Source organism: Exiguobacterium sp. s11 (assembly GCF_018619015.1).
Classification (GTDB): Bacteria; Bacillota; Bacilli; order Exiguobacteriales; family Exiguobacteriaceae; genus Exiguobacterium_A; species Exiguobacterium_A indicum.
Genome location: NZ_JACSNF010000005.1, coordinates 1 through 113,637, shown reverse-complemented (window position 1 = coordinate 113,637; position 113,637 = coordinate 1). Strand labels below are relative to the sequence as shown.

The 113,637-nt window shown below is 40.5% G+C and carries 128 protein-coding genes, 4 pseudogenes and 1 riboswitch; of the genes and pseudogenes, 74 read left to right on the top strand and 58 right to left on the bottom strand.

From position 1 onward, the window contains the following. The first annotated feature begins 32 nt into the window (after positions 1–32). The gene (locus tag KNQ12_RS14490) at positions 33–968 is read left to right on the top strand and encodes a DUF2382 domain-containing protein (RefSeq protein ID WP_214749230.1); all 936 of its coding nucleotides are present in this window, start codon (positions 33–35) and stop codon (positions 966–968) included. A gap of 275 nt (positions 969–1,243) precedes the next feature. Here KNQ12_RS14490 and KNQ12_RS14485 read toward each other — a convergent pair whose 3' ends face one another. Continuing rightward, positions 1,244–2,026 carry an O-antigen polymerase gene (locus KNQ12_RS14485; RefSeq protein WP_214749233.1) on the bottom strand — a complete coding sequence of 261 codons (783 nt, stop codon included), beginning with the start codon at positions 2,024–2,026 and terminating at the stop codon, positions 1,244–1,246. Between the two features lie 402 nt (positions 2,027–2,428). Then, a complete protein-coding gene (locus tag KNQ12_RS14480) occupies positions 2,429–2,770 on the bottom strand; it encodes a DUF3139 domain-containing protein (protein WP_214749235.1) in 342 nt (113 codons plus the stop codon). A 1,037-nt stretch (positions 2,771–3,807) separates the two neighbouring features. Between KNQ12_RS14480 and KNQ12_RS14475 the strand changes: the two genes are divergently transcribed. The 7 genes from KNQ12_RS14475 (at position 3,808) to KNQ12_RS14445 (ending at position 9,880) form a co-directional block, all read left to right on the top strand. Next, complete coding sequence (locus KNQ12_RS14475; protein WP_214749238.1) at positions 3,808–4,194, top strand: GntR family transcriptional regulator; 387 nt, start codon at positions 3,808–3,810, stop codon at positions 4,192–4,194. Continuing rightward, entirely contained in the window at positions 4,187–4,867 is a 681-nt protein-coding gene (locus KNQ12_RS14470) for an ATP-binding cassette domain-containing protein (protein ID WP_214749241.1), read from the top strand. The genes KNQ12_RS14475 and KNQ12_RS14470 overlap by 8 nt, the downstream gene beginning before the upstream one ends. After that, positions 4,864–5,682, top strand: a complete 819-nt coding sequence (locus KNQ12_RS14465) for a hypothetical protein (RefSeq protein WP_214749244.1) — start codon at positions 4,864–4,866, stop codon at positions 5,680–5,682. Before KNQ12_RS14470 ends, KNQ12_RS14465 begins: the two co-directional genes overlap by 4 nt. 37 nt (positions 5,683–5,719) lie before the next feature. Continuing rightward, positions 5,720–6,784 (top strand): hypothetical protein, encoded by a 1,065-nt coding sequence (locus tag KNQ12_RS14460; protein WP_214749247.1) that lies wholly within the window; start codon positions 5,720–5,722, stop codon positions 6,782–6,784. Between the two features lie 117 nt (positions 6,785–6,901). Further along, positions 6,902–7,002: riboswitch (TPP riboswitch) on the top strand. 135 nt (positions 7,003–7,137) lie between these two features. Then, complete coding sequence (locus tag KNQ12_RS14455; protein ID WP_214749250.1) at positions 7,138–7,890, top strand: 3-oxoacyl-ACP reductase; 753 nt, start codon at positions 7,138–7,140, stop codon at positions 7,888–7,890. Between the two features lie 55 nt (positions 7,891–7,945). After that, positions 7,946–9,250 (top strand): LLM class flavin-dependent oxidoreductase, encoded by a 1,305-nt coding sequence (locus tag KNQ12_RS14450; RefSeq protein ID WP_214749253.1) that lies wholly within the window; start codon positions 7,946–7,948, stop codon positions 9,248–9,250. Positions 9,251–9,580: 330 nt separating this feature from the next. Next, complete coding sequence (locus KNQ12_RS14445) at positions 9,581–9,880, top strand: hypothetical protein (protein ID WP_214749257.1); 300 nt, start codon at positions 9,581–9,583, stop codon at positions 9,878–9,880. 30 nt (positions 9,881–9,910) lie between these two features. On the opposite strand, the pseudogene KNQ12_RS14440 reads toward KNQ12_RS14445, so the two are convergent. Beyond that, a pseudogene (locus KNQ12_RS14440) lies at positions 9,911–11,103 on the bottom strand (IS3 family transposase). Between the two features lie 117 nt (positions 11,104–11,220). Continuing rightward, positions 11,221–11,625 carry a hypothetical protein gene (locus KNQ12_RS14435; protein WP_214775483.1) on the bottom strand — a complete coding sequence of 135 codons (405 nt, stop codon included), beginning with the start codon at positions 11,623–11,625 and terminating at the stop codon, positions 11,221–11,223. A gap of 397 nt (positions 11,626–12,022) precedes the next feature. On the opposite strand from KNQ12_RS14435, the gene KNQ12_RS14430 reads away from it, so the two are divergent. Both KNQ12_RS14430 and KNQ12_RS14425 read left to right on the top strand, forming a co-directional pair. Beyond that, the gene (locus tag KNQ12_RS14430; protein WP_353047629.1) at positions 12,023–12,967 is read left to right on the top strand and encodes a sensor domain-containing diguanylate cyclase; all 945 of its coding nucleotides are present in this window, start codon (positions 12,023–12,025) and stop codon (positions 12,965–12,967) included. 265 nt (positions 12,968–13,232) lie between these two features. Further along, entirely contained in the window at positions 13,233–13,631 is a 399-nt protein-coding gene (locus KNQ12_RS14425) for an RrF2 family transcriptional regulator (protein ID WP_214749263.1), read from the top strand. A 257-nt stretch (positions 13,632–13,888) separates the two neighbouring features. Here the strand turns inward: KNQ12_RS14425 and KNQ12_RS14420 are convergent, their stop codons facing one another. Then, positions 13,889–14,908, bottom strand: coding sequence for a tyrosine-type recombinase/integrase (locus tag KNQ12_RS14420; RefSeq protein ID WP_214749266.1), 1,020 nt, complete (start codon positions 14,906–14,908; stop codon positions 13,889–13,891). A gap of 1,263 nt (positions 14,909–16,171) precedes the next feature. Between KNQ12_RS14420 and KNQ12_RS14415 the strand changes: the two genes are divergently transcribed. Further along, positions 16,172–16,726, top strand: coding sequence for a hypothetical protein (locus tag KNQ12_RS14415; RefSeq protein WP_214749269.1), 555 nt, complete (start codon positions 16,172–16,174; stop codon positions 16,724–16,726). A gap of 114 nt (positions 16,727–16,840) precedes the next feature. On the opposite strand, the gene KNQ12_RS14410 is transcribed toward KNQ12_RS14415, so the two are convergent. The 5 genes from KNQ12_RS14410 to KNQ12_RS14390 form a co-directional block, all read right to left on the bottom strand. After that, positions 16,841–17,131 carry a type II toxin-antitoxin system RelE family toxin gene (locus KNQ12_RS14410; protein WP_047392518.1) on the bottom strand — a complete coding sequence of 97 codons (291 nt, stop codon included), beginning with the start codon at positions 17,129–17,131 and terminating at the stop codon, positions 16,841–16,843. 3 nt (positions 17,132–17,134) lie between these two features. Further along, a complete protein-coding gene (locus KNQ12_RS14405; protein ID WP_047392515.1) occupies positions 17,135–17,455 on the bottom strand; it encodes a hypothetical protein in 321 nt (106 codons plus the stop codon). A gap of 542 nt (positions 17,456–17,997) precedes the next feature. Further along, entirely contained in the window at positions 17,998–18,942 is a 945-nt protein-coding gene (locus KNQ12_RS14400; RefSeq protein WP_214749273.1) for a sensor domain-containing diguanylate cyclase, read from the bottom strand. A 267-nt stretch (positions 18,943–19,209) separates the two neighbouring features. Further along, positions 19,210–19,539 carry a tRNA-binding protein gene (locus tag KNQ12_RS14395; RefSeq protein WP_214749276.1) on the bottom strand — a complete coding sequence of 110 codons (330 nt, stop codon included), beginning with the start codon at positions 19,537–19,539 and terminating at the stop codon, positions 19,210–19,212. Between the two features lie 463 nt (positions 19,540–20,002). Further along, positions 20,003–21,112 (bottom strand): GGDEF domain-containing protein, encoded by a 1,110-nt coding sequence (locus KNQ12_RS14390; RefSeq protein ID WP_214749279.1) that lies wholly within the window; start codon positions 21,110–21,112, stop codon positions 20,003–20,005. A 307-nt stretch (positions 21,113–21,419) separates the two neighbouring features. Here KNQ12_RS14390 and KNQ12_RS14385 point away from each other — a divergent pair, with 307 nt between their 5' ends. The 4 genes from KNQ12_RS14385 (at position 21,420) to KNQ12_RS14370 (ending at position 24,818) form a co-directional block, all read left to right on the top strand. Next, complete coding sequence (locus KNQ12_RS14385; protein WP_214749282.1) at positions 21,420–22,394, top strand: helix-turn-helix transcriptional regulator; 975 nt, start codon at positions 21,420–21,422, stop codon at positions 22,392–22,394. A 71-nt stretch (positions 22,395–22,465) separates the two neighbouring features. After that, a complete protein-coding gene (locus KNQ12_RS14380) occupies positions 22,466–23,113 on the top strand; it encodes a DJ-1/PfpI family protein (RefSeq protein ID WP_214749285.1) in 648 nt (215 codons plus the stop codon). A gap of 118 nt (positions 23,114–23,231) precedes the next feature. After that, complete coding sequence (locus KNQ12_RS14375; protein ID WP_214749288.1) at positions 23,232–23,753, top strand: MepB family protein; 522 nt, start codon at positions 23,232–23,234, stop codon at positions 23,751–23,753. 699 nt (positions 23,754–24,452) lie between these two features. Next, the gene (locus KNQ12_RS14370; protein WP_214749291.1) at positions 24,453–24,818 is read left to right on the top strand and encodes a hypothetical protein; all 366 of its coding nucleotides are present in this window, start codon (positions 24,453–24,455) and stop codon (positions 24,816–24,818) included. A gap of 853 nt (positions 24,819–25,671) precedes the next feature. Here the strand turns inward: KNQ12_RS14370 and KNQ12_RS14365 are convergent. After that, positions 25,672–26,121, bottom strand: coding sequence for a GNAT family N-acetyltransferase (locus tag KNQ12_RS14365; RefSeq protein WP_214749293.1), 450 nt, complete (start codon positions 26,119–26,121; stop codon positions 25,672–25,674). A 595-nt stretch (positions 26,122–26,716) separates the two neighbouring features. Here KNQ12_RS14365 and KNQ12_RS14360 point away from each other — a divergent pair. The 18 genes and pseudogenes from KNQ12_RS14360 to KNQ12_RS14275 all read left to right on the top strand — a co-directional run bounded on the left by KNQ12_RS14360 (position 26,717) and on the right by KNQ12_RS14275 (position 43,591). Further along, entirely contained in the window at positions 26,717–27,097 is a 381-nt protein-coding gene (locus KNQ12_RS14360; RefSeq protein WP_200934657.1) for a GntR family transcriptional regulator, read from the top strand. Further along, positions 27,090–27,770: an ATP-binding cassette domain-containing protein gene (locus tag KNQ12_RS14355; RefSeq protein ID WP_214749296.1), complete on the top strand. Its 681-nt coding sequence runs from the start codon at positions 27,090–27,092 to the stop codon at positions 27,768–27,770. Before KNQ12_RS14360 ends, KNQ12_RS14355 begins: the two co-directional genes overlap by 8 nt. 11 nt (positions 27,771–27,781) lie before the next feature. Continuing rightward, a complete protein-coding gene (locus KNQ12_RS14350) occupies positions 27,782–28,585 on the top strand; it encodes a hypothetical protein (RefSeq protein ID WP_214749299.1) in 804 nt (267 codons plus the stop codon). Between the two features lie 17 nt (positions 28,586–28,602). Further along, positions 28,603–29,700 carry a hypothetical protein gene (locus KNQ12_RS14345; RefSeq protein ID WP_214749302.1) on the top strand — a complete coding sequence of 366 codons (1,098 nt, stop codon included), beginning with the start codon at positions 28,603–28,605 and terminating at the stop codon, positions 29,698–29,700. Between the two features lie 947 nt (positions 29,701–30,647). Then, complete coding sequence (locus tag KNQ12_RS14340) at positions 30,648–31,136, top strand: helix-turn-helix domain-containing protein (RefSeq protein WP_214749305.1); 489 nt, start codon at positions 30,648–30,650, stop codon at positions 31,134–31,136. Positions 31,137–31,485: 349 nt separating this feature from the next. After that, positions 31,486–31,674, top strand: coding sequence for a hypothetical protein (locus KNQ12_RS14335; RefSeq protein ID WP_214749308.1), 189 nt, complete (start codon positions 31,486–31,488; stop codon positions 31,672–31,674). A gap of 14 nt (positions 31,675–31,688) precedes the next feature. After that, the gene (locus KNQ12_RS14330) at positions 31,689–31,913 is read left to right on the top strand and encodes a hypothetical protein (protein ID WP_050678812.1); all 225 of its coding nucleotides are present in this window, start codon (positions 31,689–31,691) and stop codon (positions 31,911–31,913) included. 93 nt (positions 31,914–32,006) lie between these two features. Beyond that, positions 32,007–33,098, top strand: a complete 1,092-nt coding sequence (locus KNQ12_RS14325; protein ID WP_214749311.1) for a hypothetical protein — start codon at positions 32,007–32,009, stop codon at positions 33,096–33,098. A 22-nt stretch (positions 33,099–33,120) separates the two neighbouring features. Next, positions 33,121–35,163, top strand: a pseudogene (locus tag KNQ12_RS14320) (VirD4-like conjugal transfer protein, CD1115 family); the annotation flags it as partial. A 342-nt stretch (positions 35,164–35,505) separates the two neighbouring features. After that, the gene (locus KNQ12_RS14315; RefSeq protein WP_214749317.1) at positions 35,506–35,760 is read left to right on the top strand and encodes a hypothetical protein; all 255 of its coding nucleotides are present in this window, start codon (positions 35,506–35,508) and stop codon (positions 35,758–35,760) included. Positions 35,761–35,776: 16 nt separating this feature from the next. Then, positions 35,777–36,205: a hypothetical protein gene (locus KNQ12_RS14310; RefSeq protein ID WP_214749320.1), complete on the top strand. Its 429-nt coding sequence runs from the start codon at positions 35,777–35,779 to the stop codon at positions 36,203–36,205. 24 nt (positions 36,206–36,229) lie between these two features. Then, on the top strand, positions 36,230–38,167 hold the full coding sequence (locus tag KNQ12_RS14305) for a pLS20_p028 family conjugation system transmembrane protein (RefSeq protein ID WP_353047630.1): 1,938 nt from the start codon (positions 36,230–36,232) through the stop codon (positions 38,165–38,167). Between the two features lie 4 nt (positions 38,168–38,171). Next, on the top strand, positions 38,172–38,483 hold the full coding sequence (locus KNQ12_RS14300) for a DUF5592 family protein (protein WP_214749326.1): 312 nt from the start codon (positions 38,172–38,174) through the stop codon (positions 38,481–38,483). Continuing rightward, positions 38,464–39,123 carry a hypothetical protein gene (locus KNQ12_RS14295; RefSeq protein ID WP_214775479.1) on the top strand — a complete coding sequence of 220 codons (660 nt, stop codon included), beginning with the start codon at positions 38,464–38,466 and terminating at the stop codon, positions 39,121–39,123. Before KNQ12_RS14300 ends, KNQ12_RS14295 begins: the two co-directional genes overlap by 20 nt. Positions 39,124–39,130: 7 nt before the next feature. After that, positions 39,131–41,074 carry a VirB4 family type IV secretion system protein gene (locus tag KNQ12_RS14290; RefSeq protein WP_214749332.1) on the top strand — a complete coding sequence of 648 codons (1,944 nt, stop codon included), beginning with the start codon at positions 39,131–39,133 and terminating at the stop codon, positions 41,072–41,074. Then, entirely contained in the window at positions 41,074–42,180 is a 1,107-nt protein-coding gene (locus KNQ12_RS14285) for a lysozyme family protein (RefSeq protein ID WP_251055860.1), read from the top strand. Before KNQ12_RS14290 ends, KNQ12_RS14285 begins: the two co-directional genes overlap by 1 nt. Positions 42,181–42,193: 13 nt before the next feature. Next, a complete protein-coding gene (locus tag KNQ12_RS14280; protein WP_214749335.1) occupies positions 42,194–42,751 on the top strand; it encodes a hypothetical protein in 558 nt (185 codons plus the stop codon). Beyond that, entirely contained in the window at positions 42,752–43,591 is an 840-nt protein-coding gene (locus KNQ12_RS14275; protein WP_214749338.1) for a hypothetical protein, read from the top strand. A gap of 422 nt (positions 43,592–44,013) precedes the next feature. On the opposite strand, the gene KNQ12_RS14270 is transcribed toward KNQ12_RS14275, so the two are convergent. Continuing rightward, the gene (locus KNQ12_RS14270; RefSeq protein WP_214749340.1) at positions 44,014–44,181 is read right to left on the bottom strand and encodes a hypothetical protein; all 168 of its coding nucleotides are present in this window, start codon (positions 44,179–44,181) and stop codon (positions 44,014–44,016) included. Between the two features lie 137 nt (positions 44,182–44,318). On the opposite strand from KNQ12_RS14270, the gene KNQ12_RS14265 reads away from it, so the two are divergent. Both KNQ12_RS14265 and mobP2 read left to right on the top strand, forming a co-directional pair. Beyond that, complete coding sequence (locus KNQ12_RS14265; protein WP_214749343.1) at positions 44,319–44,570, top strand: hypothetical protein; 252 nt, start codon at positions 44,319–44,321, stop codon at positions 44,568–44,570. Then, positions 44,563–45,732, top strand: coding sequence for a MobP2 family relaxase (gene mobP2 / locus KNQ12_RS14260; RefSeq protein ID WP_214749346.1), 1,170 nt, complete (start codon positions 44,563–44,565; stop codon positions 45,730–45,732). The genes KNQ12_RS14265 and mobP2 overlap by 8 nt, the downstream gene beginning before the upstream one ends. Positions 45,733–45,778: 46 nt before the next feature. On the opposite strand, the gene KNQ12_RS14255 is transcribed toward mobP2, so the two are convergent. Next, complete coding sequence (locus tag KNQ12_RS14255) at positions 45,779–46,243, bottom strand: SRPBCC family protein (protein ID WP_214749349.1); 465 nt, start codon at positions 46,241–46,243, stop codon at positions 45,779–45,781. Positions 46,244–46,352: 109 nt separating this feature from the next. Between KNQ12_RS14255 and KNQ12_RS14250 the strand changes: the two genes are divergently transcribed. From KNQ12_RS14250 to KNQ12_RS14235, 4 genes are all read left to right on the top strand, one after another. Further along, positions 46,353–46,808, top strand: coding sequence for a hypothetical protein (locus KNQ12_RS14250; protein WP_214749352.1), 456 nt, complete (start codon positions 46,353–46,355; stop codon positions 46,806–46,808). Further along, a complete protein-coding gene (locus tag KNQ12_RS14245) occupies positions 46,805–47,083 on the top strand; it encodes a hypothetical protein (RefSeq protein WP_214749355.1) in 279 nt (92 codons plus the stop codon). The genes KNQ12_RS14250 and KNQ12_RS14245 overlap by 4 nt, the downstream gene beginning before the upstream one ends. A gap of 5 nt (positions 47,084–47,088) precedes the next feature. After that, entirely contained in the window at positions 47,089–48,552 is a 1,464-nt protein-coding gene (locus tag KNQ12_RS14240) for an ArdC-like ssDNA-binding domain-containing protein (protein WP_214749358.1), read from the top strand. Positions 48,553–48,636: 84 nt separating this feature from the next. After that, on the top strand, positions 48,637–48,798 hold the full coding sequence (locus KNQ12_RS14235; protein ID WP_214749361.1) for a hypothetical protein: 162 nt from the start codon (positions 48,637–48,639) through the stop codon (positions 48,796–48,798). A 58-nt stretch (positions 48,799–48,856) separates the two neighbouring features. On the opposite strand, the gene KNQ12_RS14230 is transcribed toward KNQ12_RS14235, so the two are convergent. The 5 genes from KNQ12_RS14230 to KNQ12_RS14210 all read right to left on the bottom strand — a co-directional run bounded on the left by KNQ12_RS14230 (position 48,857) and on the right by KNQ12_RS14210 (position 52,180). Next, positions 48,857–50,284, bottom strand: coding sequence for an SIR2 family protein (locus KNQ12_RS14230; RefSeq protein ID WP_214749364.1), 1,428 nt, complete (start codon positions 50,282–50,284; stop codon positions 48,857–48,859). A gap of 81 nt (positions 50,285–50,365) precedes the next feature. Next, a complete protein-coding gene (locus KNQ12_RS14225; protein ID WP_029343425.1) occupies positions 50,366–50,590 on the bottom strand; it encodes a DUF3006 domain-containing protein in 225 nt (74 codons plus the stop codon). Next, positions 50,587–51,417, bottom strand: a complete 831-nt coding sequence (locus KNQ12_RS14220; protein WP_214749550.1) for a ComEC/Rec2 family competence protein — start codon at positions 51,415–51,417, stop codon at positions 50,587–50,589. The genes KNQ12_RS14225 and KNQ12_RS14220 overlap by 4 nt, the downstream gene beginning before the upstream one ends. Positions 51,418–51,569: 152 nt before the next feature. Beyond that, positions 51,570–51,764, bottom strand: a complete 195-nt coding sequence (locus KNQ12_RS14215; RefSeq protein ID WP_214749367.1) for a hypothetical protein — start codon at positions 51,762–51,764, stop codon at positions 51,570–51,572. 212 nt (positions 51,765–51,976) lie between these two features. After that, on the bottom strand, positions 51,977–52,180 hold the full coding sequence (locus KNQ12_RS14210) for a hypothetical protein (protein ID WP_214749370.1): 204 nt from the start codon (positions 52,178–52,180) through the stop codon (positions 51,977–51,979). A 515-nt stretch (positions 52,181–52,695) separates the two neighbouring features. On the opposite strand from KNQ12_RS14210, the gene KNQ12_RS14205 reads away from it, so the two are divergent. Both KNQ12_RS14205 and KNQ12_RS14200 read left to right on the top strand, forming a co-directional pair. Beyond that, the gene (locus KNQ12_RS14205) at positions 52,696–52,902 is read left to right on the top strand and encodes a hypothetical protein (RefSeq protein WP_053451903.1); all 207 of its coding nucleotides are present in this window, start codon (positions 52,696–52,698) and stop codon (positions 52,900–52,902) included. A gap of 76 nt (positions 52,903–52,978) precedes the next feature. After that, positions 52,979–53,416, top strand: coding sequence for a hypothetical protein (locus KNQ12_RS14200; protein WP_053451902.1), 438 nt, complete (start codon positions 52,979–52,981; stop codon positions 53,414–53,416). Between the two features lie 616 nt (positions 53,417–54,032). Here the strand turns inward: KNQ12_RS14200 and KNQ12_RS14195 are convergent. Next, positions 54,033–54,485 carry a JAB domain-containing protein gene (locus KNQ12_RS14195; RefSeq protein ID WP_353047631.1) on the bottom strand — a complete coding sequence of 151 codons (453 nt, stop codon included), beginning with the start codon at positions 54,483–54,485 and terminating at the stop codon, positions 54,033–54,035. A 650-nt stretch (positions 54,486–55,135) separates the two neighbouring features. Between KNQ12_RS14195 and KNQ12_RS14190 the strand changes: the two genes are divergently transcribed. The 7 genes from KNQ12_RS14190 (at position 55,136) to KNQ12_RS14160 (ending at position 59,855) form a co-directional block, all read left to right on the top strand. Then, complete coding sequence (locus KNQ12_RS14190) at positions 55,136–56,038, top strand: S8 family peptidase (RefSeq protein ID WP_251055861.1); 903 nt, start codon at positions 55,136–55,138, stop codon at positions 56,036–56,038. A gap of 3 nt (positions 56,039–56,041) precedes the next feature. After that, on the top strand, positions 56,042–56,773 hold the full coding sequence (locus KNQ12_RS14185; protein ID WP_214749373.1) for an SAR2788 family putative toxin: 732 nt from the start codon (positions 56,042–56,044) through the stop codon (positions 56,771–56,773). 6 nt (positions 56,774–56,779) lie between these two features. Continuing rightward, on the top strand, positions 56,780–57,292 hold the full coding sequence (locus KNQ12_RS14180) for a hypothetical protein (RefSeq protein ID WP_214749376.1): 513 nt from the start codon (positions 56,780–56,782) through the stop codon (positions 57,290–57,292). 346 nt (positions 57,293–57,638) lie between these two features. Beyond that, a complete protein-coding gene (locus KNQ12_RS14175; RefSeq protein WP_214749379.1) occupies positions 57,639–58,631 on the top strand; it encodes a DNA/RNA non-specific endonuclease in 993 nt (330 codons plus the stop codon). 177 nt (positions 58,632–58,808) lie between these two features. Then, positions 58,809–59,144, top strand: a complete 336-nt coding sequence (locus tag KNQ12_RS14170; protein ID WP_214749382.1) for a YolD-like family protein — start codon at positions 58,809–58,811, stop codon at positions 59,142–59,144. 220 nt (positions 59,145–59,364) lie between these two features. Then, a complete protein-coding gene (relB, locus tag KNQ12_RS14165; protein WP_214749385.1) occupies positions 59,365–59,589 on the top strand; it encodes a type II toxin-antitoxin system RelB family antitoxin in 225 nt (74 codons plus the stop codon). Continuing rightward, on the top strand, positions 59,586–59,855 hold the full coding sequence (locus KNQ12_RS14160) for a type II toxin-antitoxin system RelE family toxin (RefSeq protein WP_058266059.1): 270 nt from the start codon (positions 59,586–59,588) through the stop codon (positions 59,853–59,855). The genes relB (KNQ12_RS14165) and KNQ12_RS14160 overlap by 4 nt, the downstream gene beginning before the upstream one ends. Positions 59,856–60,089: 234 nt before the next feature. On the opposite strand, the gene KNQ12_RS14155 is transcribed toward KNQ12_RS14160, so the two are convergent. After that, positions 60,090–62,096 carry a heavy metal translocating P-type ATPase gene (locus tag KNQ12_RS14155; protein WP_214749389.1) on the bottom strand — a complete coding sequence of 669 codons (2,007 nt, stop codon included), beginning with the start codon at positions 62,094–62,096 and terminating at the stop codon, positions 60,090–60,092. A 432-nt stretch (positions 62,097–62,528) separates the two neighbouring features. Between KNQ12_RS14155 and KNQ12_RS14150 the strand changes: the two genes are divergently transcribed. Continuing rightward, complete coding sequence (locus tag KNQ12_RS14150) at positions 62,529–63,032, top strand: PCYCGC motif-containing (lipo)protein (protein ID WP_214749392.1); 504 nt, start codon at positions 62,529–62,531, stop codon at positions 63,030–63,032. Positions 63,033–63,069: 37 nt separating this feature from the next. Here KNQ12_RS14150 and KNQ12_RS14145 read toward each other — a convergent pair whose 3' ends face one another. The 3 genes from KNQ12_RS14145 to KNQ12_RS14135 form a co-directional block, all read right to left on the bottom strand. Continuing rightward, entirely contained in the window at positions 63,070–63,750 is a 681-nt protein-coding gene (locus KNQ12_RS14145; protein WP_047394277.1) for a response regulator transcription factor, read from the bottom strand. A gap of 322 nt (positions 63,751–64,072) precedes the next feature. Next, a complete protein-coding gene (locus KNQ12_RS14140; protein WP_071908772.1) occupies positions 64,073–64,399 on the bottom strand; it encodes a four-helix bundle copper-binding protein in 327 nt (108 codons plus the stop codon). Between the two features lie 91 nt (positions 64,400–64,490). Continuing rightward, positions 64,491–66,005, bottom strand: coding sequence for a multicopper oxidase family protein (locus KNQ12_RS14135; protein ID WP_214775476.1), 1,515 nt, complete (start codon positions 66,003–66,005; stop codon positions 64,491–64,493). 187 nt (positions 66,006–66,192) lie between these two features. On the opposite strand from KNQ12_RS14135, the gene KNQ12_RS14130 reads away from it, so the two are divergent. After that, a complete protein-coding gene (locus KNQ12_RS14130) occupies positions 66,193–66,765 on the top strand; it encodes a YdhK family protein (protein WP_214749398.1) in 573 nt (190 codons plus the stop codon). A gap of 60 nt (positions 66,766–66,825) precedes the next feature. Here KNQ12_RS14130 and KNQ12_RS14125 read toward each other — a convergent pair whose 3' ends face one another. Genes KNQ12_RS14125 through KNQ12_RS14110 form a run of 4 tightly spaced genes read right to left on the bottom strand, consistent with a single transcriptional unit; the run spans position 66,826 to position 70,405 of the window. Then, positions 66,826–67,497 carry a response regulator transcription factor gene (locus tag KNQ12_RS14125; protein ID WP_029343435.1) on the bottom strand — a complete coding sequence of 224 codons (672 nt, stop codon included), beginning with the start codon at positions 67,495–67,497 and terminating at the stop codon, positions 66,826–66,828. Further along, positions 67,494–68,810: a sensor histidine kinase gene (locus tag KNQ12_RS14120; protein ID WP_050678843.1), complete on the bottom strand. Its 1,317-nt coding sequence runs from the start codon at positions 68,808–68,810 to the stop codon at positions 67,494–67,496. The genes KNQ12_RS14125 and KNQ12_RS14120 overlap by 4 nt, the downstream gene beginning before the upstream one ends. Positions 68,811–68,862: 52 nt before the next feature. Further along, a complete protein-coding gene (locus tag KNQ12_RS14115; RefSeq protein WP_214749401.1) occupies positions 68,863–69,669 on the bottom strand; it encodes a hypothetical protein in 807 nt (268 codons plus the stop codon). Between the two features lie 37 nt (positions 69,670–69,706). Continuing rightward, positions 69,707–70,405 (bottom strand): cytochrome c biogenesis CcdA family protein, encoded by a 699-nt coding sequence (locus tag KNQ12_RS14110; RefSeq protein ID WP_034786404.1) that lies wholly within the window; start codon positions 70,403–70,405, stop codon positions 69,707–69,709. Between the two features lie 230 nt (positions 70,406–70,635). Between KNQ12_RS14110 and KNQ12_RS14105 the strand changes: the two genes are divergently transcribed. The 4 genes from KNQ12_RS14105 to KNQ12_RS14090 all read left to right on the top strand — a co-directional run bounded on the left by KNQ12_RS14105 (position 70,636) and on the right by KNQ12_RS14090 (position 74,805). Next, positions 70,636–71,355, top strand: a complete 720-nt coding sequence (locus KNQ12_RS14105; RefSeq protein WP_214749405.1) for a peptidoglycan DD-metalloendopeptidase family protein — start codon at positions 70,636–70,638, stop codon at positions 71,353–71,355. Positions 71,356–71,538: 183 nt separating this feature from the next. Then, complete coding sequence (locus tag KNQ12_RS14100; protein WP_214749408.1) at positions 71,539–72,114, top strand: recombinase family protein; 576 nt, start codon at positions 71,539–71,541, stop codon at positions 72,112–72,114. 200 nt (positions 72,115–72,314) lie between these two features. Next, positions 72,315–72,683, top strand: coding sequence for an ArsR/SmtB family transcription factor (locus KNQ12_RS14095; protein WP_214749411.1), 369 nt, complete (start codon positions 72,315–72,317; stop codon positions 72,681–72,683). Further along, positions 72,676–74,805, top strand: a complete 2,130-nt coding sequence (locus tag KNQ12_RS14090; RefSeq protein ID WP_214749414.1) for a heavy metal translocating P-type ATPase — start codon at positions 72,676–72,678, stop codon at positions 74,803–74,805. Before KNQ12_RS14095 ends, KNQ12_RS14090 begins: the two co-directional genes overlap by 8 nt. A gap of 200 nt (positions 74,806–75,005) precedes the next feature. On the opposite strand, the gene KNQ12_RS14085 is transcribed toward KNQ12_RS14090, so the two are convergent. Beyond that, complete coding sequence (locus tag KNQ12_RS14085; RefSeq protein WP_251055862.1) at positions 75,006–75,800, bottom strand: P-type ATPase actuator domain-containing protein; 795 nt, start codon at positions 75,798–75,800, stop codon at positions 75,006–75,008. A 58-nt stretch (positions 75,801–75,858) separates the two neighbouring features. Continuing rightward, positions 75,859–75,957: pseudogene (locus KNQ12_RS17245) on the bottom strand (cation transporter); the annotation flags it as partial. Between the two features lie 14 nt (positions 75,958–75,971). Between KNQ12_RS17245 and KNQ12_RS14080 the strand changes: the two are divergent. From KNQ12_RS14080 to KNQ12_RS14070, 3 genes are all read left to right on the top strand, one after another. Further along, on the top strand, positions 75,972–77,114 hold the full coding sequence (locus tag KNQ12_RS14080; protein WP_214749423.1) for a copper resistance D family protein: 1,143 nt from the start codon (positions 75,972–75,974) through the stop codon (positions 77,112–77,114). A gap of 197 nt (positions 77,115–77,311) precedes the next feature. Continuing rightward, positions 77,312–77,536 (top strand): type II toxin-antitoxin system RelB family antitoxin, encoded by a 225-nt coding sequence (relB, locus tag KNQ12_RS14075; RefSeq protein WP_026829710.1) that lies wholly within the window; start codon positions 77,312–77,314, stop codon positions 77,534–77,536. Then, the gene (locus KNQ12_RS14070; RefSeq protein ID WP_047395636.1) at positions 77,533–77,802 is read left to right on the top strand and encodes a type II toxin-antitoxin system RelE family toxin; all 270 of its coding nucleotides are present in this window, start codon (positions 77,533–77,535) and stop codon (positions 77,800–77,802) included. Before relB (KNQ12_RS14075) ends, KNQ12_RS14070 begins: the two co-directional genes overlap by 4 nt. Positions 77,803–78,082: 280 nt before the next feature. On the opposite strand, the gene KNQ12_RS14065 is transcribed toward KNQ12_RS14070, so the two are convergent. The 6 genes from KNQ12_RS14065 to KNQ12_RS14040 all read right to left on the bottom strand — a co-directional run bounded on the left by KNQ12_RS14065 (position 78,083) and on the right by KNQ12_RS14040 (position 81,860). Continuing rightward, positions 78,083–78,376 carry a type II toxin-antitoxin system RelE family toxin gene (locus KNQ12_RS14065; protein WP_214725547.1) on the bottom strand — a complete coding sequence of 98 codons (294 nt, stop codon included), beginning with the start codon at positions 78,374–78,376 and terminating at the stop codon, positions 78,083–78,085. Between the two features lie 3 nt (positions 78,377–78,379). Then, positions 78,380–78,700, bottom strand: coding sequence for a hypothetical protein (locus KNQ12_RS14060; RefSeq protein WP_214749426.1), 321 nt, complete (start codon positions 78,698–78,700; stop codon positions 78,380–78,382). Between the two features lie 251 nt (positions 78,701–78,951). After that, positions 78,952–79,368, bottom strand: coding sequence for a JAB domain-containing protein (locus KNQ12_RS14055; RefSeq protein WP_214749429.1), 417 nt, complete (start codon positions 79,366–79,368; stop codon positions 78,952–78,954). A 256-nt stretch (positions 79,369–79,624) separates the two neighbouring features. After that, a complete protein-coding gene (locus KNQ12_RS14050) occupies positions 79,625–80,440 on the bottom strand; it encodes an SMI1/KNR4 family protein (RefSeq protein WP_214749432.1) in 816 nt (271 codons plus the stop codon). A gap of 125 nt (positions 80,441–80,565) precedes the next feature. Continuing rightward, complete coding sequence (locus tag KNQ12_RS14045) at positions 80,566–80,769, bottom strand: hypothetical protein (protein WP_214749436.1); 204 nt, start codon at positions 80,767–80,769, stop codon at positions 80,566–80,568. Positions 80,770–81,407: 638 nt separating this feature from the next. Further along, positions 81,408–81,860: a JAB domain-containing protein gene (locus tag KNQ12_RS14040; RefSeq protein WP_353047632.1), complete on the bottom strand. Its 453-nt coding sequence runs from the start codon at positions 81,858–81,860 to the stop codon at positions 81,408–81,410. Positions 81,861–82,285: 425 nt separating this feature from the next. Between KNQ12_RS14040 and KNQ12_RS14035 the strand changes: the two genes are divergently transcribed. Further along, positions 82,286–83,275, top strand: coding sequence for a DNA/RNA non-specific endonuclease (locus KNQ12_RS14035; protein WP_214749439.1), 990 nt, complete (start codon positions 82,286–82,288; stop codon positions 83,273–83,275). A 241-nt stretch (positions 83,276–83,516) separates the two neighbouring features. Continuing rightward, positions 83,517–83,681 carry a hypothetical protein gene (locus KNQ12_RS14030; RefSeq protein ID WP_214749442.1) on the top strand — a complete coding sequence of 55 codons (165 nt, stop codon included), beginning with the start codon at positions 83,517–83,519 and terminating at the stop codon, positions 83,679–83,681. A gap of 473 nt (positions 83,682–84,154) precedes the next feature. Here KNQ12_RS14030 and KNQ12_RS14025 read toward each other — a convergent pair whose 3' ends face one another. Next, positions 84,155–84,295 carry a hypothetical protein gene (locus tag KNQ12_RS14025; protein WP_214749445.1) on the bottom strand — a complete coding sequence of 47 codons (141 nt, stop codon included), beginning with the start codon at positions 84,293–84,295 and terminating at the stop codon, positions 84,155–84,157. A 78-nt stretch (positions 84,296–84,373) separates the two neighbouring features. Between KNQ12_RS14025 and KNQ12_RS14020 the strand changes: the two genes are divergently transcribed. The 3 genes from KNQ12_RS14020 to KNQ12_RS14015 all read left to right on the top strand — a co-directional run bounded on the left by KNQ12_RS14020 (position 84,374) and on the right by KNQ12_RS14015 (position 85,351). Further along, positions 84,374–84,646, top strand: coding sequence for a YolD-like family protein (locus KNQ12_RS14020; protein ID WP_214749448.1), 273 nt, complete (start codon positions 84,374–84,376; stop codon positions 84,644–84,646). A gap of 220 nt (positions 84,647–84,866) precedes the next feature. Continuing rightward, positions 84,867–84,992 (top strand): hypothetical protein, encoded by a 126-nt coding sequence (locus KNQ12_RS17170; protein ID WP_285222537.1) that lies wholly within the window; start codon positions 84,867–84,869, stop codon positions 84,990–84,992. An 86-nt stretch (positions 84,993–85,078) separates the two neighbouring features. Further along, positions 85,079–85,351 carry a hypothetical protein gene (locus KNQ12_RS14015; RefSeq protein ID WP_214749455.1) on the top strand — a complete coding sequence of 91 codons (273 nt, stop codon included), beginning with the start codon at positions 85,079–85,081 and terminating at the stop codon, positions 85,349–85,351. Between the two features lie 58 nt (positions 85,352–85,409). On the opposite strand, the gene KNQ12_RS14010 is transcribed toward KNQ12_RS14015, so the two are convergent. Genes KNQ12_RS14010 through KNQ12_RS13995 form a run of 4 tightly spaced genes read right to left on the bottom strand, consistent with a single transcriptional unit; the run spans position 85,410 to position 89,108 of the window. Beyond that, entirely contained in the window at positions 85,410–86,225 is an 816-nt protein-coding gene (locus KNQ12_RS14010; RefSeq protein WP_214749457.1) for an HNH endonuclease, read from the bottom strand. Positions 86,226–86,274: 49 nt separating this feature from the next. Continuing rightward, positions 86,275–86,961 (bottom strand): hypothetical protein, encoded by a 687-nt coding sequence (locus tag KNQ12_RS14005; RefSeq protein ID WP_214749460.1) that lies wholly within the window; start codon positions 86,959–86,961, stop codon positions 86,275–86,277. Positions 86,962–86,989: 28 nt separating this feature from the next. Next, positions 86,990–88,588, bottom strand: a complete 1,599-nt coding sequence (locus tag KNQ12_RS14000; RefSeq protein WP_214749463.1) for an AlwI family type II restriction endonuclease — start codon at positions 88,586–88,588, stop codon at positions 86,990–86,992. After that, positions 88,581–89,108: an SH2 domain-containing protein gene (locus KNQ12_RS13995; RefSeq protein ID WP_214749466.1), complete on the bottom strand. Its 528-nt coding sequence runs from the start codon at positions 89,106–89,108 to the stop codon at positions 88,581–88,583. Before KNQ12_RS13995 ends, KNQ12_RS14000 begins: the two co-directional genes overlap by 8 nt. A gap of 199 nt (positions 89,109–89,307) precedes the next feature. Between KNQ12_RS13995 and KNQ12_RS13990 the strand changes: the two genes are divergently transcribed. The 3 genes from KNQ12_RS13990 to KNQ12_RS13980 all read left to right on the top strand — a co-directional run bounded on the left by KNQ12_RS13990 (position 89,308) and on the right by KNQ12_RS13980 (position 92,354). After that, positions 89,308–90,444, top strand: coding sequence for a DNA cytosine methyltransferase (locus KNQ12_RS13990; protein WP_214749469.1), 1,137 nt, complete (start codon positions 89,308–89,310; stop codon positions 90,442–90,444). A gap of 25 nt (positions 90,445–90,469) precedes the next feature. After that, a complete protein-coding gene (locus KNQ12_RS13985) occupies positions 90,470–91,378 on the top strand; it encodes an STM4504/CBY_0614 family protein (protein WP_214749472.1) in 909 nt (302 codons plus the stop codon). A 160-nt stretch (positions 91,379–91,538) separates the two neighbouring features. Further along, on the top strand, positions 91,539–92,354 hold the full coding sequence (locus KNQ12_RS13980; RefSeq protein ID WP_214775472.1) for a hypothetical protein: 816 nt from the start codon (positions 91,539–91,541) through the stop codon (positions 92,352–92,354). A 311-nt stretch (positions 92,355–92,665) separates the two neighbouring features. Here KNQ12_RS13980 and KNQ12_RS13975 read toward each other — a convergent pair whose 3' ends face one another. Both KNQ12_RS13975 and KNQ12_RS13970 read right to left on the bottom strand, forming a co-directional pair. Continuing rightward, the gene (locus KNQ12_RS13975) at positions 92,666–92,956 is read right to left on the bottom strand and encodes a type II toxin-antitoxin system RelE family toxin (protein WP_058266069.1); all 291 of its coding nucleotides are present in this window, start codon (positions 92,954–92,956) and stop codon (positions 92,666–92,668) included. Positions 92,957–92,959: 3 nt separating this feature from the next. Further along, positions 92,960–93,220 (bottom strand): hypothetical protein, encoded by a 261-nt coding sequence (locus KNQ12_RS13970; protein WP_251137752.1) that lies wholly within the window; start codon positions 93,218–93,220, stop codon positions 92,960–92,962. Positions 93,221–93,673: 453 nt separating this feature from the next. On the opposite strand from KNQ12_RS13970, the pseudogene KNQ12_RS13965 reads away from it, so the two are divergent. Together KNQ12_RS13965 and KNQ12_RS13960 are read left to right on the top strand one after the other, a co-directional pair. Next, positions 93,674–94,154 (top strand): annotated as a pseudogene (locus KNQ12_RS13965) (DNA/RNA non-specific endonuclease); the annotation flags it as partial. A 276-nt stretch (positions 94,155–94,430) separates the two neighbouring features. After that, positions 94,431–95,102: an IS3 family transposase gene (locus KNQ12_RS13960; RefSeq protein ID WP_214749478.1), complete on the top strand. Its 672-nt coding sequence runs from the start codon at positions 94,431–94,433 to the stop codon at positions 95,100–95,102. A 98-nt stretch (positions 95,103–95,200) separates the two neighbouring features. Here the strand turns inward: KNQ12_RS13960 and KNQ12_RS13955 are convergent, their stop codons facing one another. Continuing rightward, the gene (locus KNQ12_RS13955; RefSeq protein WP_214749481.1) at positions 95,201–96,385 is read right to left on the bottom strand and encodes a hypothetical protein; all 1,185 of its coding nucleotides are present in this window, start codon (positions 96,383–96,385) and stop codon (positions 95,201–95,203) included. A 78-nt stretch (positions 96,386–96,463) separates the two neighbouring features. Beyond that, the gene (locus KNQ12_RS13950; RefSeq protein ID WP_241492372.1) at positions 96,464–96,964 is read right to left on the bottom strand and encodes a C39 family peptidase; all 501 of its coding nucleotides are present in this window, start codon (positions 96,962–96,964) and stop codon (positions 96,464–96,466) included. A 795-nt stretch (positions 96,965–97,759) separates the two neighbouring features. Between KNQ12_RS13950 and KNQ12_RS13940 the strand changes: the two genes are divergently transcribed. After that, a complete protein-coding gene (locus KNQ12_RS13940) occupies positions 97,760–98,200 on the top strand; it encodes a DDE-type integrase/transposase/recombinase (protein ID WP_353047634.1) in 441 nt (146 codons plus the stop codon). A 19-nt stretch (positions 98,201–98,219) separates the two neighbouring features. Then, positions 98,220–98,420: an IS3 family transposase gene (locus KNQ12_RS17240; protein ID WP_353047633.1), complete on the top strand. Its 201-nt coding sequence runs from the start codon at positions 98,220–98,222 to the stop codon at positions 98,418–98,420. A gap of 300 nt (positions 98,421–98,720) precedes the next feature. On the opposite strand, the gene KNQ12_RS13930 is transcribed toward KNQ12_RS17240, so the two are convergent. Further along, entirely contained in the window at positions 98,721–100,190 is a 1,470-nt protein-coding gene (locus KNQ12_RS13930) for a caspase family protein (RefSeq protein ID WP_214749486.1), read from the bottom strand. Positions 100,191–100,832: 642 nt separating this feature from the next. Then, positions 100,833–102,071: a beta-ketoacyl-ACP synthase II gene (gene fabF, locus KNQ12_RS13925; protein WP_214749489.1), complete on the bottom strand. Its 1,239-nt coding sequence runs from the start codon at positions 102,069–102,071 to the stop codon at positions 100,833–100,835. A 119-nt stretch (positions 102,072–102,190) separates the two neighbouring features. On the opposite strand from fabF, the gene KNQ12_RS13920 reads away from it, so the two are divergent. The 3 genes from KNQ12_RS13920 to KNQ12_RS13910 all read left to right on the top strand — a co-directional run bounded on the left by KNQ12_RS13920 (position 102,191) and on the right by KNQ12_RS13910 (position 105,148). Next, positions 102,191–103,030 (top strand): helix-turn-helix transcriptional regulator, encoded by an 840-nt coding sequence (locus KNQ12_RS13920; RefSeq protein ID WP_214749492.1) that lies wholly within the window; start codon positions 102,191–102,193, stop codon positions 103,028–103,030. Positions 103,031–103,309: 279 nt separating this feature from the next. Then, entirely contained in the window at positions 103,310–104,353 is a 1,044-nt protein-coding gene (locus KNQ12_RS13915; protein WP_251055864.1) for a Fic family protein, read from the top strand. A gap of 288 nt (positions 104,354–104,641) precedes the next feature. Beyond that, positions 104,642–105,148: a helix-turn-helix domain-containing protein gene (locus KNQ12_RS13910; RefSeq protein WP_214749495.1), complete on the top strand. Its 507-nt coding sequence runs from the start codon at positions 104,642–104,644 to the stop codon at positions 105,146–105,148. On the opposite strand, the gene KNQ12_RS13905 is transcribed toward KNQ12_RS13910, so the two are convergent. The 6 genes from KNQ12_RS13905 to KNQ12_RS13880 form a co-directional block, all read right to left on the bottom strand. After that, positions 105,130–105,414, bottom strand: coding sequence for a hypothetical protein (locus KNQ12_RS13905; RefSeq protein WP_214749498.1), 285 nt, complete (start codon positions 105,412–105,414; stop codon positions 105,130–105,132). The two genes, KNQ12_RS13910 and KNQ12_RS13905, sit on opposite strands and share 19 nt — an antisense overlap. 139 nt (positions 105,415–105,553) lie before the next feature. After that, positions 105,554–105,820, bottom strand: a complete 267-nt coding sequence (locus tag KNQ12_RS13900; RefSeq protein WP_214749501.1) for a suppressor of fused domain protein — start codon at positions 105,818–105,820, stop codon at positions 105,554–105,556. Between the two features lie 105 nt (positions 105,821–105,925). Beyond that, complete coding sequence (locus KNQ12_RS13895; protein WP_214749504.1) at positions 105,926–106,105, bottom strand: hypothetical protein; 180 nt, start codon at positions 106,103–106,105, stop codon at positions 105,926–105,928. A 52-nt stretch (positions 106,106–106,157) separates the two neighbouring features. Next, positions 106,158–106,889 (bottom strand): hypothetical protein, encoded by a 732-nt coding sequence (locus KNQ12_RS13890; protein ID WP_214775470.1) that lies wholly within the window; start codon positions 106,887–106,889, stop codon positions 106,158–106,160. Next, positions 106,837–107,496 carry an Imm26 family immunity protein gene (locus tag KNQ12_RS13885; RefSeq protein WP_214749510.1) on the bottom strand — a complete coding sequence of 220 codons (660 nt, stop codon included), beginning with the start codon at positions 107,494–107,496 and terminating at the stop codon, positions 106,837–106,839. The genes KNQ12_RS13890 and KNQ12_RS13885 overlap by 53 nt, the downstream gene beginning before the upstream one ends. A 135-nt stretch (positions 107,497–107,631) precedes the next feature. Beyond that, on the bottom strand, positions 107,632–108,339 hold the full coding sequence (locus KNQ12_RS13880) for a hypothetical protein (RefSeq protein ID WP_251055865.1): 708 nt from the start codon (positions 108,337–108,339) through the stop codon (positions 107,632–107,634). 222 nt (positions 108,340–108,561) lie between these two features. On the opposite strand from KNQ12_RS13880, the gene KNQ12_RS13875 reads away from it, so the two are divergent. Then, on the top strand, positions 108,562–108,849 hold the full coding sequence (locus tag KNQ12_RS13875; protein ID WP_251055866.1) for a hypothetical protein: 288 nt from the start codon (positions 108,562–108,564) through the stop codon (positions 108,847–108,849). A 90-nt stretch (positions 108,850–108,939) separates the two neighbouring features. Here the strand turns inward: KNQ12_RS13875 and KNQ12_RS13870 are convergent, their stop codons facing one another. From KNQ12_RS13870 to KNQ12_RS13845, 6 genes are all read right to left on the bottom strand, one after another. Continuing rightward, positions 108,940–109,320: a DUF5412 family protein gene (locus KNQ12_RS13870; protein ID WP_214749513.1), complete on the bottom strand. Its 381-nt coding sequence runs from the start codon at positions 109,318–109,320 to the stop codon at positions 108,940–108,942. Between the two features lie 44 nt (positions 109,321–109,364). Continuing rightward, positions 109,365–109,760 carry a hypothetical protein gene (locus KNQ12_RS13865; protein WP_214749516.1) on the bottom strand — a complete coding sequence of 132 codons (396 nt, stop codon included), beginning with the start codon at positions 109,758–109,760 and terminating at the stop codon, positions 109,365–109,367. A gap of 32 nt (positions 109,761–109,792) precedes the next feature. Next, positions 109,793–110,410, bottom strand: coding sequence for a hypothetical protein (locus tag KNQ12_RS13860; protein WP_214749519.1), 618 nt, complete (start codon positions 110,408–110,410; stop codon positions 109,793–109,795). Positions 110,411–110,477: 67 nt separating this feature from the next. Further along, positions 110,478–111,062, bottom strand: coding sequence for a hypothetical protein (locus KNQ12_RS13855; protein ID WP_214775468.1), 585 nt, complete (start codon positions 111,060–111,062; stop codon positions 110,478–110,480). 571 nt (positions 111,063–111,633) lie between these two features. Further along, the gene (locus KNQ12_RS13850) at positions 111,634–112,206 is read right to left on the bottom strand and encodes a hypothetical protein (RefSeq protein ID WP_214749525.1); all 573 of its coding nucleotides are present in this window, start codon (positions 112,204–112,206) and stop codon (positions 111,634–111,636) included. Positions 112,207–112,233: 27 nt separating this feature from the next. Then, entirely contained in the window at positions 112,234–112,851 is a 618-nt protein-coding gene (locus KNQ12_RS13845) for a hypothetical protein (protein WP_214749528.1), read from the bottom strand. A 134-nt stretch (positions 112,852–112,985) separates the two neighbouring features. Between KNQ12_RS13845 and KNQ12_RS13840 the strand changes: the two genes are divergently transcribed. Beyond that, on the top strand, positions 112,986–113,489 hold the full coding sequence (locus KNQ12_RS13840) for a DUF2199 domain-containing protein (RefSeq protein WP_214749531.1): 504 nt from the start codon (positions 112,986–112,988) through the stop codon (positions 113,487–113,489). Positions 113,490–113,637 lie beyond the last annotated feature (148 nt).

Genomic DNA, 113,637 nt, shown 5'->3' with positions numbered 1-113,637 from the left:
TCAGAAAATTTATTATAAGGAGGAAATAGAAAATGAGTAGAAAAGAAAACACATTCATTGAAGTATTTAATACCCAAGCGGAAGTTTTGAGTAAAGTAAATGAATTAAAAGCACAAGGGTATGATGAAAGAGACATGTATGTTGTAGCTCAAGATAAACATTCCTTCTCTATGGTAGAGAATCAAACAAACGTTAATGTAGAAACTGCAGGTGAACAGCAGAACCAAGGGTTTATGGGGAAATTCATGGCTGCTTTTTCAGATGATTCTTCAACTGAAGCATTTCGAGGAATGGGCTTAACACATGATGAAACAGAAGAATATCGTCGGCAAGTAGAGAATGGTAAATTGGTTCTATATGTAGACAACGATTACAATGACACTTATGAGAAACACAATCAAAGTTACAATCAGTTTACTGGTGAAAGCGAAAATCAATACGACCGAACTGGGGTAGATGCAAATCAAGATCATAATGATCATCTTGCAGATGTAAATCGGACTCAAGGATACGATCACACATCAGGTGCCGATCGGGCGGGTGTCACTGGAATGAATAGTGACACAGAGGAAGAACGTCTCCGCTTGCATGAGGAACGACTAAATGTTGATAAAGAAAAAGTACAAACTGGAGAAGTAAATGTCAGTAAGCATGTAGTGGAAGATGAACAATCAATTGAAGTACCAGTCGAGCGTGAAGAAGTTTATGTAGAGCGACGTAAAGTGGATCAAAATACGTCGGGAACAGACGCATTCGTGGATGAGAATGACTCCATCCACGTCCCACTCACAGAGGAACGAGTCGTCGTCTCAAAAGAAGATGTGGTTTCCGAAGAAATCGTCGTCGGAAAACGCAAGGTGCGTGACACAGAAACAGTTTCTGAGACAGTACGACGTGAGGAAGCAGATATTGATGAAGGTAACGCTACTAAATCCGATTTAAATCGAGAAGATAACAATAGACTATAATAAATGTAAAACAAAGAGGAGGTAGCTAAACAGCTACCTCCTCTTTGTGAGGAAAATGAAAGTACACAAGACATGTTCATAGTGAGGATTACTCTCAAATTGGATGTAATAGACGATAAATCTCTACTATATTCAATACTTTGACTGCTTACTTATAGTAGGATCCTAAACTTGTCTGATAATTGTTTCAAGAGAAATGAAATATTTAATTGTATTCAAAGTCAAAAGAGAAATAGGCTCATTCATGATATATCAGAAAAAATAAAGTAAAAAAATTAATTCCAGTCGCATGCGTTTCCATCGTTATCGCGATCTAAGTCGTGTGGATCATCCATAGGACCTCCGGCAGCAAGATAAAAATCTTGAGCAGCCTGCGGAGTTGAAAAATCTCCACAATCTCGGTCTGCGCCATACGGATCATACTCAAAATCGGTTGCCACTTCTTCTTCCTCTACATATTCTTCTTCGGGAATATCCTCGTATGCTTCTGCATCAGCCAGATTATCTGATCCTTCTGATGTCTCGATACTTGCTAATGATGATTCAAGTTCTTCTATTTTCTCTTCGGCTGCAATCCGTTTCGTCGCTTCTTCCTTTAATTCACTTTCAAGAGCAGAACGTTTGTCTGCTTCTTCCTGATAGCTTTCAACCGCTTGCAGACGTGACGCTTCCTCGCGTGTTAACTTCTCTTTCAGCTTCTTCGTTTCTTGCTGTTGTTCTTTCAGCTTAAGTTCTGCGTCTTGCAAAGATGCCTTCAATTCTTTCGCTTCTTTTTTTAGTGCAACCAACGTCTTCGTATCTTGTGAAGAGGAGTCCGCTTCTATCTTTTGCGTCTCTCTCCCATCCACCATGTAAATAGAAATTGCCAAAGCGATGAAAACACCCAACCAAACGACAACAACAGGATGTTTGATAGGATTCCGCAGTCTCGGTTTGAAATAGAAGTATAGACCTAAGATAGAGATAAGCAAACCGATGACATTCCAGAAGCTGATCGTAAACAGCAAAAGGTATACAATCGCAATCACGACAAGTAGAATACCTCTACGAATCTGCATAGATTCACCTCCTTCTTAATAAGATGTATACGTTACATTTATTTTACAGCTTAGTCAGAAAAAATCACTATATATAATGAAATTTATTTCCGTTTTATATGTTTTCGAAATGAAGATATTCTTGAAAAGAAGCGAAAAAATGTTTTCAATCGATAATGAATAAAGTTTTTTGAATTCTTCATCATGAAATATTAAGACTAAACTAGAATGAAATATAATATTTTTTTAGGAAATGATTAAAGTGATGTAAATAAAAAAAGAACAATTCTTTTCTTAACGAGAAGAATCGCTCCACTACTTACAAGTGTGTCAAATCGTACTTTAAATAGTAAGCATTGATTTAGTGAAACTATCATTTTGAGACGGCCTATATAATTGAATTTATTTTATCTTCGAGAAAGTTCAATCGGTTGTGATGTATTTTCCTACTTTCTTATCAGTTATTTGTACTCCATCTTTATAACCAACAATCTCAAAATGATTTGATCCAGTTTGATGAATTTCATACTCATTATTAGACTCATCTTTAAACGTTACTTTAGCAAAATATTCACCTGTTTTAGAGTCTCGTTGAATTTCTTTTTTCTGAACTTGTCGTTCGTAGTCATGTTCTTTGAGATAAAAATTAATGTTCCTTGTAGTCTCTTGTTTTTCATCGTAGTAAAAGCTCTTATAGGCTGATGCCCCTATGATAACAATCCCTAGAATCATAAGAATAGAGACAAATATATATGCCTTTTTCATAATGATGCCCCCCAAACCAATATAATATCTTCAGTATTAATATTAACATTAATATCCAGTTTGATGCATCAGTTACATTATAGAGGTATTTGATAGTACGTTTCAATGGAGGCAGAACCAGATTTAAGTATCATTAAAAATTGTAAGAAGTCAGAGAAAGTATTTTATAAAGCGAAATCTATCGTTCAATTGTAAGATAGTAATATCCTTTTTAAATTCGGGGAAATTTCAATAGAAAAGTGTTACATTAATTATTGTTATATACATATTGATTGGGGGGTACTTCTTTGCGAAAAATCGGCTTCTTTTTTCTATTATCCAGCTTTTCAAAGTTTTGGTTATCTATATACCTAACTGATTTTTATATGCTTAAGAAGTTAGATGTATATGGTAGTATTGGGGAAAATGGATTTTCAGCAGTTCCAAATCTTGTTTTGTGGATCATTGGGTTAGAGTTCGTGATTGGGATATTGTTGATTATCTCAGGTGAAAAATTATTTACTATAGAGAGAAAAAAGACGACGGATATTTAATAAAAAGTCATCAATTCCTTATGGATTTGATGACTTTTTCTGCAATTACCCGCAAAATGACGATTTTTCTAAAAAAAATTTTATACATTTCAACTTGAGATAAAGTAGATAGAAGGATAGTTGTATAAACCATGGATTTCTTTTATAGAATGTCAATTTTGTATCTTTTTATCTTAGCGTTATTTCTTAATCCTATTTATTTTTCTATTACTGATACATAACTTAACAAAAAATTGTTTGCAGTAAAATGATTCGAATATTCCACGGTAGCTCTATTTTTATCAGATCCTTGAATGACTCCATTCAAGGATCTGTTTATTTTTGATGCTGATACTCCTTTCATGAAGAATGTAAATCACTATGAATAACAGAAAGTGAACCATAGCCAATCATCCAATGATAAAAAAAGAGTAATAAAAAAACATTGACTTATGACTGTACTGACCATATCATACAGTTATTAAGTGTATTAGTGTTTTAATACAACGTTCATTAAGAGAGGTGATGTTATTGCATTTTGATCAACGTACCTCGATTTATCTACAGGTACTTTATTGGTTTAAAAAACGTATTGTCATGGGCGAATTCAAAAGAGGAGAAAGTATCCCTTCGCGTCGCGCACTGGCAAGTGAGCTTAAAATTCATCCGAATACCGCGCAAAAAGTGTATAAGGAACTGGAAGAGCAACTGTTGATTACAACTGACCGTAACGTTCCGAGTAAGGTGACGCTGGATCAATCCATCATCGATCGAGCGCGAACAGAACTTCTCGAAAATGCAGTGAAGCAATTTGTGGATTCGATATATGCAATTCAGATTCCATTAGAAGAGGTCATTATAAATTTTGAGAAAGAATACAACATTCGAAAAAGGAGTGAGCTAGATGCTTGAAGTCCGTGGATTACGAAAGTCATATGGTCGAAAAAAGAATGTCCTGAACGATGTATCGTTCACTGTCCCGTTAAATCAACTGACCTGTCTCATCGGATTGAATGGGGAAGGCAAGTCTACCATTTTGAAAGCCATCATGGGCTTAGTCCCAGTAGATGCTGGAACAACCAAAGTGGATGGGAAAACGACCCACGATAGCATCGCTTTCGTACCTGATCTTTCTACGATGCCTGGTTATATGAGCGTCGGAGAAGCCGTCGCCTATATGCGCGACTACTATCCGGATTGGGATCAACAAGTAGCAGAGGAACTGATGGGGTTCTTTAAATTGATGGCGACAGACCGCATCGCCAATTTATCGAAAGGGAATAAAGCAAAGGTTAATCTGTTAATTGGATTTGCGATGAATCGACCTTTCTTATTGCTCGATGAACCGTTGGCTGGGATTGATTTATTTACGAAAGAACAAATTGCGTGGATCTTCTCTAGTCACTATATGGAAGGGAAGGGCATCTTGATGACGACTCATGAGATTGCAGAAGTGGAACATCTCATCGACCGCGTTATTTTTCTTCAGGACGGGACCATCATACAGGAAGATGACTCGGAAGAGATGCGTGAGCTTTACGGGAAATCAGTACAGGATCGAATGAGGGAGGTTTATCAGACATGAAGAAATTCTTTATGCTATCAAACGAGGAAATCAAGCGAAGCTTCAAACTATACCTTTCGATATTGACGATGTTAGTGATTGTTGAACTCACATCGGTCGTATATCAGGTTCTTCATTATCAATCTAAGCTGGAGGATTTGATGAAAAAAGAGCGACTTACGGAAATGGAAGCCGTTGATCAATTGAATGGACCGTTGACGTTTGGCGATGCGACCAACTACTTCAAGTACATGATTGCCATCGGTATCATGTTCACGATTCTATATGCCTTTCAAATTTGGTACCGCGATTGGTATGGCGAGTCCAAGTACATCTACCGTTTATTGATGTTGCCGGGTAAACGCATCACAATCCTCTTATCCAAACTGACAACAGTATTGGTATTTGTGTGTGGTTTCATGGGCATCCAGTGGATCACGATTCTTCTAAGTCGTCGACTCTACGAATGGTTACTCCCGGAACATTTACAAGCAGCATCCAAAATCATCGGGGAGTCAGCTGCGTTGAACATGCTCTATACCTTTAATGTGATCGATACATTCGTTATTTTAGCGGTCGCACTCTTCGTCATCACGATGGTCTTCTTGTTCGTCTTAACAGAGCGGTCCTACCAAAAAGGGAAAGCCTTGGTGACGATCGCAAAGGATGTAGCGCTCTTGATCGTACCATTCATTGCATTACGTTACTTATTTGATTTGACTAGCATTCTCGTCCCGAATCAACAAGTATTCGTCTATCTTTCCTTTATCCTCATCTATTTTGCATATATAAGTTGGAAATGTGTTCGACTATTGAACCATAAAGTATCTATTTAATCATTAGAAGGAGGAAGTCATGAGACGATATAAAGAAATGATTATCGTAGGAGGTATTGCTGGCGTCACCTTACTCAGTTATTTTGGTTACGCCGTAAGCATTAAAGGATCGGATTATGAAGTCGAGAGTATACGAAAAGAAAATGCAGAAGCTCTTAAAAAAGTAAACATCGAAATTGAAAATGGAGACATCAAGCCTACTCAATACAATATCCAATTGGACGGTCAAATCCATAGTGAGTCGCAGAACTATATCACAGGGTTGTTCAATAGCTACGCTGCAGACTTCCCTGCTGATTTCTATCGCTTTCTTTCTAAGGAAGACGTATTTACTAGTGAAATGGGCTCGCGGACATACGGAATTGAAGTAAAGGCATCTCAGTTGAACTATCATTCTTATGACAAAAGTACACAGAAACAATTTAAAAAGACGCTTTCTCATCGTTTAACGGTACCGGATCGTGAAATGGCTGACATCCGTGTCTTCCATCAAGACGGCATGAACGTATACGTCCAACGGGATGATCATGGAGCAAAGGAAAAATCGACGGTGTTATTACTCAACCTTGCAAAAGGAAAAGTGGAGACGCTTCAATCCAAGCAACTCAAGACTAATCAAGAGCGTCATTATGTGGCAGTGAACGACTATGGAATTGTCTATCGTGAAATCGCATATGATGCGGAAGGGGTAGAAAAAGATAGCGCTTATTATCTAGATAACGGCAAAGGCATCAAACGAATCAAAGCACTTGATGCGTATGCAGCGGAAGGGAACTTTAATGCTGATGAAAATAGCCAATCACTGATCGCTTACGGTACGTTTGATTCAGAAAAAAGTAAAAGCATCAAATGGAGTACCTATGACTTTAAGACGAATCAAGTCAAGCAACATCAAGTGGAAGGGCAGCGTGCTTACCGCTTCAATGGCTCCTATACGATGATTGCGCAGGGAAAGCTATACCATATCGCTAATATCAATGATTCGGATTTCCAAGTCACGGTAATCGATACGAAAAATGAATCGATTTCGTATCAAGGAATCATCAAAGATAAAAATGCTAAAAAGAATCGTTTGGTACAGGATGTCACTGTATCGGAGTAATCGTGATGGACTCATGATTCACCTCGTTTACTCGCTTTTTAGAATACTAGAAATGAATTTATCTGTCAGAATCATTGACAGGGGTTTTCAAGACCACTACAGTGAAGATAACTTAAATAGAATCACTAGGGGTGTTATTAAACTGAGATGAGTAGCTACTCAAACCCTTTGAACCTGAACTAGGTCGTACTAGCGTAGGGAAGTGTAAACTCTGATGAACAAGCGGAGACGATGATATCGTTCTTTGCTATGTGATTATTTAGATGTGCGCAACTTTCCTTTTGGAGAGTTGCGTTTTTTTGTTTACTACTTCGCTATTTAAGTTGCAAAAATGGATGAGGGAGTGGACAAGAATGAGCAGAACAGTATTAGTGACAGGAAGTAGCCGAGGACTTGGGGCGACGATTGCAAGGGTGTTAGTGAACAATGGATTTAAAGTGGTGATTAATTACTATAAAAGCAAGGAGGCAGCAGAAAAGCTTGTGAGCGAACTGGGAGCAGAGAATGCACTTGCCTTGTATGCAGATGTTACGAAGCGGGAAGATGTTGAGAGCATGATGCAATACGCAACAGCACATTATGGTCAAATCGATGTTGTCGTCAATAATGCACTAGTAGATTTTAAATTTGATCCGGTTGCTCAAAAATCGTTCATCGATTTAGAGTGGGAAGATTATCAAAAGCAACTTGATGGAACGCTAAAAGCAGCTTTTTTCACCATCCAAAGTGTCCTGCCGCAATTTATGGAACGACATAGCGGTAGTATCATCAGCATTGGAACAAACCTTTATCAAAACCCAGTTGTTCCTTATCATGAATACACAACAGCAAAAGCAGGTCTGATTGGCTTTACTCGAAACCTAGCCGCGGAGTTAGGTCAATATGGCATAAACGTGAATGTCGTCTCCGGTGGGTTATTGAAAGTCACAGATGCGAGTGCTGTGACAACCGCTGAAGTATTCGATTTCATTGCCCAATCGACCCCATTGAAAAGAGTGACGAGTCCAGAAGAAGTAACGCAAATGGTCGCCTTCCTGGCATCAGAAGCAGCATCTGGGATTACGGGTCAAAACGTAACGGTCGATGGTGGGTTAACGATGAATTGAAGCGGGCGTTTTAAAAGATTCTCAGCTTGTCAGAGAAGGGATTCGTGAACAGCAGATGACGAATAAAAATCAGTTAAATATCGGCGTTTTGTTTTATGGATGTGGTCATCATCAAGCCGCATGGTTAATGCCTGATTCCGCGATTAAAGAGATCGGAGAGAGCCGCTATTATCAGCGTCTGGCTCAAATAGCGGAAGCTGGATGTTTGGATGCAGTATTTTTTGCGGATAATCAATCTTTTCCGGCTAATAATGCAACTGATTTACCTGCCTTTTGGTTGGATCCTTTAATTAATCTAACGGCTATTTCTCAAGTGACGGATCATATCGGATTAGTTTCTACGATATCGAGCACGTTCTCCAATCCGTATACAGCAGCAAGGCAACTTCTAAGCCTAGATCACGTGACGAAGGGGAGGGTAGGCTGGAACTTAGTGACCTCGATGACGGATTGGGAAGCGTTAAACCACGGGATGGATGCACTTCCACCGAGGGAGGAACGGTATAACAAGGCGAACGAATTCGCAGCATTGATGGAGAAGCTATTTTTATCTTGGGATCAAGCGGCTTTTCTCGCGAATCGATCAGATAACCAATTGATTGATCCTGAACGTATACAAGTTATCGATCATTCTGAAGCCTATTTCAGCGTAAAAGGTCCTTTGTCTACGCCGCGTAGTCTCCAAGGAAAGCCAGTAGCGATGCAAGCGGGTGCTTCTGAAGAAGGGATTGCCCTTGCAGCCAAACATGCGGATGCCGTATATTCTGTGTCATGGAATTTTAGACAAGCCCATGCTTTTCGTGAAAAACTCCATAAGAAAATTAAACAAACTGAATCACCAGATCGAAAGATTAAGATATACCCAGGCTTAGTAACGTATGTTGGTAAAACAAGAGAAGAGGCACTAGCCAAAAAAGCCGAACTAGATGAAAAATTACCGGTTGAAAATGCGTTGAAACAATTGAGTTTTTTTTTGCAGCAAGATTGCTCCACATGGGATCTCGAAGCAAAGATTCCGACCTTACCATCGATCGAGGAATTTTCCGGACCCATCGGACGCTACCGAACGATTCTAGAGATTATCGATGATACAGATCCGACGCTCAAAGAACTATTAGGCTATTTAGCAGCAGGAGGAGGACACCTGACATTGATTGGTACTCCGGAAGAAATTGTGGATCAGTTGGAATTTTGGTTTAACGAGGGAGTAGCAGATGGCTTCAACTTGATGCCGCCGTCACTACCGTCAAGTTTAGAAGATTTTGTAGACATGATCATTCCTGAGTTACAAAAAAGAGGATTGTTTAAAGTGTCCTATCAAAGTACTACATTTAGAGAGCATCTAGGTTTAATCGATTAAATTAGATGAAAAGTTTAGTTAAATTCCGAAAAGATTTCGAAGAAAGCCTTGAAGATCAAATATGAATCGGCGTGACTTAAGATTTACGAACTTTAAAATTTAGATGAAAGAAACGATACAAATCTCAGTGTTGCAAAATCTCGAATGGGAAGCTCAGCATCCAGAGGAATTTGAATTATATCGTGAAATCTCAGAGACGCGATTATCGCGCTATAAAAATATAATCACACTGATTTAAATGTTAAAAAGCGACATTTGTAATATGATAATCACAATTTTTAAAATTAAAATGCTATATTTTTCTTATACTAATTAAAGGGGTGTTTTTGTTTGGCTGGTACTTTTGATTCTTTAAATTCAATTTTTTATTTGTTAGGTTTTTTAGTTTTATTAAATGTAATCTTTTTGGTTGTTCCATCTAAAATTTCATCTTTTGTATACATATCATTTAATACAGTAGTCCTCGCCGTCATTTCAATCATGTTGTTTTTCAAAGCGGGTTCTTTAACTGACGATCTAAATAAAGATGGATCAAGCGTGCCATTTTATTTAACTATTATCATTGGAATTCTTGTTATTATTGCAATTCCATTAGGTCTTAAAAACAAAAAAGTGAAGAACTTGAACTGAACCAAAAAAAGTTAGGCAATAAATAATTTGTCAGGCGACCTTGAGGACCTGAGTCCGGTATTCCACAGGGCTCAGGTTTTTTAGTCGTCTCTTGATACGACGATGGTTATAGTACTCGATGTAACGCTCAAGCTCATATTTGAAGTGATCCATGTCATCGAACTCCTTGAGATATAGGAGCTCTGACTTGAGCACGGCGAAGAAGCTCTCGATGGCTGCGTTGTCGAGACAGTTGCCCTTACGGGACATACTTTGCGTGATGCCATGTTCGTGGAGCGTACCGACGAACGCTCGATATTGATAATGCCACCCTTGGTCGGAATGCAGAATCGGTCGGGCTTTCCCGTCAAGCTTCCCGATTGCTTGATCCAACATTTCACCAACGAATTGATAGGTAGGGCGGTCCGATAGGGTATAGGCAATGATCTCACGATTTCCCAAGTCCATCATCGGCGAGAGGTAGAGCTTCTCCCCGAACAGGTGAAACTCAGTGACGTCAGTCACCCATTTCTGGTTCAGGCCGGTGGCCTTGAAGTCACGTTGGAGAAGATTCGGTGCGACCTTTCCGACCCGTCCTTTATAGGAGCGGTATCGCTTCATGCGGACGAGACTTTTGAGACCGAGCTCATTCATGAGACGGCGCACGGTCTTCGGATCGTGCCGGTAGCCCTGGCGTTCGAGAAGTGCGTGGATGCGACGATAGCCACATCGTCCCATACCGAGCACGCGGAGGAGTCCCGAAACGGGATAGATTGACCGCAATTCATCGATTACTTGTGCCTTGATCCGGTTCGTCGCGCATTCTCTTCTTGAACCCTTGAGCTTCTCGACTTCTGTCATCTCTTCAAAATCCTTCTTTTTACGTCTCGCCATCGGGGCACGTCCTTTCGGTCTGGCGACCAGACCTGCGGTCCCTTCCCGTTCATACGTCGATCGCCATCTCGAGATCATCCCTGGGGAGGAATTCGGTATTTTACGGCCGCCTCTATACTGGACAGCCTGTTGGTCGCCATGTCGTTTAATACCACCATTTTAAATGCCGGCGAGTGTGTTGTATAGGAAGGATCGAAGATCGTCTCTCCCCAACGTTCATAGAGACGCGACCACACATGGATACGTTGATATGCGATCCCGATTTCATTCGCCAAGCTCTTGTATCCGTCTCGTCCCGTCAGATAACGTTCAACGACCTTGATTTTAAATGCCTTCGTATATTTGGTCATAAAAAACACTCCATAAAAGTTGGATTTTTATGTCCAACTTTTATGGGGCAGTTCAATTAACCTTCTCTCTTTTTTATTAGGCTTTCTATTCAGTAAAACAGAAAAATTATTTTTTTCTTAGTTGAATAACTTTTGATAAAATTTCTTTGGCGGAATCACAACTATTTCTTTTGTAATAGGTAATTTAATCAAGTCTTCCATTCTTACTAAATATATTGGATGACTAGAATCATTTAAATCAACATGAGCATCCTTAGAACAAATACAGGTAGCGGGATCAAACATTTTGATAATATATACTTCTCCTAAATTTTCTATAGATACTTTAAGCATAATTTTATTCTTAATTAAAAGATTAGTTATTATTTCTCTATATAACATTAAAAGAATCCAAGTGATAAAAAAGACACCTATGAATATAAGTATAGTGTTGGTCATATTTAGGGATTCAGATACGAATATTACCCATAGAGTATAAATAAAAGTTAATATGTAAGTTAAATAAAAAGCTAATTCTCCCATACTTAAATAACGTTTCTTTAAAAGTTGATCGTCAGTTAAAAACCTCCTTTCAAAATTGGTATTTGATAATAAAGACATTCCAGAAACAAACAGAGGAAGTAATGAAAAAATGAATACAATTATCGCCGATACTTCATATGAATTTCTTCCTTTCACCTTTTATGAACTAATCTACGAAGTTTAAAGTATTAAGTTTCTTTAGAAATGAAAACTAAATGCTTTCTCTATAAAACGGTGATTTGTGGACATGTGCTAGAAAAAAATAAAGTGTACTATTTATACTTATTGAAATAATACCAATTCGTATATCCTCTAGAATTTTGCATATGATAAAGTTGACATACATGTAATACGAGGAAGTATTCGATTATCCTATTCATTTACGAGGAGGGATGTTGTGGAGACTCCATTGATGGAATTACAAAGATATAAAAACTTTGATGAGTTAGCTAATGATCTTCTCGATCTTGCTAAACAAGTCTTACCGGAACAACTGTTCTATCTGTCGGTTTTCAGCAATACCCAACAATTCATATTAAAACTTTCAAATGAAAGAGCGAACATTCATATTACTGAAGGAATGGTGGTAGATTTAAATCAATCGGTATGCAAAAGGATCGATTTTGAAAATAATCAACCTTTGGTCTATGAGGATATCAATGAAGATTGCTCAATTGATGAAGTGAAGACACTACTCAGAGAAGTTAATATTCAATCTTATTTAGGGATTCCAATATCTTTTACCGATGGTAAGAAGTTTGGAACTTTGTGTGCGGTAAATGATGAGGTGAGCATTTTAGATGAAAAAAGTATCAATGTACTGCAACGGATTGTAAGATTGTTCTCTTATTACTTAGAGTTGGAGCGATTCGCATGGAAGGACATGTTGACGGACCTCTATAATAGACGCTATTTAAGTAAGTATTTTGAAGACCATCCGATTCAAGACGGTGCTCTCTTTTTTCTTGATTTAGATGGATTTAAGAAAGTGAATGATGGATATGGACATGATACAGGGGATACCGTCTTAAGAGAAGTAGCTTCTCGGCTAAGCGCTATTGTGGACGAACAGAAAGATTCGTTTACCGTACGTTTAGGAGGAGATGAGTTCATCCTCCACTTTTCTCAACTTTCTACTAAGGAGGAGTGGAGTGAAATAGCGAATCGAGTCATAAGCGCTCTGAACACGTGGGATACACCGTATAAAGTATCGGCAAGCATAGGGATCGTAATGTATGAAAAGGACAAAGTTGAAAGTTTAGACATCCTTCTTCGACATGCAGATGCTGCATTATACGATGCCAAATCTGCTGGTAAGGATACTTTCAAATTTTATTCTTGAAATAATAATGGAAAGGGAGAGGGCGTCAAGTGACGTTCGCTCCCTTTCTTATCTTAACTCCAGGACAAAGATCCCACTTTCTTGTATATATACAGAACATTTAGTCGCCGAGTTTTTTTATTACACAGGTGAAAGAGAATTCTTTGAATCCTTTCGTATAATAAGATGCAATTTCCGTGTATGTTTGAAGTGATGAAAAAAGTAGACTCTCTAATCCTTGTAAGCATGTTGCATCATAAAAAAGCGAAAGAGGAGGGATCTAACTATGATGCAAATTAAAGCATCGACCAATTATGCGATTCGAGTTCTTTTATTTGCTGCTTCTCACTCGAATCGTTTAGTCCAGCGAAAAGAGATCGCAGTTGCTTATGGAATCTCAGAAAATCATTTAATGAAGATTGTTTCTTCTTTAAAAAAGAATGGTTTCTTGGAAACGGTACAAGGCAGAAATGGTGGTCTTCGATCAAGTAAATCACCTGAAGACATTCATATAGGAGAAGTCATCATGCTTTTTGAAGATATGGTCTATTTGAAAAGTATAGAACCCATTTCCTCAGATGAGAATCTTCCGATTCAACGAAATTTAGATCAAGTGTATCTCCTCTTTTTTAAGTATTTAAATTTCATTACCTTGAATGACATGGTGAAAATAGAAAATAGATAAACCATTTGTTCTAGCCGTTTAGCAATCGAAACTTTACGCGCATGAAAAGATGCTTGTTTAGTGTTATTGAAAAAATTAATTAGGTCTTTGAATCTAAAGCATATAGGCTTTTATTTATTGTATATAAAACGGTCGTTTTATATAAAAATCTAATATACAAATAAACTTAGTAGAATGACCGATAAATGTTATATTTTCTCGTATATTAATCAATGTCTAATTATTAAGGAGATTTGACGTTTTATATAAAAAGTCCCTTAATCATAAGGTAGCACATTTAAATTAGATTTTTTTAATTGTTGAAGATACGTATTCGTAGTCGTTATTGACTCATGCCCCGAAAGATTCATGACTTCATATAAAGGAATACCATTCGCTAATAGCTTTGTAATAAAAGAGCGGCGAAACCAATGGGGTGAATTTTTTTGTAATGTTAATTGTGCGGAAGCAGCTTGAGCGATAAGTCTCAATGCTTCATAAGAAATAGAATTATTATTAGTCCTAATATTGAAACAAATATAAGGATTCGTTAACCCTTCAATTTGCATTAATTGCTTTAATCGATCGATAAGATGGATTGATTTTTGGGATAACGGAATGCGTCGCCACTTTTCACGCTTCCCTTTAAATTCAATATAGTTACTAGAAGAATGCTCTTGAACCTGGCTGAACTGCAGTGCTAGTAATTCACTAGCCCGCATTCCTGTCGTCAACAACAAATAGCCCATCGTCTCATTCCGCAGCTGCAACAGCTCGCGATTCTTTTTTTGCTTTACCGTGTGGCGAAAGGCAAGTGCAATCGCCTCCATCTCGTCGAAGTCGATCTCGCGGCGGAGCGGCTCCGGCTTCATCTGGTCCTTCACCTGTACTGACAGATCACGCGAGTGATAATCATTAACGTGTAGAAAGCGCAGGAAACGCCGCAACATGGCGTTGCGTCGTTTGACGGTCCGCGGTGCATATTGGTCATGGACGTCTTTTAAGTACTCGTGCAGGTTGAGGATCGTCAGCTGCTTGACGCCCTGTGTCTTCGTCACAAAGAAGCGGAGAATATAATCGAGATCTTGTTTGTAGGCCCGCTTCGTATGCGGGCTTTTTTGACTATAAATCGGAAACAACTCCGTCGCCCAGAACAGTTCGAAGATCTCAAGATCGCTCAGTGCTTTCATATTTAAATGATCGTTCTCAAGCACTGCGAGTAGCTTTTCCCGGCTATCGGCAAATGCCAGTACTGCTTCTTCTTTAATCACGATTTCGTTCATTTCTTCTTCGTTCATCAACTATCCTCCGATCTCTCTGCTCAACGCTTCCTCTTTTGACACCTTTTTTGTTCATTTGCTAAGTAAAACATCGATTATTTACGTATTACATTCAATTATTATTGATATACATGGGTATTTAAAATGTAATCGAGTAATTAATAATTGTATTACATCATTTATCCATATTCAGTATAACAAATAACTACTTGTGATAACAGCTAATTATCACAAGTAAATTAAAGATGAATGAAAAGGTGACATAACACAATTATTGAAAGAATTAAAGAATAGTCACATTTCCAAACAGTATTAAGGGCTTCAATTACTTCAGCTAATTATTTCATCTCATTAAAAAGAGAATACTATTTATTTTGAGACAAGCGAAATCGAAAACTTAAAATCCGGTTTGATTGCTTAAGACATGGGGATGAGAGAAGAAACATTAGGATCGGTAGGAGAACATTTATCCGTTAACTGAAGTTAGTGGGAAGCTACATATAAAAAACAACATTACTGACAATGGATACTAATAGACCAAATAAGCTTCCCTATATAGTTGTTTCATACAACTATATAGGGAAGCTTGGAATTTCCGCTAATGAGTTGAAACGATTTATTAATCGACCAACGTTTTATAAAATTGGAACGTGTTCTTCTCAAATGCTTTTGTTGCATATAAGGCAGCGTCTACTTGTTATAAAAGTGTTTCAATAGGTTGTTCATTCCCTTCGCTATACTTTAGATTACGATACTCATCGATACACGATAGACGGATTCCCAGGTAGAGATACTCATCAGGATGCGTTTAGCTAACTCTTTCTACTTTTCTCGTTCGTGTGCATGAGCGTTAGAATATTCCGCCGTAAACTGTTGGATGCGACTGGCTACTTCTTGTAGCAAACGATCGACTAATACATATTTGTAATCCCTCTTAATTTTTTCAATCACTTCTTTGAGTAATGAAAATCGTTTTTGAGTAGGAAATGGTCTTACATCTGTTCGCCATCAAGACACCTCCTGTTTTTCTGTTTGCTCAAGCAAACAATGATCTCGTAGCGAGGTTTTTTTATATAAAACGTTAAATTACCTTAATAAATAGACGTTGATTAATATACGAGAAAATATAAGGCTTTTCTGCTCATTTTACTAAATTTATCGGCGTGTTGGTTTTTTATATTAAACGACCGTTTTATATAATCTTTAATTTCTCGATCTTAAAGAAACTTAGTCTTATTATCTGCGTAAATTTATGTATAAAATTTGAAGGGAAGAACTTGTATGAAATTACCGGCAATAATTGCGTTACTTATTTCATTACCAGCAGTAATCATTTCTGGAATATCTCTTTTATCAAAAACCAATTTCGAAAGTATCTTTTTAACTCATGATCAGCTAATAAAGAAACGTTACTTAAGCATGGGCGAACTAGCTTTTTATATAACCTACTTAGTAACTTTCGTTTATATATTGTGGATGGTATTTGTAAACAAATTAAATTATGAATCTATAGATAAGACGAAGACTATTGTTATGGCCATGAGTGTCTTCTTTAGTGCTTGGATTCTTCTGATTTTGTACAGCAAATTTTTAACCAATCTTTTAGTTAAGAATAAAACTATGTATAAAGTATCTATAGAAGGCCTAGGAGATGTATACATTCTCAAGATGTTGAATCCTGAAACGAGTATTTGTTCTAAAGATGCCCATGCAAACTTAAATAATCTAAAACATCAAATACATTTAGTCAGGATCGAAGATTTAATTAAATTACCTATTACAAAAGAAATAGTTTCACTTCCTTCAAGAGGCTTCTATACTAAGCTATTTAATTGATCCTTAACTTTAATGCCTTTCATCCAAGTACTCCGTTTAAATTTGTTAGCACAATAAAAAGGATCAACGTGTTGATACTGTAAAAGTAACGATGCGTTGATCCTCTTCAAAAATTTAATCTAAACGTTTTTCAGCGATTTTGTAAATCTCATCTTTGTCCCTTTTTCCAATCGCAACAATCTGAATGATTTGGAGCTTACCTTCTGCTTCTCTAAAGACAACACGTAACCCCATTTTTCTGTTTTTCAACTTATTGCAATGAGACAAGTTTCCACTGAGTGGCTGTCCTGCTGCCATTCCTACAGAAATGATTCGGTTCAATGCTTTGTCTACGAATATCTTTTGGCTACCGTCGAGGTTATCGTAGTCTTCTTTGGAATACTGCGTCCACTCAAGCTGATACAATGATCACTCCCACCCATCCATTTCATCAATAGTCGTTGGATGAGTTCCTTGTTCTCCACGGACTTCTGAATCAGTATAGGTGCGGACATTTTTATTGGATAGTCGCATCTCGACTGTCAAATCGTCCAGTCGACTGTACAATTCTTCAATTTCTTTGTTGAGTGACTCGTATTGTTTCTGAGTGAGCATTACACCTGCAACTTTCTCACGATTAAAGACATAAACGCCGGCTGCTTCACGATCTGCTCTTTGGAATGCTTCCATCGGTGAGCGTTTCACATCGGATATTGAGGTGGTTGGAATATCGAGTGTTCTCATCCCCATTTCGTTCCCTCCTTCTATTTACTCCATCATACACCTTTTAAAAGACTTTTAAAAGTCTTTTAAAAGCACTAAATTAAACTTGGTAATCTGTAGATATACAAATCTATGCAACTTTACAAGTACAGAAGTACAGATTTGTAGTCTAGCAATAATATGTAGAAGAGCAAAATAGCCCTTTTATTGTCAATGAACAAGGTTTATAGCATAGTATACTGTCCCTAAAAAATGATGAAGAAATGCCACTAAGGCTACTAGTCCAGTAAGTAATACCGAGAACACCTTCATCATCCGTTTGAAAACACTCATCTTTTTCATCAAAAGAATCACTCTCCTTTCAGTAGTTTAGTTATATCCTACAGATACCATATGAAGACTATTCCAACTAAAACTTCTCATACTGCTCTATATAGGATTTATTTTATGTAGTATGAAAACCCACTATTCTATATAGAACAGTAATAGGTGATATTCAAAAAGTAGATTATCATGAAAAGCCGTAGCAGATTAATCTGCTACGGCTAGTTAAAGTCTATTCACATTATTTACTCATAAAATTTGAACGTATCCTTACCAGCAGATTTGGCATCGTATAGTGCAGCATCTGCATGTCGAAGAAGGATGTCTAAACTTTCAACTTTGTCCTTTTCATACGTGACGATTCCTATACTTGCCGATACTTTATACGGTGTATCCCAGGTGTTCAGAGCGCTTATGACTCGATTCGCCATTTCACCCCACATCTTCTTAGTAGAAGTTTGAGAAAAGTGGAGGATGAACTCATCTCCTCCTAAACGTACGGCAAACGCATCTTTCTGTTCGTCCACAATAGCGCTTAGCCGAGAGGCTACTTCTCTTAAGACGATATCCCCTGTGTCATGTCCATATCCATCATTCACTTTCTTAAATCCATCTAAATCAAGGAAAAAAAGAGCACCGTTTTGAATCGGATGGTCTTCAAAATACTTACTTAAATAGCGTCTATTATAGAGACCCGTCAACATATCCTTCCATGCGAATCGCTCCAACTCTAAGTAATAAGAGAACAATCTTACAATCCGTTGCAGTACATTGATACTTTTTTCATCTAAAATGCTCGCCTCATCATTTACCGCACACAAGGTTCCAAACTTCTTACCATCGGTAAAAGATATTGGAATCCCTAAATAAGACTGAATATTGACTTCTCTAAGTAGTGTCTTCACTTCATCAATCGAGCAATCTTCATTGATATCCTCATAGACCAAAGCATGATTATTTTCGAAATCGATCCTTTTGCATACCGATTGATTTAAATCTACCACCATTCCTTCAGTAATATGAATGTTCGCTCTTTCATTTGAAAGCTTTAATATGAATTGTTGGGTATTGCTGAAAACCGACAGATAGAACAGTTGTTCAGGTAAGACTTGTTTAGCAAGATCGAGAAGATCATTAGCTAACTCATCAAAGTTTTTATATCTCTGTAATTCCATCAATGGAGTCTCCATAACATCCCTCCTCGTAATTGAATAGGATTTTTAATGCATAATCGAATACTTCCTTTTACTACATGTATATCAACTTTATCATATGAAAATTTCAAGAGGATATACGAATTAGCATTATTCCAGCGAGTTATAAATAGTACACTTTATTATTTTCTCTAGCACATGTCCACAAATCACCGTTTTATATAAAGCTATAGTTAAAAAAATGATAGTCTGGGAACTGATATCCCCATACTACCATCTGAGTGATTATCTAATTTTCACCATTCAACCTAATCGGTCCCCATTCTTTACTTTTTGTTGTGGCTCGATTAAAACAACCCCTTGTTCAGAGTATGCTCCCATTATTAAAACCTCCGACTTGAACCCGGCTACCCTCATAGGTGGAAAAGTTAGTACCCCTACTACCTGTCTCCCGATCAATTCATCTAGTGTGTAACAATCCGTTATTTGAGCGCTACTTTTCTTGGATCCGATCTCATCACCAAAATCCACCAATAGCTTGTACGCTGGCTTCCTTGCTTCAGGGAGTGGCTCAGCATGCGTTATCGTCCCTACTCGCATATCAATTTTTTGAAAATCATCGAACGTAATCATATCTATTCCTCCTTGTATTTTTCTCAAGCGTTTTTTCGAGAAGCTGAAAGTAAATTTTGGTCTTCTTCTTTCGGCTTCTCAGTGATGACAATAAAGACATCTATCAGAATTAAGACTGCTTCGCCCCAAAACATGACACTTAGCGTTTCTCTGAAGAGCAACCATCCCAATAAGCTTTGACTAATGATTGAAAAAAGAGAAAGACTCCTCCACTCGACACATTCAATAGTTGTAGTTCTCGGTTCCATAATAAAATGACCAATGATGTGGATATGACTCTAAGGTAGAGAAGCCCACCTATGATTTGATTGTTTTATTGAACACTCTTCTAAAACTATGTGTTGTAATCTTGGTAAGACAACGGGAGACAAAACGACGCCAACGATTAAGATGGCTTAAGCCGTGACCACAATCTGCAATATGTCATTTCTTTTAGAAGTATGAAAGGTGTAGATAGGAATGATCATTGAGCGGAAAAATGAGTTTGTGTGGCTTTAAAGACCTGATTTCGTCCGCGACGTTTTGCCTCGTAAAGAGCAGCATCAGCACTTTTCGTCACTTCCATGAAGCTAATGGATGTCCGTGATTCGCACGAAGAGATACCGATTGATAGCGTCACATGGATATAGTCTTCATGATGGATAAGAAAGCGAGTCGTCGCACAAGAGAAGCGGATGTCTTCTGCCAATTGTTCAACGTAGGATACATTTGTTTCCGGAATAAGGAGCATGAATTCCTCTCCTCCATATCGTCCAACGACACCATTGTGTGGGGTGTGTTCTCCAAGCAAGTTACTAATCTGCGATAGAATCGCATCTCCTTGATCGTGTCCATACTTATCGTTGACGAACTTAAAGTGATCAACGTCAATCATCATAACCGTAAATGAAGGATGAGCAATCATGAAGTAGTCTCCTTGATCCTCAAGGGCGCGACGATTATGAAGCCCAGTTAAGGAATCTGTCAGTGCGAGTTCTTGATGAAGTCTGACTTGCTCGTAATGTTGTTTGACGTAATAAAGGAACGAATGAATAAGGACCGCTACTAAAGCAATATAAAAACTGAATAAAATCGCATTTTCCATGAAAGACTTCATGTCATTTTCACTAATATAGACAAGTGGCAGATGGATGAGTAAACAGCAGGTGATAATAAGGGGAAGTGTCTTGAACTCGTCTCGTAATAAGTGCTTTAACAGTAAGACAATACTCAAGATGACGGTGTAAGTGATTAAGATCCAAGGGAATAGAAAAAACTCATCGTTCGTTAAGGTCACAACTTGCCACATCAACAGAATGAACCATGTGATGATCCCGTAACTTGTCCCCCCATAATAGAGGGCGATGATTAGCAGAACAATCGAGAAATCGAATGTGAAACCACGAAAAGATATATCGTTAATGGTTACCCAATAACAGGCAATCAAAGCTAAGATCGTTACGAATAAGTATTTCTTTACGATACTGGTAGAAGGAGACTCAATCGTAAGACGTTTATAGCTAAAAAGAGAGATAAGTACAAACAATGTAATAAGGGCTAAATTAACCACTAAATCGTTTAGCAGATGGATCATAATAAAATCTCCCCTCTCACTAAAACCTCCCTATTCCTGTCATCGATTTTCGAAAATGATTTATATTAAGTAATAAATACCCATCTATTTCTTTTTTACGCCTAGTTCTAAAGTACTTCTAAACTAAATCATGAAAACCTTCTCTAGTTCAAAAATAGTCGAGGTAAATCGATTAAAGTAGGATCTAATAAACAGGAACGTAATTCAAAATTACATGTTTACGGGATCGATAAAAAATATAACCTATCCTACGTAATAAAATACAATTGTACGCAAAAAATAACACAACGAAAAAGAGGCGAGGATTGTGGCGAAAAGTGATAATTTACTAGCGATCTTGTGGTTACTACGAGAAGGGAAAAAAATTACGGCGAAGCAAATCGCTGAACAGCTAGAAATGAATGTGCGGACCGTCTATCGGTACATGGATACGCTCTCCATGAGTGGAGTTCCTATTGTTGCTGAAACGGGTGTGAATGGCGGATATACTCTTTTGAATCATTTTGTAGATGCTCCTCTCTACTTTGATCAGGAGGAACAGAATGCTCTTTACCATGCAGCGATCTTTGCTGAAAAAGCAGGCTATTACGGAAGTACAAGCTTACAGAATGCCATTTTAAAAATTAATCGACATTCGAAAGTAGAGGAGACGGATGCACTGCAGCTTCCGATTGATGCACTTGAAGTGGCGCATGAACATGTCCCATTAACTGCTTCAGCAGCACGTAATCTCTCCCTCATCGAGAGTGCGATTTTAAAGCGATTCAGTATCGAGATTACATATAGACGCCCTAACGCTGAAAAAACTGAGAAGCGTAGAGTAGATCCCTACAAGATTGTCTATTGGAAAAGTGCCTGGTACGTGACAGGACATTGTCATTTGAGAAACGCGATACGTAATTTCCGAGTAAACCGGATTGAACAATTGACTGTGACTGATCATCTCTTTCTCCTACCCGAATCATTCAGAGAATCAGATCTCTTTTTGACCGAACTCTTACCTAGCAGTGAAACGAATGAATCGAAGAAAATTGATCTTGTCATCAGAGGAACCGAGACAGCCATTGAAGAGCTTAGTCGTCACTGGTACTTGAAGAACTGTATCAAACAACAAGAACAGCGAGAAATTGTCTTTTTCATTGAGACTTCTGTTCTAGAAACATACATACCAGGCTTACTCATTACATATGGAACGGCAGTACAAATCGTCTCCCCTACGGATGCGAAACAATTGATTATCGCGCGTCTCTTAGAACTAGCAGAATTTCATTCTCAAACTTGACCTTTACTGACAGTAGTTGTCAGGGAGACCACTCTAAAATTAGCCTATAACAGGATAGGGAGAGTGGCAAAATGACAAGGTACGTATATCTTTATGTATTTGATTCGATATCGGATTGGGAATATGGTTACTTAATGGCTGAATTAAAAACTGGTCGGTATTTCAAAACGAACGAGGCGCCGTTACATATTACTACTGTCGGTGCTAGTCGAGCAATGATAACGACAATGGGTGGACTTCATGTTAAGCCTGATATCACAGTCGAAGAAATGCAAGTGAATGAATATGACTTAATAGTGCTACCAGGTGGAGAAAGTTGGGGGCAACCAATACACGACCCTATGCTAAAACAAGTGGATGATGCCTTCAAACAGGGAGCATTCATCGCAGCAATTTGTGGCGCTGTCCATGGACTGGCAAACAGCGGCTACTTAGAGCACCTCCGTCATACAAGTAATGACCAGTCCTATCTTGAAATGATCTGTCCAGCATATCGAGGAAACACATTACACCAAGACGGTCCTGTCGTTAGAGACGGTCAATTGATTACGGCTTCCGGTGTGGCTCCGCTTGAGTTTGCAAGAGAGACAATTGGCGCGATGAATGTCTTTCAACCGGATACGTTAGAAGCGTGGTATCGGTTGAATAAAACAAACGATGCTATGTACTTTTATCAACTCATGTCGTCACTTCAAACAAAGGAAAGTTCTTCAATTTAAGTAGGAGTGCTACTTGCTCTATTGAGATTTTAGCAATGAGTGTATTGTCTACAACTTTCGATATATGTATGACACTAAGTCATCAATGCTTAAGTAGGATAAAGGATGGTAGAAAATAATGGACGATTTTTGGACAGCCTTAGCATTTATCAATGAACAACTATATAGACCCTGTGGATTGACGCCGCATGCTATTTGCGAAGAAGTGCAGAATGTTACATATGGAGCGGGACGATTCTATATCGGGGAAACCTCCGTTCGCTTTCGAGTTGCTAAAGTGACACCCACTAAACTCGGTCAGTTTGTAGTGATTTGGGAAAAAGATTCATTGAATAAAAATCAACCATTTTCAGAGGAAACGGCGATGGATCTGTTAGTTGTGAATACGTTTACTGACTCGAATCGATTTGGTCAATTTGTTTTTCCGAAGGAAGTGTTAAAGGAACATAAAATTCTTAAGACAGGTACAACGAAAGGGAAAATGGCAATTCGTGTCTATCCGAGTTGGGATCAACCAACAAGTAAACAAGCCATCGCAACACAAAAGTGGCAATTAGACTATTTTATAGAATATGAAGGTCCTAATTCTCTATCGAAAGATGAGATAATTAGACGTTATTCAAATGCTTCTAGAACGTAAATTATTCAAAAATTAGTTGTTTAATGCTGATCGTGAAAATCTGATTTACACGTTTGCTTATTGAGAGTAAGAAGAGAGTGCACTCGTTGTGAAGTGCACTCTCTTCTTTTTCGTATAAATAGCTATCGACTTACTTTAACTTAAGAAATAGTAGAGAAATCCTAACAAAATGAGAATGATCGGCAAAAAAATGAAGTACATCCACGACATGTTCTTAGCTGAGGTTTTGTAGTCGTATTGTTCTTCTGAAGGTTTTTGACCAATTCTTAAAGTAAAGATAAGACCGATAAGGCAAATAACTAAAGCGATCCAAAATAACATCATCATATGTAATCGTACTCCTTTCATTCTAATCATAACAAAGATGACAAGCAGGAGAACGTCACATCACTATTTTACAATTTAACCTTTTTTATCAAAGAATAAATTAATCTTTTTAAGTGTAAGGATAACGTTCTTTCCATTTCTTTTTAAAGTGTTGGGGTATAAAGGGTTCACTTACTTGTTTTCTTTTTTTTTGTGTATAAATAGTTTCCCTTTCACAGATTTTAATACGCGCATTCTGCTTATCAAACACGTATCCGAAAGATGAAAATACTTCCATCCACGTCTTTTGGAGAAAACTGTCTAGATAATGTCTCGATGGAATCGTTATTTAGGCATTTGAAAGATTAGCATCTGATTTTGATGAGGCCTGGCATGATTGATGATTACAATAGCGAAACGATCTCACAGCAACTTAAAACGTTAAGGATGCTTTTATTAAATTATCTAAACTCTAAAGTTTATTTACTTAAAACCAATTTATATTTGGGTGTTTTATTTGGTAAAATAAAGACATCAAAGAGAAAGGGAGTGAAAAAATTGAGCGTCAAAATTAAAATTACTACTGGTGAAGAATTCAATATTTCCGATAAATCCCTTGATGAGGTACTTTTTGAAATCATGTCTATAAAAACTAGCGAAAGTAAAAACTTTTTTTTATACAAAAGCAATGGTTCTCAATATGGACTTGATGTAGAGTCTATAATTTATATCAAAGAAACTCTTGAACCGGATATTTGAGTAAGGTCATTATTAATTGATCGACTCCCCTTCTTCCTCAATTACAAAGGGATCTCTCTCCTTTTAGCAGGTTCTCACATATTGAATATTAGTCCAGCAAAGCGGTTAAATTTTATCCTCGTGATAGCTCTCTTTTAGAGCATTCAAGGAGCGATTCTGAGGGAGTCTACTCATTATTCTGTAACGTATTAAAACACACATTTCCGCTTAAAATTGACTATAAGGATCTCTGACGCTTCATTTCAGTACTTCTCTCATTGCACTTGATTATTTTGATCTTGGCTTGCTTTCTCTTTTCTGCGGCTTCCGTCAGCATAATCAATCTCCGCCCTACTTGATGTTTAGCAAATCAAATGAGTTCGTTTGCTCGCTCTTTGCCTAAGATCAAGACACCTTTTTCAGTCAACGCGCGGTCCTGTTTTCTTTCGCGAGTATTAATAAACATCGATTTTGGCGTTGTAGACGCCTGTTTTTGATTCGTAACTGATTATCTCGCCAAGTTCTTGCCTTTTTGCTTGTTATCCTTCTCAGCCTTGTTCTTTTTAATAAAATTTAGTATCGAACATTTGGTTCTTTTTGTAAGTTCTAAGCGAATTCCAACGACCTGTTGGTTTTCTGCTTATCAAATCAAAGACCGAGAGAAGCGAAAGATGAATTTTTCGGCAATGATTTTGTAAGAGCATCGACTTCTACACTCTTATAAAATCATTGACGGTTTCTACAAGAGGAAAAGAACATGATACCGTTACACCTTCATTTCCAATACACGAAAAAGAGGATGCACACGCATCCTCTTTTAACTTCTCATATATCCATTAATTTAAAACGTAAAGTAGAATCTACCTTATCATTTTTATATCGATGCTTCCCAATTGATCATTTTTTCAGTCAAACTACTTCTTCTCATTCCTAGTTTTTCAAGTACTCGAATTGACCCAAAATTATCATGAACTGTCTCAGCTATCACTTTATCAACTTTCGAAGTTGCAAAAGCCCATTGAATAAGTACTTTTAATGCTTCTGTTGCATACCCATTATTACAATAGCTTTCAAGAATACCATATCCTATTTCCACGACTTTTTCTTCGTTAGGTATTCCCTTAAAGCCAATATCACCGATAATCATACCATCTATTTTTCGAATAACGAACCAACTACCCCAATATAATAAGAACGGTTTTTCTTTTAACTCTGCTAAAAAGAATGAAACCTCAGGTCCGTTATCATATGACTGTTCTATAGCGATTTCCATTGTTTTTTCTGTACATGGCATAACAAGTAATCTCTGAGTTTCTAATTTCATTATGAGTTCTCCCTTTAATTAAAAGTTATTCTTCCAATAAAAAAGAGATGCACAAAGCATATAACCTCTCCCCTTTCCAGTTACCCATAATCAATCATATCATTTATGATTACATTTTTTACCTGAATTCCCCTTATTATTTAAGATGTTTTTTAAGGCAAATACCGGGATAAACCTAAGAAAAAATTGTGGGCGTTTATTGAGTATGAATAAAAACTCTTACCCTTTTAGGACGGTTTTTATGAGGTAAAGAAAACATCATCTAACACCTTAAGAGCAGTATCATTTTGTTTTTGGCATGAAAAAAGACGGTGATTCAGCATGGTTATTAGAATCTAATTACCAGTCTTGTTCTCTGTCATATAAGATCTTTAAAAATATAAATCATCGTCATAAAATCTTGAAGAAAGGGATTTTTAAGATTCAAGAAGCTTAGTAACTCATGCATGTCGAAAAGATTAAAAAGACGATTGGGCTTTTAAGAAAATTAATGGGAATTTAGTAAAGAAGATTGACTCTGTGATGTACTGTCGGTATGATACAGTAATCGGGTGTACTATTGTTTTAATACATTGATTATAAAGAGGTGAATTACTTGGAATTCGATCAAAGAAGTCCCGTCTACCTACAGGTCATTCGTTGGTTTAAGGAACGGATTGCGACTGGAGAGTTTGTTGGTGGACAGGAAATTCCGTCTCGACGTGCCCTTGCTGCAGAGTTAGGGATCAACCCGAATACGGCACAAAAAGTATATAAGGAAATGGAGGAACAACAATTGATCACGACAGAACGAAATGTACCAAGTAGAATCACGACTGATCCACAAGTCGTCGAACGTGTACGCTCCGAATTATTAAGTGAGGCAGTCGCACAGTTTGTCACAGCAGTACAAGCGATTCAAGTGCCACTTGATGAAGTTATGTCGACGGTTCAGAACGTGTATCAAACCAATGAGCGAGGTGAGCTTGATGCTTGAGGTGCACGGCTTACATAAAAAATACGGACGAAAGCGTCCTGTACTTCAAGGCGTATCCTTCACGGTACCACCGAACCAACTCACTTGTCTGATTGGTTTGAACGGTGAAGGGAAGTCAACGATTTTAAAAAGTATTCTGGGGCTCACCCCACTGGACGCAGGGACGATTGTAGTGGATGGGGAAATGTCGCGTGAGCGGATTGCATTTGTGCCGGACCTTTCGACGATGCCTGGTTATATGACTGTTGGGGATGCGATTCTTTATATGGAAGACTTCTATCCAGATTGGAATCGCAAGACGGCAGAAGAATTGATGGCATTTTTCAAACTCCTGTCAACGGATAAGATTAGTGACTTATCAAAGGGAAACAAAGCGAAGGTTAATTTATTACTCGGTTTCTCGCTCGATCGTCCCTACTTGTTGCTAGACGAACCATTAGCAGGTATCGATCTCTTTACGAAGGAACAGATTGCTTGGATTTTCTCAAGTCACTACATGGAAGGACGCGGCATCTTAATGACGACGCATGAAATAGCAGAGGTCGAGCACTTGATTGATCGAGTCGTTTTCTTACAAGACGGTAAAATCATCCATGAAGATGATGCTGAGGAGATGCGTGAGTTATATGGAAAATCGGTTCAGGACCGGATGCGTGAGGTATTCCAGCGATGAGAAAATTCATAATGTTATTGAATGAAGAATTAAAACGCGGAGCTAAGTTTTATCTGATTGCTCTTGTTGGACTAGTAGTACTAGAATTTATTTCTGTTGTCTATGAAATAAAGAGTTATCAGTCTAACATCGAAGAGTATATGCGTGTGGATCGTATCTCACAAATGGAAGCAGTTCGTTTAGCAGGTGGTCCTTTTAATTTTGGTGATGCGACCTCTTACTTCCAGTACATTATTGCCATTGCCATGATGTTAATACTCTTACTCGCTTTCCAGATTTGGTATCGTGATTGGTTTGGTGAGTCGAAGTATATCTATCGACTACTGATGTTACCTGGGAAACGTACTGCAATCTTGATGTCGAAATTAACTGCGGTAATTCTAACGATTGCGAGCTTCATCGGCATTCAATGGATGGTTCTCTTATTGAGTGGGTCACTGTTCAAATGGTTAATGCCTGAAGATTTAATGGAATCCAAGCGAGTGTTTGGAGAGAATAGAGTTATAAGCATGTTCTACACGTTCAATATTGCGGATACGTTTATTATCCTTTTGGTAGCAACTCTTGTTGTTTCTTTTGTTTTCCTCATTATTTTGATTGAACGTTCTTATCGTAAACCTATAGCAATCCTGCATGTCGTGATGGATGTTGTATTGCTCATCGTTCCTCTTGTAGGACTTGTTTATTTCTTTGAGAACACGCATTTTCTATACCCTGATCAAATCACGACGTTTGTTATCGGATACTTCCTTCTTTACTTTGTCTATGTCTATTGGAAGAGCATCCGGCTATTGAATCATAAAATCTCTATTTAAGGAGTGAAACGAAACGCATGCGACGTTATAAACATGTATTAGCAATCGGTGGATTGAGTCTGATTACGATCGGGAGCTATTTCGGTTATGCTGCAATGATCGATGAACCAGAATACGTCGTCGAATCTGTACAAGGAAAGGCAACAGATGATGCTGTAAAGGATCTTCACATCGAACTTGCAAGCGCTCGAGTCAAACCTAATTTATATGATATAAAGTTAGATGGCACAATCAAGGTTTCTGAACAAAATTATTTAACCAGCTTATATGATCCGATTGATATTAACTACCCAAAAGATTTTTATCGTTTCATTCGGGGAACAAATGTATCCTCTAGCGAATATGGCACCTATACATACGGAATTGAACTGAAGTCCGATCATATCAATTATCAATCCTATGATGAAAAAACTAAGAAATATACAAAAATACGATTCCCTTATGCTACAACCAACAGTCATCAATACCAAGATAATGAGAATGTGTTTCAAATACTTGGTCACACCAAAGAACAACTCTATATTGCACAGAATGCCTATGGTCCAAGTAAAGATATGAAAATTCTACGTCTTGATATCAAAAAACGCCATATAGAAGAAGTACCATTTATATCGCCGCCTCCAAAACAAAATCAATCTCGTACACTTGTTTCTTCAAATGAATTTGGAACACTATACATTTTAGAAACAACTGATGAAAATGATGTGATCAATAAGTTTGATTATTATCTCGATAATGGGAAATCAGTTAAGAAAATTAAAGCATTAAATAAGTTTGCATATAATGGTTCAATGGATTTAATCTCCGACAACCGTCAATTATTACTGTATGATTCACCTGAAGACCAAAGTAAAGACATCGTATGGAGAATTTACGATTTTAAGACAGATAAATTGAGTAAACATCGAGTAACTGCTAAGTATCCAAATCAGTTTAATCGAACACAAATCTTTAATACTGACGAACGATTATATCAAGTATCCCCTGTCGAAAAGTCAAACTTCCAAGTGACCGTCATTAATCTACTAAATGATTCGATTGAGTATCAAGGAATCATTCGAGACAAAAACGGACTAAAGAATTTTAATATATATGATGTACGAATTGAAAACTAAAAAAACTAGGTCAAATTCAATCTAAATTTTTTGAATAACTTTAATTGAAAGAGCGGAGTCCTATTAGGACTCCGCTCTTTCAGTTAATAAGCATACAAACTCATTATCTATTAACCAATTCTTATTGGTTTATAAATGCTTGATAGTCCTACATATACGTGCGCATTGAGAAAAAGGTATTTGTATAATATCAGCTTTTAATTATAAAAGTAGAAATCGTCGTGTAAATTTTCTTAAGCATGCTTCACTAAAACTTAATCCTCATCGGCATAGATAGCATCGATGAGTTTCTACTTAGACGCCATCCGTTTCCCGAGGTGTAACGTGAACCTCGAGAGAAATCAGACTTTCCGCTTCTTCAATCTTAAGGGCGGAGACGGGGCTAAGTTGTAATCAATCATTGCTTCTAACATTTCTTTGAGGACCTTTTAAGCATGTTTGACATCTTCTAAGAGTGTCTCGCCATCAGAGTATAAACATTCTCTTGATCTAGAAATCGAACGAGATAGCAATAATCCTCCAGATCAGGTGTGACGACAGCGTAGTATTTAAATGTTTGCATGGATGTACCTCCCTAATAATTTCTTTTGTAAATCGTTGAGTGACATGGAATAGGGCACGTCCGAACTGATAATAGCTATATTTCTATACAAAAACTAACATATAGTCGTGAGAATAATCACAAAAACCAATTTTAGGGTTAGATTTTTAATCAAATACACTACTCTATCGGGATAGCCTATTTTACAGTTTGAATACATATTCACCTTACTTTTTAGAAATGCATCAAAAAGATGTTGATAGCACTGTCTTTATCAAAATGCGAAGTTCGTAATAGCTTTGACACATCAAAATAACGATTGAATTGACAGAATAATCTGCTATATTCTAACTATCACCAGGAAAACATTGTCATACTATGGTTCTCGAAGGAAAGGAGCATGTATATGTACCGATTCGGAGAGTGGTTACGACGAGAGCGTCTAGAACATGGTTGGAGTCAGGTAGAGTTGGCCGAAAAGACGTATGGAGAAATCTCACAGGCAGCAATTAGCGCCTATGAGCGGAATCGTTCGATTCCTTCTATCCTCGATGTTCAAATTCTTGCGACAGCCTGTGAGCAGACGCTAGGATCCATTCCTTGGGATGAATTCGACTTAAGGACGGAGAAGAAACGGAATTGGTCGAACCTGAAGCAAGAACGCTTCGATTTGGCTGAACTTCCGCTTGCGGATTCCGTTCGCACGTTTGACGGTAAGATCTATCAACTACATGGTCGTATTGCGATTGAACAAGAAAGCAAGAAGACACAGGAAATCTCGCAACTCTACTATCGCATCCGTACTGTCGTCGGTGAGAATCAAGTCATTGCAAAACGGAAGCACCCGAATGATGAGCTGATTCATGTCTCACGCCGCAAACTGGTTCATCAATGAATTATCTATGAATACGTATCTGCTTATGGAGTAACACGAAACAATGACCGGAAGAAATGATGACTGTAGCAGCATATCGCTAAGGACAGTCCTTCAATCACATACTGGCGTGTCCCTCACGAGTGACCGGATGAGCGGGATATACGCAAAAATGGTTTGGCGAGAGTCGCCTAAAACTCGCCCACAGGTCACGTATCCGTTGAGGGTCAACGAAAAACCCTAGACAGATGTCTGGTACCGGACATTAGAGTTTGTGGGGAAACGTGCTCTAACCCCACCGCCCTGCTCGACTCCGACTGTCCTTAAGGATGTGCTGCTGCGCATCAATCTCAAGGAAGGAGTGTATGTTATGCCGACACGTGAACAGAAGCAGAACAAAACCTTTGCTGAGAAGTTGCTCCGGATTCAAGGGAAAGACTATGAGGAGTGGCTCGACGCCCAGCATCAACTCGTCATCCAGGAGAACCAGGAACTAATCTTAGAAGCGCTCGACTCGAAACTGAACTTCACATCACCTGCATCCGCGTCACGAGATTGAGAGGAGGAAAACAGATGGGATTGAATGAGACAGGACTCAGCTTACTCCAGTTCTTTCAAGGACTCGCTGTCATCGCGGCAGCCATCGCCTTCGCAGTTGGTGGCTTCTACTTCATCTTCGGGGGAGATCGTGGACGCTCGAAAGCGGTCGGTTGGCTCGTCGGTGGTGCCGTCGGTCTGATCATCGTCATGGGTGCCTTCACGCTGGCGGAGATGGTCAACGACAACATCAAATTCTAATTGAACAAGTGATTTCACAGACCGTCATTCCAAAATTGGATGGCTTTTTTTATTGCTTTCGTTGCGATGTCTCGCATCAAAGGAGGAGAATGTATGCTCTTCGTCCGATTCACAGATGTACCGAAAGATGGCTTTCCGAACTATGAGCGTCTCCCATATGAGGAGGCGCTTTTATTATCGACACAAGTTTATCAGGAAGCCCAGCAAGAAAACGAACGCTTCTCGAGTGAGTTCCGGATTTTTAATGATGCTGACCAACTTGTCTACAAAGGGACGTTCCAGTTCGGTGATCCGACCTACCCCAATCTTTACTTGCAGCTGAAAGACCGGATCCCACGCATCCGGATCCGGAAGGAGGATGCAACAAAGAAAATTTTATTGCTCGAGAACTTGGAACGTTTGACACCGGAATCCTACAAGACGATGACGGCGTCAGCGATTCAACAACAGCCGAATGCGACACACGTCTCCCGCTTACGTCGCGGGCAACGTCGTCTCGTCTACGGCGTCAGCGGTGTCAGCCTCTTGCTCCTCGGTGCGTTGTCCGTTGTCCAACTCGTTCAGCCTGATCCACCGAGCGGCGTCCAAGCGGAAACATCCGATTGGCGACCTCTTTATGAAGCAGCGTTGACGGGAGAGACGGGTCCACTCGTCGAACGTCTGGAAAAACGAAAGTCGTTGAACGATGAACAACAGCACTTCCTGATCACACAATACGTCGAAGAACAGGACTACGACCAAGCGGTCTCCGTGACGAAGGATCCAATCGATGTCGAGACGATCATCATGCAGTCGAAACGATTCGCGACCAATCGCCAGGATACGCTACAAGCCTTCCAAGCCGTTTATCCGACGAACGAAGGAACGTTCGACCTTGCTATCTTGCAGAAAGACTATAAACGTGCCGTCTCGCTTACGGGCGTCGAGATGACGACTGCCCGTCAGGAAGCCAAAACACGTGCCTACATCGCATTGAAAGATGTGATGAAGGCTCAAGAAAGCGTCAAGATGATCAACGACGAGCAATTAAAGAAGCAAGTCGCAACACTTGTTCAACTGGACGAAGAGATTCAAGAACTCGAGGATCAAAAGCGCCAGTTATCGGAGAAGAAAGATAAAAAAGAGTTAAAGAAGCTAAACGAGTTGCTCGAAGCGAAGCAAAGACAAAGTAATAGAATTATTTAGTGAAAGTATGGTGATTGAAATAATGAATAAACCACAGTCATTACAATCTATTCTTTCATCTACCTGGTTTTGGCACTGTTTTGTCTTCTTGATTGCGTTACCGACGGTTTTGTTCTTCGTACTCAATGTAACATTTCATTTCTTACAACAAACGATCAAAAATCTCTTCCAAGACAGGAAATTGACGACCGACTCTCCACTACAGTACGAATCGAGTTGGTGGACAACGCTCGCTTGGTCATCTTCCGTCGCTTTTTTAATTTTTGGTGTCTGCTTCTTGCTTAGTAGTGTTCTCTTATTGAAGTATTGGCTCAACTTCCGCGATCTCAAAGCAGCTCAAAAAGGAAGTGCCCGCTTCACGACGTTCCAAGAGCTGAAACAGCAGTATCGCGATGTTCCGGATCGTAAGGAAACCTACAGCGGATTTGGTGGTGTCCCGGTCGGCCGTTACCGCGATCGTCTCTACATCGATGATAGTGCCGTCAATAATCTTGTCATCGGGACGACCCGTTCCGGGAAGGGTGAAACGTTCGTCTTCTCGACGATCGACCTCTACAGTCGTGCTGAACGCCAAGCGAGCCTGATCATCAATGATCCGAAAGGTGAACTATTCGCCGCCTCCAAAGAGACGCTTGAAGCACGCGGCTATCAGGTCGAGGTCCTGAACCTGATGAATCCATCGCAATCAATGTCCTATAACCTGTTGCAACTGACAATCGACGCGTATTTGGACGACAACTATTCGCTCGCTCAGCAATATGCTCGTTCGGTCGCCTACATGCTCTATCATGACCCAAATGCAAAGGATCCGTTCTGGAGTAACTCCTCAACGGACCTTTGCACCGCCCTGATTCTCGGGTTATGTGAGCAAGCCAAACACGAACCGGAGAAGATCACGATGTATAACGTCGCTTTGATGTTGTCCGATCTCGGCTCACGCACGGTCACTGATGGAATGGGAAAGGAACAATCGGCACTCGACGCCTTCTTCGCTGCCTTTCCCGAAAATCATCCGGCACGCATGCAGTATGCGACGCTTCATTTCTCCGGGGGGCAGACGCGCGCAAGTATCCTCGCCAATACGAATGCTAAGCTCGGGATTTTCACGCTCGATGCAACAGCACGTTTAACGGCACAAAATTCCCTTGATATGAAACTGATTGGTTTCAACCGTTGGATTCGTGGACGTTCCCTTCCCTTGTCACGGTTGACGTTTTACTTCCCAAGCGGGAAACAACTCGCCTTGACGACGGATGACGACGGGAGTTTCGTACTCCATCACGAAGAAAACCTCGAAGTGGATAACGATATCATCTTAGAAAGTGAAGGACAGCAGTACACCGTGTCACTCTCGGGTCGAAAAGACGAAACGGACGGTCTCTTCGACTGGACGACGGATGCCCCGATCGACATCCGGGAAATTCGACAGCATCCGCGCCCGGTCGCCGTATTCCTGATCGTCCCGGACTATGATCCGACGTTAAATGTCATCGCCTCACTGTATGTCAAACAAGTCTATACCTCACTGGCACGTGTCGCCTCAAAAGCGGCGAGCGGACGTTGTGAACGCCAGGTCATCTTCCTGCTCGACGAATTCGGGAACATGCCAGCGATTGAAGGGATGGCGAACATCATCACCGTCTGTCTCGGTCGAAACATCCGCTTCAACCTCGTCATCCAGTCCTATGCGCAACTCGAGAATCTCTACGGAGAGGATTGGAAGACCATCGACGGGAACTGCGGAAACACGCACTACCTACTGACAGCAGATGAGTCGACGGCAGAACTGATTTCGAAGAAGCTTGGGGAGCAGACGATTGTCACAAAGTCTCGTTCTGGACAGACCTTCTCGCTCTCAAAGTCGAAGACGGAGAGTGTCGATGGTCGCCGCTTGTTGACGGCAACCGAGGTGATGGGACTGAAGGAAGGTGAGATGTTAATCATCCGTGTGATCAAGCGGCAAGACAAACAACAGAAACGGATCCAGTCCTATCCCCTTTTCCTGACCGGACGGACGGCGATGAAATATCGTTATGAATACCTGGCGGATGACTTTAACACGGACCGTTCCGTCAACGATCTCGTCATTCCCTGTGCACATGCCCATCTCGACCTGAATACGCTTCGTGTCCCGTTCCATCTCGGCGCCTCAGTTGCATCGAAAACAATTGAGACGGATAAGGAGACGCCTGACGCAACAGAATGGCGCGTTTTCGATGTCCTGCAGCCGAAAATTCTCCGCTCGATCTTTGAGACGACCGAATACGATACGTTATCGATTGATCTGTTCGAGCAAGGCATTCTAGATAAAACAATACCTGTGACGGACAATCAGCGTCACTTTTTGAAAACAATCATCAGTAAACGACTCGAGAAACTTCGGCATGGCATCTAAGGAGGGCATCATATGACAGAACTGACACGCACGGAACGCGTTCAGCGTGAACTCCGCGTCATCGCGACCATCATCAAGGAGAATAAGAAGCGCCTCCGTCGCGGAGAAGTCTTAAACATCCAGACCCGGGACGGATTCCTGGTTATATTTGAGGAAGAAGACCCAGACTCAGGCGACCGAAAAACTGTTACGCTTATAGACACATTCGATTTCCGGGTTCACGTCAGTAATGGCGATCTAACGGATCCGAAACAGGTGTCATCATAGGAAAAGGGGTGGAGGCATGCAAGCGAAACGAGTACTCTCCGGACTATTGATTTCCTCTGCGTTACTTTTGGTCGGTTGTAGTGAAACTGAAGACTCTAGTCATGCGAATCAAGTAAAGTTATCCAAGGTAGAAAATCTAATGGATGGAAAACAAGAAGGATTCCTACTGATTTTAAAAGAGGAAGACGGAGATATTGGCTCATATCAAAATAAACTCGATTCCATAGCGAAAAAAAACAAAGTACCTATCAACATCTATAATACTTTTCAACCTGATGCTAAAAAGATAGTGGATAGAGCAAACTTTGAATACACATCTACGCTACAAGGTGAACGTTTGTATTACGTGTCGAAAGGAAAGATCAAAGATAAACTAAATATTAATCGCCTGACTGATGAGACTTTTACTAATACAGTCAATGAGTTTGTAACTAATAATAAATAGAATGAAACGGAGGTCTGGATAGATATGTCTGATGCTCAGGTTATCCAGAAACTTACCGAATTCGAACGTCTTTTCAATTTAAGTAATCTAGTTAACGACGCTTTACGAACTGTGGGTTGGATTTTTGTCAGAGGGCTTTCTTTGTTGATTGATTCTCTCGAAAGTCTTACAGATGATATTTTGATGATCAAAACATTCTTTAATAATCCTCAAGTGGTTGAATTCGTTCAGACGATTCAACCTTTTTTGTATGTACTATTAGCCGCCAGCTTTGTTTTTACAGGCTATCTCATCATTTTTCAAAAGAAATTCGATCGAGAAGGTCTTCTTATCAATATTTTCATCTCATTGATGATTTTAGGACTTCTCTCACCTACAATGAAACAACTAAATGACTTCACAGATCAGGCAGTCAATCAAGTTAAAAGTGGCAGTCTATTTGGTTCTGAAAAGGAAACTATATCTGAATCAATACTCAAAGAAAATTTAAATGATTTAGTAGCATATGATAAAAATGGTTTTAAAAACTATACAGAAAACGACGCAAAAAATAATGTTCCAACCAAATTAATCAAAGGATTACAGATTAATGAGGTGTTCGATAGCAATAAACTAGACATCTCCACTACTGGATCAAAACTTTCAAAATCATTTATTCTTTGGGACGGTAGTGAGGAAGTACTAGGCGAACTCGATCAAAGCGGACTTGATTGGAATAACCAGTACTACTATCGCTATCATCCGAACTGGTTGACGATTCTTGTCACCCTTGGCGTGATGGGCTTCACCCTCTTCTCGATTGCCTACAAGCTGGCTCGCCTTTCGTTCGAGTTGGCTTTTAATTATGTTCTAGCGATTTTAGTCGCCCCCGCCGACCTGCACAGCGGACAAAAGACGAAGAAAGTCATTCAAAGCATCCTGAATACATTCCTCGTCATTATCTTGATTTTCGTCTCGATTAAGCTCTACACGATTGGGACGGCTTATCTTGCTGATACACTCGATGGTCTCGCCTATTTGATCGCCTTGATCGCTTTCTCCGCTGCCTTGATTGATGGACCAAACATGGTCGAACGCCTCTTCGGGATTGATGCGGGTCTGAAACGTGGTTGGGGTGTCGCACTTGGTGCGTATGCTGTCGGGAAAGGTACAGCTAAAGTCGGGGCTCGTGTCGCTGGACAGACGATGAAGAGGACATCACGACCAACTACTCCATCCGCTTCAGAAGCTGCCAGTACAAAGTTACCACCGAACCCACCACCTAATGGTGGCACACCAACGGGTCGTCCGGATCGTTCGTCTGACAGTGTGCCATTTCGTTCGCAAGCACAAGAGCGCACTTCACGACCAACTGGACAAGAGAACCAGCGCATTGAATCCACTGATTTATCGACGCACGATATGAATTCGGAGAGTCCGACTGCAACCATATCAAAAGAGTCCATGCCACGCCGTTCGGACTCCGTCTCATCACAATCACCTGCGACTACTCCGTCATCATCGCAAACACCTGTTTCACAACCGAAGATGCCCGATGGATCGCTGAAGGAACAACCGACTACTTCACCTGATGCGTTCAATCCCTCTGAAACAACTGTCGCATCGCAACCTACTTCACCGTCGGAACAACCCATTGGATCTCGTGTACCTAATCCATCTTCTGTTCACTCAGGGTCAACATCTGATATGAAATCTAACGTATTTGAACATTCTTTTAATACACCTGAAGACGCAGCACCTACAATTTCCTCTTCAGGAACGAGCAATCCTTCACCTTCTATCACTGAATCACAGGAAACATCATCCGGAACACAGCGGCAACGAAAGTCGATCTATCAAACACTGGAGACGACGACACAAAAAGAACTCAAGCACATCGAACGAACGCAGACACGTGTGACGTCAGAGTCGTCCCGGATGTACTCGACCGATGTCCCGCGGCTAGATCCGAAAAAGGAGTGAGACCATGCACCAGCGCCAGTACCGAATTCCGAACGAAGTCACGACCGAGCTGAAGATCAATAAGATGCTTTACCTCTATGATTTACTCTTTCTCGTCGCTTTGATCATCGTCCGGTTGATTGCCCTTCCATTCATCCCGGACGTCTTGCATCTGCCGTTTACGCTCTTCCTGGTCGCGTTCGGACTATTCATCGTCATCCGGCCGACGACGAATCCAGAGAAACGGATGGTTCACGTTCTCTATTACGCGCTGGTGAAGAAGAAGGACACGTATATCGCATTGACCGACGGCAAGGATGAATCGAGAGGGGCGTGATGGAATGAGTTTATCGGAAGAGAAACGATCTAAAACAATTCCGACGACAGACATTACTTGGCTCGATGAGATGCAACTGACGACACCTCCAATACGGAATGAAAAACGCGTCCGGATCCCGCCATCTGTCGCCTCTCTGCTACCGATCGTTGATGACACAGTGCTCGATGGGTTCGAGATGCAGGACGGGACATTCTGCGATATCATCCAGCTAACTTCGAAGGATATCTACGGTTTGTCCGAGACGGAGAAGGATCATGACATCTTCTCCCTTGCCTATCTGTTACAGGCGTATATGCATCCGTTGAAGGTGATTCCGCTCAATACACCGCTCAATTTGGAGAAACAGAAACAACGGATCGAACGACAGCTGCGGCAAAATCAAAACGCTGCCTATCGTCCGTTTCTGCAGAAGAAGAAACAGGAACTGATTTACCTCGAGGAGCATCGCACCAATCGTGATTATCTCCTCTTTTTTTATGCGCCGGATGAGGCAATGCTCCGGGAACGAAAGCATCAATTGACGAAACTGCTTCGACGCAGCAACCCGATGGTCGAACTGACACTCGAACAGAAAACGCATGTATTGTTCCAACTGCACAACCCGAATACGAAACCGATTCAGGACGGAAAGGAGTGATGGTGCCATGTGGCGCACACGTTTTCTACGGAAGCAGGACCCGGAGACGATCAAACGACAGGATGGCTACAACCCGACTTTCGTTCAAACCATCCAGCCGCAAGGCGGACTCCGCTTCGAACCGAACTATGTCCGGACCGGTGACGGGTACCTCGCCTGCCTCCATGTCTATAAGTATCAATCGACCGTCTACGACTTTTGGCTCGAACCGATCCTCAACCTCCCCGGTGTCTTGACGACGCTCGACATCGGGACGGCGGATAAACGAGAGATGATTCGGACCATCAACAAGTCGATGGCGGAGCAGAATACGCGCTTCGAGAATGCAAAGGACAATGTCGACCGGATTGATGCGCGCGAGACATATAAGGAATTGAATGAACTCTACGAACAGATCACGCAGGGTGAGACCATGAAATATCTGCATCTCCGGCTCTACGTCAAAGCAAAGACGCTTGAGACACTCGAACGCCAAGTCCAGGATGTGATGGAGGAACTCGAAGCGCGGAACTTCCGCGCAACCGTCTTCCTGAACGAACAGGAATGGGAATGGCAGAGCCTGTTCCTCAGCTACGAGCAACAACAAAAACTACCGAACCGACGTCGCGGTAAGGAGATCCCTTCACTGTCAATTGCGGGAGGTTACCCATTCCATTTCACGTCGCTACAGGATCCGACGGGGACTTACTACGGGACGACGGATACGAACGGGAGTGTCATCTTCGACTTGTTCCATAAGGACAAACAACGGAAGTTCTACAACGCCTTGATGATCGGCAAGATGGGCTCCGGTAAGTCGACGTTGCTCAAGAAGACGGTCCTTGATCAAGCCATCAAAGGCAATCATGTTCGCATCTTGGACGTGACGGGCGAGTTCTCCGACCTCGTACGACAGCTTGGTGGGAAGGAAATCGCGCTCGACGGTTCCGCGGGGCGGATCAATCCGCTCCATGTCTATAAGACGGTGACGCACGCCGACGGATCGGCAGATGAGGCGCTCTCGTTCATGCAACACCTGTCGAAGATTGCGGTCTTCTATCACTACATCAATCCGGCAGCTACGCAGGAAGAAGCGAACGAGTTCGAGATTCTCTTACGGCAACTCTACCTTGAGAAAGGGCTCTGGAACGAGGACGGCGACGCGCCGATCACGACGCACCCCGCAAACACCTATCCGGTCTTCTCCGACTTCTTAGCGCTCGTCCGCTCTGAATTGTATGTGGACGCCGCTCGGACGACAATCCGCGAGACGATCAGTCCGAACCGTGTCCGCCGGCTTGAGAACATCGAACTCGCGATCACGAATCTTGTCCACAACTACGGCAACATCTTCGACGGACATTCTTCGATCGAGCGATTCGATGAGGAAGCGATTGTCTCATTCCCACTACGCAACCTGACCAATCTGAAAGACGAAATCTTTCAGGCACAGGTCTTCAATCTGATGAACATGCTGTGGGACGGGATGATCCTCAACGGTGCCGGACAACTCCGTAGCTACAACCAGGGCGAGTTATTAATCGAAGATGCCTTCAAGTATCTGATTGTCATCGATGAGGCACATCACCTAATCAATACGCGTGATATCGCGCAACCGGCGATTTTATACCTGCAACAGTTCATGCGCGAAGCGCGGAAATACTTCGGGGGTATCTTCTTCGCTTCGCACTTGATCACGGACTTTGTTCCGACCGGTTCGAAGTCGGAGAACGCAGAGAACGTCAAGACGTTGTTCCAACTGACGCAGTATAAGTTCATCGGCGAACAAGACGCCGAGAGCATCCCGACGATCCAGACCGTCTTCGACGGACAGTTGACGGAGAGTGAGACGCGGTTGATTCCGTCGCTCGAGACGGGACGGATCGTCCTCAGTATCTCCGGTGTGAAGACGCTGATCTTTGATGTTGATGTCTCGCCCGAGGAGCTGACCTTGTTCGGAGGTGGTGCCTGATGTGGAGTACGGTCCGGCAGTCGGCACGCGTCGCCGTCCGGATGAAATGGCGACTCCTGACCTTAAAATATCGTCTAATTGCTCTCGGAATCGCGCTTCTGCTTCTCCTACTGATCATCCTCGTCGCAGGTATTCTCGATACATTGACCGGGATCGAGAATGAACAGGCGACGGAGACACCAATCGCTTACTCGGATGCGAGTCTGCAAGTCAGTGATGATGTCCTGCAATATCGCGAAGCAATTGCGCGTGAATTGAAGAAGGAACAGCTCGAGGGACAGACGAACGTCGTCCTTGCGTTGATGATGCAGGAAAGTGGCGGACGCGGGAACGATCCGATGCAAGCGAGTGAATCGAAGTGCGGACGGATTGGTTGCATCACTTCGCCTAATGAAAGCATTCGTTACGGCGTGAAACACTTCGCGTCGGTCTTCCGGCAAGCGAATGAGGACGTTAAGTTGACGCTCCAAAGTTACAACTTCGGGGGTGGTTTCATTGATTACGTTCAAGAAAACGGAGGACGCTATACGAAACAACTCGCGATTTCTTTTTCCCAGATGATGTACCAACGCGTCAAGAAGAGCGGCATCTATCAATGCCATCGTCCGAGCGCAATCGAGCATCAAGCCTGTTACGGTGACATCGAATATGTCGATGCCGTCCTCCGATATCTGACACCGACCGTACTAGCAGAAGGCAAGACAGGACCCATCAAAGGAAAGATACATGCTCCGCTCGACATTCCGCTGCAGATGACGTCGGGATTCGGATCACGGATCGTTTTCGGAAAGACGGACGTCCATACAGGCATCGATTTCAGTTGCCACGATACGGATACCGTCCACGCCGTCCGCTCCGGTACCGTCACCTATAGCGGCTTACGCGGACCATATGGGCAGCTGATTCAGATCAAACAAGGCAACTGGATCACCGCTTACGCCCACCTTTCTGCACGCCAAGTCAAGACGGGGCAGAAGGTCGAGGCTGGTCAAGCCATCGGAATGTGTGGATCGACCGGACGTTCGACCGGGAATCATCTGCACATCGAATTTAAGACGAGTGATTGGTCCGGTCACATTGATCCGGCACCACTGTTTTCGCTATAAGGAGGGATGCACCATGGCATTGACGAGTCGTCATCTCCTGTGGCTCGTGTTGTTCTGTCTGCTGCTGTCGATCAGTGCCAATGTCTATCAATATCGTTCCACGGCAGCAGATGAATCGCATCGAATCGTCGAGAAAGACGAGAAGAAAGTGTTACCAAAAACAACGGTGTCAGATCCGCCCATCTCAATTAATGAACAAGAGCAAGAACAGAAATCGATCATCTCTAAGAGTGCGGAACGCTTCATCACGTTCGCCTTTACATGGGAGGACGGGACCTATCCGACACGCAAACGACAAGCTGATCAGTATATGTCGGAGTCCATTAAACGGACATTGTTTGCTAGCAACGGCAGTGATAGCAAGTTCACCGCCTCCGTCGCTGACATCGAAGTCTTTCTGAACCGTGACGATCCGAAGCATTGCCTTGTCCGCTTCAAACGGACGTTGACGATCGATTCAAACGACTATGAAGAGACATCTGATGAATTAATTGAACTGACCTTTAAGCATCAAGATGGACGATACATCGTCGATCAGATGAAGAGTCTTCAAACGTCAGGAGGTGTCTAAATGCATCCAGGAAAACGAAAGACGTTGACGCGTGACTGGTCGCGCTTGTATCTCGGAACAGGTCTATTCTTCTTGATTGGTTTTCTGTTTTTCGGTTTCTCCTCCCTCTTCTTTGCTGAGGAACAACCAATCAACGCGACACTTATCGGCGAAGAAAAACGGTTGGCAAATGGACAGACCGTCACGCTTCTCGACTGGTCACATGATACGAGACGGAAGCAAATGCGCGTCCGTCTCCAGTTCGATCAACCTCAAAACTACGCGTCGAAACTTGTGGCACGAATCGCGTATAAGGAACGACCAATAGATGAGCAGCGCGTACGCGTCGTCTATCATCAGGACGAGCACTACGTCTTCGAAATCGAAGATGTACCGCGCGACTTTGATCAGCTAGCCCTCCGTTTGTATGTCATGAAGCCTGAACAGTCACTCGAGAAGCTAAGTGCTACGAAGCGAGAAGACGCGCTCGTCGAATCACTCTATATGGATCAGCGACGTGTTCTAAAGACATCACTTTCTAAGCAACAAGCGGATGACTACACGCAACTTTTTCTTGCTGACGAGCACCTACAAAGTCAAAAACGGATCAAGAGAATGAAGCGTGAACAGATGGAACAAGCTTCCCTCATCCAACAGATTGAACAAGACATTGAGATAAAACAAGCCACCTTACCCGACCTGACACTCGATGAACAAGTCGAACGTGAGGATGAAATCTTCAATCTGAAGCAAGACAAAGAAGATGCACTGTTAAGACAAACGGAATTGAAAAAACAACTCACGCAAGAAGAAAAAAGACAGGATCAATTGCGCATTAAAGCGCGTGAATTGAAATGGTAAGGTGGCAAACACCGTGCCAAAATACCGTTTTTAATGACACGCGGTGTGACCTTTTGGCGATTTTGATGATATCAGGGAAACACTAGGCTCCGCCTAGGCTAGCACGCTGCGTGATAGCAGTTTCCCCTTATGCTCTTTTTCACAATTTTAGATCCACTTTGCTTTTTACTGCTTCTGATTTTTGACTGGAGAACTTGATCGTTCTTCTATCTAATCCAATAAAAAAACGAGCATCGCGGCTCGTTGAATGTGTTCTAGGATTATCTTTTTAACGACTCAAATACTTTCAACATGACATAAAACGAACCAAAACTAAAAGCTAATCCGAACAACGCGAGCACCCAAACCGACATCTTCCATCTCCTCCTCTCATCCTTATACAGCATTCGGAAGGGTGAGGTTTCAACAAATGGAAAAATTTATTAATTCATACCGATTGATTCTTTCTTCGCACTAGAAGCGTCACTCATATCAACTGAGACAGATTCACGTCTGCGTATCTTCGCATACAGGACTTTTAAAAGTTCCACGATCAAGGAGACGCTCACGGCTACTCCAAGTGTGTAACCGTGTTCGATGATGGATTGCATATGTTTCCTCCGTTCTTTGTCTATGTAGGATTACCTTTCTCACTTCTAATGACAGGAGGAACGGAGCAATTGTTCGAAAGTCATTTAACTTTTTTAGAACATTGAGACTCACTTTCGTAATGGAAGGAGGAAGACGAATGGATCTCTTGATTCGTGACATCGATCCCATCTTCGTCAAACAAATCGACGAACAGGCGGAGAAACAGATGTGTTCCCGACAAGAATTATTGAAAGGATTGTTGACGACCTGGTGCTCGGATGGTATCCAGTCGACACAGATCGCACGCCTCGAACGACAGCTCGAAGCGAATACCTTGCATCTCAAGCGGAGTGCAACCGAACTCGAACTCTTGACTACACTCTTCCGTGAGGTGATGCAGGATGAGTAACATTCCCGGCGTCATCATCAAGTCGAAGTTCAAGTTGCCGCAAGCAACCCGACCAACCCGACGTGCGCGTCGTTATACGACCTACCTCAGTTACATCGATCGTCCGGAGACGAAAGCGCGGTCGCATCAATTCGAAAACTATCACGACTATATGGAAGATGAACTGAAATCAAGCGGTCTCTTCACGGCGACGCAAGACCGGTTGAACGCGACTGAACGAGAGCAGTTACGCGATATCTTCCGTCGGGCACAAGAGAACGGCAGCATCCTCTGGCAGGATGTCATCTCGTTCGATGAAGCGTGGTTACAGGAAGTCGGTGTCAAAGAAAATCGTTACATCGATGAACAACGGTTGATGCAGGCAACACGGAACGCAACCGCGCTGATGATTGAAAAAGAACAGATGCTACATGCGACATGGACCGCTGCGATCCATTACAACACGGATAACATCCATATCCATGTCGCGACAGTTGAGACGATGCATCCACGTGAACGCGGCAAACGCAAACCGAAAACGATCGAGAAGATGAAGGCACAAGTCGTCCAGACACTTGCCGATCGGACACGGGAACAGGAGAAGTTGAATGCCTTCATCCGTGATGAAGTTCTGGCGCACAAACGAAAGCATGCAACACTATCCGTTTCAAATCGCGTGCTACATCCGGAACTCGTACGCCAGTATAAAGCGATTCAGAAACAACTACCGGACGATAGACGGCAGTGGTACTACAACATGAACGGCATGCAAAATCTGCGTCCTTCACTCAATCAATTCACTGACACATACCTTACGACACACTTCGAGAAAGAACACACTGCGTTCAAGCAACGACTCAATACGGAGGTCGCATTCTACGAGCGAAGTTACGGATCGGCATCGCAAGCATCGACTTATCGGAAGACGAAAGAACAGGATCTCTACACGCGGATGGGAAACGCCATCCTGTCCGAGATGCGTGAATCAGATAAGTCGTCTCCGAAGCTTGAGAAGTCGAAGACACCCTCACCTAAGCAAAAAATCCGATTAGCATTTCGACGTGAACGAATCATGCAAGAGACACTCTATCGGATTGGACGACACATGAATGATGAGTGGGAACACATACAAAATCAAAAAGCGTTTGAACTTCTGCAGCAAGAAATCGATCACGATCGTTAAAAGAAAAAGTCACCCCTACGATAAAAGGATGACAACCAGCATTTTTTTATCGACGATTCATTTGGATCGCATAGTCACTCAAACGCTGGAATTCTTCATTGTACATTCGATTCAATCTTGATCTGGAGAGTTTGTAAAGAATAGCATAAGCCCATTTCGGTGTATCCACTATTAAATCGATTTGTAGCTCTGTTTGATTCTGTTTTGATTGCAACTGGTATTGACCAATCATCGTTCCGATCTCATTCGCAGTTCTGAGATCAATGAAGGAAGGTGCTTCGATTTTCTCGATCCAAGCATCAGCGGAATACCTTTTTCCACGATGCTCTTGGATGACTTGTAGCTTCTGACCCGCGTATGAATATTGCAATGGTTCTCCGTTTGCATAGATATGATCCTTAGTCATGTTACTCCAACTCAGAATGTGTTCATTCTTCGTCAGGTAATCGTATACCTCTTCAATAGGGGCATCAATCAATAGAATAGAATCGTAAAAATGAACTTTTGACATGTCTGTACCTCGCTTCAACTAATTTATCTGTTCATCATACCATTCGAACGGAATCCTGTTTCTTTGGTAGCCGTTTTTATAGTTCATGATTATAGGAAGGAGCATACAAATGGAGGAAACAAAACAAGTCCGGATCAAGATGAGTGCCGTGACCGCTGAATTTTTAGAGGAATACCGGGAGAGAGAACGGTTGTCTGGGATTGGGCCGGCAATCGATCACATCATCCGCGACTATCAAGAGATGATCAAGAAGCAATGGGACTTGAACTATGTCAGTCGTTCCGTCTCGAAACAAATAGAGCAAGAGTTGACGTCGTTCTGGGAAGAACAAATTTCAAAAAGTCTTTCTCCGTTACGAAAGAGCGTCCAACAAACAGACCTTCAAACACAGGTATTGATCGAACTCGTACAAGCCTTGATGCAGACGGAGAGCATCGAGGACATCATCCCGACGACCGAATACCGTCCCTCGTTTCTTGAGACGGCAGAGATGGCTGTCAAAAAACGAATCGACCAGCGCAAGCAACTTAAACACTCGGATGAAGAAAGGATGATCCACAAATGAGACGACTCGAAGCCTTCACACTCGCGACATTTCTCGAATTGCATTCGACCCACGTCACCGTCATGATTCATCAAGCGCGCTACGACATCCCCCTTTTACAGGAGGAACACGCGCTACTGCAACTCTTACAGGAAGAACCCTTGGTATTACTCCCGGTATCACGTAATCGCCGTCATCTACTACTGGATCGACTGGCTACCGACCCGATGGTATTAGAAGAGTTAAACGATTTTGAAGGTGCTGCTGATTCGTCCGTTTCGTCGGAAGGAGCGTGAGTGGTATGGCATACAAGAAGAAGACGCGTGAGGATTACCAGAAGGAAGTCCAAACATTGACCGACAAGATGGAGACACAGCTCGTTTCTCACTTCGTCAGTCAGGAGAGCATCAAGGAACATCTCGACTTCATGAGCCGGTTCCATCGTTACTCGACGCGGAACATGCTGTTGATCGAGGAGCAGTTCCAAGGTGCCCGTGCGGTCGGTTCTTATGCGTATTGGGAAAAGCAAGGTGTCCAGGTTCAAAAAGGAGAGAAAGGGATTAAAATCTTCGTCCCTTCTCCCGTTACATTCATCAAACGAGAGACGGAGTGGGTGGCATGGAAGGAAGCAACGAAGACGGAGCAAAAGCGTGCCAAGGAAGGTTCTCTTCCGACGCGGAAAGCGATGTACTACAAGATTGGTCATGTCTTCGAGTACACACAGACCGATGCACGGGAAAAGGGACTTGAAGTCTCTGAGCTGTTTGCTTCCTATCATCGAAATGGATCGCTTCGCGAGGCGGAATCGTTTCGCCGCGCGTTGAACGGAATCGCTGAAACACAAGACGTTAAAGTACTCGATCAGCCATTAAGCGAGCTTGGTACCGCGAAAGGATGCTTCTATCCGGAACTGAACGCAATAGCCTTGAATCCCCGCAACTCGGACATCGAGAACGTGACCGTCCTGATCCATGAACTCGCGCATGCCAATCTGCACAACATGGAAAGGAATGAAGAACGCGGAATCGAGTTGAATCCGCATGAGAAGGAATTCCAAGCGGAGATGGTCGCTTACACGGTCGCAGCACACTTTAATTTTCCGACGGACGAGTTTTCCTTATCGTATCTCGCCAATTGGACGCAAGGCAGAGACTTGCGCGACAAGGAAGATCTGTTGCACGAAGTCCATCAGACATCGGGTCATTTCATCCGTGAAATCCATACTTCGCTCGAGCAGGAGCAAGTCTTGGAACGCGAAGCATCACCTCTGAAGATGATTGAGTATATCGAACAGAAAACACAGATCACAGAACACGGATTACCGTTAGCTGAACGGTTAGAACGAATCATGCAACATTCACCGGAGGACGTCGGTGCTTACCTGACGAGCATCGCTAAGCAGGATACGCAACAAGACCTGTCATCGTTTGACGAACCGATGATGCTCGTCCATGGGGCGACAGACTTCTTCGAACCGTTCGCAAAAGCCAACGATCGGGACTTCGACGAACATGAGACTGTCGCCTATACGCTCGTCATCCCGGGCGAAGAACCGATCAGCCAACACTTTCGCATCCTCGATGATGCGATGGGTCCATACCATCATATACTGAACACAGAAGTCGTCAGTAAGGAGACCGAGCAAGTACTTGAAAAGGCATGGTACGACGAGATGATTTCGACGGAAGATCGTGATTTAGAAAAGGTCCGACAAATCGTGACGCGTCAATTCAATGTACCGGAACAGGATTTCCGTAGCCGTTAAAAAGATGTCCTCTCCTCTTTTAAAATCAAGTACTATAAAAAAGTAGGATAAAACTGACAATACAGACAAGACGGAGGATTGACCATGACTAACAATCAAGCAATTGCTTATGCTGCCATCGCAATGGAGCAGCTCGGCTACACGCGTGAACAAATCGAGAAGGTGCAAGCGAGTATGCTGTCTGAAATGGACTGGACAGATGAAAAAACTGCTGAGAAAAAAGCTAGCGAAATCCTTAGTATCTAAATAGAAGGAAGCTCACTAATTTGAAAGTGAGCTTCCTTCTTAAATTATCTGTATTAATTTATCTAGTAACTTCAATTTTTTCGTCGTTAGCATTAAACACTTCATATTCCTCGCCATTTATTACCTTTGAAACTAGAACAAATGCTTCTTTAGAGTATCGGTGAAGAGGAGAAACTACTCCTAAGTCAACATGATAACGATTGCTTGAATCTTTGATAGAGAAACCTGTCTCTTCTTCAATTTTCACTAAAGCCTTATTAACTTTATGCCATGAACTGAAGCCGAGCTTTGTTCCTAGATCACTTAGTCTGTAAGGATAAGTAGCTTTCAATTGCTCTGGATCACTTATTGTTCCTAACCCAAGAATTGTTTGTTCAATTGTAGATTGAGTTTCTTCTTCGTCATGACTTTTTATGCCTAACATATTAGCCAAAGAATTTTCATCTTCAACTCTACTCATAGTGATCAAGTCAACTTCAAGATCAGTAATAGACTTACTTTTAATGATGTTGTAAACTTTTTCTTCAAGTATTTTCAAAGCAGATATATCTGATACGTCTTTCTGATTTAGATTCTCAAATAATTCTTCGTATGAATGCACTATTAAGTAGTTTACTCTAATACTTTTTCCTGATCCTAGGTCGATACTTTTTTCTGTTAATGGCTTTTGGTCATAACCAATAGGAACTTCGCTCCATTCAACAAACCAAATGTTCTCTACAATTTCTGAATCTGATTCAGCTACAACTTCAGAAATATCAGCCAGTATTTTTTTTACGTTAGGATCAGAAATAGAATACCCTAAAAATATTATTGGATGCTCCATAAAGAAAGTTAAAAGCTTAGCTACTAAATACTTACGCTTTTCATGGAAATGTATATAATCTTCTGAAGAAATTACTATTTCTTGTGGAGTATTAACACATCCATGTATTTTTAAAATTTGTCCAATATCTAAAGCTTTTTTAGATTTGATAACCTGTTGTCCTACAATAACTGAATGCTTAGGAAATAACGATTCAATTAACATGTCATAATTGGTCGTTATAATAGCATGTGGTTGCAATTTTCTAAGTAATTCTATTTCTTTTGCATATTCATGGTTTTCTAAATCAATTGAATGGCTTAGGTTTTTGAAAAAAGAACTGATTTCATGTTTTAAAAACATACTGGATGAAGTGTCTGCTTCAAATAGTTCATCTGGAAATATTGATTCTTTGTAATTGTCCCAAGCATATGTTTTGTACTCTTCAACTAGTAAACTTGCAATTTCTGGATTATCAGCTGTATTTTGAATATAGTATGCAACTGGGTACTTACAATTCGGATTTTTTTCGATTAAATGTTCTAGCAAACCAATCCATGATGGAGCCCCAATGTATCTTCTTGAAATTCCAGTACCTACGAATAATATCGGTCTAGTTCCACTGTCATCAATTATACTTTTTAATCTTCGATATGAATCTTCTAAATATTGTTCATACACAGCAGTTCACCCCCATTAATTTTTCTTTGACGATCATTAATCACTATTTTATTCGTATATGCTCCGAAATTATTTATTCTGTTAGTCTTCCCATAGTTCTTCCATCAACTCATCGATTTCACTGGAGAGTCGTTCCCGTTCGCGATCATCCTTCTCGATATGACCGTATTCATCCATCCAGATGACATCGCCGGATTCTACCGTCATCGGGAAGCGGGAAATCAGGATGTCGCGCATCCCATCGTCGAACTCGACGACGACCCACTTCCCCTCAATCCGGTCGATGATTCCTTTTCGTTTCGTCATTTCGACTTTTTGATCGTGTAGGACGACCCGTTCCCTTCAAAGACAATCGTGCCGCTCTTATCCGTCCGCAGCATCGTCGCCTTCGCACGCTTCAGGTTCGTCACGACTTCCTTCGTTGGATGTCCGTAGGCATTCTTCCCAACACTGATGACGGCGTACTTCGGTTTAACGTATTTTAAGAACGTCGCGCTCGTCGATGTCTTCGCCCCATGATGCCCGACCTTGAGGACGTCTGCACGCAGCGTCTTCTTCTTCGCGATCATGTCCTGTTCCGATTTCAATTCTGCATCTCCCGTGAACAGGAAAGTGTTCTTCTTGTAGGCGACGTGTAAGACGGCACTCCAGTTGTTCAGATCACTCTTCGCGTAGTCTTTGACAGGTCCGACGAACTGCGCCTTCACGCCTTTAACCGGGAGTGAGACACCCGCCTTCGCCGTCTTGATTGTCAGCTTCTCGCGTTTGACCGCTAACAAGAAGTCCTTATAGGCTTGCGTCGTGTGCTTGACCTTTGGTGCATAGACGCTCTTGACCTTGAACGAGTCGAGGACTTCATCGAGTCCCCCGATGTGATCGGCATCCGGATGCGTCGAGATCAACACCTCGATGTCGCCGACCTTCTGTTTCTTCAGATAGGCAACGAGTTCATCGCCCTTCCCCTTGTTGCCACCATCGATGACGATATCTTCACCACTTGGCATCTTGATGTAAACCGCGTCGCCTTGACCAACATCGATATAGTGGACCTTGATTTTAGGGGTCACCGCTTCTGCACTTTGTTGTGGTCCAACGAGTAATCCAACACTTGCGAGCGCTAAGCTAGCCCCCATCCATTTTCGCTTCACCTTTCATCGCTCCATTCTCGATTTGTAAGTTATCTTCAGTATACAGTGAATACCAGGATAAAGTTGGTTATATTTCCCACCCACTTATTTTTATTGATAGGTTAGTTTATATGTAAGTCTATACAAAAAAACAGACCTTAATGGGTCTGCTTGTTAAAGTGTGTCTGCATGAAGTCTGTCAGTCGATCAACATCAATGAACCATGTCACATGCTCAACCGAACCATCCACTTCTCGTACGAATCGAAGCTGGGCATCAATCAATGTTACCTTATCTGGTACCTGTTTCTCCTTTGCTTGCTCCATGACCTCAAACATCTCAATTATACTCATGTACTCCACCCCTAATCGTTTTGTTAAGCACAGCATAGAATGATTTTAGAGTCTGTACGAATTACCTTAGATAAGATAAGCGAAATGATATATAAGATAACTGGGTCATTACGAAACAATGTACGATTAATTTTTCACACATAAAAAAAGAAACGACCTTTTGAAGATCGTTACTGTCATAAAAATGATTAGTGTTTCCTACGCACATCGAATCAATAGAGATAAATAAGTACACCTACGATCAAAATGAACGGAACCAATAATATCTTACCGGTCCGGCTCAAAAAGCTCTTCTTTTCTTTTGTAAACAAGAAGTCGATCAATAAGAAAAGTCCAAATGAAATCGGTACGAGGTAGAGTAGAGGGGCATTTGTAAGTGCTGCACCTAATACATCAGTCGATCCGTCAAATTTCATATGTAGTTTCTCCTTTTTAGATATCCTCGCATACGACACATCATTCACGACCGAAGCACTAACGACGATCTCATACGTGGACAAGAATCTTTCCTTTAGTATGCCATTCCTTCCACTAAACCCTAACCTTTTATTTTTCTTTTTATAATTCTATGTAACGCTCCGTGCCCTCCGTCGCAAGGAACAGGAACGTAGAAATCCCTCGCGCAGGCGAGTCGCAGCTCTCGTTATCGGTTCGAAGCAGTGCGATGAGGATGTTGCTGTGTGCAGCCTACAACCTCACGCATGAGCTCGAAAGTCTTTATGTCGTCCGCATTACTATGGAAACATCAATCCTCTATCCATAGAACTCCGTCCATTCACTCACTTCTTCGCTCATCCATGCATTGCAAAACTTCTTCAATTCTGTCACAAAATAATTTTTCCAAAATATAACTTTGTATACAATTGTAAATTACATAAAATCGTTATATTATAAAAGGTAATAAAGTATTGTGAACGTATGAAGAGTAGAAATGCTTGTATCTGGAAAAGTATATTTATTTGCAACAATCCATGATGAGAAAATGGATTGGCACAACCCAGTTCCTGCTTATGGAGAAGTTCTTATTGAAGATGGCGAATATATTCAAACTGTAGTTGATACGTATGAAACTGCATTTGAGAATCAAACGATCTCACCTATCATGGGGAGACACGATGAACTCGAGTTAAAAGAATGATTTGTTGAGGAACAAGCCACTCAATAAGAACACTTAAACTTTTTTAAAAATCATCTTTATCAAAGGAGAGCGTTTTATGGGTAAATTTAAATGGATGGGTGTTTTAGTAGTATTGGTTGTTCTATTTTTTGTGTTTGACCCTTTTCGTGGGGAACCACCAAACCCCAAAGTAGAAGCACAAGGAAAAGATATTCCAACGGTTCAAGGATCATTTTGTTGGGATGGTCTATTGCGCAACCAATGTGTCGATAAAGTATATGTCGACGGACTCGATATGACGAAAAAAAGCAAACCAACTGTAGTATCCTCAAATAAAAAAATCGATATTTCGTTTGAAGACGAACCGGAATCTATTGAGATCGTTCGTTGGAAAGATAAGCAAGATGCTGAAAAAGTTACTTTAACTGGCGATGCCGTTACTGTCCCGAAAGAAACAGGAACGTATGCCTATGAAATCAAAGCAAAGTGGTCCAATGGTGACGGACAATTCGCTTTTTTGGTTAAAGTAGACTAACCCCCTCCCCTTTCCCCATACTTCCTCTTCTACCAACAGTCAATTGGCTGTTGGTTTTTTTTATTAATAACCAAGTATTTGTGATAAGACCTATATTTTAAATTAATTATTTCTATTTTTAAAACGCTCCGTGCCTTCCGTCGTAAGGAACAGGAACATAGAGATGCCTCGCGCAAGCGATGTGCAGCTCTCGTTATCGGTCCGGCAGGAGGGCAGCGGTGCGATGAGGGTGTCGCTGCGTGCAGCCTACAGCCTCACGCATGAGCCCGAAAATTCTTCTTCTGTTGTACATCCAGTAGAAAGAGCATCACTACCTATCTACAAGAGGATCGATTCACTTCAATCAGCTATCTCTCCTCGAACCTTCGTACACTCCACTACTGTCTCACTACTGCATCCTCCATAACACCCTTCTACATAGAACAGACCAGATGTACGTTCTCACCCGCAGTGGATCATCCGTCCACTGCGGGTCTCTCATTGCCCTTGGATTCGGGACGAATCCATTCCTTACTCGCTTGCGCTCTCTCAAAAGAAAAACGTTGTCGTTTTTCGTCCATGCCCTTGCGCGCGGACAGGACGGGGTTGTCCCGTCCGTCTACGCTCTATCATCTCTTTACAGCACACCTTGTGCCTTCAAGCTGACGTATTCGTCTCCCGCACCTACGACGATATGGTCGAGTAGCTGGATGCCGACGATGCGTCCGACCTCAACGAGCCGTTCGGTCACCTCGATGTCTTCACGTGACGGATGCGGGTCACCGCTCGGGTGCTGATGGCTGACGATGAGTGACGTCGCATTGTTGAGGATGGCGGACTTGAAGATTTCTCTAGGGTGGACGACGCTCGAGTTGATGCTACCGACGTGTGCCCGATGGACGGCAATGACGCGGTTCTTCGTATTGAGCAGGATGACGAGGAACACCTCACGGTCATCGTCCTGGATGAAGCGTTTGGCGACACAGAACGCGTCCTCAGGGGACGTGATATGCGTTGTCTCGAGTGCGACGTCTGGTTCTCGGACCTCTTGACGGATACGGGTGATTTCAACGAGTGTAGTCAGTTTCATGGAAAAGCTCCTTTCGCGAGTGGAATGCAGTCCGACACGGTGCCGTCCTGTTGACGGGAACGCAGCGAGCGTCGCGAGGCGGCGCAAGGGTGACCGCAGAGAAAGATCAAAAAAAGCGGACAGCGCACCGGGACGAAGGCTTCCGGAGCCCGCGAGCGAAAAGCTGGCTTTGAGCCAAAACGCGGAGGAAGACGAGGAACGGCAGCGGCTTTTTTTGATGGCCCTTGCGCCGACGAGGAGCGAGCTAGAGTACGGAAACAGGACGGCTTGCGGTCCCTTTCCATCAGACAGAGCGGTACCGCTCTGTTCCATACCTTCAAAATAAATGATTGTTTATCGTATTACACATTCCAAATAAAATAGCATCGTAAAGACAGCAACGTATACCTTGTAATTGTCTTTGTACATGCCTACAAACGATAGATTTAATGTAATATTTAAAAAAATCGGAGTAAAACGAACGAATGTGGTTTAGTCAAAGTATTACTGAAAATAATGACAAAATTCACAAAAAATACAATATTTAGTGAAAGATTTTCACTCTACACTGCTACATTTTTAGATAAATATGTTATGTTTTTTGCGTAAGGAGTGAAAAATATTTTCAGAATCTATGTATTTCATTTTAATTTAAAAAGGATAATATTCACATGAAGAACAAAAAATCGAATGCAATTACGTGTTTGATTGCTACCATGTTACTGATTCTATCGGGTTGTATTTCTCATAAAAAAGCAGTTCCTAGCGATAACGGGTGTAAAGAAAAAAATTGGGCTATTTGTTCAATTTTTTTAAAAGAAATCGAAAACTCAGATAAAAATCGTCCTACGAAAATTGCAATTTTAGATTCCGGAATAAGTAAACAAGTAGATTCCCTCCAAAAGTATGTTGTTAAAGAATACAACACTCTCGATAATTCATTTAAAACATCAGCCCAAAATGAGCATGGTACTATGATTGCTAGTATTATTGTCTCAACGTCTTTTAAAGATACTAGAGTTGGAATTAACGAAAATGTCCAACTATACGATGTTCAAGTCTTAGATTCGCAAGCAGATGGTAAAATAAAAAATACTGTAAAAGGAATTGATTGGGCTATTTCGCAAGAAGTCGATATCATTAATATGAGTTATGGCTTTTCATATAGTGATTTATCTCTAAAGAAAGCCATTAAGCGAGCTGCGAATGCCGGAATTCTTATTATAGCAGCTACTGGAAATACTTTTGGTTTGTCAACAGATTACCCTGCCCGATATCAAAATGTACTTTCGATTTCAGCAATCGACAAGAATAAGTCAATATATTCTTACGCAGGAAAAGGAAAGGTTGATTTTGTTGCTCCTGGAGTAGATGTACCTGTATTAAACTTAAACGGTAAACTAAAATTACAATCAGGCACTTCATTCTCAACAGCATATGCAACTGGAGTCATATCTCTTGTTATCAATGATCAAGACAATGAAACTATTATTAAGAGATTAAAAGAACACTCTGAAAAACTAGGTTCAAAGAATATATTTGGTGATGGTTTAATACAATTTAAGGAGGAATGATGTATGAAAAAAATGTTTATTACAGCTTTAATTTTTTCACTTTTTATTGCCAGTAGTGGTGTAACTTATGCTATAAACAACGAAACCGCTTCAAGTCCTTCAAGCGACTTACCGATAGTTGAAAAACTGGTATACGAAAAAGATGATGTGAAGTACGTTGAAACTAACGTACAAAATGAACAAATTGATCTTGAGACTACTTTAAAATTTGATGAGTTTAATAATCAATTATCTGCAGTTGCTTTATTAAAGAATGAAGATGGAAATGACTTAAAAAAGCATTTTTCAATAACGATTTTAGAAATTACTAACGAAGAAGACTTTAAAGCTCTATTTGTTGATAAAGAAACTAATGAACAGTACATATATGATAGTAAAGAATTGAAAGCCTCTGCATTTCCACTTGTAGCAGTAATAGTTGGTGTGATTGCACGACAAGGACTTAAAACTGCTATAAAAAATTGGTCGAAATCTGTAGTATCTTCAATGATAAGATCAATTCCTGCAGTCGCAAAAGAAGCAGCAAAAGATTTAGGATATTCTCAAACTAACTATCTTTCACATGGTCAAAAAGTCTTTATACGAAAAAAAGGAAAAGGACCGAAATATATTACTCCTGATACTGATGGTCACAATGGCGGTGCATGGAAAGGCGCAAGTTCAGTAAAAAACTTAGGAAAGAAAAAAACTAGATCAGGAACTTACGATCCTGAGCTAAAAAGAATTGGAGATTAAATAAACATGTTAGATCTTAGTAAATTTAATATCGATTTTAATATCATGAAAGAAACACCATACTTTCAAGCGGACGAAAAGTATCGTATTCGTTTTGATTTGGATGATTTGAATATTTATGAATTACGTGATTTATTAGGTACAACATTTAATAATGCTAAACAAATTAATCTGATTTTTGTGTCAGAATATATAACGAATAATCGTCGTCATTCCGCAAAAGCAAGAGTAGGAAAGTACATTTCAATCCGAAATTGGAAAGAAAATATTATACTGGACAAATCTATTCAGGAAGGTGCAGTGTATGCGAATGTAACAAACATAAAGTTTGATGAAGTCATTAAATATTGCATTAATGTTCGTAAAGGATGTACTCAAGCATACCTAGCATTTTACAACTCTGATTTCCTTGTATATGTAAGCACCGATGTAATTGATATAATTGGAACAGATTCTACAAAAATTGATAAGCTAAAAAGTGACTACTCTACTGTTTATAATACTTTTTATGATAAATAATATCAGTAGGCAGTAACGAAATACTCGTTATTGCCTTTTTTGTATAGTAACAAAAAAGTGTAGTAAGACTAATGAAAATAATCTTTATATTTTAGGTACTTGATTCATGTGTAGCTAGAGGAAATCATGTTATGTGTTCAATTGTCGACTTTCTCATTTCAGAAAAAATGGTCAGAGCGTAAAAATAAATTACAATCGATCAAACATCTAATCATTAACAACATCAATACTCTGCTTAAAAATATTCAACACAGTATAAAAGAACTTCATCAATATCATATTTTCTCGTCTACTCAGGCTATTAATGAAAGGCGCAACAAAAAGCTGAACAAAAAGGTGTGCATCTATGAAGATTTCTTACATAGCGATTCCCCTTGCCGTCCTATTGATGGCAGGATGTACAGATACGGAGACAACCTCATCTCCACCCGATCAAACGGAGCAAGTGACGCAACAGGACGACGCGACTACACAAAAGACTGATGCGAAGAAGGACTCTAATCAACATCCAGAAAAAGAGGCTGATACGAGTACAGTCACGCAATCAAAGGAGACGAATCCATCAACGGAATCAAAAACGAAGACTCCGCATGATTCTTTCACAGGATATAAGAAGATTACGATCGATGGCGGAGATCTGTCCGGTAGTCGTCAGGCGAACGTCGTCGTCGATATCGGCTTTGGTGACCGGAAATACTGGGCGTTCACGAATGAGCACGGTCAGCTGGTCCGCGTCATCGCGAAGAAGATTGTCCTCCAAGATGATGCAACGGAAGACGTCACACGTGACGGACGCTACTACTCGGACGAGGCGAAAGTGCCTGGCGTCGAACGTGCGGATCTCGATGAAGGACATATCATCGCCGATTCGCTCGGTGGTGTCTCAAACGCCTACAACATCACACCACAGAACAGCACCTTGAACCGTCATGGTGATCAGGCGTACATGGAAGACGTCATCCGCAAGGCAGATGGCGCGACGAACTTCGAGGCGCAAATCACTTATCCGGATACGTCGACGATGATTCCATCCGCATATCAGTATACCTACACGGTCCGTGGGAACACCGTCGTCGACCGGTTCAAGAACGGTAACCCGGACGAGACGAATGCGGCACTTGGCCTGACAAAGAAAAAGGATAAAAAAACAGAATCGTCAGCGAAGCCCTCTGCCGATACCACAGCGACCGAGGATGTCTCGCTCGTCGATACTGACGGCAATGGTCAAGTGACGATCCAGGAAGCGAAGGACGCAGGCTTTACGATGCCAATCACGGAGAAGCACTGGCTGTATCAATATATGCGGGACAACGATCATGACGGCATGGTCGGAGAATGAATCTTAGTCCAATCGAATAGTCGAAACATATTAGGGCAGTGACGAGATACTCGTCGCGCCTTTTTTCTTTCCCAGAAACGGAGGCATTGATGAGACGTCGAAAAAGCGGATTGAAAACAAGAGAAACGAGGAACATAATAAGAACAAATGTTCTTATTATGAAAAGGAGTGATTTAGATGATTTATCAAGACCGTGGCAATAAGAAGTGGATCCCGTTCCTCATGCCCGAACACAAAGGATTGCTAAAACGCTATTACCAAGAGGTCCATCATCTCAAGTTCGAGGATACGGAGGGACCGATCGACGGGACGATCGAGAACGCGTTGAACGACGCCATCTTCAGCGGTGACATCGTCACGGTGACGGCGATGAACGGTCCGTTGACGCATCGTTTCGATGCCTTCGTCGAGAAGCTCGACTATGTGCAAGAGGAGGTCTACCTAGTCAAACGAAATCTCGACGTCGAGATTGTTCCTTTCAAGCAAATATTGAGCGTCACTCTATCGGGCTGAAAAAATCATGGTCATCGATTGCCTAAACATAGTCAAAATTAAGATAGAATGACTATGTTTAGAACAATTTGAACATGATTCAATCTACTCAATCGTACTCATTCATGATATTCAGTAGCCGGGTTTCATCTCGCAGAGAATGTTCATTCTGAATCATCATCAATTCTATGTACTAAAAGCTCAATTTGTATTACAGTGTATTACAAAGGAGCTGATAATCATGAGTACCATTTCCGTACGTCTGGATGATCAGGATACACGACTCATCAAGGAATATGCGAAAGCAAAGAACATCACGATTTCTACAATCGTTCGCGATGCTGTCCTCGACCGCATCGAAGACGAAATCGATTTACAACTCTATCATGATTCGATGGCAGCACACCGTAAAAAATCAGAAGCGATCTCTTTCGGCGATATGATGAAGGAACTTGATTTAGAATGACAGCATATACGGTGGAGTTTGAGCGCGGAGCCCAAAAGTCTCTCAAGAAGATGGATCCCCAACAAGCGCGGATTATCATGTCCTGGATCAAGAAGAATCTGGTCGGGACGGATGATCCGCGTCGTCATGGTAGAGGGCTCGTCTCGAACAGATCGGGTGAATGGCGTTATCGCATTGGCGACTATCGTCTGATTGCTGACATCCAGGATGAAAAAGTCGTGATCTTGATTCTTGAAATTGGACATCGTCGTGATATCTATAAATAAGGCAGTTAGAACTCGCATCTGAGGAAATATGTGAGTTTTCTTTTTTGTCTATTTAACGACCGTTTTATATAATGATTGCAATAAAAATTTGTTCTTTATATAAATCATCATCATCATATATTCTAATAAAATTAAAATCGCGTGTAAAAAGTCTTCGAATACTCATAGACTTTTTACACGCGATTAAATTCAGTGCTTGGCTACTAATAAGTTCTGAAATCACTTCAAATGATTTCATATTTTTAACGTTCTAGCATTTACAGCAACAATGACGGTGCTAAGACTCATTAGTACTGCCCCAATGGCTGGGGATAAGATCACACCATAGGGAGCTAGAACGCCGGCTGCTAGTGGTATTGTTATAATATTATAACCAGCTGCCCACCATAGGTTTTGAATCATTTTGTTATAAGTGCTTCGGGAAAGTTCAAGGATAGAGAGAACATCTTTCGGATTACTTCTGACCAGTACGATATCAGCGGTTTCGACTGCCACGTCGGTTCCACTACCAATCGCAATCCCTACGTCAGCTTGTGCCAGTGCGGGTGCATCATTAATGCCATCACCCACCATGGCTACTTTCCTACCTTCCAATTGAATGTTCTTTACTTGTCTTGATTTATCATCAGGTAAAACTTCTGCATGAACTTCGTCAATACCCAACTGTTTGGCAACCCAATGTGCAACCTTTTTATTGTCACCAGTGAGCATGATTGAATTTATGCCTTTATTTTTAAGAGCAGTCACAGTCTCTTTCGCTTCTTCTCTTACTAAATCAGCAAGTGCAATCATTCCTAGTAATTGCTTGTTTTTCAATACAAATATGACAGTCTTTCCTTCTTCAGATAATTTTTCAAAAGCGAGCTCATCAACCGTTATTTTTTCTTGACGAATATATCGAGGACTCACTACACGAATTAACGTACCCTCTACTTTCCCTTCCAATCCGACTCCTGTAATAGACATAAAATCTTCAATCGACGGAAGTGATAGTTGTAGCTCTTCTGCTCTTTTTACTACACCTTTAGCAAGAGGATGTTGTGATGAACGTTCGACTCCCGCTGCTAGACGAAGTAGTTCGTTTGAGGAAATTTCATCAACCGGGATCAAATCCGTCACACCAAAATTACCTTGCGTCAAAGTACCTGTCTTATCAAAAATAATGGCGTCTAATTTCCGTGCCTCTTCAAATTGCGTCCGATTTCGAATCAATAAACCTTTCTTAGCAGACAGCGCCGTCGAGACAGAGACGACCAATGGCGCTGCAAGTCCTAGTGCATGGGGACACGAAATAACCATGACAGTCACCATACGTTCGATAGCAATGCTGAGCGGATATCCTAATGCAAGCCAAATGATAAATGTCAACACACCGGCAAAAACAGCGACATAGAAGAGAATTTTTGCTGCACGATTCGCTAAATTTTGTGTTTTAGATTTAGATGCCTGCGCTTCGCTGACTAATTCGATCACTTTCGATAAATACGTGCCTTCACCTGTATTTTTCGTTTCAACAGTCAAGCTTCCTTCTTGATTAATGGAGCCAGCAATTACGTTGTCGTCCATTTTCTTTTCGATGGGAAGAGATTCACCTGTCAGCATCGATTCATCAACTGTTGTTGCTCCTTTTATTATCTTACCGTCAACTGGAACTTGCTCCCCAGGTTTGATCAGAATCACGTCACCAGTCTGTAATTCCGACACCGCAATATCTTCTATTTTTTCATCATCAATTCGATGCGCAATACTGGGTAACAATTTGACTAATTCTTGTAGCGCGTTAGACGCGCCCATGATTGACTTCATTTCAATCCAATGTCCTAAAAGCATAATATCTATGAGCGTTGCTAACTCCCAGAAAAAGTCATGTCCCTCTCCTAGACCTAAGATGATTCCCACACTATAAAAGTATGCAACACTAATCGCTAAAGCGATCAACATCATCATCCCCGGATTTTTTTGTTTCATTTCGTCTAAGCTACCTTTTAAGAACGGCCATCCACCGTAGAAGTAGACAATTGTGGATAGCAAAAGCAAAACAACGTCGTCATATGGAAAGCTAATGTTGATACCCGACCATTCTTGAATCATTTTGGAAAGTAGCAGGATTGGAATGGTCAACATTAACGATACGAGAAATCTTTTCTTGAAGTCTCCGATCATTCCTTCATGTTCATGATGTGAAGCACTCATTTGTTGGTCTTCATGATGAGTATGTTCGTGATGGATATGGTGATTCATAAGAAAACCTCCTTTTACGTACTATATACCTGTATGGTGTATATAGAGAGATCATGACTATATAGAGCTACATATCGTTTTTACTTCCAGTTAAACTTATATATATAAATATAAAATGTATTTTGACACACTAAAAAATAAAAATTATCATACAAGTATAGGATATATTTTAAAAAATGAGACCATTTGTTTGAATAGGACTATTTAGCGCCAAAATCACAAGTACTGAAACTTTAAAAAGAATTAAAGGACAAGTTCGAGGTAGACATCAAATGATTGATGACAATTCATGAATTAACTGAACTAATGAAGACTATGGTCAAATGAACGAATAGGTACTATCGTGAACAGACAAATGAGCTAATACTAAAAACGCAATTAAAAAGCTTTGTTTTATGCACCTACAAAATTATCTCTAAGGAGAATCCAATCGTGAAACTTAACATACTCTTAAAAAGCGTAAGTCTTATTAGCCTATCCTTGATTGCGGTCGGCTGTGCTCACTCCCCGATGAAGTCTTCTACTCCTAATCATTCAAAGGAGGTAGATCATGCGAAACATATGAGCGGTGACAAGATTGAAGAAACATCATCATCGTTGATACTTCCCACGTTTTTAAAAACTCAACCTGAAGATGTACGAAATGTTTATCAAGCTGTAGGGAAAAATCGTAAACTACTAGAGAAAATACCTTGCTATTGCGGTTGCGGTGAAACAGTCAATCATAAAAATAATTATGATTGCTTTATAGAAGAAAACGCGACGAATGGATCGGTGAAATGGACAAGTCACGGAACGACATGCAGCACCTGTCTCGAGATTGCTGTAAAGTCTATTTTGAAGCAACGGGACGGAGAATCGGTTAAAGATATTCGTTCTGCAATCGATTCTTCATATAAAGATGGATACTCGAAGCCGACACCGACTCCCTTATGATTTTTATGATGACACTTTTGCTCCTATAGCAAGAGTGTCATTTCGTTTCATCCTCACTCCAACGATATCCTCTCCCCCAAATTGTTTTCAGATGCCTATCGATCGGGTAATCTAACTCTCTTAACTTTTCTCTAATCATCTTAATATGAGAATCAACTGTCCTCGGATCCGATTCTGACGTATAAGACCAAACGAATTCATAAAGCTCTAGTCTGTTGAACAGCCTTCCAGGATGTTGAAGGAATAGTCGCAGTAATGCATGTGCTTTTGGTGTAAAGTCAATCGACTTGCCATCTAGTAAAATTAAATTGTTGCTCTCATCGAACGTAAGTCCGTGGTAGATAACGGGTTCTTTTGCTTTCCTTCTCATGACAGACCGAACTCTTGCTAAAAGTACGTCCCCGTTAAACGGCTTTGTGACATAATCTGTAGCTCCAGCATCTAGTCCTTTGACGATGGATTCAGCATCATTTAGAGCCGTTATCATGATGATAGGGACTTCCGGGTGAGAATCCGTTATTTTCTTACATACTTCGAATCCATCGTACATTGGCATCATTACATCCAATAAAATCAAATCGAAGGTTTCTTTTTTCACTTTCTCTAAAGCTTCGATCCCATCATTCGCCATACTACATTCATATCCTATTGGTTCTAGATAGAGTCTTAATAATTGCCTCATTCTTATTTCATCATCAACAATTAATATTTTATCCATCCTAGTCACCACCTCTTACATTAAAATTTTTTAATAATAAATGATTGTTAGTCTATTTCCTCATAAATTTCACGAACTTTCTATATAATCAATTCAACCTATAGAATGGAGTTGATTTTCATGAAAGTGTTTATGAAGAGTTTGATCGTTATCCTCTATGTATCCTTATTTTCTCTCACCATACTACTGGTCTATAAGGGTTATGAACTTTTTCATAACTAAGTATCTTAGTGCTTATAAATAATGAAAGAGCATCAGCTTTTTAGCTCATACCTTTTTCGGCATGGCGACATAGATGCTCCTTCATTTTTAACACTTCGCTTTAAGCAATTAATTTACGACAGACTTTTGCACATTCATTACAGGCCTCAGCGCACTTTTTACAATGATCATGATCATGTTTCGAACATTCGTCGGCACATCTTTCACAAATTTCAACACAGCTTCTTGCAAGAACATCAATATTGCTGCTGTTTCGAGAAATAGCTTGTACTAAAAGACTACAAATTTCAGAACAATCTCTGTCTAGACGTATACACTCTGCCATCGAAGAAACATGATGTTCACTCAAACACGCATCAAAGCATTCATTACAAGTCACTATACAGTTGTGTAGGGCACCTAAGATTTCTTGTTGTCCAGTATTCATTCTAAAATACCTCCATTTTCCGTCTTTTTTGACTTACACAAAACCTATTTCCTTAGTTTGTGAAAAAAAGATGAAAACATTCACCTATTTTTTAGTCCACTTTCACCTGACCCATCATTCCGTTCTCTTCATGTTCAAGGATATGGCAATGGTACATGAATACCCCTTTTTCCTTGAAAGTCATCTGAATCTTAACTCGTTCATCTGGTTTTATAGCGATAGTGTCTTTTAGACCTGCTTCTTGATTATCCAGTTTCTGTCCGTTTCGCTCTAATACTTTGAATTGGACTCCATGAATGTGGAAGGGATGAGTCATTCCACCCATCATGTCTTTTTTATTATAGACCTCCCAAATTTCGGTTTCTCCTTGTTTCGCTTTAATATCGATTCTCTTCTCATCAAACTTTTTCCCATTGATTTCAACATTTTTGCCCATCCCGAAAAGAGTTAACTTTTGATTCACTGTAGACAAGGTCTTTAGCGGCTTTTCATATCCACTTTTCGGCGCCAATGCACTTAGGTTCGTCCCTTGTTTATCCTTCAGCTTGAAGTTAACGACCCTTACTCCATTCGTCTCAAATGAAACAGTCTCACCAATTTTTCTTTTTGAAAAGTCTACCAATACCTCTATACGTTCGCCTGGACTTAATTCAATTTTCTTTACGTTTTTCGGTTTTGAGATGTAACCACCATCATCAGCAATTTTTTTAAAGGATGAACCGTCAGATAGCTTCACTACGTAGTTACGTGCATTGGAGCCATTTATCAATCTGACTCTAAGTTGCGAATATTTTACGTTGAAATATGGATTAATCGTACCGTTTACGAGGAGGGTATCGCCTAAAGCCCCATCTGTTTTTTCTACATCAGCATATCCAAGGACATTCCTGTTTTTAACTTTTCGATCTTGAAGAATTAATGGAATATCATTTTCACCATATTTTTGAGGTAGCATCGTCTCTTTAGTTTTTTCATCTTTTACGTACAACAATCCTGCTAACCCCTTGTATACTTGTTCAGCAGTTTTCCCCATTGGATGTGGATGAAACCACAATGTCGATTCATCTTGCTTCACTTTAAACTTTACTACCTTCGTTTCACCAGCTTTCACGACTTGATGTGGTCCGCCATCTACGGATGATGGTACAACAAGACCGTGCCAATGGAATGTAGTCGCTTCTGATAAGCGATTCACCGTACGGATTGTTACCATTTTTCCTTTTTTCAATTCCACTACAGGACCTAAATAATTTCCGTTATATCCTAGAGTTTCAGTTTTTTTACTATCTCGGAAGAACTGTGTCTCCCCTTGTTTAGCGACAATCGTGTATTGAATGGAATTCTTGGTTTCACGATCGGATTTTAGCATCTTAGGGATGTTCAATCGTCGCTCTTTTTCTTCAGTTGATTTTAAATCGACACTCGCGCCATGTCCCATACCTTCCATCATAGTCTGATTTGTAGTAGTGTTCCCTCCATTCATCATAGATTTCATGTGCTGTTTGTTATTTGGCATAGTACCTCGGATAAAAAGTAAATACGAACCGCCCACTATAATCATGAGAGTAAAGATACCGATAGTTGCGATTAACCATCTTTTCTTCACATGGATCATTCCCTTCAATTAATTATTATCTTTAACTTAAAGAATGATTGTGAAAAAAATATGTCTTTCCACCCATGAATTTTATAGTTTTTTTCAATGTGTTACTTTTCTGCTCTCTGCAATGTTTCTGCAAATTTATGTGATAGAGTCTATGGAAAGCATAAAAAAACAATTGGAGGTAATTTTTATGAAATTAAAGAAAAAGATTTTTATGACAACTATGGCTGCTTCGCTTTCTTTAGCACTCGCTGCGTGCGGAAGCAATGGTGATGATTCTAAATCAACAGGAAGCATGGATAAAAATATGGACGGTATGGATCATTCGACGATGGACATGTCTGGATCAAAAGAGGTTCCGAAAGGGCTCCAAGAGGCTAAAAACCCTAAATTTAAAGTTGGCGACATGGCGATGATCAAAGAAGCACATATGGAAGGCATGAAAGGGGCCGAGGCTAAAATTGTAGGAGCTTATGATACTACTGCTTATAGCATTTCTTATGACCCTACAAATGGCGGGAAACGCGTCACGAATCATAAATGGATTATTCAAGAAGAGATTGTAGATGCCAAGTCATCTCCTTATAAAGTAGGCGATGAAGTAAAAGTAGACGCGGATCATATGAAAGGAATGAAGGATGCTACGGCCACTATCGACTCAGCTAAGCAAACAACAGTGTATATGATTGATTTCGAATCGACTACAGGTGAAGAAGTGAAAAATCATAAATGGGTGACTGAAGACGAACTATCTGCAGAATAAACGATAAACAAGAGAGGAACGGTTTTTTAACCGTTCCTCTCTTGTCTTATTTCTCCTTATTTAAGGAACCCACTTGTAACCAATTCCCCATACTGTGCGAAAGTGTTCTTCAATAGGAAACTCGAGTTTCCTAAGTTTTTCTCTTAAGTTTCTTACATGAGAGTCGACCGTTCGTTCATCTGTCCACTCATTTGCTAACCATAAACTTGAGAGCAGTTCCTCTCTTGAATAGACACGTTCTGGATTTTTTAATAACTTAGCAAGTAATGAAAATTCCTTTGGCGTGACTTTGACTAAATGATTATCATAATACAGCTCATGGGCGTCTTCATTTAAGATTAGACCCGACGATTCGATTTTTGATCCTGAAGAAACTGTAGTTCGTCTGAAAATCGATTGAATTCTTGCCTTCAATTCCGCCTCGTCGAACGGTTTCACAATGTAATCATCTGCTCCCAGTTGTAATCCTTTTACGATTTCTTCTTTTCCGTCGAGTGCTGTCAATAAAATGATTGGTACATTCGAAACTTCCCTTATCCTTTGACAGGTCTCAAAACCATCCATTAAAGGCATCATCACATCCAATATGATTAAGTCAGGCTCATCTACATCAATCAAGTTCAATATCTCTCTTCCGCTGTTCAGCTTAATACAGGTATAACTGTCTTGCAGATAGAGTTCAATCAGTTCTAACATTCGATTCTCATCATCTACCAAAGCAATGGTTCTCATCCTGGAATCCCCCTCAAGTCAATGACAACTTTCAGCCCGTTTTCTACATTAATAGCTACGATGGTCCCTTTGTGCGCTTCAACTATTTCTTTCGTGATAGCCAAACCGAGTCCAGTACCTCCTGTTTCACGATTTCGTGAAGAATCTACTCGATAAAAACGATCAAAAAGATACGGGAGTGATTGCTCATCCACACCACCACCTTCATCCGTAACTTCAATAAAGTTTTCATCAAGTTTTAAAAATACGCGTTTGTTCGCATGTGTATATTTTAGCGCGTTATCCAGTAAATTTAAGAGAACCTGATCAAATCTAGCTTGGTCTATCTCTTTGTAGATGGGAGTTTTATTAATTTGAAGAATTAATTTCACTTGTTTCTCCTCAAATTTAAAAATTATTCTTTCACTGATTTTTTTTAAGAAATCATTCATCTCTGTGATCTGAGGATCTATTTGAAAATGTGGCTCTTCCAATCTAGCAAGTTCAAACAAATCCTCAATCAGTTCTTGAAGTCTTTCGGATTCCTCATAGATAATATCTCCAAATCTCGATTCGTCTTTTTTGAGGAGTCCTGCATATCCCTTAATGTAGGTAATCGGCGTACGCAATTCATGTGTGATTGAAGTCAGAAATTGCTTTCTTGTATTTTGAATGTGACGTAAATCAACAGATAACTTAGTGATCGCTCGTGCTAAATCTCCTACTTCGTCGCTTCTCTCAGCTTCTCTGATTTTCAGCACCTCGCCTTTACTTAACTTTACCGTTGCCTCTTTCATTGATAAAAGTGGCTTTATAATGATATAACTCAAAAAATAAACACTTACTAATAGAAAAAGTACTAACAAGAATAGAGAGAACACTACTTGTTGTTTCAATTCCCCCATCAAATGCTGTATATACTTCGTCGGCTCTAACATAATTATTTGACCGCCATCTTCAATATTACTCACCGTCACTAAAAATTTGCCCTCTCTCCAATTACCTTCTACGATTCCATCCTTTTTTTGAATCCAATCCGGGTTCAAAAATTGTTCAGCGTCGTTAGATGAATCGACGACTTGATTATTTTTGTCTAAGATAATCACATCAGTCATCGCCTTTTCCTCCATTAAAACAACGTGTTCAACTGTTTGCTTGTCGAAGTTAGTGGAAAGAACATCTCGATGACTATTGCCTCTCTCTTGAAGGCTCTCCAGTTCACTTTCTACTTGTTGATGCTCAAGAATGTTGTATACAATAGCAGATGAGAGAATGAAAATCATGAGAATCCCGAAAAAATAAAATAACGTTATTTTAAATGAAAGTTTATTCATAAAGTACCTTTCTCATTTAAGATGATTACATATAAAAACAAACTGTTGAGATTTAGAAAAGAAAGTATTCTTCATTTAGGCGATACACAAAAGAGCTTTTATCATTTGATTCTTTTAAAAGGACAATTCCTTGAATATTGCTCCACAAATAATTAGCGAAATCATAATCACTAAAAATAGCCTCACGAGTAGAATGCGTCATGAAACATTCTATTTTTGTAATCGTATATATTCCCTCCGAATCACGTTGATAATCGAAAGAAAAAGAACCCTTTATATTAAGCCTTTGAGCAATTATTGCTACGCACTCCTCTAAAATTGAGTTGGCAAACACCTCGTATGAAAGAACAGTATCTTGGTACCGTTCATACTCTTCTCTCATAAAACAGCAAATCACTTCACTAGATCGATAATCGACATATGCATCAATTTTCCCCACCTTTACACCTTCAGGCGCATTCTTTATCTGGTCAAAAGAATAAGTGAAAGTATTACCTTGAACCGAAAATGAATCATGAAGTACTGTTTTATCCCAGTCAAAGGATGTTATAAACGCTACGTTATTTTTTCTCATTTTCAACTTATGTTTTGATAACGTAGATGCTTCTTGTTCGCTTAAAGGGATAATCCAGCCTATTTCTTGAGAAGTACAATATTCAATCAGATTACTAATATACCCTTCTTCTGATTCTTTTTTTGAAAATGAATCAAAATATTTAAAATCAGGAAATAGCTTTCGAATCCATCCTTCTTTTGAAGAAATATGAATATCTATACTTACAGGTTTAAGTTGTTTTATGTTCTCCATCACTTTCCAGTTTTCCTCTACTCCCATTATCAGGACATTTTCACGAGACATTTACGATGCATCTCCTTTCGAAATAGAAAATAGAGCGTCAGAACCCTCTAAACCCTGTAAAATCAATCAATATTGTAGTTAGTTTCGTCAGACCATCGAAATACAATATGATACCTAATAAAATCATAAACCAGCCACCTATTTTCATAACCTTTGAAGAATAATTCATTAAGTATCTGGATTTCCCGACCAAAAACGACATCAAGAAAAATGGAATAGAAAAACCAAGTACATAAAAGAGCATATATAAAAATCCATTACTAGGATTCGTGGCGATCAAAGCAATAACTCCAGCGAGGATTGGTCCTGTACAAGGAGTCCATCCAGCAGCCGATCCGACTCCGACAATAAACGTTCCGATATAACCACGCTTTCTTTTTCCTAAGTTCATTCTTCGCTCTTTAAGTAAAAATATTGGGGTCCACAGACCAGTTAAAATAACACCGAATATGAATAAAATAAGTGCACCGCTCATCCGTAGAACATCTTTATACACTATAAAAAAATCAGCCAAATATGACGTTGAAAAACCCATCACTAAAAATACGCTCGAAAATCCAAGTAAGAAAACGAATGTATGGGGAACACCATTCCAGTTCCACTTTTTATTTTCTTTTAACTCTGTAACTGAAATTCCTGTAATGTAAGATAGAAAAACAGGATACAAAGCTAGGCAACATGGCGAGATAAAAGATAAAAACCCTGCTCCAAAAGCTAACAAAAAAGATAACTCCATCAAATTCCTCCCGAACTCTAAAAAATAAATCTTTTTTTAAGATGTATAAAAAAGAAATGTGTTTAATTTTAAACATAAAATCTGTTTGTGAAAAAACTATGCATTTTTTGATTAAATCTCGTATCAATTTTTGAAATGAATTTGATACACTTTTTTGTAATATAGTGATGCTATACTCCTTTTAACAAATCGTTTGTCACCGTATCTTTATCTTTAAAGGAGTACAACTAATGAAAAACAAGGTAATACTTATCGCTTCTAGCGTCTTACTCACAACAACTTTTTCAATGCATAGCCCAAAAGTTGAAGCAAGTAGTGCATATAAAGTAAAAGTAAAGACAGACAATCTCCGTGTTCGGACTGGTCCTTCTCTCAATTACAATATAGTCGGCGTGACTAACACTGGTCAGACTTTTTCTTATTTAGGAAAAAAAGGAGCTTGGACAAAAGTACTTTACAAAGGGAACACACGGTATATCTATAGTTCTTACCTAAAAAAATATAAGAGCCACGTTGCAAAAAATATGACGTATAATGAGTCTCTTTTTGCTTCTCCTACTAAAGGGAGGCTGACCCAAGGATACGGAAAATCTAATGGCGCTTACGGTTATACATTCCATAATGGCGTTGATCTAGCTGCAACAAAAGGCACACCTGTCTATGCTTCTGCGAGTGGAAAAGTCACTACCTCTAAAAACAGCGGTGCATATGGTAAACACGTTATGATTTCACATAGTCTAAAGAATCAAAAATACGTAACCGTTTATGCTCATATGAATAGTCTTTCGGTAAAAAGTGGTCAGACAGTCTCTAAAGGTATGAAGATTGGAACAGTTGGGAATACAGGAAACTCGTTCGGAAATCATTTACACTTTGAGATTCATAAAAACAGTTATAAATACAGCAGTTATTCTGCAGCGAATAGTGTCAACCCATTGAACTATTTGTAACCTAAAAAAAGAAGAGAGGATGTCCTAAGACAGCATCTTTTCAGATCATAGAAAAACCCTCATTTCGACGTCGAAATGAGGGTTTTTCTATGATCTGAAGCGACTTCATCAAGTCATTTATATTGAAGTGGATTGCTGTGATCTAGCGTCTCATAAGACTTGTCTCAAAAGTGAGGTGATATTTTGCGGAAAATTGGTTATGTACGTGTCAGTTCAACTAGTCAAAACCCTTCAAGACAATTTCAGCAGCTAAGCGAATTCGGAATGGATATTATATACGAAGAAAAAGTTTCTGGGGCAACGAAGGAACGTGAGCAACTTCAAAAAATGTTAGAGGACTTACAAGATGGTGACACCATTTATGTTACAGATTTAACTCGAATTACTCGTAGTACACAAGATTTATTTGAATTGATCGATTACATACGAAGGAAAAAAGACAGCTTAAAATCACTCAAGGATACATGGCTAGATTTATCAGAGGATAATCCATACAGCCAATTCTTAATTACAGTAATGGCTGGTGTTAACCAGTTAGAGAGAGATCTTATCCGTATGCGTCAACGTGAAGGGATTGAGCTGGCTAAGAAAGAAGGAAAGTTTAAAGGTCGGATAAAGAAATATCATAAAAATCATGCGGGAATGAATTATGCAGTAAAGCTATATAAAGAAGGAAATATGACTGTAAATCAAATTTGTGAAATTACAAATGTGTCTAGGGCTTCATTATATAGAAAGCTATCGGAAGAGAACAAATAGTTCAGTCCTATTCCATTAATTGGCCAGATAATGTTATGTACTTAAAGTCTTATGCAGTTTGGTTATTTTGTTATTAGAATTGGGTACTCCAATTCTTTTTTTATGAATTTTTTTACTCATTCAAATAAACACTTGAATGAATTATTAAAAATGGTTATACTATATTCAAATAAACACTTGAATGATATTGGGGTGAGAATGTGATTAAGAAAGATACTTGTGAAATTTATTGTTATGACGAAGAAAAGGTCAATCGAATACAAGGTAATTTACAGACAGTAGATATTTCTAATGTTGCCCAAATGTTAAAAGCTATTGCAGATGAAAATAGAGCAAAAATTACCTATGCTTTATGTCAAGATGACGAACTGTGTGTGTGTGATATAGCAAATATTATAGGTGTTACGGTTGCAAATGCCTCTCATCACCTGCGAACGCTCCATAAGCAAGGGATTGTTAAGTTTCGAAAAGAGGGAAAACTTGCATTTTATTCATTAGATGATGAGCATATCAGACAAATTATGATGATTGCATTGGCACATAAGAAAGAGGTGAAGATCAATGTCTAGTGGGAAAGCAAAACTGTCTGAAGAAGAAATGAAAGCCTATCGTGTTCAAGGATTTACTTGTACTAACTGTGCAGCCATTTTTGAAAATAATGTTAAAGAACTTCCCGGTGTTCAGGATGCGAAAGTAAATTTCGGAGCATCTAAAGTTTATGTTAAAGGGACGACAACCATTGAAGAATTAGAAAAAGCAGGAGCATTTGAAAATTTAAAAATTCGAGATGAAAAAGAACAAAGGGTAGAACGAGAACCTTTTTGGAAGCAGAAAGAAAACATTAAGGTATATATATCAGCTCTTTTACTTGTAGTTAGCTGGTTCTTAGGAGAGCAGTATGGTGAAGAGCATGTTCTACCGACAATTGGTTATGCAGCGTCCATTTTAATCGGTGGATATTCGTTATTCATTAAAGGTCTCAAAAATCTAAGCAGATTAAATTTCGATATGAATACGCTTATGACTATTGCAATTATAGGAGCTGCAATCATTGGTGAATGGGGTGAAGGGGCAACCGTTGTTATCCTATTTGCGATTAGTGAAGCATTAGAGCGTTATTCAATGGATAAAGCACGTCAATCTATTGAATCTTTAATGGATATTGCCCCAAAAGAAGCGTTAATTCGACGAGGCAATGAAGAAATGATGATTCATGTTGATGATATTCAAGTTGGAGACATCATGATTGTTAAGCCCGGTCAAAAGTTAGCAATGGATGGAATAGTGGTTAAAGGTACATCGACATTAAATCAGGCTGCGATTACAGGTGAAAGTGTTCCAGTAACGAAAACCACAAATGATGAAGTATTTGCAGGAACCTTGAATGAAGAAGGGTTACTTGAGGTTAAAGTAACAAAACGAGTTGAAGATACTACTCTTTCAAAAATCATTCACTTGGTAGAAGAAGCCCAAGCAGAACGGGCCCCTTCTCAAGCGTTTGTCGATAAATTTGCAAAATACTATACACCAGCTATTGTCATACTAGCTCTTTTAATTGCGGTAGTTCCACCATTATTTGGCGGAGACTGGAGCCAATGGATTTATCAAGGCTTAGCTGTATTAGTGGTTGGTTGTCCTTGTGCCTTAGTAGTCTCAACTCCAGTTGCTGTGGTTACAGCAATAGGAAATGCAGCGAAAAATGGTGTTTTAATTAAAGGTGGTATCCATTTAGAAGAAGCAGGACACTTAAAAGCGATAGCCTTTGATAAAACAGGAACATTAACCAAAGGGATTCCTGCTGTAACAGACATTGTGACATATGGTAGAAATGAAAATGAATTAATGACCATAACAGCAGCCATTGAAAAAGGATCACAGCACCCTCTTGCTTCAGCGATTATGCGAAAAGCAGAAGAAAATGGATTAAAATTCAACGAAGTAACAGTAGAGGATTTTCAATCCATTACAGGTAAAGGCGTTAAAGCCAAAATAAATAATGAAATGTATTATGTGGGAAGTCCAAATCTTTTTGAAAAATTACACGGAAGCATTTCAAGCGATAGGAAAGAAAAAATTGCCGATATGCAAACTCAAGGTAAAACGGTGATGGTGTTAGGAACAGAAAAAGAAATTCTTTCGTTTATTGCCGTTGCCGATGAAATGAGGGAATCGTCTAAAGAAGTTATCGGCAAGTTGAACAATATGGGAATCGAAACAGTGATGCTAACAGGCGATAACCAAAGAACGGCAACAGCCATCGGAAAACAAGTTGGTGTTTCGGATATTAAAGCTGACTTACTTCCAGAAGATAAGCTTAATTTTATTAAAGAACTTCGAGAAAAACATCAAAGTGTGGGGATGGTCGGAGATGGCGTGAATGATGCTCCAGCCCTTGCGGCATCTACCGTTGGTGTAGCAATGGGTGGTGCTGGAACTGATACAGCTTTAGAAACGGCTGACATCGCCTTAATGTCTGATGATTTGAGTAAATTGCCATATACAATAAAATTAAGCCGTAAGGCTTTAGCAATCATCAAGCAAAACATTACCTTCTCTTTGGCGATTAAATTAGTGGCATTACTTTTGGTCATGCCCGGTTGGTTAACACTTTGGATAGCTATATTTGCTGATATGGGAGCAACTTTACTTGTAACATTAAACAGTTTACGCTTATTGAAAATCAAAGAATAGGTTCTAAAATGGGCGTCAACTATCGGGTGCGATCATTGAAAACAATGTTATGCTTCAAAAGGGATATTAACAGGAAATATACAACTAAAGGACGCTTTAACTGAGCAACGGAAAAAGCCAAATTTCTCAATTGATGTTGAGAAATTTGGCTTTTTAGTATGGGAATTTCCTTAGCATTGTAAATCCGCATTTTCCTGACGCTACCCCTTATAGAACCACTCTCCCCAACTACCAAGTTGGAGTAAAGGTGGGACGATCATCAGCAACAATGCACCTAGGAAGACGAACGGTGTATACACTTTCGCGAAACGATCGATGAACGCTTCACTCGGTGCTTTATTATCCTGCGCTTCCTCGACCAGTTCAATGATGTGCGCAAGCGTCGTCTCTTGATACGTCTTCTCGACGATCATGTCGAACGAACGATCCATGTTGAGCGTTCCGGCAAATACGTGATCGCCTTCCTTCTTATCGACAGGAATCGATTCGCCCGCGATCGGTGCTTGATTGATGGTCGTCGTCCCGTTCAGGATCGTGCCGTCCAGTGCAACCTGATCACCTGGTCGAATCCGGAGGATTTCTCCGACTCGCACCGCTTCCACCGGTTTACGTCTAACGTCCCCGTCCGTCAGCACGAAGGCTTCCTTCGGAGACAGTTCGATCAGTTTCTGAATGGAATTGCGCGTCCGCGCAAGGGAGCGATTCTGAAGCAAATTGCCGATGGCAAAGAGGAAGACGACGGTCGCTCCCTCGAGCCACTCCCCGATACATGCGGCACCGATGGCTGCTACGCTCATCAATACTTTCATGTCGAGTGAGCGGGCACGGACGGCATAATAGGCACTCAGGAAAACTCTCCCCCCACTGAGGATCAAGGCGATACCGTACAAAACATTCGGAAGATACGCTACTCCGCTCGTTTGGATGAGCAATCCCAGACCAATCAAAATCCCGGACCGGTGCCTCGGACGTTTTCTTTCCCTTGACGTATCCATCGAAACCGATCTTGTTCAGCTCGCTTTGGACTTGTCGAGCATCCAGCTGATGGTCGATTTCCATCTCCCCACGGGCAAACGAAACTGTGACGGTCTGGACATTTTGCATCTTTTGAAAGTGTTGTTCGATCGTCTTAGCACAGCTACTACAGTCCATCCCGGAAACGGTGAATGTTTGGACGAGCTGATCTGATTTATCGGGAAGGGGCGGAAGCGATGACCGCGCTCTATCTGATCGGCGATACGCTCCTCTACGGTTGTCTTGCGCTGTTGATCGGTTTCTTTTCCGTCCAGCTCATCCCTCGTTCTTACCGACCTGACGTATCGCTTTCAATCCGCTGGGTTCGCATGCTCATCGTGCTGATGCTGTTATCCTTTTCCCTGTCCGTCTTACGAATCGTACTGTATTTATATGAAGAGATCGGTTTTTGGATAACACTGCAATCCGTGTTACTTACATTCGAGGCAGGGAACGCTTGGATTCTGATGGCTCTCTGGAGTGTACTCCTTCTCATCGTCATCAATCGTGCATCACTCAGTCCTGGACGTATAAAACTAGGGGTATTCCTTGTTATGGCGATGGTCGTTACGTTCGCGTGGTCCGGGCACCCCTCTAGCATCAAAGGGGCAGAAGGCATGCTCGTACATTCTATTCACGCACTCGCCGTCTTCATCTGGACCGGTGGATTGCTCATACTCGGCTTTTGGAGTCCATCAGACCGTAACTGGGGCATCTTCCTCGAATGGTTCAAACCACTCGTGACGCTATGTTTCTTACTGATCGTCGGTTCCGGCATCTATCTGATGTCTGTCGTCGTGCAGGTAGAGGAGTATTCCGATTCCTGGATTTTACCGTATGGACAAGCCTTACTCTGGAAACACATCCTGATTCTACCCGTGCTGATCATCGGTATCATGAACGGGAAGTGGAGTTACGCGTCTCCTGAACGATCGTTTGAAGTCCGACGGATGCGGATGCGCATGGAAGGCATCTTGATCCTGCTTCTCTTCACAGCGACTGCGTGGCTCGGTCAACAGGAACCCCCTCACTCGATCAAGGATACTCTTCAATCCAGCGGGGCTGGTCCACTGTCAGGGTTTCTTTTCCCTAGCTTGCGTTTCACCTATTCTGATATCCGGTTCGAGCCGACCATGATATCCCTCTTCTTGATGGCAATCAGCCTCCTTTTCGTGGGATTGTTGGTGTACGTCATCCGATCAACCCAAGACTCCATCAAGACCCTCTATCTTGGATTAGGCGTCTCGATCTCATTATTTTTCGCAGCGTTGTATAGTATTTCCGTGTATTTATGATCCTCCACATGAGCATTTCAGCGTGTGCGACGTCTTATACAAAAAGAAAGGCACGCGATACAGCAGCCTTTCTTTTTTCATACTTATTCATCATTTTCATACTAGTTGTAACAGGTTCAATCCTATTTTAAATCGGTGCCATTTCTAGACTACTACTGGAATATGTATTACAATGTATTACAAAGGAGCTGATAATCATGAGTACCATTTCCGTACGTCTGGATGACCAGGATACACGACTCATCAAAGAATATGCGAAGGCAAAAAACATCACGATTTCTACACTCGTTCGCGATGCCGTCCTCGACCGCATCGAAGACGAAATCGATTTACAACTCTATCATGATTCGATGGCAGCACACCGTAAAAAATCAGAAGCGATCTCTTTCGACGATATGATGAAGGAACTTGATTTAGAATGACAGCATTTACGGTAGAGTTTGAGCGCGGAGCTCAAAAGTCTCTCAAGAAGATGGATCCTCAACAAGCGCGGATCATCATGTCCTGGATCAAGAAGAATCTGGTCGGGACGGATGATCCGCGTCGTCATGGTAAAGGACTCGTCTCGAATCGCTCGGGTGAATGGCGGTATCGCATCGGTGATTATCGTCTGATTGCTGACATTCAAGATGAAAAAGTCGTGATTTTGATTCTCGAGATCGGGCATCGTCGTGATATCTATAAATAAGACAGGTAGAACTCACATCTGAGGAAATATGTGAGTTTTCTTTTTTTGTTTTTAAAACGACCGTTATGTATACAAAAATGATTACTCTTCCACAATAAATGAATCGAATGGATCGATTTCAATATCAAAGTCTATAAACGCATCTTTTTATCAATGTATTTTTAATAGTCCTTTTATGCATAAAAAGATAAATGACTTTGGTCATACTTTGAAAAAAAGCACGACAAAAAGGATCAGCGTATAGATACCATCGAGTATCTGAACGTTGATCCTTTTTCAATTATCCATCTAATCGTTGTTCAGCCATTTTATAAATTTCATCTTTATCCCGTTTACCGATCGCTACAATTTGAATGATTTGGAGTTTACCGCCGATTTCTCTAAAAACAACGCGTAACCCCATTTTTCTATTTTTCAACTTATTGCAATGCGACAAATTTCCACTGAGTGGCTGCCCTGCTGCCATCCCTATAGAAACGATTCGGTTCAACGCTTTGTCTACGAATATCTTTTGACTACCATCGAGGTTATCGTAATCTTCTTTCGAATATTGCGTCCACTCAAGCTGATACAATGATCACTCCCACCCATCCATTTCATCAATAGTCGTCGAGTGAGTTCCTTGTTCTCCACGGACTTCTGAATCAGTATATGTGCGGACATTTTTGTTAGATAGTCGCATCTCAACAGTCAAATCATCTAATCGACTGTACAATTCTTCGATTTCTTTATTGAGTGATTCGTATTGCTGTTGCGTCAACATGACGCCCGCAACTTTTTCACGGTTAAAAACATATACGCCGGCCGCTTCACGATCTGCTTTTTGGAAAGCTTCCATAGGAGACCGTTTCACGTCAGATATAGAAGTGGTTGGAATATCAAGTATTCGCATTCCCATCATTATGCCCTCCTCTTATTTTTCTTTAGTATACACCTTTTAAAAGACTTTTAAAAGACTTTTAAACGTTCCTTTTGATTCTTGTACTATCTATAGTTAACCCCTATTTTTGCAATAAAACCCAAAAAACAATAGGATTCTCATTTACTGAGTTCCCTATTGCTTGTTAGACACTACTTTATTTAAATACAACAATGCCCTTGCGCGTGGACAGGATGGGGTTTTCCCGTCCGTCTACACTTATCGTCTCTTTACAAAACACCTTGTGCTTTCAAGCTGACGTATTCTTCTCCGGCACCGACGATGATGTGGTCGAGGAGCTGGATGCCGACGATGCGTCCGACTTCAACGAGCCGTTCCGTCACCTCGATGTCTTCCCGTGATGGATGCGGGTCACCGCTCGGATGCTGATGACTGACGATGAGTGACGTCGCATTGTTAAGAATGGCGGACTTGGAGATTTCTCGGGGATGGACGACGCTTGAGTTGATGCTACCAACGTGTGCCCGATGGACGGCAATGACGCGGTTCTTCGTATTGAGCAGGATGACAAGGAACACTTCACGGTCATCGTCCTGGATGAAGCGTTTCGCGACACAGAACGCGTCCTCGGGAGATGTGATGTGCGTCGTCTCGAGCGCGACATCCGGCTTGCGGTCCCCTTCCATCAGACAGAGCGGGACCGCTCTGTTCCGTGCTTTTAAAATGATCATTTATCGCATTAGCTATTCCAAATAGGATGACTAAAATGAATTCTTCCTTACTCGTCGATCCCGAGTAGTCTGTGAGCGGACCGTTCCAGCATTTGAAATATCTGATCTCGCTACTGACAAAAAGTAATGTATAAAAAAGAGACAAATCCCAAATTTTTAGGATTAGTCTCTTTTGGTTTCAAAGACATGTTGCTAAAAAGCTATTGATCCATTACATATCTGATTCAAGCTGTACAACTACATGGCTCAAATCTGATACATCTTCCTTTTCATTAAATAGTGCAATTGCCTGCTCATGTGTCATATAGTTTTCGACTGATCTGTCCATCAATACTTGAGCTAATAGTTCCGCGTATGAATCTAGTTCGTCTTCATCGTTCGAATCTTGGACACGTCCACGCAATTCACTGACCAATCCTTTAACGTCTTCACCTCTTGTCGACCACATGCGATAAGCCATCAGTCGTTCGTCCTCATCATTCCCCGCGATTACTTCTCGAATTTCATCCATCGAAGGATAGTCGGCAAATACATCTTCGTGTGTTAATTCAACTCCGCCTTCAACTTGATCATTTCGACGAACGAGATGATCGAGGAGTTGGTCGAAGCTCTCTGCTACAAGATGTGTCGTCTCATCCGAAATGTCTAAACACCAAATTTGTGGTTCATTAGGGTTAGTGTCGAAATCGAAATACCAGAAATAACTCCCTTCGCCCTCACCGAACATCAACATTTTTCCTGTCAATCCCCATTCGTTTAACGTAGACATGCCATCTTTAAAGTCATCGACCGTTAAAGGGTTAAATCGATACAGCGGTAAATGAAGATCCTCTTTTTCGTCAGACCATGTATTTTCGAAATCGACGTTCACTGAATCAAACGTAAGTTCCCCGCCGTTCTGCTCTTCTAGTTTTTCGATATATTTTTTAGGAAGAGAAGCCCCTAATTTTTTTTCGATTTTTTTCACTTCTTTTTGATTTAACGATGGAGCAACCTCTTCTTCTAACAATTCATCCCAAAACTTCATGAAAATACCTCTTTTTCTGTAATTTTATCGCTGGTGAATCTTAAGATATAGATGTACATGAAAAAAGTGTCTACATTTTCAACGAGAATGCACCTAATTAAATCGATTACTTCTTGCACCTCGAATCAATAGAGATAAATAAGTACACATACGATCAGAATGAGCGGAACCAATAATATCTTACCGGTCCGGCTTAAAAAGCTTTTCTTTTCTTTCGTGAATAAGAAATCAATCAATAGGAAAAGTCCGAATGCAATCGGTACGAGGTAGAGTAGATTGACATTCGTAAGTGATGCACCGAATACAATGGTCAATCTATCATAGTTCATATGTAATTTCTCTTTCTTTAGACATCCTCGCATGAGATACATCATTTACTACTGAAGCGATAATAATCTCATACGTGGACAAGAATCTTTCCTTTAGTATGCCATTCCTTCCACTAAACACCAACCTTTTACTTTTGTTTTTAGCATTCTACGTAACGCTCCGTGTCCTCCGTCGCAAGGAAGAGGAACGTAGAGATGCCTCGCGCAGGCGAGTCACAGCTCTCGTTATCGGTCCGGCAGGAGGGCAGCGGTGCGATGAGGATGTTGCTGCGTGCAGCCTACAGCCTCACGCATGAGCCCGAAAATTCTTCTTGTGCTGTACATCCAGTAGAAAGAGCATCACTACCTATCTACAGGAGGAACGATTCACTTCAATCAGCTATCTCTCCTTGAACCTTCGTACACTCCACTACTGTATCCTCCATAACACCCTTCTATCTATACAGACAAGAACAAATGTACTTTCTTACCCGCAGTGGATCCGTCCACTGCGGGCGTCTCACTGCCTTTGGATTTGGGACAAATCCATTCCTTATTCGCTCGTGCTTTCTTCAAAGAAAAACGACGTCGTTTTCCGTCCATGCTCTTGCGCGCGGACAGGACGGGGTTGTCCCGTCCGTCTACGCTCTATCGTCTCTTTACAGCACACCTTGTGCCTTCAAGCTGACGTATTCGTCTTCGGCACCGACGATGATGTGGTCGAGGAGCTGGATGCCGACGATGCGTCCGACCTCAACGAGCCGTTCGGTCACCTCGATGTCTTCCCGCGATGGATGAGGGTCATCGCTCGGATACTGATGGCTGACGATGAGCGACGTCGCATTGTTGAGGATAGCAGACTTGAAGATTTCGCTAGGGTGGACGACGCTTGAGTTAATGCTACCGACATGTGCCCGATGGACAGCGATGACGCGGTTCTTCGTATTGAGTAGGATGACGAGGAACACCTCACGGTCATCGTCCTGGATGAAGCGTTTGGCGACACAGAACGCGTCCTCAGGAGACGTGATGTGTGTCGTCTCGAGCACGACGTCTGGTTCGCGGACCTCTTGGCGGATACGGGTGATTTCAACGAGTGTAGTCAGTTTCATGGAAAAGCTCCTTTCGCGAGTGGGATGCAGTCCGACACGGTGCCGTCCTGTTGACGGGAACGCAGCGAGCGTCGCGAGACGGCGCAAGGGTGACCGCAGGGAAAGATCAAAAAAAGCGGACAGCGCATCGGGACGAAGGCTTCCGGAGCCCGCGAGCGAAAAGCGTGCTTTGAGCCAAAACGCGGAGGAAGACGAGGAACGGCAGCGGCTTTTTTTGATGGCCCTTGCGCCGACGAGGAGCGAGCTAGAGTACGGAAACAGGACGGCTTGCGGTCCCTTTTCATCAGACAGAGCGGTACCGCTCTGTTCCATGCCTTTGAAAAGATCATTTACCGCACCACCGATTTCAATTAAGACAGCAAGAACGGTTAAGTAGCGTTATAATGAAGGACGCAATGACAGACTGAACGAAAAGGAGTATACCTATGAAGATTTCTTACATAACGATTCCCCTTGCCGTCCTATTGATGGCAGGATGTACAGATATGGAGACGACCTCATCTCCATCAGATCAAACAGAGCAAGTAGCGCAACAAGACGACACCACTACACAAAAGACCGATACGAAAGAGGATTCCGATCAACATCCTGAAAAAGAGGCAGATACGAGTACAGTCACGCAACCAAAGGAGACGAATCCATCAACGGAATCAAAAACGATAACTACAAAAGATTCTTTCACAGGATATAAGAAGATTTTAGTCGACGGTGGAGACCTGTCCGGTAGTCGTCAGGCGGACGTTGTCGTCGACATTGGGTTCGGTGACCGGAAGTACTGGGCGTTCACGAATGAGCATGGACAGCTGGTCCGCGTCATCGCGAAGAAGATCGTGCTCCAGAATGATGCGACGGAAGACGTCACGCGTGATGGACGCTACTACTCCGATGAAGCAAAGGTACCAGGAGTCGAACGCGCGGATCTCGATGAAGGACATATCATCGCCGATTCGCTCGGTGGCGTCTCGAACGCCTACAACATCACTCCGCAGGACAGTACACTGAATCGTCATGGTGATCAGGCGTACATGGAGGACGTCATCCGCAAGGCGGGTGGCGCGACGAACTTCGAAGCGCAAATTACCTATCCGAATACGTCTACGATGATTCCATCTGCGTATCAGTATACTTACACGGTCCGCGGGAATACCGTCGTTGACCAGTTCAAGAACGTTAACCCGGATGAAGCCAATGCCGCACTTGGTCTGACGAAGAAGAATTCGAAACAAGAACCGACATCGAAATCAGCTCCAGATACTGCTACGACTGAAGATGTCTCGCGCGTCGATACCGACGACAATGGTCAGGTGACGATCCAGGAGGCGAAGGATGCCGGCTTCGCGATGCCGATCACGGAGAAGCACTGGCTGTATCAATATATGCGGGACAACGACCATGACGGTATGGTCGGAGAATGAACCCTCCATCCAATCGAATAGGCGAAATATATTAGGGCAGTGACGAGATACTCGTCGCGCCTTTTTTCGTCCCCATAAACGGAGGTATTGATGAGACGTCGAAAAAAACTGATTGAAAACGTCAGAAAGGAGAAACATAATAAGAACAAACGTTCTCATTATGAAAAGAATCTTTTAAAATTCTTAAGGTTCTGAAATTCCATTTGAAAATGCTAACAAAAAAATCAAAATGCTCAAGAGGATGAATAAAGTACTATTTGCTAAAACACTAAATATTGCAATTCCTTTGATTTTTGATCGTAATCCTAAAACTAAAGAGACAATAAACCCTAAATCTACTAATAATAAAATAATAATACTAATATTTAAGCTCATGTTAGGGAAACTTTTAGAAATAAAAAACTGAGCTATGGTAATTAGTACGAGAATAAAAGTCAATAAAATTGATAAATATGATTTTTTATTTAGGTTATCCTGGTGACTGTTCAAAAATAATACTCTCCTTTCTACTTGAATGATTATAAGCATACCAGAAGTATAAATTTAATGGTAAAGTAAAAAATTTTTTCGTTATTTAACACAAAACAAAAGTTCAAATGATTTAAAATATCTAATGACCTCACTTAGTAATATATAAGTTTTAAAAAAATATTACCAATTTTCAATTTAAGTATAAAATAGATGTCGAATTATGTATTACTTATTAAGTATATTTTGCAACCATTTTATGTAACACTGAAAATTTATTCGTAAAGCGGAAGTCTGAATCGTTATAGATGCGGACTTCTTTGTTAAATAGTCGCATCATAACAGTCAAATCATCTAATCGACTACACAATTCTTCAATTTCTTTATTGAGTGATTCGTATTGCTGTTGCGTCAACATGACACAGCGACTTTTTCACGGATGAAGACATACACGCCGGCTACTTCGCGAGCTGCTCTTTGGAATGCTTCCATAGGAGACCGCTTCACGTCAGATATAGAAGTGGTTGGAGTATCAAGTATTCGCATTCCCATCATCATTCCCTCCTCTTATTTTTCTTTATTATAAACCCTTTAAAAAACTTTTAAACACCTCTTTCAATTCTTATAAGATTGCTGAAACGCTATTACCAAGAGGTACATCATCTCAAGTTCGAGGATACGGAGGGACCGATCGATGGGACGATCGAGAACGCGTTGAACGATGCTCTCTTTAGCGGAGACATTGTCACGGTGACGGCGATGAACGGTCCGTTGACGCATCGTTTCGACGCCTTCGTTGAGAAGCTCGATTATGTACAGGAGGAGGTCCATCTCGTCAAACGAAATCTAGACGTCGAAATCGTCTCGTTCAAGCAAATCTTATCTATCCAAGTATCTGAATAAGTGAGTGGTATATAGAGAGTGATGATCCTTTAACTAGAACCAGAAAAAGTTGTTACTGATTAAATTAAGTGACATAATAAGTATATAAATACAAAACGTAATGAGTCATTATCCAAAGTTTCGATACTTTGCCATCCTATTACCTGCATTTATTCTAATTGTTTTTTTGCGTTATTTGAGTATCCAACTAGAAGAAGAGACAATTAGGGAGGCGATGCATATGCAAACACTGTTAAAACATTTAAACTCAATCATTTTAGAAACACTTTGGGCTTTTGGGATTAGCTTTTTTGCAGGTATGAAAATGGATGGGTGCAATGGCGGACGACTTGGGTGTAATGCCTGATTACGTTTTGGTTTAAAGAATCTCACGAACACGAAGAAAATTTTAAGTAAGCGTGTATTTCCTATATTTCAAAGGAGAAAATCATATTGAGTACACAAAAAATGGACTATTTCATTAAGCAAAATGGACAAACTATTGAAGAAGGTAGTCTTACGGCAACTGGAACTTCCGTATTTGAAATGACGGAGAACGTTGTGGAGCAGTTATCTCATCAATTTGGATTAACAGAAGTCGACTTTGATGATGTTTCGAATTATTGGACATTCGATTGTCTTTTCCGTGATATCCCTACTGTCCTTCAATTTCGCCCTGTTGATGGTTTTGCCGATAAATTTGGTGTAGATGAAGAAGTGAACTAAAGAGTAAAAAGATCTATCGTTTTTATATGCGATAGATCTTTTTACTCTTTTAATTTTTTTAACCTTTTATATGTGTCTCTTCTTTTCCTCTTATTTTAGCAATCAGCTTTTGATTCAAGTTATATCCTTCTACACCACGATGAATATGCGCATGACAATTCGGACATATCGCAGCAACATGTTCAGGATGATCTGGACCTCCATCAGATAGTCGTAGCAAATGATGGACATCCAAAGCACTTCCTGATTTTGCTTGAAATGGCTCAGGCATCTCACACAGTTCGCACATACCAGATGCTCTTTTACGCGCATATGCTTTGATCGCTTCTGAACGCTTTCGAACGTGCACTTTCTTTTGTTGGATGGTTTCATCCCCGTTAGAAGTATTCATTAATGCCAATTCTCGTAATTCTTGTAGCGTATCTGATGTTCCTAACTCGTTGCTATTCGTATTTACTGGACTCTCGAAAACGGTAAAAGCAAAAATGATTACATCGCGTACCTCTCCTGATTCATTCGAAACCGGAGAAAAGGAGTAGTCTACTAAAGTTAATTGTTCCTCGAAACGAAACATTCCCTTTGAAACATTTTTAAAAAGATAGATATCCTTTCCATTTGCAACATGATCGCGTAACGCCTTATTCCCCATCTTGAATTCCTGATCACCATTACGTCCTTCGCCCGTATAGTAAAAAAGATCGCGTTCTTTATTCCATCCATTTTTGTAACCAAAGTCTGCTCCTGCTTCGCTCGAAAAAATAAAAATCATCGGAGATTTAGCAGACATACTGATTCCACGTTCACGACTACCACCAAACTCATCATGAATCGCTTTTCGTTGATAAATTCGGTTTTTTATAAAAGGAATAGGCATCTCATTTTCCTCCAGTACTTTACTGAATTATCCGTTACCGATAGTACCACTACAAGCGGAATCTTTTCTTCTTAGCGACAACTGACTTTTCGTTTGAATGATCAATTAGCATCTCGAGAGTAATTTCATCAATAACGCCTAGCATTTCCTCACACGTTTCTACTTTAAAATTGAGATAATTAGTTCGAGCTGTAAGGAAAAAATGTGTAATAGCAAAAAGGAGCATGAAAAAGATACAAAGACTAAGAGCATCTAAAAGAGTTCCATCACCCCAAAACTTCGAAAATCCAAAAATCATTGCCAACACTATCGAAAAGTAGCTCGGATTAAACTTGTAGTGCTTTCTTTGAATTTGAATTGTTTTCGAAATCATAGCAGACAAGTGCTTCATTTGCTCCGCTTGAACTATACGATGATCATTTCTTAAGTACTCTTTTAAGCGAGACTTTATATAATGATTTTTTTTGAGGCGATACGTAGCAAGATGTTTGTTGGAAAATTTCTCTGATATCAAGGCAATTCCCAACAATATAACGGTAACTACAAAATAACTTACAATTATATTGAAGCTATATGCGTGAAAAAGTGCCCATGATGTAATCAATAATAAAACAAAGAACGAAAGCATAGAGCAGCAATAAACCTTAAATGAAAGTGTCCTTTGAGTAGGTCGAAAATGTGTTTTGGAATACTCTTTAGAGAGAGTTCGAAATTCACTTAATACTGTTTCTATCATATAAATAGATAGCCCCCTTCATTTCGATTCACAGATAGAGCTTCAGATCACTAAATGCTTTATTTTGAATACGATCTATGAATATTTGAACCCGTTCTTCTTTGGGAATTTCATTTTCGATACAGTAATCAAGGAAGCCAAGAAGTACTTCCCGCGTTAACATGAATCCTTCAATCGATTCTCCCACTAACTTTTCACTTAACTTCGTAATGGATTGTAGCTTTTTTTCTCCTGAGTAACCGGCTGACGTGACGTAACCGAAGAAAGATAACCGAGCATCACCATAGGTTAAGTAGTTAGGAATGTACTCCGATCCCATGTAGTTCGCTAAGTTTTGTGATAACGGGAATCCACTCTCGTAATACTTTGTATCAATGATTCCAAAATGGTCTCCGTACTTCACCAACAATTCAATCTCTGTTCTCGTCCCTTGCACCTTCGGTTGATACACTACATCAAATCCAAGCTCTTTGAAAATATCTCCTGTTAGTTTCTCAAATTCTAAGGGTGTCATTTGCCCCAAGTAAGACTCGACAAACTGCTCCGAAACATTTAGTAGCTCAGGTTGCTCTTTTCGTAGAATAGAGACCAATTGAGTTGCATCCCTAGGACCAAAAGACTCTGTGAACACTTGAATTAACTCTTCATCGGATTGCATGGTCCAGTTTGGCATTTTCCCTAAAATCGCATCGATCTTCCCTTGTCGTTTACCTAGATTGTTGGCTGGCTTCACGTCGCCATAATCGTTCGATTTGTAGCTATCCACATCTAATCCATTATTTTGTGCCATTCGTTCAATCGAAATACGATAACGAGTATTAAACGGATAACGACGATCATATTCATTCAGTACACGTAATGCCTCTTCTACTAGGTCGGGCTGTGTCGTTAAAATGCTATCTCCACGTACATACTCTACTAGTCCGGTATACTCACACAACATCATAAAGGTGTGCGCGACATCAGAATGTGCCTGGTAGTAGTCACGTGCTGCCTTATCATTGCGTGCACGATGATCGTATTGAACCGCAATTTCTTGCTTCAGTTGCTCTTGCTCGTCTGGTGACGACTGACGATACAGGAGAATTTTTTTCGCTATTTCTTCTACTTCACGATCATCTTGAGCTGTTAAGACAAAGTAGGTAATCTCTTCTTTACTAATCGAGTACTGAAGATCTTCTCGTTGTACAAGTTTGATTAAAAAGCGCGCAGGACGGATACGAAAACTACTTTCAAATTTAGGTCGAAAACCTCGTTCTAAAAAATAAGCATTCGGAATTTGTAAGGTGAGAATTTGCTTTTTCACGTTCTCGTATTCTTTGATACCATCTACAAGGGCTTGTCCTACTTTAGTCGGTTTAACAACACCATTTTTATCAATGTAACAGTACGCAAAGGTCTTAAGTAAGGCGCACCATGTCCGTCCTCCTGAACCATCGTTACTAATATTGTTTCGCTTTAATTTGTGCGAAGCAAGAACTGCCTCGTAATGTTTATGCAACTCCCGGTTTCCTTCCCATTTCAATGTGAAGTTGTTCGTTGCTTCTTGCAAAGCGCTCATTGCTTCCGCATGATAACGCGGATCTCGTTCCGGACGTGTGATAAACCAAATTTTTCGTTCAGTCAATGCTTGTCATCCTCTCTCGTCTACGGTGCTTCAAGCCCGCTATTACTTGTTCATTCATTTGTAGTTGTTTTAATAACTTGATTTTCACTATTCGATTTTGAGGAAGTGGATGTCGTTCAAAATGTTGGATGACATCTAAAATACACGGGAGATGTCGTTCGATTGCGTTTTGAACATCCACTTCTCCTTCGATTTCAGAAATCATCTTGAGATGACTTTCATATGTTTGAAGAATGGATTCGATCCGTTTCGGTTCCGATTTACCTTGTGCTACTTCCCCATGAATTACTAGAAACGCTCTCCAATACCGCAAGAGCATGATTCCGTTATAAATCGTTCCAGTCCGTTCATCTCGATAAATTGAATTGATGTCCTTACCTGTTTCTTCAGCTAAACGCTTCCGAATTGTTTTGTCGGGAAGGTAGAATCGTAAAGGGTCTATAAATTCTCTATTTAACAGCATGGAGCTCACGTACATTTCCATTAAGCCTTTTAAATTTTTAAGACTGTCATCCCCCATTTATTTCCTCCTTTCAACCTCTATATTTAATTTACAACATCCTATGAATAATAAATCATTCAAGATTGAATGATTTATTATTCATAGCTCTTTGTTTTTTTGAGTATTAGTTGCTGCATTTTTTGAATAACATGTGTACAATGTTTAGCATAGGAGTATGCCAGAACACACTTTCGATTTTATAGTTAGGAGTTTTCACATGATATTTAAAAAAGGCGAATTATTTAACGGTCCTGGTGGATTATCTTTAGGGGCTAAGAATGCTAGAGTGATTCACCCAGAAACAGAAGAGGAACTTCGGATTGTTCACGAATGGTCAAATGACTATGACGAACAAGCGTGTAAAACCTATCGATACAATATATGCGAAGACATTGAAGATCCGTCTGTTCATTACGGACCAGTAGAACAACTTCCGATTGGTGATAAGTCCATTCTTGGAGAGATTGATTGTTTTGCATTCGGTTTTCCTTGTAATGACTACAGCCAAGTCGGCGAGAAGCAAGGTTTAAACGGTACGTTTGGTCCACTATATTCTTATGGTGTAAAGGTCTTAAAAGAATACCAACCGAAGTTTTTTGTAGCTGAGAACGTTGGTGGTCTACAAAGCGCTAATGAAGGAAAAGCGTTTATTCAAATTTTAACGGAGTTAGAAGAGTGCGGATATGTACTTACACCTCACCTTTATAAATTTGAGCTTTACGGCGTCCCTCAAGCGCGTCATCGTATCATTATTGTTGGAATTCGAAATGATCTAGCAGAAGAAGGTATTGTCTTTAAGGTACCGGCTCCACTTAATACGTTAGATAATATGAAAACATCTAGTGAAGCGATTTTGAATCCACCGATTCCAGAAGATGCATTAAATAATGAACTCACTAGACACAATGCTAAGGTGGTAGAGATGCTAACGCATATTCCTGCTGGTGAAAACGCGTGGTTTATGGGGATCCCAGAACATCTCCGACTGAATGTCAAAGGCGCACGCTTGAGCTCGATTTACAAACGTCTTGATCCAAATCGTCCAGCATACACGGTGACGGGTAGCGGCGGCGGTGGTACACATATGTACCATTGGGAAGAACCACGTGCCCTCACAAACCGAGAACGTGCACGACTCCAAACGTTCCCAGATGATTTTTACTTTGTAGGTAGCAAAGAAAAAGTTCGGAAGCAAATTGGAATGGCAGTTCCTCCAGCGGGTGCTCAAATTGTTTTTGAAGCAATCTTAAAAACTTTTGCTGGAATCGAGTATGAATCAATCGATCCTACTGCTAAATTACAACTTCAGAATTTAAAGGCAGCAAAGCAACTACCTAAGGTTCAAACAGTTTAATACTTTAAGCTACTGGAGGTATATCATGCTTTTTTCACAAAGAAATAATCCACGAGAAATCGAAATACTTCCTTATTCAGGGCTTTCAGAGAGATTTAGAGTTCAAGCATATCATCTGATAAAAGAAGTCTATTCTACAGATGATTCGATTGATTTTAAGTATATAAAAAGCATATTTAAATGGGTCCATGATAAAATTTGTGCAGATCATGCTTTATTTTCGTTTGCTAACGCTCCAACGTGCAAAGAATATGAGTATGAGCCGGTCAAAAGTTGCTTAGAGTTCATTTTAAATTGTGAGGAAGACGATTGGGTGGTAGATATCATTGAATTGCTTGTCACAACAAGAATTCAATTACAAGGAAGAGAGCATTTCTTCAGATTTCCCAAAGAGCACGTAATCAATAAATTAAATGCAAGATTCAAAGAAAACGGTATAGGCTTAGATTATGTAAAAGATCGAATATTGCCTATCAGCTCAACAGTACTTTATAACGAAGCAGTAAAACCTGCTTTGATTCTTATGCATAATCCTTTGTTTAGTGGAGCTTTAAATGAGTATCAAGAAGCCTATAATCACTATAAGAATGGTGATAACAAAGCAACTATTCTCTCCGTAGCAAAAGCATTTGAGAGTACGATGAAAAGTATTTGCGAATTGAATAATTGGGACTTTGGAAAAGGAACTGCTTCCGCGTTAGTAAATACATTGTTCTCCAACGACTTCCTGCCAAGCTATTATCAAACACAACTTAATTCCTTAAAAACAACATTAGAGGGACTACCTACAATTAGGAATAAAGAAGCTAGTCATGGTCAGGGTATGAGCGTCATTGCTATACCTGATCATTTGACGCAATATGCACTTAATTTGGCAGGGACGAACATAACATTTTTAATCAAAACACATGAAAATCATTTAACAAATAAATAGTAGAATAAAAGGGCTGATTTTCAGCCCTTTTTAATATGTGTTCAAAAAAATAACGCAATCTCACCTGATCATATCAAGTATCAACATCTTCTTATGGTATTTATTGTATAATCGAATGAAAAAGCGGAGGATATTACCTTTGAAAACTAGTCCTTTTAAAGTGGAGCTTAACATTTCTAGAGAGGAAGTAAACAGTTGCTTTGATTTTGCTCAGGAATTGTATGCTCTAAAAGCAGCAAGTACGAAGCAATTCGGACGAAAAGACATAATTCGAAATAAGAACGATTTTATTGCAGATCATGTCATTGGCAAAGTAGTAGAGTATGGTTTTCAACACTTTTTGGAAGAAAACTTTAATATTAGCTTTCTCGTTGATTTTGAAATTTGGAATGATCCCCACATTCACGATAATGGACATGATATGTCTACTATTATAGTGAATAAAGAAAAACGGACTTTTCAATTTAAAACAGATATTAAAGGCAGTCGGAGTTCTTCACGATGGCTTTTAGTTGAAAAGCAAAAAATAACTGATTTCGGAACGCAAATTTATGTTATTGGCATATTAAAAGGAATACCTGAAGGAAAAGAATTTGAAGAAAATCCGTTTAAATTCATCGATCACGATTGGAAAGTAAGTATACTTGGTTACGCATTGAATCGAGATTTAGTAGATCCTATAACAAGACGAGGATGGATTGAGTATAAAAAAGGAGAAAGATTATATAATCCTTCGATCCTTAAACATCTTGAAGGAAAAAACAGAAGCAACAATTTAACTAATAAAAAATATAGTCATTCAGAATTTCAACGTGAATTGCTTAACATCTTGAAGAATCCTACTAGAGAGACTAAGCAATACATTGGGGGAACTTTGGATGCTAATATAAACTATGGCTTACCTATAAAATGGTTAAGAAACTCACAGGAAGATTGGTATAAATTCGAAAAGATACTTCATGTTTACTCTGATTAAATTTTCCCTATGCAGTTTTTTTATTATTTTTTATATAAATAATTAAATTAGTAACTTTTATAATTAATAAAATGCCAATATACATGCTAAGTTCAATATATAATTCTATGTCTGTTTAACGACCATTATGCATACAAAAATAGTTAGTCTTTCACAAATGTGTATTCAGTTGATTTACTACACAATTTAAAGTTCATTAACTCACCTTTTTATCAATGTGTTTTTAAACGTCCTTTCCTACGAAAAAAGACAAAAAGGATCAACGTATAGATACTTTTAAAGTGTCTGTACGTTGATCCTTTTCTTAATTATCAATCTAAACGTTGTTCTGCTGTTTTATAAATCTCATCTTTATCTCGTTTACCAATTGCTACAATTTGAATGATTTGGAGTTTACCCTCTACTTCTCTAAAAACAACGCGTAACCCCATCTTTCTGTTTTTTAATTTATTGCAATGTGCCAAGTTCCCACTGAGCGGCTGTCCTGCTGCCATTCCTAAAGAAACGATGCGGTTCAATGCTTTATCTACGAATACCCTTTGACTACCATCGAGGTTATCGTAATCTTCTTTCGAATACTGCGTCCACTCAAGCTGATACAATGATCACTCCCACCCATCCATTTCATCAATAGTCGTTGGATGAGTTCCTTGTTCTCCACGGACTTCTGAATCGGTATAGGTGCGGAGATTTTTGTTAGATAGTCGCATCTCAACAGTCAAATCATCTAATCGGCTGTACAACTCTTCGATTTCTTTATTAAGTGATTCGTACTGTTGTTGCGTCAACATGACGCCCGCAACTTTTTCACGGTTAAAAACATATACGCCGGCTGCTTCACGATCTGCTCTTTGAAATGCTTCCATAGGAGATCGTTTCACGTCAGATATAGAAGTGGTTGGAATATCAAGTATTCGCAGTCCCATTATCATGCCCTCCTCTTATTTTCTTTAGTATACATCGTTTAAAAGACTTTTAAAAGTCTTTTAAACACTCCTTTCAATTCTTATAATGTCTATATTAACTTCTCTTTTTAGAATAAAATCAAAAAAATAGGGTTCTCATTTATTTAGTTCTCTATTGTTTGTTAGATGCTATTTAATCTGAGTATACGTTAATTCGTAATCAAAAGATTATTAAATGATCTTTCATTTTACATCTGCTTGAGTCTCTAATACATCGCCATCCTCACTAAAAAATGCATTCGAGTTCACATCATCCAGACCAAGAATTGTGTTTACTTTCAAGTCTCCATCTATAGAATTAACTGTAAAATTCGCCCCTTCTCCAATACTCTCAACACGGTATCGATTGACTGACACACCATCGCTGATTCGCTCGGTGGCGTCTCGAATTTACGACATCACAACACAGGATAGCACCTTGAACCGTCCTGGTGATCAGACGTACATGGAGGACGTTATCCGCAAGACGGGTGGCACGACGAACTTCAAGACTCAGATTACCTATCCGGATACGTCGACGATGATCCCATCCGCGTTTCAGTATACCTACACGGTCCAAGAGAATAACGTCGTCGATCGGTTCAAGAACGGTAATCCGGACGAGACAAATGTTGCACTTGGTCTGACAAAGAAGAAGAGACGAAAACAGAAACGACAGCGAAGTCGATTCCAGATACCGCAAAAAAATGAGGACGTCTCGCGCGTCGATGACGGCAATGGTCAGGTGACGATCCAGGAGGCGAAGGATGCGGGCTTCGCGATGCCAATCACGGAGAAGCACTGGCTATACCAATATATGCGGGACAACGACCACGACGGCATGGTCGGAGAATGAATCCTCCATCCAATCGAATAGGCGAAACATAAGAACTAACAGCATCAGAGAAAAGAGAAATATGAGGCCATCAACACTGTCATCCGCATCGCACAGATTAAGAAGCTTTTCCGCCCATTATGTGAGATCGACGGAGTGAGCCGCAGTGGCTATACGCTTGGTTGAACCGTTCCGAGGCGGAGTCCCTTCGGGAAGAGCAAGATCATCTAGATGCGACACTCCTCAAGAACATCCATGATAGCCATAAAGGCAAATTCGATTATCGGGAGGCTGTACATGGAGGTGTTCGCTATCCTTGGTTTCCCGATCAACTATAAACGGATTCTCCGACTGATGCGCAAATATAACATCATGACCAAAATCCGGAGGATGAACTTTTATCGAAAGTTCTCTTGGGCGGCGCACGAGCATCGCGTCGTGCCGAATCGATTGAACCGCGAGTTCTGGCAGAGCGAGCCCGTGAAAGTATTCGTGACCGGTATAACCTATCTCCTCATCACCTCCGGCGAGAACGTCTATATGTCTTGTGTGAAGGACGTCGCCACACGCGAGATCGTGGCATACAAACTATCCACGGACCTTCGTATGGACCTCGTCTTTCAGACGATGACAAAGCTCGAAGAACATCTCCAAGAGAAGCGACATCCCGAGGCGATGATTCATTCGGACCAAGGCTTCCACTACATCCATCCGGACTACCAGCGACTCGTTGGCAACCTCGGACTGATTCAGTCCGTGTCACGTCGAGACAACTGTCTCGACAACGCACCGATTAAATCGTTCTTCGGTCATTTGAAGGACTATGTGGCCAACCGTTCGTGCGGGTTAATCGAGGAGGTCCGAGAGATGGTCGGGGATTACATCAACTATTACAACTGTAAGCGCGGTCAATGGAACCTAAAAAAGATGCCCCCGAAACAATATCGGGACCATCTGATCGCAGCATAGAAAACTTGGTCTTTTTATTAAACTGTCCAAACTGTAGGGCTCAGTTCATTATCAAGTCTCTACCATTCAGGTTTAAATTCAATTGTTCAAAAATAAAATTATTTTTTTAAAGTTAATACTTTAAATTTAATATTATGCAAACCTGAAACTGCATAAATTAATCTGTTATCTACAAGCTTTGGTTTTGTCGTAGTTTCATCATAACTAGTTAATGGCGAAACTGTTTTTTTCTTGAGATCAGCATAAAATAGTTGATTCATACCTTCACGAAATACTACACGGTTTGGTGAAATGAAATTGAATGCATCAGCGGTCAAGCGAGGATCTGAAGTTAAAAATTCAAGATTATTTTTTGGATTGTGAATATTTTGGAAAAGTGCTTTTCCTTCTTGACCAAGAGCAACATAATTAACGCCTCGATCAAAATCAATTAAACCGTTCATTGCTTGTTTGTATGTTCCATCTTTTGTCTCAAGTGTAGGATTTTTATTCCCTTTTTTAAATGTACTTTTATGAATGATTAGACCAGCGTCACTTTCGCGATAATCAAACGGGAAAATACCTTCGCGCTGTTCACCTTCTTTTAACTTAAAAGTTTGAAGTGTGCTAGTCTTATTTTTTAATAAAGAAAATGTTTTGAGATAAGATATTGTCTCAGTTTCTGTTGCGTCATGTGTAATCCAAGTTGCTTTTCCATTAGCGACTTCAATATATGGAGGCATTGTTTGAAACCGACTCTCTCCTGAATCAAGTTTTTTAACTTGCTTAGTTTCTACATCCATTTTCATGACGGCCCATTTGATTCCTACTTCAGTTGGTTCATTTAATTCTAACCAAAATAATGCGCTATTCGTGCCTGTCATCATTCCAAATTGCTTAGATGTGGAATAAATAGATATATTTTGTTTTTTATTCATATCATAACGATAGATTAAATTTTTATGCCCTTCTCTATTGTCGTAATAGAAAATGTGATTTTTATGTATGAATTCAGGAGCAATTGTGACGACTCTATCTTTAAAAAATGAGGATAAGTTATAAGTATTAACTTTTCCTATCGATTGATCATATGGTACATGTTCTAACTTGTTGATAGTTGTTTTATCCGATGCAGTAGAATCCGGAATATCTTCTTTTTTTGTTTCTTTTTGATTCTTTGTTGGAGCAACACTATCTTCTGGAATACGCTCTGTCATTTTATTTTCAGGAGAAAAAGAACATGCTGATACAATACTGATTGAGGCAATGGCAGAAACAAAAAATGTTAATTGTTTTCTTTTCATAAAAAATACTCCTTATTTTTTAAGAATACAATCGAAGCGCGAATGAGGATTGTTTAAACCTCATTCGCGCTTTTAATATTACCAAATCATTGCTTGACGGAAGTGTGCAGCATTTGCTTTATAAACACCAGAATGTGGATGCCAAACATTTCCTAAAGTTACACTACGATTTCCTTGATCAAATGGGTCAGTTAAACGAATAAGAGGTGATGCCTTAGTAGAATCTGATCCCGAAACATTTAAGATGTGTCCTGAAATATTAATTGTATACTTTGGCATGTTTGATGGTGAGATTGTTAAATCTAAAACAGTTGGGAAATCGTTTTTTAGATTTAAATCAATGTTTGCTCCCCAATTTGAATAAGTTCCGATATCTTTATATACAAAAGTATTTTCTGATTGGGAACTATTCAAAACATTGTCTACTAAAGAGAAATCCGTACCAGAAGTAGTTGTTCCAAGTCTTGAAGCGTATGTACCTTGAGAAGATGAGGTTTTATTAAAGAAGTGTAAGACCTGTTTTACAGTAGCTGGACCACAATAATAATTTGTTGATTGTTCAAATGATGGAACTGAAATCGTTTTATAAAATCCACCAGCTACAGCTCCAGGATTTTTTTCTTGAGCTTTACGTTCTTCAATAAACTCTTTAAGTTGCTTTTCTTTTTCTTTTTCAGCTTTTTTTTGTTCAACTGTTGGAGCATCTTACGTTAATGTAGGTAAATCACCAGTACCTTCTGCTCCAGTTGCAACTGGTAAAGCAAAAACTCCACTTAATACTGCTGTCGATAATGCTAACGCTCCAATACTTTTTTTCATAGAAATAATTACCTCCTTAAATTTCCACTTAAAGAAATAAGTGGTAAATTAGTAATATTATTATTTCGGAGATAATTATATAGTGTAAATTAAAACAAAAGTAAATCTGTTTTTAGTATATTCTGTGTTTTTAGCTTTAAATATTCGTTTACGAATATTTAAAGCTAAAAACCTTTTTTAATTGTTAAGAGTTGAACTGAACCCTGAATGGTGGACACTTGATAAAAGATGATTCTGTCGAACGACGACTTGCAAGAGCTGAAGCACGAATCAAGTACCTCACAGCGGAGAATGAATTACTAAAAAAGCTAGAAGTTCTCGAAAGAGAGGCGAAGTACCGAAACTAACGGCATCTGAACGCTATCAGGCAATCAATATTGTCTTACGAAAACAATCGTCGAGTCGGTTCATGACGGATCTATGTATGCTCGCTAAAGTGAGCCGCAGCGGTTATTATGCCTGGCTCGCACGTACAGATAGTGTTTCCCTTCGGGAAAAACGCGACTATGCGGACTACCTCCTTCTGAAATATGCTCATGATCGTCATTAGGGAAAATTGGCTATCGTGGTCTTTACATGGAGATGCTTGATCTTATCGGCGGGCCGATGAATCATAAACGTATTTTGCGTATCATGAGGAAGTTTGGAATCGTGACGAAAATCCGTAGGCAGAACGCCTACCGTAAAATCGCTAAAGCGACATATGAACATAAGACGGCACCAAATCACTTGAACCGTCGGTTCGATCAGCAGGAGCCTGGTAAAGTATTCGTCACAGACATCACTTATCTCCGTATTGGATCTGGCCAAACTGTTTATCTTTCTTGTGTGAAGGATATCGCTACACGTGAAATTATGGCACATCATGTATCTAAAAGCCTCCATATGGAACTCGTCCTTCATACAACAAATAAACTCGCAGAACGACTTCAAGGGAATATACACCCGGAAGCCATGATACATTCCGATCAAGGATTCCATTATACGCATCCGTGAGATGGGAATGCTTTAATCCATGTCTCGTAGAGGAAACTGCCTGGATAATGCCCCGATGGAATCGTTCTTTGGGCACTTGAAAGATTATGTCGATTATAAATTAGCATCTGACCTCGATGAGGTCTGTACCATGGTCGATGCTTACAATAGCGAACGAAGACAATGGAAACTACAAAAGTTGACTCCGGTACAATACCGAAGCCATCTCATAGCAGCTTAAAACACTAAGGGTGCTTTTATTAAACTGTGCAAACTGTAGGGCTCAGTTCAAGTTTTGAAGTAGAAGTGTTTTTAAGAGGGTATATCTGTTGATACGACAGTAAATCCATCACAATTAATTATGATGGATTTACTTTGAAAATATTCGTTTTTCTTTATCTTATAACAAATATGAATCGACTTTATTGCAAAACTGGAAGATATCGTAGGGGTGGTTATTTAAATAAACATATCCACTCAAACTAAATTTTTAAGTCACCAAAATTCATCACTGTAACATCATCTACAACTACGTAGGTCCTTATTTATCTATCATCGGCATCGGAAAACGAACTGGGTGATCTACCGTGATGTTCGATGGAGCTACGTTAGAATAAATGCGTGGACGATTCCCATTAATAGTGATGCGGTCGATAGTGTTATTTTGGATAACTAAACTGACTTCGTTCACCTCAGACAAGATAGATTTAAATACTAGGACAGCAATGATGTAAAGTCTGATGCATTCTGGTTCGACCTGCTGTTCGAGTAATTCTGGAATCAAGCGATCTGACACTGGATAGTCGGATGACGACCCATATATCATTCCATCTGAACGGGTAGCTTTGACGTGGCTTGGAATCTCTTGATTGAAAATGAAGCGCTCAATTCTTAGTTTTGCTATCTCATCAGAAGTAATACCGTTGATCGTCATGTCATTGAACATATGGTTACTTCGATTCTGACTAGATATGAGTGTAAGATTAATGGTCTTCTCTCCATCAATCACTACTACGTCCACATCTTCTACTCGAACATATTCAGCACCATCCTCAATAGCAAATGGTCGGATTGTTCTCAACATTTGTTTAAGTTCCATTTCAATGTTTCTAGCGTTAGAAGTAGCTTTTAGTATCAAAGAATATGTCGTAGTAGCGCTATTATAACGATAAGAATGATATCGTGCGCGTAAATCTCCTATTAAAAACCAATCACCCGATGTGTCCACTTTGCGACGTGTTGCGCTTGACTGCGATACGAACTGTTGTTGTGTCTCATGTTCTCTCGCCTTCGTGTATTTAATAATGATCGGTGCTCCAGAAAGCGTACTTTTTAAGACAGGATGCTGATCTGAGAACTCACTAGTGACTGCTTGGCTGACATAAGAATAAAGCGTATAAATGTCCACTTCCCCTTTGGGATTTGTGGCTCCTCCTTCAAGAGCATGAATCAAGTGATCCGTGAATACGCCATGTTTGCCTCTGTCCTTGGCAAACTGATCTTCGGTACATGCTGCAACGACAAATTTTCCTGAACCTTTAATATCTAGTCCTCGATTCATTAAAGCATCAATTGAAGTGGTTGAAACTCCTCTCAATAATGCACCGCTATGACATGTATCAAAGAAACTCAAGACCGTTTGAGCAGGGGTTTCGTCAATATATTTTTTTACGTCAGACATATTGATACTAGTATTACTTATGGTAGCCTCGTCGGCATCATACGGAATAAAATAAGCATTACTTTGATCGAATCCTCCATGCCCTGCCCAATATAAAAATAAGACATCCTCTGATGAGGCATCACTAAAGAGGCCCTTCAGTGCGTGATCGATCATAGATTTAGTAGCTAAGTTACCGCTTAAGGTTAGGACATCTGACTGTTGAAAAACAGCTGGCTCTTCCGTTAATAATCGCTTGATTTCTGTCACGTCATTTAAAGTATTGGGAAGAGTCTTGATTTTACTACTTCGTTGTTCATTGACTGCTATCAATAAAGCCTTGTACACCATAATCCCCTACCTTCTTCATCTTTATCCATCTCTTACTATTGTAAAGTACTTTACGCTGAATCTAAATGCATAGAGTTCGTATCTATACTAAAAATTCAATTTGTATTACAATGTATTACAAATGGGATGATGAGGATACACGCCTCATCAAGGAATATGCAAAAAGCAAAGAACATAACGACTTCCACGCTCGTCCTCGATCGCATCGAAGACGATATAGATCTATAGCTTTATCGTGACGCTAAAGAAGCACATGAAAATCAATCAGAAACCCTCTCTTTTGACGATGTGATGAAAAAGCTAGAATTAAAATGACAGTATATACAGTGGTGTTTTAGGTGTGGATTTAAACCTTCCTTCAGAAGGTGGATTACTAAAAATCTAGATCACGATGTCCTTAATCAAGCGAAATCTGATTAAATTGATGTATCGCATCGCGTTGTTACAAAAAAGATAGAACGTGTCACGAATCGTCGGATGAAGGACGATACGGCATCATTAAAGATCCTTTAATCGCTAATATTTACTAAGAGTTGAATACTTAAAAAAGATTGTAAACATTTCGATGTCGAAATGTTTACAATCTTTTTTAAGTAGGTACTTACATATGGAGCTCTTTTGTCCGAACCGAGACTCTGATGCTTAATCCATATATTTTTTCAAGACGATGACGGCGTTATGACCACCGAATCCAAAAGAATTGGATAATCCGTACTCTAATTCCACCGAACGAGCCCCTTCTGCCACATAATCCAGGTCACACATAGGATCTTTGACTTCAAGATTAATCGTCGGTGGAATGATTCCTTCCTGTAAACATTTCGTAAGTGCGATCGCTTCCGCCCCACCGGCAGCACCGAGCATGTGACCCAACATGGATTTGTTCGCCGTCACCGGGAGTGTGTTCGCATGTTCCTCAAATAATTTTTTAATCGCACGTGTCTCGGACTGATCGCCGACAATCGTACTCGTCGCATGGGCACTGATCACATCGATGTCATTCGTCTCAATCCCTGCCTGTTGGACGGCACGCTTCATGGCGAGATAGGCTCCCTGACCCTCAGGATGAGTCGCCACTATATGATAAGCATCTGAACTTGCTCCGTATCCGACGACTTCCGCATAGATGGACGCACCTCGTTGCTTCGCGTGTGATAACGATTCTAGGATCAAGATGCCTGCCCCCTCTGACATCACGAAGCCATCACGTGTCGCGTCAAAAGGGCGACTCGCTTCAGCAGGTGTTTCGTTTCTTGTAGATAATGCCGTCGCATTACCGAAGCTTGCTATGGACAGTTCCGTGATGCCCGCTTCCGTTCCACCAGCGAATGCAGCATCAGCCTCTCCCATTCGAATAAGTCGATATGCTTCACCAATAGCCGTGTTTCCGATAGCACATGCGGATACAGGTGACATGGAAGGTCCCATCGCTTGCCACTTGATGCTAATCTGAGCAACTGCTGCGTTAGACATCATGGAAGGTACGAGACTCGGGCTGACCCGTCTCGGACCTTTTTGGTGCAAAGCATGAACACCATCAATCAACGTTTCAATGCCCCCTACACCTGACCCCACATATACAGCAAGTCTTTCCCGATCCAGATCAGATTCTCCTAATTTAGAATCGTTCCAGGCTTGATCAGCAGCCGCTAATGCGAACTGGACGAAGCGGTCCAGGTTACGAGCGGCTTTTTTACCAATCACCTTTTCCGCATCAAAGTTTTTTACACTCCCTGCAATCTTTACTTTGAAATCAGTCGTATCAAACGTGTTGATTTCCGTGATACCTGAATTTCCAGCAATCATATTATTCCAAAAGGACTCCACGTCGTTTCCGATTGGTGAGACGACACCCATTCCTGTAATCACTACGCGCTCCATGTTTCTTCACTCCCTCGTAATAGTATGAGATAATCATACGTGTCATATATCCTATTACAAGTGTTCGTTTATCCTATTATCATTGATACTTGAATGGAGAGAAGTCAGGAGAAGATCATATGGATGACTCGAATCGATTAGAAGCCCTATCCTATTTTTTGAAGACGAAAAGAGCACAGCTCAAACCGGAGTCGGTAGGGCTGCCGCCCGGATCAAGAAGAAGAACGCCTGGCTTAAGAAGAGAGGAAGTCGCTCAATTAGCAGGCGTCAGTACGACATGGTACACCTGGCTAGAACAAGGACGGGATATTAAGGTATCTAGAAGCGTCCTGGACTGTATCGCCGAGGCGTTATGTCTGAAAAGGGATGAACACGAATATTTGTACGATTTAGCATTAGGGACGCAGATCGTCAGTAGGAAAATCCAAGCTTCCCCTACGACCATCAGTCCGTCACTTGAAAAAATTCTGTCTGCCTTGACGACGTGTCCGACGATCGTCACGGATCGTTACTGCCATATTGTCGGCTGGAATCCGGCAGCGGCTCATGTGTTCGTAGATTTCGCGACCATTCCAGAATCACAGCGTAACCTCATTCGCCTCTTGTTCTCACAGAAAGAATTCAAAGTACTTGCTGGAAACTGGGAACATTTCGCCAAAGGGTTCTTGTCCATTTTCCGTGCATACTACGGTCAATACTCTGGTGATGAATGGTATACGTCCTTCATTCAGGAGATGAGTGATACGTATCCTGAATTCAAATCACTCTGGATGGAGAGTCAGGTCAGTAAGGCTCCGGAAATCCTGATTGAATTCCGACACGGAAAAGTCGGTAAGATGCTATTCGACTTGACCTCCCTCCAAGTACAGGGAGAAGACGACTTGCGATGTAGCATCTATACACCTGTTGAGGAATCCGGTACAGAAGAAAAACTGAAACGATTGATCTCAGCTCAGTGAATTCGAAGGAATTGAAAACTAACGAAAGCCTGCGAGCGATCGTCGAGACACTTTCAATGCCAGGATTGTTTTTAAATCAGTCAGGATCGTTCAATTTTCGGATTGAAAAGTAATCGTGGTCAAAAATAAATAAACATAGTCAAAATAAGATGATTTGACTATGTTTATGCGTGTATGAACGACTTTAAATACATTATAATAAGTTTAAACATAGTCAAACACTATGAAAATGAGTATGTTTAACTTTATATGATCTATTTCGTGAAGGGAGTTCGACGCATGCGCGACTATACATATACCTATCTCAAAGACCTCGCCCTGCCGATGGAGACCGTCCGCTTGATTGGACGGATCAATGAGTATAAGGGCAAGCAGGATCTCTATAAACAGCAAGCGCCTCAAATCCTCAACACCTTACGCGATGTCGCCGTCATCCAGTCGACGAAAGCATCGAATGCGATCGAAGGAATCATCGTCACGGAAAGTCGTCTCCAAACCATTATGTCGAAGTCAGCCGACCCTGCCGATCGTTCAGAGGCAGAGATTGCTGGTTACCGCGACGTCCTCAACCTGATCCACGCTTCAGCCGAAGACATCCCGGTTAATGCAAATATTTTGTTGCAACTACACAAAGAACTTTATAAGTTTGTCCCCGTCGAAGGTGGGCGGTGGAAGAACGTCGACAACGAGATTAGTGAGACGTTCCCGGATGGCACGCGCCGGACGCGCTTCACCCCTGTCCCTGCGTTCGAGACCCCGGCAGCGATACAGGCATTATGCGACAGCCTTCGTGAGCGCAGGCAACAAGAAGACATCGACCCGCTCATCCTGACGAGCCTGTTCGTCCTCGATTTCCTATCGATTCATCCGTTCAACGACGGGAATGGTCGGATGGCACGGTTATTGACCCTCTTGCTGCTCTATCAGTACGGCTTCGAAGTCGGACGCTACATCAGTCTTGAGAAGATCGTCGAATCACGGAAGGAAGATTATTATGAGTCACTTCGTCTCTCCTCCGTGCGTTGGCACGAGAACCAACAGAATCCGTTCCCTTGGATCAACTACTTGCTGAGTACGATCCTCGCTGCCTACAAAGAACTCGAAGATCGCGTTGGATTAGTCACGACAAGTAGTCAGAACAAGAACAATCGGATTCGTCGTTTCGTCGAAGGACGCATCACACCGTTCACGAAGGCAGACGTTCGGAAGGCTTGTCCCGACATCAGTGAGGCGACGATCAATCGTGTATTGCGCGACTTACGTGACGAGGGGATCATTGCCCCATCTGGTCTTGGTCGGAGTGCGAAATGGAATAAAATATAAGAGTTTAAAAACTGGATTTAATGTAACAACTTTTTATAATGTCCTATAAATTTAGATTAGCCCATCCCTCTCTTACATATAAAGGGAGGGATTTTTGTCCGTTGTTCTTCCACACAATATAATATACACAATAATTTTCTATTGTAATTATAGGCTTTAAACATATCAATACAATCAAAATATCCATCAAATTACAACAAAACTAATATTTCCTTTAATTCGAACGTTGAATCTTTTAAGCTATAAATATGGCTAACTCATCGTCGTATCTGAGAAAGGAAGTTTATTTTGATCGGATTAAAAATTAGAGTAGCTCGCAAAGAAATGGGCTTATCACAAAACCAGCTTGCTGGTAGAGAAATGACAAGAGCTTACGTAAGTATGATTGAAAATGAGAAAGTTATACCATCTAAAAAAATCTTAGAAGTTATCTCGACTAGATTAAATCTGCCCTTAAGCTATTTTTCAGGAGAATCAGGGGACGATGATAATGAAATTTGTTATGCGATTCTAGATCGAGTTTGTTCAAATACTGATACATATAGTTATGCGACCAAAGAAAAATTATTAAATAAAGTATTGAATATTTCTAATGACGACATTATTTCAAGTGAAGCGTATGTTCTTTACTTTGATTTATTGATAGATAACGAAAAATACTCTGATTTAATCAATCTATCTAATCACGCAATTTATACTTCTAAGAGTAAACTACAAGAGATACATGACTATACGCACGATCGCTTTTCTATATTTTTTTACGGTTTAACTAAATGCTATTTTTTATTTTGTTGATATCTACTTTCGATTTTTTCGAATCTTTTTATCCAGTCGCGTATATCCTCTTCGCAATGAAGATATTCAGAAGAATCATTAGGTAAATCCATCCCATATACTACAGTTAGGCAATCAAAGACCAACTCTTCATATCTTGTCGTTTCCTTATTTTCTAAAGTCATCATATGTGCGTAAGCCCAGTCTGATACCTCTTCCCTCGTAAGCTGGTTCTCTAAAACCATTTCAAGCTTTTTTATGATATAACGGATGTGAAGGCTCTTCATTTCAATCTCCTTTACTCTTTACAATGATTAATCCTATCTCATCGATTTCCAAACTTAATATTGTTCTTGCAATGTAGTCTTAAAATAGTTGAACTCCATTCCGTATTTATTCTGAATACAAATCTCTGAATTTTTTTAATCAAACAAGCTCAATCAAAAGATGTTCAAATCGATCCGCTCCGTGTTTTTCAATATATCTCTCCTCAGATTCAAAAATCGGTACGAACCAGACTGGTAATACGGTATCTGGCTCGTTCCCAATATTAGCATCTGTTTCAAATAGGCAGATGGATTCATCAAAGTACACAGGACTTGTGACATAAACAGAGGAGAACTGATACTTCTCAAATATTCCTTCAGGGAGTGGGTAGTATTCTGCTACATCAAATGCATGTCCTGTTCTCATGGCGTAATTCAGTCAAATGTAAAGTAGAAAATTGACCTCACTCTGAATGTCTGGTTGTTCCGCTGACATCATTATTTCTTGATGCATCAGTGAACTGTCTTCCATTCAAAGTGGGTGGAAAAGTAATCCAATGGATTCAATCGTATAGTTCTCCTTGAATAGTGCATCTTTGAATTTCAAGTTTTGTACGTGCTTCTGTTCAAGTTCCTCGATTGGAAATGCTTCTGTAAGTTCTCCAAAATGCTGTTCTAAATGATCAAGATCATTCATTAAATAAATCGTCATTTGGGTATCGCTTTAATACTTCTAAACTGTTCTGTGATTACAATGTAAATGGTCATTTCAAGTTGTCATTGATTTCTTTTAATCGTTCTTCGTATTTGTAAACAGCAGCTATATCCCCACTTGAACCATATGGATTTACGACTGCTTTAGCCTCTTTTTCATCCACAAAAATTTTCTCTCCCCATAAGCCTTTCGTGATGAAATACTCTTCATCATTCGATTCTAAAGTGTCAAATAACAACGGAGTTGAAAATGTTCCTTCTTCTCGATAGCGTCTTCCAAGTACAATCCATTCCCCATTTTTTATACCATAGTAACCCGTTCTAATGACTATACAAGGTTCAGGATTTTTTTTATCTAACTCATGAAGTGAAAGAATTCTTTCTGTTCTAAGATTATAGTATTGGATGTAATCCATAGACTCTAGTTTTCCAGTCTCATGATTCTCATCTTTAGATATTCTCATTTCTGCATATCCATATCCTCCAAGTCGAGGTAACGGAATGGCATAGACAACTCCTGATAATAGTTTCCAACGAGTAGCCCTTTTTTTCGTTCGAATGGAGAGCTTTGAAATCATTCGCTGTGCGTCTTCACGTGTGCTCAAAAGACTATTTAATCCATGTTCGAGCAGGTAACGCCACTCTTCAACAGAAAATTCGTGATCCATCTTCTTTTCGAATTCGTGAAGTGTATTTCTCAATTGATTTACATACAGTTCTAATTGCTCTTTATTCTCCAATAGTTTGTTCCTCATCATCATATAATGTGTTTCTAAAGTCATTCAACTCTTTCAATCGGTCTTCGAATTCGTATACAGCTGCTCGATCACCCCACGCTCCTGAGGGATTGATTACCGCTCGTGCCTTTTCCTCTTCCACAAACATTCTTTCTCCAAAAATACCTCGAGTAATGTAGTAGTATTCTTCATCAGAATCTAAGCTAGGTACACTACCAAATAGTAATGGCGTCTCAAACGTTTCTTCCCGGTGCCTTTTTCCGATCGTTTTCCATTCCCCTTCTCTTATTCCCTGTTGTCCTGTATCCATGATGATACAAGTCTCAGGCTTTTTTTGATCTAACTCGTAAAGGGAAAGAATCGTTTCTGTTCTAAGGTTGTAGTATTGAACGTATTTCATAGAATTTATTTCTCCACTCTCAAAGTTTTTATCTTTTGAGACTCTAATTTCTGCATATCCGTATCCTCCAAGTCGAGGTAACGGAATGACATAGACAACTCCAGATGATAGCTTCCAACGAGTAGCCCTTTTTTTCGTTTGAATGGAGAGCTTTGAAATCATTTGCTGTGTGTCTTCACGTGTGCTCAAAAGACTATTTAATCCGTTCTCCAGAAAGTACCGCCATTCCTCAATCGAAAATTTACGTTCCATCTTCTTTTCGAATTCATAAAGTGTATTTCTTAATTGATTTACATGCTGTTCTAATTGTTCGGTCGATTCTATTGTTTTTTATCCTCCTGATCCATTACGCTAAAGATTGTTACTTGATTAGCAGCATCTTTACTTTTAATTACTGCGTTCATATTCAAAAATCGCCCACGGCAGCCATAAAACTGCTTCTGTCGCCTCGTTTAATTCATTACAATAATCTGAGTAACGATCCGCTTCTTCGAACGTATGGATCAAACCATGGCTGTTTAGTAAAGTGTTGAAATGATGATTGAAATCGCGTTCCAGTCCGTTACACAAATACGAATGAAATGATCCCGAATCAAATCCTATCACTTCGTACCCGATTTTTTTGGCACCGTCCGTGTCAGGGCTGAGATGTTGTGATACCATTTTTTCTACTCCATAAGGTTCAGGGTTTTTACTACTAAAAGTCGCTACATCTTCCAGAAAATCCACTTTATACTGTTCAGACAAACCGATGCTGATGATACGTATGTCAGGGAGATGATTCAAAAAACGATCTACGAACGTTTGCGCAGCATTTAAGTTAGAGAACACTTGAGGAAACAACATATCTCCTGTCTTCCGACGTTCTTCTATCCATTGTTCAAGTAACTGAAAGGTGGTAAGTGAGAGACCGAGTTGTTCCATATAACGGTCTTTCTTTACTTCCGAGTTTCCCCATAAGATACTGATGTCAGGATAGTGTGTACAGATGCATTCACTTACGGATAGAACGGACTCATGAACAACAGCCTTGTCCATGTATTCTTTTCGAGGAGTTGGCAGAATAAGATAATATCCCGCAGATAGGTAGCTCATAAATTGGCTCCTTTTTATGTAAAATGAATTCAATGAGTGTATGTAATGGATTTGATTCGCTAAATTGAGTAGAAAGGAAACGAAAACATGGATAAAGAACAAGAAAGAGTACTCGTCTAATCATTTTTTGTCAAGCGCGTTCAAGAGCGCGTTCTACATGAATTGTTCACGCCAAAAAAAAGAGATATGGCGCTTCAGCGGTTAGATCACCGATATTTAAGCATGCTGAAGAATGATTATTTGATTGAAATCAAACCACCTAATTCATGGCCAGACGATACGTATGATTTGTTGAAACAGTATGGTGCACCGGATACGTGCTATTGTCTATCAGAAAACGAGCTGATTAGCGGGAAAACGTTACCTCTCCGTGAGGCACTCAAACACGCCATCGGCTTTGGATTCGCCTCGATCATTTCTTGTATTCCAGGCGAATTGGCGTATTTCGAAGCGGAGCAATCTTTCGGTCCACCGCCTCGTTATTTGTTGAAGAAACCAAGCAATCGGTAAGCATCATCCTTGCATGCTTGGTTTCTGACAACTACGTCATGATCCCACGTCAAAATTTGCTGAATGCATACCATCATCCCCATGTTCCTCTTAATCTGCTTCGTATATGCCCTCTCTGAAGTCATACACTTGACTCCATATCTTAATCTTGGTGCCATTGATCGTCACCGTATCCTTCGTCCACTTCACATCTTTTATGTCGCGACAAGGATACTCCCAGTACATTCTGCGCTTGTCTCCGTTCTTATTCTCCATAATACCGAGCATCGCATAATCCACCGTCGCGCCACCATTCGCGCGGTAAAAGCGAATCGTGTACGCCTGATCGGGCGAAGTGCTTTTCGAGATATACTCTTCTTTTGGTACAACATTGATATCAACCAAGAAAAATAGTCGGTAGATTGTCCACACGACATATATCAAAAGACATACACCTGCTATGATTCCCGTTATCTTCAGCTTTTTTCTCACTTTTCAAAACTCCAATTTTTATATATTCTTCAACATTCAATCAATCAGTCTCCCCAAAAGCAAATCAACGCGTTCTGATGGACAGACGCGATACACATCCGCTTCAACACTTCTAAAAATTGATGTAGTTCCATGATTCGCTCATCTGACGGATGTATCATCCACGGCTCATTCGCATAATATTTCGCTTGATTCATCCTCCACGCTTCCTTTGGTGTGCAATAGCGTTGAATAAGCAGCTCGCAAATTCCAATCAACTCGTTTACTTCTCTCGCTCCAAATACCTTATCGCCGTAAGGATCGAGATCAATCAAGAGGTCACAGCGATTGGATGTACTTGCGAATTCTTCTCTTAAAAAGCGTTGGACGTGACTCGGAAATGGGAGAATCTCTTTTTCGTTTTCTGGCACTTCTTTTAGACTCGTACTAATCCCAAACATGATCGTCCTCCTTTATATCATCCGTGCGGATATCACTCATAGTAATCGATGCCTTCTCCTTTTGGAAGAAATGCTTTTACCTTGTCCTCACTATCAAAACAGGCTTCATTTGAAAACAGATAGTAGCCCATGAAATCATGCTCCATCGTGATGAATGACATCTCTTCCGTCGCATGAATGACGGGAACAATCTGTTCTCGTTTAAAGAACCATCCTTTGACCATTTTCCGCTCAAACGTCAGGAGATTCGTAAACGATAGGAAATAAAAATCGTTTACTGCCGCATACCAATACGTTTCGTCCAGCAGACGCTCAAGTTCGCTCGCGTCGTTCACTTGAACGCTATAAAAAGGACTGCTCTTATCTGATTGAATCTTTGTGTAGAACAGATTTTCCTTCTGAAAAAACGGTTCCACTTCTTCATTGGTAAAACCACCACCGAACGTGACGAATATTGGAAAGCGATTCAGACGCGTCAAAAAATGCTTCAGTACTTCATTGGAATCATGTTGATAGTCTCGTTTCTCGTCATTCGGAAGACATCCCATCGAATAAATCGACTTAATAGCACCCGGTGGATCAATATCGAGATAACGGTCTTTGATCACTTTTGCATGATTCGTATGTTCTTCGAGATCGATGTATAACATGGAAATCCCTCCACTCACTCTGTTTGATCCATCTACATCATCCAACTAAATCGAGTTGCTGGTTTCATCAATAGAATTCAATGGTACCATCGTCAGGAAAGATGGCTTTCACCTTGTCTTCGGTATTAAAACAGGATTCATTTGAAAACAGATAATAGCCCATGAAATCATGTGCCATCGTGATGAATGACATCTCTTTTGTCGCACGAATGACAGGCACGGTACGTTCTTTTTTGAAAAACCATCCTTTGACCATTCTCCGCTCAAACGTCAGGAGATTCGTAAACGATATAAAGAAGTCTTCGTTCACAGCCCCATACCAATAGGTCTCATCTAGCAACAACTCCAGTTCGGTCGCATCATGTACCTGGACGCTATAATACAGGTTCTTATGGGGGCGAACCTTTGTATACGATAGGTTGTGCTTTTGAAAAAACGGCTCGACCTCCTCGTCCGTAAAACCTCCACCGAACGTGATGAAAATCGGGTAGCGATTGAGACGCGTCAAAAATTGTTTCAAGACTCGATTTGAATCGCCTTGATAGTCGCTTTTAGTCTCATCCGGTAGACACCCCATCGAATAGATGAAGTCGATACGTTCTGGTTGATCAATGTACAAGTATCTGTCTTTGAACACTTGTGCGTGATCCATATGCCTCTCAAAATAGACATCCAACACGATTCCACTCCTCTCTCAATCACTTTATTACCGCTCGATTTCATCTTCTGGAAACAGTGCTTCTATTTTTTCTAATGCATCGAAATCTGTTTCACTCGAGAAGATCAGCACATTCTCAAAATCAAAGCCAGTTTTAAAAATGTTGTCGGTTTTGTCATATCGATTACTGGCACTACTCTCTCTTTTTTTGATCTACCAGCGCCTTACTCTCCTCGTTTCAAACTTCAAAGTGAACCATTTAAACTGAAGCCGCTATGGATCAGCGGCTTCTTAGTTTTCACTTCGCTCGCTCCAAACACCTTATCGCCGTAAGGATCAAGATTAATCAAGAGATTACAGCGATTGATTACAGCGATTGGAGGTACTTGCGAATTCTTCTTTTAAAAAGCGTTGGACGTGACTCGGAAATGGGAGAATCTCTTTTTAGTTTTCTGGTACTTCTTTTAGAGTCATACTGATCCCAAACATGATCGTCCTCCTTTACATCAGCCGTGCGGATATCAATCCTAGTATTCGATGCCTTCTCCTTTAGGAAGAAATGCTTTTACCTTGTCCTCACTATCAAAACAAGCTTCATTCGAAAATAGATAGTAGCCCATGAAATCATGCTCCATCGTGATGAATGACATCTCTTTCGTCGCATGAATGACCGGAACGGTTCGTTCTTTTTTGAAAACCATCTCTTAATCATTCTCTGCTCAAACGTCAGGAGATCCGTAAAGGATAGGAAGTAAAAATTGTTTTCAGCTGCATACCCGTACGTTTCGTCAAGCAGACGCTCAAGTTCGCTCGTATTGTTTACTTGAAGGCTATAATAAGGACTGCTTTTATCTGGTTGAATCTTTTTATACAACAGACTTTCCTTCTGAAAAAATGGTTCTATTTTTTCATTGATAAGATCACCACCAAACGTAACAAATAGCGGAAAGCGATTTAACCGCATCAGAAAGTGTTTCAATGCTCGATTCGATGCCTCTTGATAACTTCCTGTTTCATCTTCCGGAATACCGTCTATCGAATAGATAAAGTTGATACGTTCAGGTTGATCAATATATAAGCATCTGTCTTTGATCACTTTTGCATGATCCACATGCTTCTCAAAATAGACATCCAACATGTTCCCTCTCCCCTCTTAATCTCTCTACTACCGCTCGATTTCATCTTCTGGAAACAGTGCTTCTATTTTTTCTAATGCATGGAAATCTGTTTCATTCGAAAAGATCAGCACATTCTCGAAATCAAAGCCGGTTTTGAAAAATGTCGTCGGTTTTGTCATATCGATTACTGGCACTACTCTCTCTTTTTTGATCAGCCACCGTCTTACTCTCCTCGTTTCAAACTTCAATACATCGGTGAAAGCAATCAAATAGTAACCGTTGTTCCTAGCCACTGAAATGGTCTTCGCTAGTATTTGCAATAAGTCAGTCGGTTGATTCACTTCGACGGTCATATATCTTTCACGCTTAGTGATTAGGATCTCTGTATACGGTAATTGTTTGTGCTTAGCCGTAGACAGCAAATCTTCTTTTTCTAAATCAGTCAGTTCATGGAATCCAAAAGAGAGATAGATTGGAAAACGATTTAACCGCGAGAATAACTGGGTTAACACTATTTCGTAAGAGATGACTTCATCTTCTTTTGAATCATCGTCATAATACTCGAAAGAAAAAATGGATGTGATTCGGTCTTGTCCTTTCACTGTCAGATGATATTCTTTAATCGTCTTCGCATGATTTTGCAGTTCTTCGATGTAAATGTGCACGTTAATCCCCTCACTTTCTCTGGATTGTCACGGTCTTCATCAGGATTCTCTACTAACGGGTGTTACACTACAAGTATGCTCTCTTCTAACGTTCGACAACGAGACATACATAACCCAACTTAGAGGTGATTCCAGTGAAAAAACTTATGCCTTGCGCCATCTGTGGCGAGAGACACGATGAACTCCCGACTGAATATGAAACACTCGGACCGGTCTACTACGAACAAATGTCTGAGAAAGAGCAAGAAACGAAAAGCGAGATGCATGATACGTGGTGTGTCTTAGAACTGAACGGTCCGCATTATTTCTTGAAGGGCATTCTTGAACTCCCGATTGCTGGACAAGACGAACCCTTCTGGTGGATTACATGGGTTAGCCTGAGCTCCGAAAACTTCGCTCGCTTCATCGAGAAGAAACGTCCTCGCATCGAGGAGCCGATGTTCGGCTGGTTTTCAAGCGATCTACCCGCTTACCCGGATACCGTCAACTTAAAAGTGATGGTTCATGATGAAGGAACCGGTCAACTCCCTTTCTTTGAACTCGAGCCGACGGATCATCCTTTGTCGATCGAATTCTATTCCGAAATGACGCTTGCTCAGGTCCATGCCATCGCAGACATCGTCTATGCACAAGAGTGAACCAAATAAACTGAAGCCGCTGTGGATCAGCGGCTTTTTAGTTTTTACTCTGTTTCGTGATCAAAATATGCGTTCTTTCAGGAATCTCAATGTCTTCTAACTGATCAAGTGCCAATGATAACGTCATACTTTTCACTTGCGGATCGGA

Bases quoted from the DNA above. Each gene is read 5' to 3' on its own strand.
- KNQ12_RS14010 (WP_214749457.1), bottom strand. From the start codon at position 86,225: ATGCCTATTCCTTTTATAAAAAACCGAATTTATCAACGAAAAGCGATT.
- KNQ12_RS14035 (WP_214749439.1), top strand. From the start codon at position 82,286: ATGAAGATTTCTTACATAACGATTCCCCTTGCCGTCCTATTGATGGCA.
- KNQ12_RS14340 (WP_214749305.1), top strand. From the start codon at position 30,648: ATGTACCGATTCGGAGAGTGGTTACGACGAGAGCGTCTAGAACATGGT.
- KNQ12_RS14145 (WP_047394277.1), bottom strand. From the start codon at position 63,750: ATGGATAAAATATTAATTGTTGATGATGAAATAAGAATGAGGCAATTA.
- KNQ12_RS13920 (WP_214749492.1), top strand. From the start codon at position 102,191: ATGGATGACTCGAATCGATTAGAAGCCCTATCCTATTTTTTGAAGACG.
- KNQ12_RS14425 (WP_214749263.1), top strand. From the start codon at position 13,233: ATGATGCAAATTAAAGCATCGACCAATTATGCGATTCGAGTTCTTTTA.
- KNQ12_RS14370 (WP_214749291.1), top strand. From the start codon at position 24,453: ATGATTGATGATTACAATAGCGAAACGATCTCACAGCAACTTAAAACG.
- KNQ12_RS14025 (WP_214749445.1), bottom strand. From the start codon at position 84,295: ATGGGAATGCGAATACTTGATACTCCAACCACTTCTATATCTGACGTG.
- KNQ12_RS13885 (WP_214749510.1), bottom strand. From the start codon at position 107,496: ATGGAACGTAAATTTTCGATTGAGGAATGGCGGTACTTTCTGGAGAAC.
- KNQ12_RS13855 (WP_214775468.1), bottom strand. From the start codon at position 111,062: ATGGATCACGCACAAGTGTTCAAAGACAGATACTTGTACATTGATCAA.
- KNQ12_RS14480 (WP_214749235.1), bottom strand. From the start codon at position 2,770: ATGAAAAAGGCATATATATTTGTCTCTATTCTTATGATTCTAGGGATT.
- KNQ12_RS17240 (WP_353047633.1), top strand. From the start codon at position 98,220: ATGTCTCGTAGAGGAAACTGCCTGGATAATGCCCCGATGGAATCGTTC.
- KNQ12_RS13890 (WP_214775470.1), bottom strand. From the start codon at position 106,889: ATGACTTTAGAAACACATTATATGATGATGAGGAACAAACTATTGGAG.
- KNQ12_RS14085 (WP_251055862.1), bottom strand. From the start codon at position 75,800: ATGGATACGTCAAGGGAAAGAAAACGTCCGAGGCACCGGTCCGGGATT.
- KNQ12_RS14450 (WP_214749253.1), top strand. From the start codon at position 7,946: ATGACGAATAAAAATCAGTTAAATATCGGCGTTTTGTTTTATGGATGT.
- KNQ12_RS14280 (WP_214749335.1), top strand. From the start codon at position 42,194: ATGGCATTGACGAGTCGTCATCTCCTGTGGCTCGTGTTGTTCTGTCTG.
- KNQ12_RS13985 (WP_214749472.1), top strand. From the start codon at position 90,470: ATGCTTTTTTCACAAAGAAATAATCCACGAGAAATCGAAATACTTCCT.
- KNQ12_RS13875 (WP_251055866.1), top strand. From the start codon at position 108,562: ATGCTGAAGAATGATTATTTGATTGAAATCAAACCACCTAATTCATGG.
- KNQ12_RS14395 (WP_214749276.1), bottom strand. From the start codon at position 19,539: ATGATTACGTTCGATGATTTTCAAAAAATTGATATGCGAGTAGGGACG.
- KNQ12_RS14270 (WP_214749340.1), bottom strand. From the start codon at position 44,181: ATGCAATCCATCATCGAACACGGTTACACACTTGGAGTAGCCGTGAGC.
- KNQ12_RS14405 (WP_047392515.1), bottom strand. From the start codon at position 17,455: ATGGGGATGAGAACACTCGATATTCCAACCACCTCAATATCCGATGTG.
- KNQ12_RS14305 (WP_353047630.1), top strand. From the start codon at position 36,230: ATGTCTGATGCTCAGGTTATCCAGAAACTTACCGAATTCGAACGTCTT.
- KNQ12_RS14355 (WP_214749296.1), top strand. From the start codon at position 27,090: ATGCTTGAGGTGCACGGCTTACATAAAAAATACGGACGAAAGCGTCCT.
- KNQ12_RS13895 (WP_214749504.1), bottom strand. From the start codon at position 106,105: ATGACGATTTATTTAATGAATGATCTTGATCATTTAGAACAGCATTTT.
- KNQ12_RS14455 (WP_214749250.1), top strand. From the start codon at position 7,138: ATGAGCAGAACAGTATTAGTGACAGGAAGTAGCCGAGGACTTGGGGCG.
- KNQ12_RS14470 (WP_214749241.1), top strand. From the start codon at position 4,187: ATGCTTGAAGTCCGTGGATTACGAAAGTCATATGGTCGAAAAAAGAAT.
- KNQ12_RS14215 (WP_214749367.1), bottom strand. From the start codon at position 51,764: ATGAGTATAATTGAGATGTTTGAGGTCATGGAGCAAGCAAAGGAGAAA.
- KNQ12_RS13970 (WP_251137752.1), bottom strand. From the start codon at position 93,220: ATGGAAGCATTTCAAAGAGCAGATCGTGAAGCAGCCGGCGTATATGTT.
- KNQ12_RS14475 (WP_214749238.1), top strand. From the start codon at position 3,808: ATGTTATTGCATTTTGATCAACGTACCTCGATTTATCTACAGGTACTT.
- KNQ12_RS14175 (WP_214749379.1), top strand. From the start codon at position 57,639: ATGAAGATTTCTTACATAGCGATTCCCCTTGCCGTCCTATTGATGGCA.
- KNQ12_RS13995 (WP_214749466.1), bottom strand. From the start codon at position 89,108: ATGGGGGATGACAGTCTTAAAAATTTAAAAGGCTTAATGGAAATGTAC.
- KNQ12_RS14390 (WP_214749279.1), bottom strand. From the start codon at position 21,112: ATGATCCATCTGCTAAACGATTTAGTGGTTAATTTAGCCCTTATTACA.
- KNQ12_RS14080 (WP_214749423.1), top strand. From the start codon at position 75,972: ATGTTTGGACGAGCTGATCTGATTTATCGGGAAGGGGCGGAAGCGATG.
- mobP2 (WP_214749346.1), top strand. From the start codon at position 44,563: ATGAGTAACATTCCCGGCGTCATCATCAAGTCGAAGTTCAAGTTGCCG.
- KNQ12_RS14345 (WP_214749302.1), top strand. From the start codon at position 28,603: ATGCGACGTTATAAACATGTATTAGCAATCGGTGGATTGAGTCTGATT.
- KNQ12_RS14290 (WP_214749332.1), top strand. From the start codon at position 39,131: ATGTGGCGCACACGTTTTCTACGGAAGCAGGACCCGGAGACGATCAAA.
- KNQ12_RS14030 (WP_214749442.1), top strand. From the start codon at position 83,517: ATGAATAAAGTACTATTTGCTAAAACACTAAATATTGCAATTCCTTTG.
- relB (WP_026829710.1), top strand. From the start codon at position 77,312: ATGAGTACCATTTCCGTACGTCTGGATGACCAGGATACACGACTCATC.
- KNQ12_RS14415 (WP_214749269.1), top strand. From the start codon at position 16,172: ATGAAATTACCGGCAATAATTGCGTTACTTATTTCATTACCAGCAGTA.
- KNQ12_RS14220 (WP_214749550.1), bottom strand. From the start codon at position 51,417: ATGGGGGCTAGCTTAGCGCTCGCAAGTGTTGGATTACTCGTTGGACCA.
- KNQ12_RS14040 (WP_353047632.1), bottom strand. From the start codon at position 81,860: ATGAAACTGACTACACTCGTTGAAATCACCCGTATCCGCCAAGAGGTC.
- KNQ12_RS14365 (WP_214749293.1), bottom strand. From the start codon at position 26,121: ATGAAATTAGAAACTCAGAGATTACTTGTTATGCCATGTACAGAAAAA.
- KNQ12_RS14300 (WP_214749326.1), top strand. From the start codon at position 38,172: ATGCACCAGCGCCAGTACCGAATTCCGAACGAAGTCACGACCGAGCTG.
- KNQ12_RS14420 (WP_214749266.1), bottom strand. From the start codon at position 14,908: ATGAACGAAGAAGAAATGAACGAAATCGTGATTAAAGAAGAAGCAGTA.
- KNQ12_RS13960 (WP_214749478.1), top strand. From the start codon at position 94,431: ATGGAGGTGTTCGCTATCCTTGGTTTCCCGATCAACTATAAACGGATT.
- KNQ12_RS13860 (WP_214749519.1), bottom strand. From the start codon at position 110,410: ATGTTATACATCGATCTCGAAGAACATACGAATCATGCAAAAGTGATC.
- KNQ12_RS14465 (WP_214749244.1), top strand. From the start codon at position 4,864: ATGAAGAAATTCTTTATGCTATCAAACGAGGAAATCAAGCGAAGCTTC.
- KNQ12_RS13900 (WP_214749501.1), bottom strand. From the start codon at position 105,820: ATGAGAACAGGACATGCATTTGATGTAGCAGAATACTACCCACTCCCT.
- KNQ12_RS14400 (WP_214749273.1), bottom strand. From the start codon at position 18,942: ATGGAGACTCCATTGATGGAATTACAGAGATATAAAAACTTTGATGAG.
- KNQ12_RS14250 (WP_214749352.1), top strand. From the start codon at position 46,353: ATGGAGGAAACAAAACAAGTCCGGATCAAGATGAGTGCCGTGACCGCT.
- KNQ12_RS14125 (WP_029343435.1), bottom strand. From the start codon at position 67,497: ATGAGAACCATTGCTTTGGTAGATGATGAGAATCGAATGTTAGAACTG.
- KNQ12_RS14205 (WP_053451903.1), top strand. From the start codon at position 52,696: ATGCTTGTATCTGGAAAAGTATATTTATTTGCAACAATCCATGATGAG.
- KNQ12_RS14070 (WP_047395636.1), top strand. From the start codon at position 77,533: ATGACAGCATTTACGGTAGAGTTTGAGCGCGGAGCTCAAAAGTCTCTC.
- KNQ12_RS14295 (WP_214775479.1), top strand. From the start codon at position 38,464: ATGAATCGAGAGGGGCGTGATGGAATGAGTTTATCGGAAGAGAAACGA.
- KNQ12_RS13990 (WP_214749469.1), top strand. From the start codon at position 89,308: ATGATATTTAAAAAAGGCGAATTATTTAACGGTCCTGGTGGATTATCT.
- KNQ12_RS14265 (WP_214749343.1), top strand. From the start codon at position 44,319: ATGGATCTCTTGATTCGTGACATCGATCCCATCTTCGTCAAACAAATC.
- KNQ12_RS14380 (WP_214749285.1), top strand. From the start codon at position 22,466: ATGACAAGGTACGTATATCTTTATGTATTTGATTCGATATCGGATTGG.
- KNQ12_RS14050 (WP_214749432.1), bottom strand. From the start codon at position 80,440: ATGAAGTTTTGGGATGAATTGTTAGAAGAAGAGGTTGCTCCATCGTTA.
- KNQ12_RS14045 (WP_214749436.1), bottom strand. From the start codon at position 80,769: ATGAACTATGATAGATTGACCATTGTATTCGGTGCATCACTTACGAAT.
- KNQ12_RS14310 (WP_214749320.1), top strand. From the start codon at position 35,777: ATGCAAGCGAAACGAGTACTCTCCGGACTATTGATTTCCTCTGCGTTA.
- KNQ12_RS14090 (WP_214749414.1), top strand. From the start codon at position 72,676: ATGTCTAGTGGGAAAGCAAAACTGTCTGAAGAAGAAATGAAAGCCTAT.
- KNQ12_RS13930 (WP_214749486.1), bottom strand. From the start codon at position 100,190: ATGGTGTACAAGGCTTTATTGATAGCAGTCAATGAACAACGAAGTAGT.
- KNQ12_RS14005 (WP_214749460.1), bottom strand. From the start codon at position 86,961: ATGATAGAAACAGTATTAAGTGAATTTCGAACTCTCTCTAAAGAGTAT.
- KNQ12_RS14130 (WP_214749398.1), top strand. From the start codon at position 66,193: ATGAAATTAAAGAAAAAGATTTTTATGACAACTATGGCTGCTTCGCTT.
- KNQ12_RS13865 (WP_214749516.1), bottom strand. From the start codon at position 109,760: ATGTTTGGGATTAGTACGAGTCTAAAAGAAGTGCCAGAAAACGAAAAA.
- KNQ12_RS14255 (WP_214749349.1), bottom strand. From the start codon at position 46,243: ATGTCAAAAGTTCATTTTTACGATTCTATTCTATTGATTGATGCCCCT.
- KNQ12_RS14200 (WP_053451902.1), top strand. From the start codon at position 52,979: ATGGGTAAATTTAAATGGATGGGTGTTTTAGTAGTATTGGTTGTTCTA.
- KNQ12_RS14115 (WP_214749401.1), bottom strand. From the start codon at position 69,669: ATGTCTCGTGAAAATGTCCTGATAATGGGAGTAGAGGAAAACTGGAAA.
- KNQ12_RS14190 (WP_251055861.1), top strand. From the start codon at position 55,136: ATGAAGAACAAAAAATCGAATGCAATTACGTGTTTGATTGCTACCATG.
- KNQ12_RS17170 (WP_285222537.1), top strand. From the start codon at position 84,867: ATGCAAACACTGTTAAAACATTTAAACTCAATCATTTTAGAAACACTT.
- KNQ12_RS14180 (WP_214749376.1), top strand. From the start codon at position 56,780: ATGTTAGATCTTAGTAAATTTAATATCGATTTTAATATCATGAAAGAA.
- KNQ12_RS14055 (WP_214749429.1), bottom strand. From the start codon at position 79,368: ATGGAAGGGGACCGCAAGCCGGATGTCGCGCTCGAGACGACGCACATC.
- KNQ12_RS14160 (WP_058266059.1), top strand. From the start codon at position 59,586: ATGACAGCATATACGGTGGAGTTTGAGCGCGGAGCCCAAAAGTCTCTC.
- KNQ12_RS14245 (WP_214749355.1), top strand. From the start codon at position 46,805: ATGAGACGACTCGAAGCCTTCACACTCGCGACATTTCTCGAATTGCAT.
- KNQ12_RS14315 (WP_214749317.1), top strand. From the start codon at position 35,506: ATGACAGAACTGACACGCACGGAACGCGTTCAGCGTGAACTCCGCGTC.
- KNQ12_RS14275 (WP_214749338.1), top strand. From the start codon at position 42,752: ATGCATCCAGGAAAACGAAAGACGTTGACGCGTGACTGGTCGCGCTTG.
- KNQ12_RS14060 (WP_214749426.1), bottom strand. From the start codon at position 78,700: ATGGGAATGCGAATACTTGATATTCCAACCACTTCTATATCTGACGTG.
- KNQ12_RS14155 (WP_214749389.1), bottom strand. From the start codon at position 62,096: ATGAATCACCATATCCATCACGAACATACTCATCATGAAGACCAACAA.
- KNQ12_RS14490 (WP_214749230.1), top strand. From the start codon at position 33: ATGAGTAGAAAAGAAAACACATTCATTGAAGTATTTAATACCCAAGCG.
- KNQ12_RS14330 (WP_050678812.1), top strand. From the start codon at position 31,689: ATGGGATTGAATGAGACAGGACTCAGCTTACTCCAGTTCTTTCAAGGA.
- fabF (WP_214749489.1), bottom strand. From the start codon at position 102,071: ATGGAGCGCGTAGTGATTACAGGAATGGGTGTCGTCTCACCAATCGGA.
- KNQ12_RS14225 (WP_029343425.1), bottom strand. From the start codon at position 50,590: ATGACGAAACGAAAAGGAATCATCGACCGGATTGAGGGGAAGTGGGTC.
- KNQ12_RS14140 (WP_071908772.1), bottom strand. From the start codon at position 64,399: ATGAATACTGGACAACAAGAAATCTTAGGTGCCCTACACAACTGTATA.
- KNQ12_RS14375 (WP_214749288.1), top strand. From the start codon at position 23,232: ATGGACGATTTTTGGACAGCCTTAGCATTTATCAATGAACAACTATAT.
- KNQ12_RS14185 (WP_214749373.1), top strand. From the start codon at position 56,042: ATGAAAAAAATGTTTATTACAGCTTTAATTTTTTCACTTTTTATTGCC.
- KNQ12_RS14240 (WP_214749358.1), top strand. From the start codon at position 47,089: ATGGCATACAAGAAGAAGACGCGTGAGGATTACCAGAAGGAAGTCCAA.
- KNQ12_RS13880 (WP_251055865.1), bottom strand. From the start codon at position 108,339: ATGAGCTACCTATCTGCGGGATATTATCTTATTCTGCCAACTCCTCGA.
- KNQ12_RS14435 (WP_214775483.1), bottom strand. From the start codon at position 11,625: ATGGGAGAATTAGCTTTTTATTTAACTTACATATTAACTTTTATTTAT.
- KNQ12_RS14335 (WP_214749308.1), top strand. From the start codon at position 31,486: ATGCCGACACGTGAACAGAAGCAGAACAAAACCTTTGCTGAGAAGTTG.
- relB (WP_214749385.1), top strand. From the start codon at position 59,365: ATGAGTACCATTTCCGTACGTCTGGATGATCAGGATACACGACTCATC.
- KNQ12_RS14350 (WP_214749299.1), top strand. From the start codon at position 27,782: ATGTTATTGAATGAAGAATTAAAACGCGGAGCTAAGTTTTATCTGATT.
- KNQ12_RS14235 (WP_214749361.1), top strand. From the start codon at position 48,637: ATGACTAACAATCAAGCAATTGCTTATGCTGCCATCGCAATGGAGCAG.
- KNQ12_RS14110 (WP_034786404.1), bottom strand. From the start codon at position 70,405: ATGGAGTTATCTTTTTTGTTAGCTTTTGGAGCAGGGTTTTTATCTTTT.
- KNQ12_RS13915 (WP_251055864.1), top strand. From the start codon at position 103,310: ATGCGCGACTATACATATACCTATCTCAAAGACCTCGCCCTGCCGATG.
- KNQ12_RS14105 (WP_214749405.1), top strand. From the start codon at position 70,636: ATGAAAAACAAGGTAATACTTATCGCTTCTAGCGTCTTACTCACAACA.
- KNQ12_RS13850 (WP_214749525.1), bottom strand. From the start codon at position 112,206: ATGTTGGATGTCTATTTTGAGAAGCATGTGGATCATGCAAAAGTGATC.
- KNQ12_RS14195 (WP_353047631.1), bottom strand. From the start codon at position 54,485: ATGAAACTGACTACACTCGTTGAAATCACCCGTATCCGTCAAGAGGTC.
- KNQ12_RS14285 (WP_251055860.1), top strand. From the start codon at position 41,074: ATGTGGAGTACGGTCCGGCAGTCGGCACGCGTCGCCGTCCGGATGAAA.
- KNQ12_RS14170 (WP_214749382.1), top strand. From the start codon at position 58,809: ATGATTTATCAAGACCGTGGCAATAAGAAGTGGATCCCGTTCCTCATG.
- KNQ12_RS14120 (WP_050678843.1), bottom strand. From the start codon at position 68,810: ATGAATAAACTTTCATTTAAAATAACGTTATTTTATTTTTTCGGGATT.
- KNQ12_RS13905 (WP_214749498.1), bottom strand. From the start codon at position 105,414: ATGAAGAGCCTTCACATCCGTTATATCATAAAAAAGCTTGAAATGGTT.
- KNQ12_RS14460 (WP_214749247.1), top strand. From the start codon at position 5,720: ATGATTATCGTAGGAGGTATTGCTGGCGTCACCTTACTCAGTTATTTT.
- KNQ12_RS14325 (WP_214749311.1), top strand. From the start codon at position 32,007: ATGCTCTTCGTCCGATTCACAGATGTACCGAAAGATGGCTTTCCGAAC.
- KNQ12_RS14485 (WP_214749233.1), bottom strand. From the start codon at position 2,026: ATGCAGATTCGTAGAGGTATTCTACTTGTCGTGATTGCGATTGTATAC.
- KNQ12_RS14210 (WP_214749370.1), bottom strand. From the start codon at position 52,180: ATGAAATTTGACGGATCGACTGATGTATTAGGTGCAGCACTTACAAAT.
- KNQ12_RS13955 (WP_214749481.1), bottom strand. From the start codon at position 96,385: ATGAAAAGAAAACAATTAACATTTTTTGTTTCTGCCATTGCCTCAATC.